We start from the raw sequence: 114,983 nt of genomic DNA, 5'->3' as shown, positions 1-114,983 counted from the left end.
GAGCTGTGGCAAGCCCCGAGACTTATGACAAGTTCGATGCAATCGATCGTGAGTTCCATCGATGGCTCTATGAGAAGGCCGGTATTGCGCAGCTTTGGGCGAATGTCCGCAGGCAGAGCGTGCATCTTGACAGGCTTCGACGGCTTCATTTGCCAATGCCGGGTAAGATGGAAACAGTTCTCGCAGACCATCAGGCAATTATCGATGCCATTGCGTCTGGGGATCCGAATTCAGCAGCCGAGGCCTTGCGCAAGCATCTTTCGGGAACACTATCGATTATCGATGTGATCAGCGCCGAATTTCCAGAATATATCGAGGAAGCCCTTCCCGGAGCTAGGACGTTCTCAATGACCGGTCATAATTAGCTTTATAGAGAAAATACCTTCGGGGTGTCGGCTGATGCGGTGGAAAGCTAGCCCGAAACAAGTGTAAGCCACATCCCGATTGAACCTTGATCCCGGTTCCTGGGGCGGTTCTCGATCAACGGAAAACTGCTTCACGCCTGTCCGTTACAGCACGTAAGACCGATGCACGCGATGCCAATAGGTTCTGGATTTCGGCGCTACGCATGGCCAGATCCTTCTGACGATCGCCATCTGGATCGGTTCGACTGCCTCGATGTCTGTCGGAGCAGCTTGTCTTTCAGCTTTTGACGAGGCCAGCAACTGTTCTGTCGATGCGGGGATATCCCGGAACCTTCTCGGTCGTCGAAGTCCAATGTTGTCTGTTCCGAAGTCGTTCGGAGAAAACATCTTGCTTGCAGCTAGAACGAACTCCTGCGATAGCTAATCGAACGTGCCTGACAGGTTGGTAATAGCGAGGCGATATTGGAAGACATTACCGCGACAGCTGGACTGGATACATCCCACGCATCAAGGATCAGTTCGGATCTCCGCAAGCAACTGACGAGCGGTGTATTTCAAGCTGGTGACCGGCTGCCCAGTGAAAACGCACTTGCCAAGCAATATTCCGTCAGCCGAACAGTCGTGCGCGAAGCGATCGCCATTCTACGTGCAGACGGCCTCGTTCAGGCGCGTAAAGGGGCGGGGGTTTTTGCGCTCGAGGCCAGGCGCGAAGAGGAACGCCCGTTCAAAGATCTGAAAACCGAGCGTATCTCGTCGGTCATCGAGCTGCTCGAATTGCGAACGGTTTTTGAAGTTGAGGCCGCTGCACTGGCGGCGGCGCGGCGTTCGGCCGCTCAGATCGAAGCCATACTCGAGGCGCATAATCAGGTCAGGATCTGCCTTGCAAACGGAACACCAACCCGCGATGCGGATTTCGGCCTGCATCTGGCTATTGCCCAGGCAACGCAAAACCGGCGGTTTCCCGAGTTTCTTCAGTTGATCCGTTCAGGGATCATTCCTCGCGGAGAGCTTCAGGGGGCTGCGCCGGGATCCCGTCCAAAGGATTATAATCTTCATCTGCAGGAAGAGCATGCGCGAATTGTCGATGCCATCATTGAAGGTGATGCCGATGCCGCGCGCGAGCACATGCGCGCCCACCTGCGTGGAAGCCTGGAGCGTTACAAGGCTCTGCTGCGTGCGAGAACCTTGCCCATGGACGACGTAGTCACTTCGGCATAGACGTGTTGTCATACAGAAGTTAAACCTTATATGGTGACATTGTGATTGTTGTCAGTGAGGTTTCATGTCTCTACCTGTTTTTCCCATCATATCGCCCGATAAGGGTGTCCAGCGGCAGGTCCTTTCCGAAGCGCCTGAGCTGATGGTTGTGTCGTTTCGCTTCGAGGCTGGGGCCGAGGGCAAGTTGCACAGCCATCCACACGTGCAGTCGACCTATGTCGCTCGTGGTCGCTTTCGGTTTATCCGTGGAAACGAAGCTCATGAGCTGGCTGCGGGTGACAGTCTCGTCATTCCCGGCAATGTCACGCATGGCTGCGAGTGCCTTGAAGAAGGCGAGTTGATTGACTGCTTTACGCCTCGGCGCGAAGACTTCCTCTGATCAGTGCTTGACAGTACGAACAGCATGTGACAACTTTCATTAAGTTGTCTGACAGGATGGGAGCCTGTCTCCGCCGATGACCGGCGGCCGACATACGGAGGATACATGTCGACAAGACGCCCCTCAATGCAGGGCGCTTTAGGGCAAATCGGTACCATTCTGGTGACTTTGCTCGGGCTGCTCGTACTTACCTTCATCATTGGCCGGATGATGCCTGCGGATCCCGTGCGCGCCATGGTCGGCGAGGACGCGACCCGCGAGACCTATGAGCAAGTTTTCCGCTCGCTCGGTCTCGATCGGCCGCTGTGGGAACAGTTCTTCTACTATCTCGGCGACGTGCTGACAGGCAATTTCGGCACGTCGATCCGCACCGGCCAGCCGGTCATCCAGGACATCCTGCATGTCATGCCAGCAACGATGGAGCTGGCGACCTTTGCCATTCTGATCGGTGCTGGCCTTGGCGTGCCGATGGGGGTCATCGCTGCGGTCAACAAGGACCGCTGGCCTGACCACCTTGTGCGCGTGCTCAGCCTCTTCGGCCATTCGATGCCGATCTTCTGGACCGGCATGATCGCGCTCATCGTACTTTATGCGAAGCTCGACCTTGTCGGGGGCAGTGGCCGCATGGACCAGTTCTATATCGGCCTTGTTCCTGAAACGACCGGCTTCCTGTTGATCGACAGCCTGCTTGCGGGCGAGATGGACGTCTTCTGGTCGGCGGTGAACCACCTGATCCTGCCGGCGTCGCTGCTCGGTTACTCTTCGTCCGCCTATATCACGCGCATGACGCGCAGTTTCATGCTCGACCAACTCGGGCAGGAATACATCACGACCGCCCGCGTGAAAGGACTGTCGAAACACCAGACCATATGGCGTCATGCGTTCGTCAATATCCGCGTGCAGCTCGTCACCATCGTGGCGCTTGCCTATGGTTCGCTTCTGGAAGGCGCGGTGCTGATCGAAACGGTATTCGCCTGGCCGGGCTTCGGGCAATACCTGACCAGCAACCTGATCATCGGCGACATGAATGCCGTGATGACCTGCGTGCTGATCGTCGGCGTCATCTTCATCGCGCTCAACCTGCTTTCCGACATGCTTTACCGTCTGTTCGATCCGAGGACCCGCTGATGTCAGTCACAACCGCTTCCAAGCTGCGCGTGCCGGCCTCGGTCAATGCCCTGCGCAACATCGTTCTCTTCCTGATGAAGAGCCCGACCTCGCTTTTCGGCCTTGCCGTGCTCGCGCTGCTGATCCTGGTCGCCATCTTCGCGCCGCTCATCACAACGCATGATCCCTATGCGCAGGATCTCGCCAACACGCTTCAGGCGCCCGGCAACGGGCATCTGTTCGGGACCGACGAACTCGGCCGCGACATCTTCAGCCGTCTGGTCTGGGGATCCCGCATCACGCTGACGATCATCTTCCTGGTGTCGATCGTCGTCGGGCCTATCGGGCTCGCCGTCGGTGCGGCCTCGGGTTATCTGGGTGGTCGCTTCGACACGGTGATGATGCGCATCACCGACATTTTCCTGTCCTTCCCGAGCCTGATCCTGTCGCTGGCCTTCGTCGCTGCACTCGGCCCGAGCCTCAACAACGCGATCATCGCCATCGCGCTGACATCCTGGCCGCCGATCGCCCGGCTTGCGCGCGCCGAGGCGATGACTTTTCGCAATGCGGACTACATTGCCGCTGCACGCCTTCAGGGGGCTTCACCGACCCGCATCATCGTCAAGTCGATCGTGCCCATGTGTCTGCCTTCGGTGCTGATCCGCCTGACGCTCAACATGGCGACCGTCATCCTGACGGCGGCCGGTCTCGGCTTTCTCGGCCTCGGCGCACAGCCGCCGCTGCCGGAATGGGGGGCGATGATTGCCACGGGGCGTCGTTACATGCTCGACAGCTGGTGGCTGGTTACCTTTCCGGGCGTCGCCATCCTGTGCGTCAGCCTCGCCTTCAACCTACTTGGCGACGGACTGCGCGATGCGCTTGATCCCAAGCAGATGAACCGGAGGTAGGCCATGACCCGTCCAATCCTCGACGTTGAAAATCTTCACATCCGTTACGGCGGTGCTCCGACCGATGCCGTGCGCGGCGTGTCCTTCACGCTCGGGCGCGAGCGGCTGGGCATTGTTGGCGAAAGCGGTTCGGGCAAGTCCACCGTTGGCCGAGGGCTGCTGAGACTGCTCCCGTCGGCCAAGATTACCGCCGACAAGATGCGGTTCGAAGATGTCGAACTGCTATCGCTGACGGAAGAACAGATGCTCGGCGTGCGCGGGCGGCGCATGTCGATGATCCTGCAGGATCCGAAGTTTTCGCTCAATCCGATCCGCAAGGTCGGCGACCAGGTGGCCGAGACCTATCTGCGCCACTTCAAATGCAGCCGGAAGGATGCCCTTCAAAAGGCGATCGCCATGCTGGAAGCGGTCAAGATCCGCGATCCTGAGCGTGTCTGCGAGCAATATCCGCACGAGATTTCCGGCGGCATGGGCCAGCGCGTAATGATCGCGATGATGCTGCTTGCCGATCCGGATGTGGTCATCGCCGACGAGCCGACCTCAGCGCTGGACGTTACGGTGCGGCTGCAGGTGCTGAACATTCTCGACGGCCTGGTGCGGGATCGCGGGATCGGTCTGATCATGATCAGCCACGATCTCAACCTGGTGCGCAATTTCTGCGACCGGGTGCTGATCATGTATGCGGGTCGCGTGGTGGAAACGCTTGCCGCCCGCGACCTCGACAAGGCGCAACACCCCTATACGCGGGGTCTTATTGCGGCCCAGCCGCGCATCGGCGGCGCGCGTGCGCCGCTGGCGGTGCTGGACCGCCGCCCCGAATGGCTGGAGGAGGTTTCCCGATGACGGTATCAGTCGAGACACGCAATCTCTCCATTACTTTCGGCCACGGGCCAACAGCGCTCAAGGTCCTTCCCGACATATCCTTCCTGGTGGAGCCGGGAGAATGTTTCGGCCTGGTGGGCGAAAGCGGATCGGGCAAATCCACCGTGCTGCGCTGCATCTCGATGCTGACCGACTTCTGGAAGGGAGAGATCCTGATCAACGGAAAGTCCGTGCGCGACATGCCGCTCATCGAACGCTGCCGCACGCTGCAGATGGTTTTCCAGGATCCCTACGGTTCGCTGCATCCGCGCCAGTCGGTAAGAACCGTGCTTTCGGAGCCGCTGAGAATCCACAAGCTCACAAATCACGAGGAGCGGATGCAGAAGGTGCTGTCCGATGTCGGACTGCCAGGATCCTTTCTCGATCGTTTTCCGCATCAGCTTTCCGGCGGGCAGCGCCAGCGTGTCGCAATTGCGCGGGCGCTGATCCTTGAGCCTTCGCTGCTGCTTCTGGACGAGCCGACATCGGCTCTCGATGTTTCCGTGCAGGCGGAAATCCTCAACCTTTTGCAGCGCCTGCGCGAAGAGCACGGCTTCACCTACATCATGGTGACGCATGATCTGGCGGTGGTCGATCACATGTGCGACCGGTTCGCCGTGATGCTGCGCGGTGAGATTACCGAGATATTGCCGCGCGAGGCGATCCCAGGCTGCGAGGCGGTTCATCCCTATTCCCGCGAGCTGATCGGCGCGTCTCTGGAATATGAAGGGCATGTCTGACAGGCAGTGCGGTTAAAAAAACTCCTCCCTGGCCCGGCCTTGAGTGCCGGGCTCTTTTTTTGGCTGGAGGAGAGGGGAATGAGAATTACAGAGCCATCTGCGCGCGCAGGCGGGGAGAGATCCAGTCGAGGAAGCATCGCACCTTTTGCGGCATGGGGTCTGCTGGGTGATGGATCACGTTGACCGGGAGGGGTTCTGGCGCAAACTCCGTCAGTAACTCTTGCAGTGCGCCGGAGCGCAACTCATCGGAGATTTGGTAGGAAAGCACGCGAATGATGCCGATACCGGCCAGCGCCGCCTGAATGGCAGCCTCCGTCGTGTTGACGGAGAGCTTCGAGCGCGGCTCTATGGTGAAGGCGGCGCCATCGCGGCGATAACGCCATTCCGGGGAGGTCGCGAACCCCTGAAAGCTTATGCCGTCATGCCGGGCGAGGTCTTCCGGCCGGCGCGGCACACCCCGGCGGGCAAGATAGTCGGGGCTGGCGCAGATCACCCGACGCACGGCGCCCACACGCGTCGCGATCAGTGCGCTGTCCGCCAGATGCCCAATCCGAAGGGCCACATCAACATGCTCTTCGGCGAGGCTAAGCTGCCGGTCGGCCAGGGTCAGGCGCAGGTCGATTTCGGGTTGTTCCTTGAGGAATTCCAGTGCGATCGGCAGAAGGTGGCGCTCGCCAAAGGCAATCGGAGCCGTCACGTGCAGCCCGCCGCGCAGAGCGCCATGATCGCTGCCGGCCTGTTTCTCTGCGGCATCCAGCGCCTCGAGAATGCTCCGGGACGCGGCGACGAAGGCGCGGCCTTCTTCCGTCAGGGCGAGGCCGCTGCGGGTGCGCAGAACCAGCCGCACGCCGAGATGCTTTTCAAGATCGGCGACCTTGCGGCTGACCGTGGCGAGCGGTGAACGCAATCGCCGCGCGCCGGCCGAGAGGCTGCCAGCCTCGACCACGGCGAGCAGAACCGACATTGCTTCGAAACGGTCCATCTAAACCTTCCGGAATTTGAGAGGGCAGCTTTCCGATCGGCAGAGTATCTTATCGGTTGCGTGTGTCATAGCCTGCACGCGTTCTTGGGGGCGGCGGCTGTCGCCCGTATTTTTCAATGATCCGGGGGGCCGCATCATGGCTGAATTTTCACGCAGATCCTTTGTCTCCACTCTTCCTCTCGGCCTCGCCGGGGCTAGCCTGATCGGAGGCGCGCCAACAACGGTCATTGCGGCGGCGCAGGCGGCCACGGGCTTGCCGGTCAGCGTTACGCCGCTCGCGCAGATCCGCATCGGCCGCTTCACGGTCACGGCCCTGACGGACGGTTATGCCGATATGCCCTTCACCTATTTTCCGGGACGCGAGGCGGCCGAGGTCGAAAAGGCGGCTACCGCGCAGTTCACCGCCCGGCCGAGCGGCGTGCGGTTTCTGTTCAACCAGTATCTCATCGAGGATGGCCAGCGCCGCATACTGATCGATGCCGGTGCCGCGGGCTCTATCGGCCAGACGGGCCAGTTGCCGCAGGCTCTATCCGCGCTGGGCTTGAAACTTGACGAGATCGACGCCGTGATCGTGACGCATCTGCATCAGGACCACATGGGTGGGCTGATCGCCGGCGGTAAGAACAATTTTCCGAAGGCGGAACTCTATATCGATCGCCGCGATGTCGCCCATTGGACAGACCCCGCCAAGCGCAACGGTGCGCCCGATTCTCTGCAGCCCAGCTTCAAGATGGCGGAGGAGGTCGTGCGGCTTTATCCGAAGCTTCAGGCGATCGACGGCGAGCGCGAGATCTCACCGGGCGTTTCGATCGTTGACCTGACGGGGCATACACCCGGCCATATCGGGGTGCGGGTCGAAGAAGGCGGGCAGAGCCTGATCATGGTTTCGGACATGATCTTCCCGGTCGTGCATCCTGCCGCAACCGATGTGTTCTTCCTGTTCGAGCAGGACCGCGAAGCCGCCAAGGCGATGCGCGACCGCTTTTTCCCCATGGCTGCTTCAGAAGGTGCGCTTATTGCCGCCACGCACATGCCTTTCCCAGGTCTCGGCCGTGTCGTCGCCGATCGCGGACAAATGCGCTGGCAGGTGGCGGACTGGGCGCTGCAGAACTGAGGCCCGTTCGGCACGATGTGGGCATGCGGTGCAATTTCGACCTTCTGTCTGGGCCAACCACCTAGAGGATGCCCCGTGCGAAAAGAGGCGCATGTTTCCATGCGCCTCTTCATCGAAACAGCTGCCTGGAGGGGTTAGCGCTGTTTCGTGATGCCCTCGAAACGGGAGAGCCAAGGATTTACGATCATGCCGCCGACATCGCTGCGGAATGCGGCGGTATCGAACACTTCCGAGAACGGCTGGAGCGACATGACGATCTCTTCCATGTAGGCTTGGATGTCTTCATAGGCCTTGGTCTGCTTTGCCGGATCGCGCTCGACAAGCGCGTCGGCGATCATCTTGTTGAGCTTTTCGTCATAGAAGCTCGTACGCCAGCTCTGATAATTGGTGAGCTTGGCTTCATCCGAATTGTCCGGATTATAGGCAAGCGCGCGCAGGTTGTTGTCCGGGTGAGGCTGCTGGCCGCCGCCGCCGCGGCCGACAAGCAGCTCGAACTTGCGCTCGCGCATTGCGCCATAGATCTGGTCGCCGGAACCGGTGATCAGTTCGGCCTGGATGCCGGCCTGGGCGAGCGTATTCTGGATGGCGGTTGCCGCCTTCATGAAAGGATCTTCCGACAGGACGCGGAGCGTTGTCTTGAACCCGTTCGGATAACCGGCTTCCGCCAGCAGTGCCTTTGCCTTTGCAACGTCGAGCTTGTAGCCCGGATCCGGCAGCGAGCCCATGACGCCGGTGCTGATCTGGCGCTGGCGAACCTTGCCGTAATAGGGCATGACGGCCTTGTCGAGACCTTCATAATCGATGAGGTAACGCAGCGCCTCGCGCACCTTCGGCTTGGCGAAACGTTCGTCCTTCATCGATACGCCGAGATAATAGAAGCCGGAACCGGGGGTCGATTCTATCTTGATCTCGGCATTGGTTTCGAGCGACTTCAGGTCTGGCGCCTGCAGCGAATAGGCGACGTCGATATCACCTTTTTCGAGCATCAGGCGCTGCGACTGCGATTCCGGCAGATGGCGCATCAGCACGCGCTTCATCGCCGGAGCCTCGCCCCAATAATCGCTGTTTCGGGTGAGGATGATATATTCGTTCGACTTCCACTGGCCGAGCGTGAACGGACCGGAGCCGGCCGAATTCAAGGTCAGCCATCCGGCGCCGAGATCGCCGTCCTTCTCGTTTTCAAGCGCCGTCTTGCTGTCGATGATCGAGCCGGGACCGTTCTGCGCCAGCACCATCAGCACGAGGTTAGGGTCATCCGGCTGGGGCAGGTTGAGAACGAAGGTCTGTTCGTCTTCGGCGACGAAAAGCTTGTCGGCGGCATCCGCTTTAAAGCCGCGGGTCTTGAGCAGCGATGCCTGTGCAAGGTTGCGGGTGAGCAGGCGTTTAAGGCTCCAGACCACGTCATTGGCGGTGACCGGATTGCCGGAGGCGAAGGTCGCCTTGCGCAGGTGGAAGCGGATCGACATCCGGTCCTCGGAAATCTCCCAGCTTTCCGCGATGCGCGGCTGGATCGAGCGATCCTTCTCGCTCAGGACGACCAGCGTATCGTAGATATTGTTGAGTACCTGAACAGTCTCGCGGCCGGTAATGGCGGCCGGATCGAGCGTCAGGATGTTGTTCATCGTGGTCGCCACGACAAGCTGGTCTTTCGGCGTTTCCGCCAGAGCGTTGAGAGGCATGGCGCCGAGCAGGAGCGCTCCGACGGCTGCAGTTGCAAAAAAGTGTCGCATGTTTCCTCCGTTTGATGCCGCTTCGCGTGGAATACGGCCCCTCCATGATTTCTATCCTTTCGGCCTATCGCTCTCCCAAGCCAGGCCGATCACCCGAGAATGTCTGCCACCGGGCCCGACAGCGCCCTGCCCAAAGCCTCCGTGTTTGCGATATCCATGTGCACGCCGTCGATCGGCGAAGCGCTTGCGGCACTGCCTGCATCGAAGAAGTCGTGTCCGAGTTCTGCGGCAAGTTTGCGGTAGAGCGGCGCAAGTCTTTGTGATTCCGCAATGCTACGGCCGCCTGCCACCTGGCCGTTGTCGTCCGTCACGCAGGGTGGTGGAGCAACCAGCATCAGCCGCGGACGTGCCGAGCGCGGCTTATAGGGAAAGGTCTCGACGATCTCGGCAAGCCGGCGCATGCCGGAAAAAGCCGCCTCGGCGCGGCCACCATGGACCGGCTTGAGGTCGTTGGTGCCGAGCATGATCACCACGAGATCGAGCGGCATGTGGACTGCGAGCGCCACCGACAAGGCCCGGGCGCCGTTTCGGCAGGCCGGCCCCGTGTGATCGTCATAACAGGTGGTGCGACCGCCAAGCCCGTCGGACAGGACATCCACCCGAAAGCCGAGTTCAGCCTTCAACACTTCCGGCCAGCGATGCTGACGCGGATGGCGCAGGCCCGTTTTCGGATCTGCTCCCCAGGTCAGGCTGTCGCCGAAGGCCAGAAGTGTTTTCATGATTTCACCTCACCCGGTTGTTTTCGATGAAGGCGAAATCGATGTCTTCACCGAGGCCGGGACGATCGGGGACATGCACGTAGCCGTCCCTGTCCATCGGATCCGAAAGCGACTTGAGATAGTCGTGGCCATCATCATATTCGAGGAAGGGATGAAGCAGGCCGCGCTCATACCAGCGGCAATTTTTCACCGCCGCAACGACATGCAGGTTCATCGCCGTGTTGCCGTGCACCTCGCATTCGATTCCGAAGGATTCGGCCATATGCATCGTCTTCAAGGCCGGCGTGATGCCGCCGACATCGTTGACGCCGGTGCGCAGGATGTCGCAAGCGCCGGATTTTACCCACTCGGCACGATGCCAGTGCTTGCCGGCGGCGCTTTCCGGGCCGACGACCGGGATATCCAGATTGTCGGCAAGCCACTTGTAGGAAGACATGGACTGCTCGTCCATCGGCTCCTCGATCCAGTCGAAGCCGAGCTTTTCAAGACCGCGTCCGAGTTCCAGCGCATCGGTGCGCGAATACCAGTGGAACGCATCGATCATCAGCCGGATATCGGGGCCAACAGCTTCGCGTACAGCGGCGCAGGCCTTGATGTCCATCTTCACATCCGGGGCCCAGCTGACCGGCGGCATCCAGGTATGCAGCTTGATGCCCTTGTAACCGCGCTTTACCAGCGTTTCGGCAAAACGTCCGTAATCTTCGGGCGTTGCAAGGCCGCCCTCGATCTCGTCGCCGCACATGATGGAGCCATAGGCGAGCACCTTGTCGCGATAGGCGCCGATCAACTTGTAAACAGGTGTGTTGGTCGCGCGGCCGGCGAGATCCCAGAGCGCGCAATCGACGACGGCAAGGGTGCGATCGGTCAGCTGTGCGGCGGAGCCGCGCTGCCAATGGGCAAGATCCTGCCACAACCTTTCCCGATCCCGGTAATCCTGACCAATCAAGACCTTCTTGACGAATTTCTCGATGACATGCGGGCGAACGATTTCCGGCGCGGTGAAGGAGTGGCCTTCGTGGCCGTCCTCGGTACGAATGGTCAGCATCGCCTGTTCCACCTGATGCGGCGGACCGGGATGCGCGTGACCGGCGCTGTCGGAATGCCGACGAGTGGTCGTGCGGAAGACGCGGACTTCGACGTCGGTGATGATCATAATTCCTCCCAGAAATATTCTAACTTGCCAGACAGATTTACGCATGTTGTTGACAGCATGTCAAATGCGTTCTGCATATCCGTTGCCTGATCGCCAATTTGATCGTTTCTGGCAGACAGGTGCTGTCACCTCATCTGCTCGGCCACGAAGATGCCTTGACCTGAATGAGGTTGTCGTACAGATATACGCAACACGTAGGATGAGATGGCTGCGGCCAATAGGAGGAGATGTCTATGCTAAACGTCGAGACGAGGCACGCGGTGCACCCCGCTCAAGCGAAAGCCATGGGCACCGCGGAACTTCGTGCGCATTTCCTTGCCTCGGATATGTTTCGCGAAGGCGAAATCCGGCTGATATATACGCATTACGACCGTTTCATTGTCGGTGGCGCTGTTCCTGCCGGCGGAACGTTGGTGCTCGATAAAGTGGAGGAAACCAAAACCCCTTCCTTACTTGATCGGCGGGAAATGGGCATCGTCAATATCGGTGACACCGGCACGGTAAGCATTGCCAGCGAGAGCTGGGAGCTGCAACACGGTGACGTGCTTTATATCGGCGCGGGCGCAGGTGCTGTTACCTTCAGCGGTGCAGGGCGTTTCTATATCACTTCTTGCCCGGCACACCGTTCCTGCCCCAACCGATTGATCACCAAGGCGGACAGCAAGGAAGTGAAGCTTGGCGCGTCCGAGACTTCCAACAAGCGGACCATCAACCAGTTCATTCACCCGCTGGTGATGGAAAGCTGCCAGCTCGTTCTTGGATATACGGAACTCGAAGACGGCTCCGTCTGGAACACGATCCCCTCACATATCCATGATCGCCGTATGGAAGCTTACCTCTATTTCGGCATGGAGCCGAAATCCCGGGTCCTGCACCTGATGGGCGAACCGCAGGAAACCCGCCACCTCTTTATCGGCAACGAGGAAGGCGCGATTTCTCCGCCGTGGTCCATTCATTCCGGTGCCGGCATCGGCAGCTATACTTTTATCTGGGCGATGGCCGGGGACAATATCGATTACACCGACATGGATTTCATCCAGCCTGAGGATCTTCTCTAGGCATGCGGCCAAACTCGAGGGCCGCAGGGCCCTCGTTTCCAAATGGAACAAGAACCATTCTCTTTCAAAACGAAGCCAGTTCGGGTGCTTGCGCCGCAAGCGCGCTGGAGAAGTAAAGATTATCGGGCGGCGATCGTTGGTGATCCGTCACCTCATGATTCAACTGATAGACGATGCGAGAGACAGGTCTCTCGCATGCGTTCCAGTCAAACGTAGTGCAAGACTACGACAGGGTAGCGACTGCCTGATCAGCCACCGAGCACAAAGCGTGAGAAAGCGAGCGCATTGCGCGCGTCTTCGTCCATCTTCGCCTCGTCTGCACCATTGGTCAGGTCGCGCCAGACCTTGATGTCTGATCCGATCGTTCCGCCGGTCTTGACGAAGGGTTCCATCACCACGGCGCCGGTGTAGTTGATCTCGCGCAGCGCAAGACCGATCTCATGCCACGGCATTCTGCCGACACCCGGCACGCGACGATTGCTTTCGCCCGTGTGGAAATGGCCAAGCAGCGGGCCGGCGGTGCGGATGGCTTCGCCAAAGCTGTCTTCCTCGATGTTCATATGGAACGTGTCGAGCATGACCTTGACGTTCGGCTTGCCGACTTCCTTGACGAAGGCCACACCTTCGGCTGCAGTGTTGAGAACGTGGTTCTCAAAGCGGTTGAGCACTTCGATGCACAGGTTGATGCCAAGGTTATTGGCGAAGTCGGCGATGCCGTGGATGCCTTCGACGCCGCGGGCGCGATCGCCTTCCTTGTCGACCGGTTTCGAATAATCGACCGGCCAGTAGGAATGAAGCGCGCCGCCGATCGTCTTGATGTCGAGCTTGGCGACATTGGTCAGCGTCTGTTCGAAGAATGCCTTGCCGGCCTTGCGCACGTCGGCATCGGGCGACGAAAGGTTCTTCGTCTTTGATGGGCCGATACCCGCGGTCAGGATGATACCATTATCCTTGGCGCTCTGCTTGATGGCGGCGAGATCGGCATCGCTATATTCGTTGATGTGATGGGCCGCGACTTCGATAATGTCGAAGCCGAGCTTGGCGACCTTTTCGACATAGGGGCCGAATTTGGCGCTCCATTCATGTTCCCAGTAGGAGTAATAGATGCCGTGTTTCATGGGAGCCTCTCTCAATTTTCAGCTGTCGCTGTCGGGGTTTCGATAAAGCGGCCAAGGGCTTGCCTCATTCGGCATCTCCTCCCTCTGACCAGTGTCGAAGGCATTTGGAGCGTCAGTCCTTTGTCTGACTGCTCCCCGGATTTTTCACGCGAAGGTCGGGCTCACTGCTGTTGGCGATGATCGACAGGCCGTTGGGAAGATCGTTTTCCTCGACCTTCCTGGTGATCTCGGCCTCATCCAGACCAAAGCCGCGCCAGCGATCCTGCAACCTGGTTCGCAGATCGCTTTCATCGACATCGACGAAGACGGTGAAGTCGAAGATCGGCTTCAGACGATCCCAAGGTGACTGGCTGGCGAGCAGGTAATTGCCTTCGCAGACGATGATATCGATGGATTGCGCGATCAGACGACCGCCGGCACGGGCGATTTCAATCGAGCGATCGAAGACCGGCACGGCGATCACGTCATCCTGATTGGCCTTGAGGCGCTCCAGCATATGTCGAAGCCCATGCGCATCGAATGTATCGATAGCGCCCTTGAACGGTCGACGTCCCATGTCTTCCAGCACCAAGTCATCATAATGGTAGCCATCCATCGGGAAGAGCGCTGCCGAAATATCGCCCTTGCCGTTCAGCTCATCCACGACCCGCTCGGCGATCGTCGATTTACCCGATCCGGGAGCTCCGGCGATCGCGATCATCACCCGTCGGCCTTTCTCCTGGCCGAAGCGATGGTGGGCTTGTGCGGCGATCTCGCGCGCATTGTCTTCTATCTTGCTCAAGGTGGTCCTCACCACGGTCATTGAAGAATAGGGCCGGCCGTCTCAAGGGTGGGCGGTCGCTTGGAAAATCCGGTATTGTTCCGCCTTGTTGCGCAGGAATGACAGGCCATTGTCGAGCACTTCGTCAACATCACGGGCGACGGGGCGCCAGGTCGAGATATCGCCCGGCATCACAGCCTGCATGGTCACGAAGCTTTCAAGCGTCAGCAGGCCCTTGAAGCCGATCGCTGCGAGCGCACCAAACAGTTCATCCCAGGCGATGTTGCCATAACCCGGCGTGCCGCGGTCGCTTTCCGACATATGCATGCATTTCAGATGATCACGCGCGGCAATGATGCCGTTGGCAATGCCCTTTTCCTCCATGTTCATATGGAATGTGTCGAGGTGGACAAAGACATTGTCGAGGCCGATCCGCTCGACCAACGCGACGGCCTGCTCGGCGGAATTGATCAAGTGGCTCTCATAGCGGTTGACTGCCTCGATGCCGAATTCCAGCCCGAGCGCCTTGGCATGTTTGGCGGCGGTACCGAGCGCACGGGTCAGGTTGTCGTATTCGCCTTCAGTCGGCGGAAAACCGGTCCGCTCATTGGTGCCACCGAAGGTCACGCCGGTGAGTGCCTCGGCGCCGATCTCCTTGGCCTTATCAAGGGCCGCCGTCAGATGCTCGATCGCCGCATCAGGGCGAACCGAGGCCCAGGCTCTTTCCGGCAGCACGAGCGAGCAGACGGAACGGAGACTATGCTTTTCGAGCAGCGCACGCGTATGGCCTGTATCGACAGACGCAAGATCGATCAGCGGGATCTCGATATAATCCTGGCCATGCTGGGCAGCACCGGCAATGGCGCGCTCGGCACCGGCATGGTCCCAGACGGTGGACCAGACCATTGCATGAATACCGAAACCTTGCATGTCAGATCTTCTTTCTACGGGATGCGAAATAGGAGGAAACGATGGTGCGGGCCGCCATCACCACGATCATCAGCACGCCCCAGAGCGCCGTTGCCAGATGCTGGTTGGCGCCCATCAGGTTGAGGCCGGAAGAAAGAAGCTGCAGCACGACGAGCGCGACGAACACTGGCAATACGCGACCAAAGCCGCCGAACGGATTGATACCCCCGAGAAATGCCGCAAGCACGGTGATCAGCAGATAGGATTCCCCGTGGCCGATACGAACCGAGTTGAAACGGGCAAGCATGATAATGCCGGCGACGGCACACATGACACCCGACAGCGTGTAGACGAGCATGATGATGCGGCGGGTGTTGAGGCCCGAATACTGCCCGGCCTCGACATTGGAGCCGATCATCAGCAGCCCGAAGCCGAGTTTGCTGCGGGTCAGGAGAACCTGCCAGATCCCAACACAGACAATGAAGATCAGAAGCGGGATCGGCAGACCGAAGATCGATCCATGACCGATCGGCTCCATATAGCTCGGGAAGCCCGAGACATCGCCGCCACGCGTCAGGAACTCGCCAAGACCGCGCAGGAAGATCATCATCGACAGGGTGACAAGGATCGGGTGAGCGCGTGTGTAGGCAATCGCCGCGCCGGTCATCAGGCCGGCCGCGGCACCGGTTGCCACGGCGGCCGCAACCGCAATCACGAATGCGCCACCCGACGCATCGACGCCGCCAAAGGCCTGCAGAACGCTTGCGGCGGCAAGGCCGGAGAGATTGGCGGTGAAGGTCACCGACAGATTGATGCCACCGGTCAGGAGAGGCAGCAGCATAGCAAGTGTGAGCAGGCCGAGTTCGGGAAGCTGGAAAGCGACCGAACCAAATGTGCCAAGCGACAGGAAGTTGTCTGCGCCAAGGCCGAAGATGACCATCACCACCACGAAGGCGATGACCGGGCCTGCCATGTCAGCGCCGAACGTTTTGTTGAACTTCTGTATCAGCGACGACATCAGTGCGCCTCCCTCTTCTGGGCTTGACCCTTCTGGATATTGCCCTTGGCAAAGAACGGCAGAAGCTTGTCGATCCGTGCGGAGGAGAGCGTGATGGCGACGAGGATGATGGCGCCGACGATCATCTTGAAGGCGAAGGGCGAAACGCCCATCAGGTTGAGACCGTTCTGGGTAATCGACACCATCAGCACGCCAAGCACACAACCGATGACCGATCCCTTGCCGCCGCCAAGCCGCGCACCGCCGAGAACGGTTGCGGCAAGCACGTCGAGTTCACGGCCGTAAAGGGCGTTCGGCACGACTTCTTCGGCATAATGCGCCTGCATCAACCCGCCGATTCCCGCCATCAGGCCAAGCCATCCAAACGAGATGTAATGCATGGCGCCGATATTGATGCCGAAGCGGCGCGCACCTTCCGGATTGTCGCCGAAGGCATAAAGCTGGCGGCCGATCGTAGTGCGGGACATCATGAACCAGGTGGCGACGCAGCAGAGGATCATCACCACGACCGGCAATGTCAGTTCCAGCCAGGAGCCGTCACTCATCTCACGTTCGTAGAAGACGACACGCGTGGTCAGCCATTCCGGCAGGTCGTAGATCGATACGCCCTTGGTGAAGAACATCAGCAAGCCGAAGAAGATATTGAAGGTCGAGATGGTCGCGACGATCGAGATGATCTGCAGCTTGTAGACAAGCGCTGCATTGATCAGCCCGAGCCCGATGCCGACCGCACCAGCGATGATGAAGCCTTCGGCCCAATTGCCGCCGCCCAGATACGCAATTGCCAGCGCGGTCACATACTGCACCACGGAGGCCGCCACCGCGAATGAGATGTCGATGCCGCCGGAGATCAGCACGACAAGCAGGCCGACCGCGAAAATGATGTTGACGGCCGAGACGTTCAAAACGTCGAAGGCATTGGAGATCGTGAAGAACCTGTCCGTCGCGAACGAAAGCGCGATGCAAAGGACGATCATCACGGCGAACAGCGTGAACTCGGTCGTGTGGCCAAGCATCAACCTACGCATAGACTTTTCCTTCCAGGTCGGTCAGCGACATCTGCCGCGGGTCATAGGTCGCCTTGATCCGGCCTTCGGCCATATGGATGATGCGATCCGCGTTGAAATAGACCTCCGGCGGCTCGTCGGAGATGAGGATGATCGACAGACCGTCGGCAGCAAGCTTGCGTACGATCTCGAAGATGCCTGCGCGGGCGCCGACATCGACACCAACCGTCGGCGCATCGAGGATGAGAATTTTGGGTCCGATCGCGAGCCATTTGGCAATCGCGACGCGCTGCTGGTTACCGCCCGACAACGTTCGGATCGGATCTTCCGGCTTGCCGATCTTGACGCCGAGCGCGGAAATCCAGTGCGCGACGACATTTTCCTTTTTCGGAGGCGAGATGAGGCCACCCGACAGGATGCGATCAAGCGAAGCCATGACGAGATTGTCAGCGATCGACTGCGGCTGGTTGAGGCCGAGCGACAGGCGATCCTCCGAAAGATAGGCGACACCCGCACGAATGGCTTCCCGGTTGGAGCCGAAGTGGACCGTCTCTCCATCGAGCACGATCTCGCCGGAATGCGGTTTGCGCATGCCGAAAAGGGTGAGCGCCAGTTCTGTACGGCCGGCACCCAGAAGCCCGGTCACGCCCAGTGTTTCGCCGCGGCGCAGATCGAAGGAAATATTCTCGAATTCGTTGGCACGGGAAAGGTTCTTCACCGACAGAACAACCGGCTGATCGTCGTGATCGGCAGCGATGACGGCGCTGTCGAAATTGCGGCCGGTCATCAGCTCTGTCACTCGTGACTGGGTCATGCCTTCGACGGGGAAGACGCCGACCAGCGCGCCATCACGCAGGACGGTCATCCGATCGGAAATCTCCAGCACTTCGGCCAGGCGATGCGACACGAAGACAACTGCCACGCCGGATGCTGAGAGATTGCGGACGATCTCGATCAGGTAATCGGTTTCGGACTGGGTCAGTGACGCCGTCGGCTCGTCCATGAAGACAAGCCGCGCTTCGCCGACCAGCGCGCGGGCGATGGCGACGATCTGGCGCTGCGCAATCGGCAGCTCCTTCAACGGCAGATGCAGGTCGAGCGAGACGCCGAGGCGGGCAAGCGCCTTTTCGGCGGCCTTCTCCATCGCGCGCTTGTCTACAAGGCCATATTTGCCGCTCACTGCGTATTGGAAGCCGATATTCTCGGCGACGGTCATCTCGCCGAACAGCGCCAGATCCTGCCAGATCACCTGAATGCCGAGCGACTGGGCCATGCTCGGCGTCATGGCGGTGATCGGTTGCCCGTCGAAGTAAAACTCCGCGCCGTCTTCAGGCTTGTAGACACCGGTAATGATCTTGATCAGCGTACTCTTGCCGCAGCCGTTTTCGCCGGCAAGGCAATGCACTTCCCCGGGATTGACCTCGAACGAGACGCCTTTCAGGGCGCGAACGCCGCCGAATGTAATCTTGATGTTCTTGAGGGACAGGAGCGGTTCGGCGCTCATCATGGCAAATCTCTTCGCTCAGCCGCCTTTGTGGGCGGATGCTGTGGACGACGGAATTGTCGAGGATAGGTCGCGCCCGGCATGCCCGGGCGCGACCCGTTGGGCTTGGGGAGGATCAGAGGCCCATGGAAACCAGCTTGTCGATGCTTTCCTTATCGATCTTCAGCAGCTGATCGACGACGATCGTGTTACCTTCAGGATTGATCTTGCCGAGGCCCGGAATGTCGTCGCCAGCCTTGGGATCCTGACCCTTGGCAATGCGATCGGCAAGCGTGATGAACACTTCCCCGGCCTGTTTGGGATTCCACATGAACCCGCCTGTCAGCGCACCGGACTTGATCAACTTTGCACCCTGTCCCGGCGAGAACGGACCGATGACGAAGACCTTGCCGTCCTTGCGGCGTTCTTCCACCGCGCGGCCAGCGCCAATCGGTCCCTGCGAACCGAAGGCCAGGAAGCCCTTGAGATCAGCGTTGGCCGACATGAGATCGAGTGCCGTCGAGCGGCTCTTATCCAGATCCTCGGCCACGCCGTAACGATCACCGATGAGTTTCATGTCGGGATAGTTGGCCTTGATGTACGCGATGGCTCCATCCGCCCAGGCATTGTGCAGCGGCACGGTCAGCGAGCCGACAAACACCGCGTAGGAACCCTTGCCGCCCATCTTTTCAGCAAGCAGCTTGCCATGTGCCTCACCAAAACCCTTGGCGGATGCAAGTTCGAAATCCCAGGTGGCCCCGGCCTGATTGGGCGATTCATGGGTGATGACCTTGATGCCTGCGTCCTGCGCTTTTTTCAGCACGGGCTCCAGCACCTTGGCATCGTTCGGGACGACGCCGATGAAGTCAACCTTCTGAGCGATCAAGTCTTCGATGGCGCGCACCTGAAGCGCCGGGTCTGCGCTCGTCGGGCCTACCATGAAGCCCTGGACGCCGAGCTTGGCGCTCTGCTCCTTGATACCGGCTTCCATGGCGTTGAACCACGGAATGCCACCGATTTTCACGACGACGCCGACCTTCGGTCCATCGGCAAATGCCGCGGATGAAAGCAGCGCCAGCGACAGGCCGATAGCGGCCGCGATCATTTTCTTCATGGATGTTCCTCCTCCAAAGACACTGCGGCAAGCAGATCCGCGCAACAGCTCTTCCCCGCTGCGCTTGAAAATCTCCCGTCTCGCCCATTCGAGACGCTCCCTTGCCACTCCCATAGCAATCTAGATACGCACAATCGATATTGCATTTTTGCACAATCGATGGTGCAATAACCATAACACGAACATGCCTTTCGTCAAGTGGACTAATATTCTACCAATCAGAATCATTCGGGAGATGAGGATGACGGTTCAGAATTCCAAGAAAGCCACCATTTACGACCTGTCAGTCCTGTCCGGCGCTTCGGCCTCGACCGTGAGCGCGGTTTTGAACGGGTCATGGCGCAAACGGCGGATTTCCACGGAGACGGCCGAGAGGATACTCTCGCTTGCCAAAGCGCAGCGTTACACGACAAATCTTCAGGCGCGTGGCTTGAGAAGCTCGAAGTCCGGTCTCGTCGGGCTATTGGTTCCGGTTTACGATAACCGCTTCTTTTCCTCCATGGCGCAGACGTTCGAGGCGCAGGCGCGTTTGCGCGGTCTGTCCCCCATGGTTGTCTCCGGGCGTCGTGATCCTGACGAAGAGCGCCGGACTGTGGAAACCTTGATCGCCTATTCGATCGATGCGCTGTTTATCGCAGGCGTTACGGACCCGGACGGCGTCCATCAAGTCTGCGCGCGGGCCGGCCTTCCCCATGTGAATATCGATCTTCCCGGCAAGCTGGCATCCTCGGTGATTTCCGATAACAGGAACGGAGCCGAGGTGCTGACCTCGGCAATTCTGCGGCATGCGGCCCAAGGAGGCGCACTGGTTCCTGATGATGTCGTCTTGTTCGGCGGCCACGACGACCATGCCAGCCGCGAGCGTATTGCCGGCTTTCATGCGGCGAAGGATGCGTTCTTCGGCATTGAAAGCCAAAACGACATCGAGATTACCGGTTACTCGCCGCGTATGACGGAGCTGGCTTTTGAACGGTTTTTCGCCCGCGAGGGCCGGTTGCCGCGCTGTCTTTTCATAAACTCGTCCATCAATTTCGAAGGCCTGCTTCGTTTCATGGGACGGCACGATGAAGCGGTCTTCGCAAACATCGTCGCTGGCTGCTTCGATTATGATCCGTTCGCATCGTTTCTGCCTTTTCCAGTCTACATGGCCAAACCGAATATTTCTGCGATGCTGGAGAAGGGGTTCGAATTGCTCGAGGCGGCGCCGGTTCATCCCGTCGTTACCATTATCGAACCGCAATTGATCCCTCCGCGGACGGCGCTTGAAGGCCCTCTCGATGATATCAGGGATCCGGTGCCTGCATCACGCATCCCTGCGCCCACATCCTGAGAGCATCCATCTCCAGGCCGGGTTCATGGTATGGGCTCTCTCAATCTGCGTGATCGTTTTTCTGTAACGACAGGCACAAGTAAGTAGGTTTGACCCCGCATGTCTTTCGACAGCGGGGTCAGGTAGTCGTATGACAAAAGTCAGCCGATCGAGAATGGAACGGTGACAAAGCTCTGGTTGTCGCCACGCTGGATCAGCAGCAGCACTGCCTTGCGTCCGGCCTTGCCGGCATCAGCGACCGCGGTCTTGGCTTCGTTTGCAGAATTGACCGCATGTTGGTTGACCGAAACGATGATGTCGCCCTCTTGCAGGCCTGCGTCCGCCGCGGGTTTGCCGGGTACAACGCTTGCGATGACAGCACCTTTTTCTTTCGCTGGAAGGTTCAGGGCCTGCCGTACCTCCGCCGTGATATCCGCAAGCCCAACTCCGATGTTTGGGATTTTGTGAGCTGCCGGGCCGGATTTTCCTTCATCAGACGAAGCTTGCTGCTGATCCTCACTGTTTTCACCGATCGTCAAACGCAGGTCTTTCGGTGTGCCCTGGCGCCATACCGTCAACTCTTCTTTCGATCCGGGAACAAGATCGGCAACCATGCGCGAAAGATCACGCGGTGACGAGATTGGTTTACCGCCCAGCGCAGTAATGACGTCGCCGGCCTCGACGCCGGCCTTGGCTGCTGGTGTGTTGTCGTTGACGCCGGCGACCAGTGCGCCTTCAGCCTTGCCGAGGCCAATCGCGTCGGCGATATCTGCAGTTACCGGCTGGATCTGTACGCCTATGAAACCATGATCGATTGAGCCGTCTTTCATCAGCTTGGCGACAACCTGCCTCGCCTGATCGGAGGGGATGGCGAAGCCAACCCCGACACTCCCGCCATTCGGGGAGTAGATGGCCGTATTGATACCGACGACATGGCCGTCGTGATCCACCAGAGGGCCGCCGGAATTGCCATGGTTGATCGGCGCATCGATCTGGATGAAGTCATCATAAGGGCCGGAATGCAGGTCGCGGCCGCGGGCTGACACGATGCCGGCCGTGACTGTCGTGCCGATCCCGAAAGGGTTGCCGATCGCCAGGATCTGGTCCCCGAGTTTCAGGGTGTCGGAATCACCCCAGGTGACGGTTGCGAGCGGTTTCTTGGTTTCGATCTTGACCACGGCGAGATCGGACTTCGGATCGGCGCCAATCAGTTTGGCGGGAAGTTCGGTGCCGTCATCCAGCGTCACCTTTATGTCCAGTGCCTTGTCGATCACGTGGTTGTTGGTAACGATATAGCCGTCGGGAGAAATAATGAAGCCGGAGCCGAGTGCTTCGGCACGTTCGGACTGACGTTGCCGAGGCGCTTCATGTGGCATCGGAATTCCGTTCTGGCCGAAGAACTGTCTGAATTGCTCATTGAAGGGAGAGTTCTCGCCAAAAGGAGATGTTTCGTCGCTGGCAGCAGCCTCTGCTTTCATCGTTGTGGTGATGGTGACAACTGCATGTTTGTCAGCGGCGACGATCGAGGCAAACGACCCTGCCGGCGCGATAATGCCGCCTACGGCTGCGGCGGGAGACGAAGATGCGGCAAACGCCGCGTTGTTGCCAAGAATGATTGGCGTCGCCAGGGGAACTGCGATGATTGCAGCGCCAACGAGAGCCAGGATGCGGTTTCTGCGAATGATGTTGGACATGGCGTTTCACTCTTCAGCTAAGTTGAGAGATGTAAGGGCGCGAAAGCCGAGAAAGCGGCGCGCCGGAACTTGAAGTTATGTCGGGAGGGGGCTGTGATACCGCCTGTGTCGGCTCAGTCGCAGACGCGGGTGCGATACATGTCGCCCCAGTGGTCCTGATGCCAGACAACATGGCAGGAAGGGTAATAGGCAGCGACCGGTGGAGGCCCGTATCGCATAGGAGGAGGGCCATAGGGTGCTGCAGCATAGGCAGGCGCGTGGCTGGCGCCGGCAATCAGCGCTCCGCCAATGACTGCGCCCGCTATGCCAGCGGCGAAGCCGCGGCCGAAATTGTTATGTGCTTCAGCCTGGGAGGCGGTGGCGAGAGCCGTTCCGGCAATCGTCAAGGCGACCAGACCGGTGGTGACGAATTTACGTGCTGTGATCCACATGGCTCTGATCCTAAGTTGCGGTCTGTATTCGCCTGTTTCAGGCGTCATGACCATGAAGCCACGTTAGTCCTCGCTTGATTACCGTTGGATATCCGTCTCGTTAAAGCTTGGTAAGCTTTGCGCGAAATCCCGTGTCTGCACATCTAGTGGTGAAGATCGGCGCCGCACTTTGTGCAGATCGCCCTCATCGTTGCATCAGGTCGTTGAAGAAGAGAATGAAAATCTCTCAGCATTCATGCCGTTCTGGGCGTGTCATGTCCGAACGCGTGAATGTAAATGCGATAGTTTAAAGCGTTATGGTGTCTGTTTTTACCGATGAGAAATCGGGTTTGTTGAAAATGTTCGTATTTTTCTCTTCTTCCCATCAATACTTCGATGTCTCACGGATTCACTTGGACATGAATCTGTATTAGCGTCGGTTTGCGAGATGATTCGCAGTAACGCTGATGAATAGCGAGGCTACATTGAACGCGCAAAGTCATGCACTGGATCATGGCAGTTCAATTGAACACTGGGCCATGAATCGCGCGCACCAGATCGTAGTGCATCAAGGCATGCGGCTCATAGAGGCCGCCCAAAGCCTGGACCGGAAACAAACAAGTGCCAATACTTACGCCCTGCGAGCGGCGATCATGGAATGCCTGATCGAAGCGATGAAGGATGGTCCGCACCCCGCGGCTGCAGAATAAGACATCACTGAAATTTGAGCCACGCGCTGCCCTTGCGTCAGGGGAGGGGATCGCGCTGGCAATATCCTGTGTTACAGTCCGGCAATCGACACTGCAGTGAATGGATTGCCATGCTCACAACACTTGCAATGTTAATGACCCTGACCGCGACCAATACCGCAATCGTGCAAGGCGGGCAGGAAGTGGATGTCGAACTCGTACTCGCAGTCGATACGTCCCGATCTATGGACACGGAAGAAGCTCGCATCCAGCGCGAAGGTTACGTGTCGGCACTCAAGCACAAAGAGTTTATCGATGCGGTCAGGAATGGGCTGACCGGGCGCATCGCCATCAGTTATTTCGAGTGGGCAGGCGATGTCGTTCAGGGTTCGGTGATCGACTGGCAGATCATCGAGAACGAACAGGATGCGATCGCCTTCGCCAACAAGGTCGAGGCGCGGCCGGTCGAGATGCAGCGCAGGACATCGATTTCGGCCGCCATCGTGCACGGTGCGACCATGCTCGTCTCCAATTCCTATCATGGTCTTCGCCAGGTGATCGATGTCTCGGGTGACGGGCCGAACAATTCAGGCAACCCGGTCACGCCGGCGCGCGACAAGGCTGTCGAGGCGGGCATCGTCATCAATGGTCTCGCCATCATGCTCAGGCCGTCGGGAACGCCGGGCGGGCTCGACCAATATTACAGCGACTGCGTTGCGGGTGGGCCGGGGTCTTTCGTTCTGCCGGTTCACGATATCGATGATTTCGGTGTTGCGGTTCGCCGCAAGCTGGTGATGGAAGTCAGCGGTATCGAAGCCCAGCCGCTCATTCGCCGGATTGCCGACAAGCCGGTCAAAAGCGATTGCATGGTCGGCGAAAAGCAATGGCAGGACATGTTTGATCGTTGAGTGAAAACCTCAAGAATTTCCGCCGAAAAGCCTTGCCGGACACCGTTTCTGCAGGGCGAATCGGGAATGCCGGTCGTAGTTAAATCGATGGCTTCCGGCGCGTCGATCCGCTAAGAACGCGCTCGGTCATCGTCAGCCGATAAATGCTGGAGCCGAAGGACTGCATTTACCGAATTGCGGTATCTTGTCACACGGGCTCGGTTGACGTACTCCAAACCCGAAGGCCTTGGGCCGCATAATTTTCCGGTGGCGCTGCGTTTCAGCGCCAAAAAGCTAATGACGTTGGGACTGTGATGAACCTGTACTCGGAATACCTGGCTGAAATCAAAAGCAGAGAACCCCAAGGGCTTGCCCCCAAGCCGATCGATGATGGCGCGCTGATCGCTGAAATCATCACATTGATCGAGGATGCCGGTAACGAGCATCGGGCGGATGCCCTGAAATTTTTCATTTACAACACGCTGCCGGGCACGACGAGTGCCGCCGGCGTCAAGGCCGCCTTCCTGAAGAAGATCATTCTCGGCGAAACGGTCGTTCCGGAAATCACACCGACATTTGCGCTCGAACTCCTGTCGCACATGAAGGGCGGTCCTTCGGTAGAAGTGCTGCTCGACATCGCGCTTGGCGATGACGCGGCAATCGCCAAGGAAGCCGGTGACGTCCTGAAGACGCAGGTCTTCCTTTATGACGCCGACATGTTCCGCCTGCGCGATGCCTACAAGGCCGGCAACGCCATCGCGAAGGACGTGCTGGAAAGCTACGCCAAGGCCGAGTTCTTCACCAAGCTTCCCGACGTCGAAGACGAGATCAAGGTCGTTACCTTCATTGCCGCCGAAGGCGATATCTCGACCGACCTTCTGTCGCCGGGCAACCAGGCGCATTCGCGTTCCGACCGCCAGCTGCATGGTCAGTGTATGATCACGCCGGAAGCGCAGGCGGAAATCGTCGCGCTTCAGAAGCAGCATCCCGACAAGCGGGTGATGATGATCGCCGAAAAAGGCACGATGGGCGTCGGCTCGTCGCGCATGTCCGGCGTCAACAACGTCGCCTTGTGGACCGGCAAGCAATCCAGCCCTTACGTGCCCTTCGTCAACTTCGCTCCGATCGTCGCCGGCACCAACGGCATTTCGCCGATCTTCGCGACCACCGTCGACGTGACCGGCGGTATCGGCATCAACCTGAAGAACTGGGTCAAGAAGCTCGACGAGAACGGCAAGCCGATCCTCAACAATGACGGCAACCCGATCCTCGAGCAGAAATACTCGGTCGAGACCGGTACCGTTCTGAAGATCGATGCGAAGAACCGGAAGCTGCGTGACGAAAACGGCGAAGAGCTGGTCGACATCGCCTCCTCCTTCACGCCGCAGAAGACGGAGTTCATGAAGGCGGGCTCGTCCTACGCGATCGTCTTCGGCAAGAAGCTGCAGACTTTTGCCGCCCAGACGCTCGGCGTCGAAGCAACGCCGGTTTTCGCTCCGAACAAGGAAATCTCGCTCGAAGGCCAGGGCCTGACCGCGGTTGAGAAGATCTTCAACCGCAACGCCGTCGGCGTGACGCCGGGCAAGGTTCTGCATGCCGGCTCCGACGTTCGCGTCACCGTCAACATCGTCGGCTCGCAGGATACGACCGGTCTGATGACGGCGCAGGAACTGGAAGCGATGGCGGCAACCGTCATTTCGCCGCTGGTCGACGGCGCATACCAGTCGGGTTGCCACACGGCTTCCGTCTGGGACAAGAAGGCTCAGGTCAACATTCCGAAGCTGATGTCCTTCATGAACAACTTTGGCGTCATCACCGCGCGTGACCCGAAGGGCGTCTATCACTCGATGACCGACGTCATCCACAAGGTGCTGAACGACATCACCGTGGATGATTGGGCGATCATCATCGGCGGCGACAGCCATACGCGCATGTCCAAGGGCGTCGCTTTCGGTGCGGATTCGGGCACCGTTGCTTTGGCGCTCGCAACCGGCGAAGCGACCATGCCGATCCCGCAGTCGGTCAAGGTGACCTTCAAGGGCACGATGCAGCCTTACATGGACTTCCGCGACGTGGTGCATGCCACCCAGGCGCAGATGCTCAAGCAGCATGGCGACAACGTCTTCCAGGGCCGTATCATCGAAGTCCATATCGGCACGCTGCTCGCCGACCAGGCCTTCACCTTCACCGACTGGACGGCCGAAATGAAGGCCAAGGCGTCGATCTGTATCTCCGAGGACGAGACGCTGATCGAAAGCCTGGAAATCGCCAAGTCGCGCATCCAGATCATGATCGACAAGGGCATGGACAATGCCGCGCAGACGCTACAGGGCCTGATCGACAAGGCAGATGCCCGCATCGCCGAAATCCGCTCCGGCGCAAAGCCGGCGCTGAAGCCGGACGATAACGCGAAGTATTTCGCCGAAGTCGTCGTCGATCTCGACTTGATCGACGAGCCGATGATCGCCGACCCGGACGTCAACAATGCCGACGTCTCGCGCCGCTACACCCACGATACGATCCGCCCGGTTTCCTATTACGGCGGCACCAAGAAGGTCGACCTCGGATTCGTCGGTTCCTGCATGGTGCACAAGGGCGACATCAAGATCGTCGCCCAGATGCTGAAGAACCTCGAAAAGGCCGAGGGCAAGGTCGAATTCAAGGCACCGCTCGTCGTTGCCGCGCCGACCTACAACATCATCGACGAGCTGAAGGCCGAAGGTGACTGGGAAATCCTGCAGAAGTATTCGGGCTTCGAATTCGACGACCTGAAGCCGAAGACGTCCAACCGCACCGAATACGAGAACATTCTCTATTTGGAGCGCCCGGGCTGCAACCTTTGCATGGGCAACCAGGAAAAGGCGGAAAAGGGCGATACGGTTCTGGCCACCTCGACCCGTCTGTTCCAGGGCCGCGTTGTTGAAGACACGGCGGAAAAGAAGGGTGAATCGCTTCTTGCTTCGACGCCGCTGGTCGTGCTTTCCGCGATCCTCGGCCGTACGCCGAGCATCGAGGAATATCGCGTCGCGGTCGAAGGGATCAACCTGACGAAGTTCGCGCCGCCGAAGACGACACCGATCGACAGTCTGTCGGTCCACTACTAAGCTTTCGAGCCTGACTTACGATGCCCCGGTAAGGTGACGCCTTGCCGGGGCATTTGCTTTTCTGCCTGCGGTCTTTTGGCCTATTCCTTACTTTCAGCATAAACGGGATAATCGAGCTCGTAGTAGGAAACAGGTTCCTCGTCTGGTTATAGGCGGGGAATGCGCCATGAGACTTATTCGCAATCTCTTTTTGATCATTGCATTGCTCGCAACGGCAACCGGCAGCCAGGGCGTGACGCCGCTTGCCGGGCCTGATACGCTGCATTCGTCTCATATGAACTCGGATCAGATGCAGGTCTCGATGGTTGGCGATCACGTCAACTGCGAACAGCCGTGCCCTTCTGATGATCAGGGCTCCGATAGCCAGCGCCATCATTCCTGCCCATCGGCGCTTCTTTGCGCACCGCCTGTCGCTTCGATACCGGCCGCCACAACTTCGGACATGGAGTTTGCCTTCAAGCACGTCCGCTACGATGCGGCCCCTGCGCGACAGATGATATCTGCAACGATCGTTCCTGCCGGGCCGCCGCCCAAAGCCTGATCTCCGCTGAAATCGAACTGCCCTCTGACCAAGGCCGAGCGCATACCGCGCGGGCAGTGTCGGATGGCTCGTAGTTTCACCTCGCGACGCAAGGACAGACGTCGCAGCGAGATCCAGAACCATGAACAGAACATTGTCTTCCGGGAGAGCCGTGCTCCTCCTCGGCCTTTTGGCCATGAACCCGGTCAGTGCCGGTGCCGCCGCACAGGATTATGAATTCACCCTCCTGAAAAGCGATATCAGGCAAAGTCGCAATGCGATGGTCGAACTTCGGATGACGGACCGGCGCAGCGGCGCGCCCGTTTCGGACGCCATCATTTTCAACACGGCGCTCGACATGGCTCCAGATGGCATGCCGGATATGGGCGCGGCGATCGAGCCGGTCGGGTCGAGTGAACCCGGGGTCTATCACTTCAAGGCGGACCTTTCGATGGTAGGCGCCTGGCGCTTGCGGATCGGAGCGATGATCCAGGGCGAGCCTGAACCGGTCGAGCGTGATCTTATCCTCAAGGTGTCGCCATGAACTGGCTGCCCCGTTTTGGAATGATCCTCGCTGCTTCCGCCGTTATCGGTTCCAGTGGTTATCGGGTGTTTGCCGAGGAGCGTCATTCGGGTGCGGCGCATGGCGCTGCTGCCGGCGCGGCACATGAACATTCGCATGAGGATGGACGCATCCTCTACTATCGGCACCCGGATGGATTGCCGCAATTTTCGGCACAGCCGAAAACCACGGATGACGGCAGGCCTTATCTCGCAGTGAGGAAAAAAGCGGGTGAGGCAGGCGGAAATGCTGAGGCCGCCAAACCTGCCAAGGCCATGCTGGCGGAGCTTGGCTCCACCGCGCCCCGGCGCATCCTTTATTATCGCAATCCGATGGGGCTGGCCGACACGTCGCCGGTGCCGAAGAAGGACAGTATGGGCATGGACTACCTGCCCGTTTTTGCCGACGAGCAGCAGGACGGGGCGACGATCAGGGTCTCTCCCGGAAAACTGCAGCGGACGGGGGTGAAAACCGCGACCGCCGTGATGGCCCGGATCGGCCGGGCAGTCCGCGCACCCGCCACCGTGACGCTGGACGAGACCCGCGTCAGCGTGATCGCGATGCGCACCGATGCCTTTATCGACACGGTTTCGACCGTGACGACAGGCGACCGGATCGGGAAAGGACAGGTGCTTTTCGGCTTCTATTCCAAGGAAATTGCCACTGCCGGGACGGAATATGCCGCACCGGGAGGCGACAAGGCAGGTTCGGCGCTTCGTCTGAAAAATCTCGGCGTGCCGGATGAGGCGATCAGCACGATCGCTGAGCGGCGGCAGGTGCCGGCAACCATAGACTATACCTCGCCGCGGGATGGCATCGTCCTCGAACGGCTTGCCATTGCGGGCATGATGGCCAAGCCCGGCGATGTGCTGTTTCGCATCGCGGATATGTCGCATCTGTGGGTGCTGGCCGATCTTCCGGAATATGACCTGGCCGCCGTCCGGATCGGCGCCGACGTGCAGTTGACCGTTCGCAGCCTGCCCGGCCGCACATTCCATGGCACTGTCGACCTTATCTACCCGCAGGTCGATACCCAGACGCGGACAACGAAGGTCCGCATCGAACTTGCCAATCCGGATGGTGCGCTGCTCATCAACATGTATGCGGAGGTGGAGATCGATACGCGCTCCGAAGACCCTGTCATCGTGGTTCCGAACAGCGCCGTGATCGACACGGGTGATCGCAAACTCGTGTTCCTCGACAGGGGAGAAGGGCGGTTCGAACCGAGAGACGTCAAGCTTGGCGCGCGCGGCGACGCGCAGACGGAAATCATCACCGGCATCAAGGCCGGAGATCAGGTTGTGGTCGCGGCAAACTTCCTGCTCGATGCCGAGAGCAATCTCAACTCGGCGCTGAGCGCGATGACGGCGGAGGGCGCGAAACAATGATCGCCCGTGTGATATCCTGGTCCGCCCGCAATCTGGTCCTGATCTTTGTCGCTGCCATGCTGGCCGTCGCCGGTGGAATTTACGCCTTGCGGTCGCTGCCGCTCGACGCCATTCCCGATCTCTCCGATGTTCAGGTGATCGTCTACACCGATTATCCCGGTCAGGCGCCGCAGGTCGTCGAGGACCAGGTGACCTATCCGCTGACGACCTCCATGCTGACAGTGCCGAAATCCAAAGTGGTGCGCGGTTTCTCCTTTTTCGGCGCTTCGTTCGTTTATGTGATTTTTGAGGATGGCACCGATCCGTACTGGGCGCGCAGCCGTGTGCTTGAATATCTCAATGTCGCGCAAAGCCGCCTTCCGGGCGGGATCACGCCGACGCTCGGTCCCGATGCGACGGGGGTCGGCTGGGTCTATCAATATGCCGTGGTGGCGAAAGAGATGTCGCTTGCCCAGCTGCGGTCGTTGCAGGACTGGGTCGTGCGCTTCGCGGTTTCGAAATCCGAAGGTGTTGCCGAGGTCGCCAGCGTCGGCGGTTTCGTCAAGCAATATTCCATCGTGGTCGATCCGGTCCGGCTGAAGGCGCAGGACATTTCGCTCACCAACATCGCCAGTGCCGTGCGTGCCAGCAACACGGATGTCGGCGGCCGCACGGTCGAGCTTTCCGAATTCGAGTTCATGGTGCGCGGGCGCGGTTATCTGAAGGGCATAACCGATATCGAGAATATCGTCCTGAAAAGCATGGGCGGCACGTCGCTCAGGCTCGGCGATGTTGCAAGGGTCGAACTGGTTCCCGACGAAAGGCGGGGGATTACCGAACTGAATGGTGAGGGCGAAGTCGCGAGCGGCATCGTGCTGCAGCGGTTCGGGGCCAATGCGCTGTCGGTCATCGATAATGCCAAGGCGAGTCTCGAGGGGATCAAGGGCAGCCTGCCGGCCGGTACCGAGATCGTGCCGGTCTATGATCGCTCGCAATTGATCGAGGCTGCGATCGAAACGTTGAAAAGCACGCTTGTGGAGGAGGCGATCGTCGTTGCTCTCGTCACGATCGTCTTTCTCCTGCATGTTCGCAGTGCGCTCGTCGCCATCATCATGCTGCCCGTGGGCGTGCTGATGGCCTTCATTGCCATGCACTTCCTCAATATCGGCGCCAATATCATGAGCCTCGGCGGCATTGCGATTGCCATCGGGGCGATGATCGATGCGGCGATCGTGATGATCGAGAATGCCCACAAGCATCTGGAGCGGGCACCGCCGGACAAGCAGCGTATCGACATCCTCATCGAGGCGGCGAGCGAGGTCGGTCCGGCGCTGTTCTTCAGCCTGCTGATCATCACCGTCTCCTTCCTGCCGATCTTCACGTTGGAATCACAGGAGGGGAGGCTGTTCAGCCCGCTTGCCTTCGCCAAGACCTTTGCAATGGCGGCGGCCGCGATCCTGTCGGTGACGCTGGTGCCGGCGCTGATGGTCGTCTTCGTCAGGGGGCGGATCGTTCCGGAGCATAAAAATCCCGTCAATCGCTTCCTGATCTGGATCTACCGTCCGGTCATCGCCGGGGTGCTGAAGGCGAAGGTGCTGACGATAGTGGTGGGGCTTCTCGTCCTCGGGGCCACGGTCTGGCCGATCCAGCATATCGGCAGCGAGTTCATGCCGGATTTGGACGAAGGTACGCTGATGTATATGCCGACGACCCTGCCCGGCCTGTCGGTGACCAAGGCAGCGGAACTGCTGCAGACCCAGGACCGGATCATCAAGTCCTTTCAGGAAGTCGAAAGCGTCTTCGGCAAGGCCGGGCGTGCCTTGACGGCGACCGATCCCGCGCCTGTCGAGATGTTCGAGACGATCATCACGCTGAAGCCGAAAACCGAGTGGCGGCAGGGCGTGACGACGGCAAGCCTGAAAAAGGAGATGGACGAAGCTCTGCAGTTTCCCGGCGTCGCCAATGCCTGGACGATGCCGATCCGCGCCCGCATCGACATGCTGTCGACAGGCATTCGAACTCCGGTCGGCGTGAAGGTTTACGGTACCGATCTGAATGAACTGGAGAAGGTAGCCCGGCAGATCGAAACCGTGCTGAAGGATGTAGATGGAACGTCCAGCGCTTATGCGGAACGGGTGATCGGTGGTTATTATCTCGATATCGTGCCGGACCGGATGGCGCTCGGGCGTTACGGTCTGACGATCGGGGATGTGCAGGACGTCGTTTCGATGGCGCTCGGCTCGGAAGTCGTGACCTCTACCGTGGAGGGCCGCGAACGTTATGGCGTGGCGATCCGCTATCCGCGCGCGTCGCGCAGCGATCCGCAGTCGATCGCAAGAGACGTGCTTGTCTCGCTGCCCGGCGGCGGAACCGTTCCTCTCGGTGAAGTGGCCGAGGTGAGCCTGACGCGGGGTGCCACGACGGTGCGCACCGAAAACGGCCAGCTCGCCGTCTATATCTATGTCGATATCACGGGCCGCGATCTCGGCGGTTATGTCGCCGAGGCCCGGCAGGCGGTGGCGGCACGGGTGGAGCTTCCAACGGGCTATTCCGTGGCATGGAGCGGTCAGTTCGAATATCTCGAACGGGCGGCCGCGCGACTGTCCATCGTCATTCCGCTGACGCTCGCGCTGATTTTCCTTCTGCTCTATCTGAACTTCAGGGCGCTGACCGAAACCCTGATCGTCATGCTCTCCCTGCCCTTCGCGCTCGTCGGCGGCATCTGGCTGATGTGGTGGCTCGGGTTCAATGCGTCGGTTGCGGTGGCCGTCGGCTTCATCGCGCTGGCGGGGGTTGCCGCGGAGACGGGTGTGATCATGCTGATCTATCTCGATCACGCCTTGAAGGAGGGGCGTGCCTTATGCGCCAGCGAGGGGAGGCCGCTGACAAGAGAGGATCTTCATCACGCCATCATGGTTGGCGCTGTCGAACGTGTTCGGCCGAAGATGATGACCGTGGTGGCCATCATGGCGGGTCTCCTGCCGATCCTGTGGAGCACGGGAACGGGAGCGGAGATCATGCAGCGCATCGCGGTGCCGATGATCGGTGGCATGGTGTCCTCGACGCTGCTGACCCTGATCGTCATTCCGGCGATCTATGCCCTGGTGAAGGGGAGGAGGCTGGGTAGCGAAAGTGCCAGTTCGGCCAATGTGGCTGAAGCCGATCTCGGCATCAATGCGCCGGCAAGATGAGCTGAACGCGATTGAAAAATTCGGGAGCCGGGTACAGCCCGGCTCTTCCGATCGCTAAAGTCAGCGTTTTCCAGCCGAGGTGACCGCTTTTTCGGCGCCGCCATCCTGCTCGAGTTCCTTGACCAGCATGGCAAGGAGACCGGGAAACCGCGCGTCGATGTCTTCGCGGCGAAGCGAGGAGGCGCGACGGTTTCCGTAATCGATCTGGCTGATCAACCCCGCCTCGCGCAGGATCTTGAAGTGGTGGGTGAGCGAAGCCTTGGCGACCGGAAAACCGAAGGACACGCAATTACGCTCCATGCCGTCCGGCAAGGTCGCCAGGATGGCGATTGCGGTGCGGCGAAGCGGATCGGACAGCGTCGAGAAGACAGTGCTCAGGTCGATCTCGTCGCGTGCTGGCTGGGGAAGCAGTTCTGACATAGGGTAATTCTACGAAAATTGGCATCTCGATGCAAGTAACAGGTATGTCTTGACGCATACCTTTGTAAGGCATAGGTATGTCTTACACCATACCAGCACTTCTATTGCACCTGCGGATATCGGTCGAATCTACAAGCAGCCGGCGGCGTCTCGATATTGAATGCGGCGTCGAACCCTATCATTCCGAAAGTGAGCGACATGCCTCAGCCACAGCTTTTCACACCGTTCAAGATCCGCAATCTCGAGCTTGAGAACCGTATCACCATTGCCCCGATGTGCACCTATTCCGCCGCGGATGGATGCATGACCGACTGGCATCTGATTCATCTGGGGCAGTTGGCTCTGTCCGGTGCCGGCCTGTTGACGATCGAGGCGACGGCCGTCGTTCCCGAAGGCCGGATCAGCTATGCCGATGTCGGCCTCTATGATGATGCGACGGAAGCGGCGATGCGCCGGACGCTGGAGAGCATCCGCAAGTGGTCGAACATTCCAATCGCGGTTCAGCTTGCCCATGCCGGGCGCAAGGCATCGTCAAACCTGCCGTGGCTCGGTGGTGCGCAGCTTCCCGTCGATCACAAGGATGGCTGGCAGACCGAGGCACCGTCCGCAGTTCCGTTCAAATCGACCGACACGGTGCCGACCGAACTTTCCCGCGAGCGGATGAACGAAATCCGTGATGCCTTTGTCCAGGCGGCAATCCGCGCCGCGCGTATCGGCATCGATGCGGTGCAGATCCATGCCGCGCACGGTTATCTGCTGCATTCATTCCTGTCTCCGCTCGCCAACCAGCGGACCGACGAATATGGCGGAAGCCTCGAAAACCGCATGCGCTTCCCGCTGGAAGTGTTCGATGCGGTGCGCGCTGCTTTCCCGGCCGACAAGGTCGTATCGGTTCGCGTCTCGGCAACCGACTGGTATGATGGCGGCTGGAACCTGGATGAAACGATCGAGTTTGCCAAGGCATTGGAGAGCCATGGTTGCGACGCCATCAACGTGTCGACCGGCGGGCTGCATGTCGAGCAGAAAATCCCCGTGTCGCCGAGCTATCAGGTGCCCTTCGCGCGTGCGGTCAAGGCCGCGGTGAAGATGCCGGTCGTCGCCGTCGGGTTGATCACCGAACCGTCTCAGGCAGAAGCGATCGTTGCGACAGGTGATGCAGATCTTATCGGCCTGGCTCGCACGATCCTCTATGATCCGCGCTGGCCGTGGCATGCCGCTGCCGCTCTGGGCGGCGAGGTTTCCGCCGCGCCTCAGTATCATCGCAGCCAGCCCTCGACGCTGAAGTCGCTGTTCAAGGCGTGAGTGAAGAATGACGCAAAGGCCTTCGCTCCGGCATGGATCGAGGGCCTTTTTGCAAATCAAGGAGAGCGATCCCGGCTCTTCTGGCTTTCGTCAACAGCTTGCGGGCATGAGGTGGAATTTCCGCGGTTCCGCCAAAGGTCGCAACTTCGTTTCCGCTTGGGGGCGGCAATAGTACATAATTTTTGTATACTGCCGGAGTCGGCGGGCAGTAAGCTCCTGTGCCCGGCGGTGTCCATCTGAACAACGGCCGGTTCATCGATCAGGAGACGAAACAGATGTCGACATTGAAGGATTACCTGGCTCAAAAGCGGGCGGCACTGCTTGAGCGGCGCAGGCGTATCAAATCCGGCGAACTTGGTGTCGCGACGCTGAAGGCAAGTACCAGTGCGGAAGGCCGCAGCGGTGTGCGCCGCATCCGCATCCGGGATTTCCAGGTCCTCTCCGACAGCCCGGCGGATTTTGCCGGTTACAATCTCGGGCCAGCGTCTCCGGAGCTGCTGGTCGGTGCGCTTTCGAGCTGCCTGACGCATACCTGGCTGATCCATGCAGCAGATCAGCAGGTGGTGCTGGAAGCGTTGAATGCTGAAGTCTCGGCCAAGATCGATCCGCGTGGCGGCTCCGAAGGGCATGAGGATATTCCGGTCTATCCGCATGATTTTGAATACACGGTTTCGCTGGTTCCGGACGCCAGCCCGGAAGAGATTGCCCGTGTTGCGGCGGCTGTCGAAAAGGCCTGCCCGATCCTCAATCTTCTCAAGCGTGGCACCAATGTTACCGGTCGTATCGACCACAAGTCTTCCGCATCCGCGGCTGCCGCTTAACTTCCAACGCGACTAGGCAATGCTCGAAAATAGGTGATCCGCAAGGCGATTGGTGCGGATTGCTTTTTCGGTTTCAATGTTATGGAACATATTTATGAGTGATATTGCATCCCCCGATTTTCCTCCCTCACTCTGGAACGCGGTAACACGCCCAAGAAACCCCAACTCCAGCCTTTCGGGTGAGGCGAGGGCAGGGGTTGCGATCATCGGAGCCGGCTTTACCGGCCTTTCGGCTGCTCTTCATCTTGCCGAGCGTGGCCACAAGGTGATCGTGCTTGAGGCTGTTCAGGTCGGCTGGGGGGCGTCCGGCCGTAATAACGGTCAGGTCATTCCCACCATGACCGGTGCCGAACCGGACAGCATTGCGAAAACCCATGGGGAGGCGGGAGAGCGGTTCGCCCAGCTGGTCAGCGATAGCGCTTCCTATCTTTTCGATCTGGTGCGTAGACACGACATCGATTGCGAGGCGCAACAGAACGGCTGGTTTCAACCGGCGCATTCGCCCGGGCGCGTGCGGCTTTCGGCAAGTCGCGTGGAAGCCTGGTCGCGCCGCGGTGCGCAGGTCCGCCTGCTCGATGCGGCAGAGACTGCCGATCTCATCGGATCGCGGGACTGGTATGGCGGCATGCTCAACAGCAGTGGCGGGCACATCAATCCGCTGGCCTTTTCCAGAGGGCTTGCCGATCGCCTCACCGCTGCCGGCGCGATGCTTCACGAAAACACGCCTGTCCGGTCGATCGAGAAAACGCCATCGGGCTGGGTGATTTCGACCCCCGCTGGGCGCGTCATATCCGATCAGGTCATTTTAGCCTCGAATGGCTATACGGACTGGTTCGAAAGCCGGCTGGCGCCGAAGGTCGCGCATTCGCTCGTGCCAATCCTGTCGTGGCAGATGGCGACTGAACCGCAGCCGGACGCGGTGCGCGCCAGTGTCTTGCCGGGGCGGCAGGCATTGTCGGATACCCATGGCGACCTGCGTTTCTTCCGCTGGGACGCCCGTGGCCGGCTTGTGACCGGCGGGGCGCTGATGTTTCCGTTCAACGGTGCGGAACGCCTGAAACAGCGTATCGGCAAACGATTGGCCGGAATCTTTCCGCAGATGGGCAGGCCGAAATTCGACTTCGTCTGGAACGGCCGCATCGGCATGACGGTGGACCGGATGCCGCAATTCTATAATCCCGCGCCCGGGCTGTGGACATGGAGCGCCTGCAACGGCCGCGGTGTCGCCCTGGCAACCTCGCTCGGCAAGGTCTTTGCCGACGCGATCGAAGGTGTCGGTCAGCGGGATCTGGCTGTTCCGATAACCCCGGTCCGCACCATTTCCTTCCATCCGATTGCAAAACGTGTCGCTCCGGCCATGCTCGGTTGGTACCGGCTGAAGGACAGGCTCGAGCCTGCCTATAAGTGAACTGGGAGACGATCCGCGTCATGAGTGAGAACAGCAAAACCGGCCATCTGGTGCCGATCGAATGGCTGCAGGCGGCTTTCAACATGCGCGCCGCAGCCTATGCCAATATATTAGACGTGTTGCGGGATGCCTTCGGCACGCAAAAGTCTGTCGAGCTTCTGTCCGAGGCGACGCGCCGGATGGGCATTACCGCCGGCGCCCGGTTTGCCGACCTCGGCCCGGATAGATTGACGGCCCTGAAGGAGCGGTTTCTCGGCACCATTCCGGCAGGTGATATCCTCTTTCAGCCGGAAGTTCGCCGAAGCGACGACGAACGCCTGGAAATCAAGTTTCATCGCTGTCCGCTGAAGGAAGCTTGGCAGGCGATGGGGCGATCCGATGACGATATCGAACTCTTGTGCAAGGCTGGCGGGGCGATAGACGGCGGCCTTTTCAAGGCGGCCGGTTTTGTCTTCAAGGGGGAAACCTGGAGGCCAGGTGAAGAGGGGTGCTGCAAGCTTGTGGTGGAACCGGGGCCTGCCGCCTGATCAAGGCTCTTCGATTTTTCGCGAATATCGGGCCCGACAGAGAGCGCTTCTCTTTGTCGGGCCTCAGCCTCTAATTCTCAAGGAATGCCGCGGCGAGATCGCCACGGCATTCCTGTGATCTCAGATGAACTCGACCACTGCTCCGCTCGCATCCGCCGGTGAAACGGCAATGCCTCCGGCAGATGTCCTGATGAACGCGATGCCCTGAGCGGAGAGAAGCTCTGCTGTCTTTTCGCGATCCTTCACCCGAATGCGCAGCACGGCAAAGCCATTGGCGGGTGTCCTGGCAATATCGAGACCCGGGTAAAGCGCGGCAATCGCTGCCGGTTCGAAGAAGAACAGAGGTGCCGAATTCTGGCCGGTCTCAACACGAAAACTGCCTTCGATTTCCTCGACACGACCTGCGGCATAGAAGCTTGCATAGGTTTCCGCCGTCTTGCGAGGATCGTCGCTGATGCCGGTTATGCCGCCAAGACCAATCGCGCCATTGGCATGGTCCTGAAGTTCCGGCCTCCACACCATGTCGCGCGTTTCGTGCTGGCAAAGGAAGAAGTGCCCGAGCGGTACTTGCTCAGGGTCGAAGCCCAATGTCCTGAAGCTTGCAATGCCTTCGCCGCCGCCGGGCAGGGGGAGTGGACGTGAAAACGCGCTGATCTCTCCCGTCCTGATGCCGAGTTCGGCAAGCGCAGGCTTGGCTGCGTCCGCACTTGCGGTGCGATTGGCAATCGCCTGCAGGCCCTGGCCATAGGTCGCGAGCGTCTTGCGCTGCGGTGCATTGAGTTCGGTCTCGGCGACCAGTCCAAGAAGCTCGAGATAGTCGTCCTGAAAAATGATCGTGTAGTTGGCCGATCCCTTTTGCGGACTGTGAAGCCCGCGGGGAGAAAGCGTGAAGCCAAGGCGGCGGAAACGTTCGGCGCTGTCATCGAGATCATTGACCAGCAGATAGCTGTGATCCACGCCAAGCACGGGGTGGGACATGATTTTCCTCATCGGATCGAAGGATGGTACCCGCCGGCGGCAAGCCGGCCGAGTGATTGATCGATGGTTGTGAGCCTATCCGGTCCCGACAGATTTCTACTGACTTGGTATTCTATTTTCAGGGCAAGTGCGGAAGTTTCTTTGCGGCCCAGGTGCGTCTGGAACAATCGTGTTCCAGACATAAAACCGGCGACGATCGATGGACAAATCCCTGGAAAGCTTCGGTCTCTCAGTCACGATAACGCAAGGCTTCGATCAGCAGGCGGAAGGCGGGAGATACCTGCCGGCGGCTGGGATAATAGAGGTGATATCCGGGGAATGGCGGGCACCAGTCCTCAAGCACACGTTCCAGCTTTCCCTCGTCGAACAGCTTGCCGAACTGATCGTCCGGAAGACACACAAGGCCGAGGCCGTTGACGGCTGCCTCGACCAGCATGGGCACGTCATTGCAGGTGAACTGGCCCTGGACACGCACGTTGAGCGGTCTGTCATCCTTCTCGAATTCCCAGGCATAAAGGCCGCCAAGTGTGGGAAGCCGAAGGTTCATGCAGACATGCTGCGTCAGGTCATGTGGCGAAAGGGGCCTGCCTTTCCTCTCGAAATAGGCGGGTGATCCGGCGACGACCATGCGCAGTTCCGGGCCAATGCGCACCGCCACCATATCCTTCTCCACCCGCTCGCCCAGCCGAATGCCTGCATCGTAACGTTCGGTAACGATATCGGTGAAGCGCTGATCGACCGAGATCTCGATATTGATGTCGGGATATTCCGCCATAATCCGGCTTGCCGCGGGCATGACGATGCCGACCGCTGGCTGGCGGCTCGATGTCAGACGAATGGTTCCGGCGGGCTTGGCACCGAGCGCGCTTATCGCATCGACGCGGGTTTCTATGTCATCGAATGCCGGGCGCAGCGTTTCAAGCAATTGTTCGCCGGCATCGGTCGGGGCGACATTGCGTGTGGTACGGGTGAGAAGGCGCACGCCCATCCGCTCTTCCATGCGCCGGATCGTGTGACTAAGCGACGATTGCGACGTGCCCATTCTGGCCGCTGCGCGGGTAAAGCTCCGTTCTTCCGCAACGGCCATGAACGCCAGAAGATCGCCGATTTCATCGCGCCGCATTTATTAATCTCCAGCATATGTCCATGTGGGATTTAGCGCATAGATGGCTCGGTGCGCCAATGACAAAGCCGAGAGCATAAAGGCGCTCAGACGCGCGAGAGTGATCGGTCACGACCGATCTTCGTTGACGAGCGCTATCTGCTTGCCCATGGTTTTCAAATCAGGTGATGTATTGCGGCATCGCACGAAGCCGCAGCAAGGGAGAGATCGGTGCAGCCCGAACAACGCAAGCGGCAGGACGCCGCACAGCCGCAAAAACCTCTCAAGGTGGGTTTCATTCTCGCCCGGTCGTTCACACTTTCGGCGTTTGCCATGTTCGTCGACACGTTGCGTCTCGCCAGTGACCAGAAGGATCGATCCGGCAGGGTTCTTGCCGACTGGCAGGTTCTCAGCAGCACCCGGCATATGGTCACGTCCAGCTGCGGAATACAGGTTGCTCCGACCACGGATTTCATCGACCCGGCCCGATTCAATTATATCGTCGTGGTGGGCGGGCTTCTGTCTGTGTCGCAGCCGGTGGACAACGAGACTGTCTCCTACCTGAAACAGGCGTCCGCCAGGGGCGTGCCGCTTATCGGCGTCTGTACCGGCTCCTTCATTTTGGCCGAGGCCGGCCTGATGGCGGACCATGAGAGCTGTGTCAGCTGGCTCCATCACCAGGATTTTCGCGAGCGGTTTCCGGATTTGAAGGTTCGCTCGGATCGGCTTTTCCATATCGACGGTGAGCGTGGTTCCTGTGCCGGCGGCAGCAGTTCGGCGGATCTGGCTAACGTTCTGGTTCAGCGCCATATCGGCAGAGACGCAGCCAGGAATGCTCTTGAAGTCCTGCAGATCGATCAGGCCAGATCGGCTACCCATTCGCAGGCCCGGCGCCCGTTTGTCGTTGAAGCGAGAGATCCGCGTATCATCTCGGTGCTGATTACCATGGAGCAAAATCTGGAAGGCGACGTGTCGCTGGAGGGGTTGGCAAAGTCGGTCGGGCTTTCCCGGCGTCAGCTTGAACGGCTGTTCGAGGAGCAGACGGGGCTTTCCCCGGGAGCGGCCTACCGCAAGATACGCCTGGAGCGCGCCAGAGAACTGCTTCAGAACACAAACCGCGCCGTGATCGATATTGCCTTCGACGTCGGATATTCAAGCGCATCGCATTTTACCAAGGCGTTCAGGCTTGCCTTCGGCAAAACGCCGTTGGGTATGAGAGAAGGCCAAGCTGCAATCCATTGAGGAACAGGGATGTCGAACCATTCGCCCTGTCGATTACGACTGGTCTGGTATGGATAGTGCGGGGGCGCGGCCAGAAAGCCGCACCCCGTCAAAATTTGTTTGATATCTCGACTTAGCCGAAAGGTCGGTCGATCGAATGGGCCGGTTCGGTGAAGAAGACCGGGCCTTCTCCTGACATGTAGATAATGTCTTCGAGACGCACGCCGCATTCGCCGTATACGCAGAGCATCGGCTCGTCGGAGAAGACCATGCCGGGCTGAAGTTTCGTCTTGTTGCCGCGAACGATGAACGGGTTTTCGTGCAGGTCCATGCCCAGCCCATGACCGGTGCGGTGCGGCAGGCCGGGGACCTGATAGTCCGGTCCGTAGCCGGCATCCGTCAGTACCTTGCGGGCGGCTGCATCGACATCCTCGCAAGGGCAGCCGAGTCGGGCTGCCTCGAAGGCGGCGCGGTGGGCTGCCTTTTCCATGTTCCAGAGTTCGCGCTGACGCTCCGTCGCTTCACCGAAGACATAGGTGCGGGTGATATCCGAGCAATAGCGGTGGATATGCGCGCCGAGATCGATCAGCACCATGTCGCCTTTGGCAAGCGTCTGTGCGTAGGGCACGCCATGCGGATAGGCGGTCGCCTCGCCGAACTGGGCGGCGGCGAAGACATGGCGCATGCCGAGTTTCTGATGGGCGCTCGCGATGAAATCCGTCACTTCGGTGGTCGATACACCTTCGTAAAGTCCTTCCCATACGGCCTTGTGGACGCGCAGGCTGGCGGTCATCGCCGTCTGGATGATGGCGATTTCGGTGGCCGACTTGATCTGGCGGCAGGCTGCGATCAGATCGCCGGCGCCGATGACCGTCAGACGCGCGCCGATATGGGCGGTGATCGGGCTTGAGAACATGAAGGGCGTGGCGGGATCGAAGGTGAGTGTCTTGCCCTCTACGGGCAGATCGCAGATCAGGTTTGCGACGAGCAGGGCCGGGTCTTCATGCTCTTCCCAGGTGGCGATCTCGCCCTGGATCCTGATGAGGGTTACCGTCTTCGGCTCCTCGAAGGCCGGGCTGATATAGATCGGCGCGCCCGTGGACGGGATGATCGCGCCGTGCAGGCGCTCGCTGGCGCCGAGCGACATGCCGGTGAAATAGGTGAGGCTGGTCGAGGTATCGAGATAGACGGCCTTGACGCCCGCCTCCCGCATCAAGGCCTGCAGCTTAGCGATGCGGGATTGAAGCTCTTCGACGGAGATCGGAGCAATTGCGGCGGCGATGTTTTCAAATTCGGCAAGCGATTGTTCGAAAGATTTGTAGACGGGGGCACTCATGGTCTTGTTCCTGAAACGGACTGGATTTCACATATTCTGACTAGAAGACAACGGGGTGGGTGGCGCCGGTCTCGACATTGACGAGGCCCTGCGGGGCATGGTCGCTTGGCGCGACCAGAACCCAGCGCCACGGCGCGCAGGTGAGCGTGGCAAAGGCCAGCCGCTCCGGGAACCCGGCGAACCAGCGCGGATGAAAACTCGGCTCGTACATCCAGTCGACCTTTTCGCCCTCGGCATAAAGCGCCTGCATCTCTTCATGTAGGTCTTCCGCCGGGCGGCAGCTCATCAGGCCGGCGACTTCGTAGCGCACGCGGGCGACGACCTGTCCTTCGCGCACAAGCGCCCAGCCGCCGTCATTGTCGGCGACCGCGTTGACGGCTTTCGCCATGGCTTCGTCGGAAGAGCCGACGCACCAGATATTATGCTTGTCATGCGCCATGGAGCAGGCGAGTGCCGTATCGGGTGTCGACGGGCCGCAACCGAGCCAGAACATTTTCGACACGGCAGCCTTGCCGGAAAAACGGTCAATGACCGAGAATTTGGTGATGTTGCGGGCGTGGTCGCGCTCCACGAGACCATCTTTGACCTGCAGGTCAAAGGTCAAAAAGTCGTCGGTCCAGTGGAAGGGGCGCAGAACAGCGGCGGTCATCGTCTCGCGGCCGGGTTCGGCCTTGATGGCGAAATCCTTGGCCGTCAGGTCGCGGCCGATATTGATGGTGTTCGTCGCCCATTCCGGCCAGTCGATCTTTGGCACGTCCGGCAGATAGGTATTGCCGTCGGAGACCTGTTTTCCATCTGCCCAGACCTTTGCGATCTCGAATTTTTTGACATTCGACAGAAGCACGATATCGGCATAGCGGCCCGGCGCGATGGAGCCGACCCAGGGGGTGAGGCGCATGTGGCGGGCGGGGTTGATGGTGACGCACTGGATAGCGATTTCCGGCGCAAGGCCGGCCTCGATCGCAAGCCGCACATTGTGGTCGGTGGCACCGAGTTTCAGCGTGTCGGACGCAGACCGGTCGTCGGTGGTGAGCGCGATCTGCGACCAGTCGGCAAGGCCACGGTCGAGCAGGCCCTTGATCACTTCCGGCAGGCTGTGTGGGCGAAGTTCCATGAACAGGCCGTGGGTGAGCTTGTCCCAGAACTCTTCCGGCGTCCAGGCTTCATGGTCGGAGGCAAGGCCTGCGGCGGCGAAGGCGTTGATTGACGGCAGGTCGCGGATGCCGGCGGCATGGCCCTCAACGACGGCGCGCTTTTCGAATGTCGCGCGGATCATGCCCCAGAGGCGTTCATGCGACGGATTTTCCGGGTTCCACACGGCCGGCCAGTCCATCACCTCGTCGAGGCCTGCCGTCATCAGGCTCTGTTGAAGAAAGGCCTTCTGCTCGTCATACCCGAGATAACCGCCGCCATGCTCGTAGGCTGTGGGTGGGACGGCGGAGCCGGGCAGGGGAAAAATCTTCAGCGGCGAACCGGCCTCACGGGCCTTCAGCCAGAATTCCAGCGTCTTTGCGCCGTTGACGTTGGAGAATTCGTGGCTCGCCTCGCAGGTCCAGGTGTTTCCGCGCGGAAGAACCAGGGCTGCCTCCCATTCGGGCGTCAGATGCGAGCTTTCGATATGCTTGTGCACTTCGCCAAGGCCCGGCACGGCGGAAAGATCCGGTTCGTGAACACGGGTGCTCACTTCGCCCGGATAGGAGCCGGCCTTGCCGACATAGGCGATGCGGCGATCCTTGATGATGATTTCCTGGTCTTGCGACCATGTGCGGGTCGCGACATCCAGCAACCGCCCGACACGCAGAGCCACATCGGCCTTTTCCTTGCCGAGCGCGACCAGCGTCAGGCGCTGGCGGATCCGCACTTCGCTGTCGGCATCGATGATGGTGTCTTGAATTTCAAAAGGCATGGTTTTCTCTGCGTCGTATTTCCGGGTCGCGGGCCCTGCAGTGATAGTCCGTGGCGGGGGCCAGTCAACCGTTCAAATCCATCGGACCGGATTGTGAGCCAAGCTTTCGCCGCTATGCACGGATCGAGCGAAAATTGACATATGTCATTGTAGGTTTTCGAGACCGCGACATAGTTTCCGGGAGGCCGCGAAAGGCTTGCTTCCTGGCCGCATTGGTCCAGAATTTAGTCTTCTAAATCGATTTAGTACGCGTGATGAGCGCGACTTACCACGCACCATGATTCAATTTGAGGTGGAATTATCATGACAGTTAGCACGATTGCGGAGCTGGACGCGCTTGTGGCGCGGGTTGAAGCTGCACAGAAGGCTTATGCGAGTTTCAGCCAGGAGCAGGTTGACGAAATCTTCCGCAACGCCGCACTGGCGGCTGCGAATGCTCGTATCCCGCTTGCCAAGATGGCGGTTGAGGAGACCGGCATGGGTGTGATGGAGGACAAAGTGGTGAAGAACCATTTTGCCTCCGAATATATCTACAACAAATACAAGGACGAGAAGACCTGTGGCGTTCTCTCCGAGGAGCCGGAATACGGGATTGCAACGGTTGCTGAGCCGATCGGCCTGATCTGCGCCATCGTGCCGACCACCAATCCGACCTCGACGGCGATCTTCAAGGCGCTGATTGCGCTGAAGACCCGCAACGGTATCGTCTTCTCTCCCCATCCGCGCGCCAAGCGCGCCACCTGCGAGGCGGCTCGCCTCGTTCTGGAAGCCGCCGTCAAGGCCGGTGCGCCGAAGGATATTATCGGCTGGATCGACGAGCCAAGCGTCGAGCTTTCCAATGCGTTGATGCATCATCCGGCGATCGACCTGATCCTGGCAACCGGTGGCCCCGGCATGGTCAAGGCCGCCTATTCATCAGGCAAGCCGGCAATCGGCGTGGGTGCCGGCAATACGCCTGCCGTCATTGATGAATTTGCCGATATCAAGCGCGCTGTTGCCTCGATCCTGATGTCGAAGACCTTCGACAATGGCGTCGTCTGCGCCTCGGAACAGTCCGTTGTCGTGGTCGATGCCGTCTATGATGCGGTACGCGAGCGTTTCCGCACCCATGGCGGTTATGTTCTGTCGAGCAACGAGGCGGGTGCGATCAAGAGCCTGATCCTGAAGAAGGGCTCGATCAATGCCGAGATCGTCGGCCAGTCAGCGCACAAGATTGCCGAGATGGCAGGCTTCGAGGTTCCGAACGGCACCAAGGTTCTGATTGCCGAAGTCGAGGCGATCGACGAGACCGAACCCTTTGCCTATGAGAAGCTGTCGCCACTTCTGGCCATGTACAAGGCGAAGAACTTCGAGGCTGCCTGCGACAAGGCCGAGGCGCTGGTTGCCTTCGGCGGCGTCGGTCACACCTCGGTTCTCTATACCGACCAGGATCTTCAGCCCGAGCGCATTGCTACTTACGGCGCGAAGATGAAGACCTCGCGCATCCTGATCAACTCGCCGGCCTCGCATGGCGGTATCGGCGATCTCTACAACTTCCGTCTCGCGCCGTCGCTGACGCTCGGTTGCGGCTCGTGGGGGGGCAATTCGATCTCGGAAAATGTCGGCCCGCAGCATCTGATCAACAGGAAGACGGTGGCCATGCGCGCAGAGAACATGCTCTGGCACAAGTTGCCGCCATCGATCTACTTCCGCCGCGGCAGCCTGCCGTTTGCGCTTGAAGACCTGAAGGACAAAAAGCGTTGCCTGATCGTCACCGACCGCTTCCTGTTCGAAAACGGCAATATCAACGACACGATCCGCATCCTCAAGGATCTCGGTCTCGAGGTCGAAGTCTTCTTCGAAGTCAGCGCCGACCCGACGCTTGCCGTCGTGCGCAAGGCGACAGCACTCGCCAACGCCTTCCAGCCGGACCTGATCCTTGCCGTCGGTGGCGGTTCACCGATGGATGCGGCCAAGATCATGTGGGTCATGTACGAGCATCCGGATGTCGAGTTCACCGATCTGGCGTTGCGCTTCATGGATATCCGCAAGCGCATCTACCGCTTCCCGACGCTCGGCAAGAAGGCCATGTTCGTGGCCGTTCCGACGACCTCGGGCACCGGTTCGGAAGTGACCCCGTTTGCGGTGGTGACCGACGAGAAGACCGGCATCAAGTATCCGATCGCCGACTACCAGCTGACGCCGCATATGGCGATCGTCGACGCCAATCTGGTCATGAACATGCCGAAGTCTTTGACCGCGCATGGTGGTATCGACGCGGTTACGCATGCGCTTGAGGCCTATGTTTCGGTCATGGCCAACGAGTATTCCGATGGCCAGGCGCTGCAGGCATTGAAGCTGCTCAAGACCTATCTTCCCTCGGCCTACAAGAACGGCGCCAAGGACCCGAAGGCTCGCGAGCAGGTTCATAATGCCGCAACGCTTGCCGGGATTGCCTTTGCCAATGCCTTCCTCGGCGTATGCCATTCGATGGCGCACAAGATCGGTGCGGAATTCCACATTCCGCATGGCCTGTCTAACGCGCTGCTGATCTCCAACGTCGTCCGCTACAACGCAGTCGACAATCCGAGCAAGCAGGCGGCGTTCAGCCAGTATGACCGGCCGAAGGCGCTATGCCGTTATGCCGAGATTGCCCAGCATCTCGGCCTCGGCGGTAAGAACGACGCGGCATCCGTCGAGAACCTCGTCCAGTGGCTGGAACAGCTGAAGAAGGATCTCGACATTCCGGCCTCGATCCAGGCAGCCGGTGTCGGCGAAGCCGACTTCATGGCCAAGGTCGACAAGCTCGCCGAAATGGCCTTCGACGACCAGTGCACGGGTGCCAACCCGCGTTATCCGCTGATCGCCGAAATCCGCGACGTTCTGATCGCCAGCTACCACGGCGAGGCTTATGTCGAGGAACAGGACAAGCCGGCCGCCAAGGAACCGCGTGTGGTTCCGATGAAGGCCAAGGGCGGACACTGACGTAAAACAACCTGCGCGCTGGCGGTCGCCGGCGCGCAGGGCCGCTTTAATCTGGGTTGCGACTGGCTTGGGCAGGGTCACCAAGCCTGATGTTGTTGGCCGGTATCCAATGGATCAGGCTGGAATCGCATTCAGGTGAAATGGCGCTGGGTCGACTCGCGAATGATCAGCGCAGGCTCCAGCGTAAGATCCGTGGGTTGCGGCTTTTCTTCGATCATCGCAATGATCTTCTTCATCACCACTTCGCCGGTTGCCTGGCTACAAACGTCGACAGTTGTCAGCGGTGGCGTGACGTAGCGGCTGATCGGAATATTATCGATCCCGGCAAAGGCCACGTCATCGGGAACCTTGAAGCCAAGCGAACGGGCCTCGTTCATCATGCCGATCGCCACAAGGTCATTCCAGCCAATGATCACATCCGGGCGATCCGGACGCAGCAACACGCGGGCCGCGGCGCGTTCTCCTGCTTCATTCGTCGGTTCATCCACGTCGAAGATCAGAAGTTCCATCCCTGCCGGCTCCAGGATTTGCCTAAAGCCCTGAATGCGGTCGGCATTCGATGGTGCGCGCGAGTAGCCCATGTAACCGAACCGCTTGAATCTCTGCCGAACGAGATATTGCGCGAGCAGTGCAGCAACCTGAACGCTGTCCGTCCCCACTGTCAGGACATCATCGCGCTCTGGCTGTCCTAAAAAGGCGACCGGTTTGTCGAGTTCGGCCAGCCAGTCAGTGACGTCTTTCGGAATGCGGGCGCTGACGATCAAACCATCCGTGCGCGGCGCCAAGGCCTCCAATAGCGGGCGAACTGCCGCAATACTCTCCTCCATGTCCACGACGAAGAGATAGTAGCCGTTTGCCAGCGCCACCCGATTGGCACCCTTCACGACATTGGAATAATGAGGATTGGCGAGATCCATCACCGCAAGCCCGATTGCGGTCGTACGGCCGGTGACCATGGCGCGGGCAAGAGAATTCTGGCTGTAGCCCAGATCCTCGATCGCTTCGCGCAGCTTCTCTTCCACTGCCGGTGAGAATGACTGCTGGCCATTCACATATTTCGACACCGTCGCGATCGATACGCCGGCTTTCTCCGCAACATCCCGGATGGTCGGTCTTTTCGGGCGCTTCATGCAGGTAAACGCTTTCCTTGTTTTCTTCTGTTTAACGTAACTGCCGGCGATGCGGATTTCGTTCTCATTTCGGGTGTTGACAATAATACATTATTTTCCGCGATTTCGGTTGATCCATATCATTCTATCAAGCTCCTGCCGCGCTAAAAATATCAGTTAAACGTTTTCCTTTTATGGGAAGCGTGCCTTTGAGCCGCTGGCTTAGAGGAAAGCGGCTCTGCCGGGGACAGACGTTTGGCATGTTCTGGAGGCGTGCAGGGCGAATGGCTATTTTAGAGGAGGTTTCCCATGAAGAAGGTAAGGGCGTTCGCGTTTGCAGCGCTGGCAAGCACGACGATGGTGTCTACGGCCTATTCGGCAGAGACGATCAATATCTGGATGCGATACGGCGATGCCGAACGGCCGACGATTGCGCGCATCGTTGACGGGTTTACGGCCGAGACAGGGATCAAGGTGGACCTCTTTCTCGCAAATATCGATTTTGAAACGCGTCTCACACGTGCCGCTGCGGGTGGCAGCCTGCCGGATCTCTGCTCGAAGCCGTGCCTTCCCTCTACTATCGCATACAGGGCGAGATCGATCGCCGTGCGTTGAAGCTTCTCGAAGGGCCGAAACATTACGGCTGGTATCTGGGCCGGAACAACTGGACGGCATGGTGCGCGCACAATCTCTTGCTCGCCGCCTGCTACACGGTCGAAGACGACCAGCGCCTCGCAGCTATCGCGATGAAGCTGATGGTGCCGATGCAGCGCTTCTTCGATACAATCGAGCCATCCGGCGCCTGCATCGAGGGACCGGGCTACTGGGTGGTCAGCGCCGGACGGCTTGCCGGTTTCGTCAGCCTTGTCGAAGAACGTTTCGGCATCGATCTGAAGGCGGGGGATAATCAGAAATTCCGCAATTTCGGGGAGCATATCCTGCCGCTCAATATCGGGGGCAACCTCTTCGTCAACTTCGCGGATGGCAGTCTGAAGATCGATCTGGATCAGGGACTGCTCAGCCGCTATGCGAGCCTTATCGGCTCTGACCAACTATCCGGTCTTGTCGCCGATGATATCGACCGTTCGGCGCGGCACAAGCTCGCCAATCCGGGCCGGGGCCGTGGGCGCAATGACTATGCCCGCCAGTTTCTCGTTCACCTGACCCGACTGCTTTTCTGGACACCGGAAAACAGAAAGTCGGCGGCAAGGACATGTGAGAAAAGCGTCTGGCTCGCCGACATGCAGATGATGATTGCCCGATCCGAGAAAAAGGCCGGAGCCGGGCTGATGCTGAGCGCGATCGCCGGCAGCAATGACCCGGAGGTCAACCATCACTCCCATAACGACGTTGGCCATTTCAGCGTCTATCTGGACGGTGAGCCGATGATTATCGATCTGGGGCAGGGGCCTATTCGCGCGCTACTTTCACCGAGACGCGATATGATATGTGGCATATCAGTTCGAAGGGGCACAACGTTCCTGCCGTGAACGGCCATCTGCAATATGCGGGAAAAGGCTCGCAAGCGCGCGATGTTGCGTACCGCCACGAGGGTACCAGCAGCTATCTGTCTCTCGACGCAAGCCCGGCTTATTTCCCTGATCCCGGATCGCGGCGAATGACCCGACACCTCAATTTCAGCCATGACACGGCAAAGATAGAGATCAGCGACGAGATCGATTTGGGCGAGCCGCTCACCCGCTTTGAACTTCCTCTTTATGTCTCCGATCGAAAAATAGTGGTTGGGACTGACGGAGTGTGCCGGCTCTACGGGAAACACAGCGTACTGGTCATCACCCCGGAAAATCTTCGCGTCACCGGTTTGGAGCCGATCGAGATTACAGATCCGCGCCACCTCGATGTCTGGGGAAACCGGGTTTTCAAGATCGGCTTCGAGGCGATTGACATCGAAAAGGCGATCTTCGGTTTCTCGATCGAGATCGGTTGATCTCTGTTGAGTTCTGCGCAGCGCTTATCGCTGATCCATCAGAGGGTGAGTGAAAGCGCTGCCGATGTTGGCCCCGAGCTCCGTGCCGGATGCTGGCAGATAGCATATCGTGAGAGATGTGGCATATGTTGTCGGAAGCGGAAGATCCGGCCTGGCAGTCATTATCGAAATCACGAGATCCAATCCATGAACATCAAGCAACTGGAAGTGCTTCGCACGCTTCTGGCAACCGGCTCGACGATTGCCGCTGCAAAGACGATGGGCCTTAGTCAGTCCGGTGTCAGCCGCATGCTGCAGCAGCTGGAGCAGGATCTCTCGATCACCTTGTTTGCGCGTGACAAGGGCCGTCTCATCGCGACGCCCGAGGCGCTTGCGCTGGGCCATGACGCGGAAAATGTTCTTCTTGCCGTGGACCGTATGTCCAGCCATGCGGAAGATCTGCGCAGCGGTGCATCCGGCCCGGATATCGTACGCATCGGGCTGCCAAGCAGCATGTGGGAAAATTTCGCTCCGGCCATGCTGGTGGATTATATTCGTGACTTTCCCGGTGTGCGCATCGAGACTTTTTTCGAAACCACGACGGCGATCAACAAGCTGGTTGGGGAACGTATCATCGATCTCGGTTTCCTGCGCATGGAAGGGGAGACAGGACCGGGGATTGTGGTCGACAAGGTGGCAAGCGGCACGAGTGTCTGCGTCGTGCCCAAGGACCATCCATTGGCGCAACTGGAAACAATCTCGGCAAAGGACCTGCGCAATGTGCCGCTGGTTCTTATCGGCCGGCAGAGACCGAACCGGATGGCACTCGACCAGCAGTTTGCACGCGCCGGTGTGAAGCAGATGGTGAAGATCGAGACGCATACCAACAGCTCGGCCTGTGCCTATGTTGCGCAGGGGTTGGGTGTGTCGATCATCAGCAGTTTCTACGCCAATCTGTATCGGCATCTGCCTGTCGTGCAGCGCCCTTTCGTTCCACAGGCCAGGCAGGATTTCGGCCTGGCGCGGGCTGCGGGCTTTCCGCTGTCGATCGCGGCGCAAGCCTTGAGCGATGCACTGCAGCGGCAAATTCGGCTTTCTCAAAAAATCGAATGAGATTAGCTAATTAATCTTGGAACTCGGGCTTTCCGGCCGACGAGATGCGGCCCGCGAGATGCATAGACATATGACAAAATCACATAATATTGCGTATCAAAAGTCATTTCGTCATAGTCTTAACTAACGAAACCGATGCTGGCGGAATGGAAAGCCGCCTTCAATCGTGGGGAAACAATGCTAAGATTTATCCTGAGCCGTCTTCTGATGGCGCTGCCGACGATCGTGCTTGTCTCGATTACAGTGTTTGCGCTGATCCGCTTCATTCCCGGTGACCCCGCAGCCCTGATGCTGGGCGACATGGCGCAGCCCGACCAGATCGCCGCCATGCGCACCGAGCTTGGCCTCGACAAATCGATGCCGCAACAATTCGCCATCTGGGCCGGAAATGTCCTGCAGGGTGATTTCGGGCGCTCGATCGTCAATGACGAGGAAGTCCTGCCGCTCGTCGTCTCGCGCTTCATGGTCAGCGCGGAGATCGTCGTGATCGCCGTTCTGCTGGCCAGCCTGATTGCGGTGCCTGCCGGTGTGATTGCAGCCTGGCGGCAGAACAGCGCAACCGATCTGGCGCTGGTCGGTACTGCGACGGTGCTTTTGTCGATCCCGACATTCTGGCTCGGCCTTCTGCTGCTGCTTTTGTTCGGGCTGAAACTCGGCTGGCTGCCGGTTCTCGGTTACGTGTCGATCGGCGACAATGTGGTCGGCGGCTTGCTCTATCTGGTGCTGCCGGTGATGACGCTGGTCATCCATGAGGCGGGCGTGCTGATCCGCATGGCGCGCGCCTCGACACTGGAAGTCCTGCGTCTCGACTACATCACCCATGCCCGCGCCAAGGGGCTTTCGGAAAGCGCCGTGTTGTGGCGGCATGCATTCAAGAACGCATTCGGCCCGACATGGACGATGATCGGCCTCATTCTCGGCAACCTGCTTGGCGGCATTGCGGTCATCGAGACGGTGTTCACCATTCCCGGTCTCGGCCGCCTGATGGTCGACAGCATTTTTGCCCGCGATTATCCGGTTATCCAGGGCTGCCTGCTGTTCGTTTCCCTCTCCTACGTGCTGGTCAATCTCGTCGTAGACCTGCTTTATCCCCTGTTCGATCCGCGGGTTGTCGCCGAATGAAAAAGTTCACTCTCAACGGCCTTATCGGCGGGTTTCTCATCACCGTTCTCATCGCAACTGCCGCACTTGGCTTGTTCTGGACGCCGTTCGACCCGATGAAACTGTCGTTCACCGCCCGTCTTGCCGGGCCGAGCGCCACGCATCTTCTCGGGACGGACGAATTCGGTCGCGATGTCCTGAGCCGCCTGATGGTCGGAGCCCAGGCGAGCGTCTGGATCGGCTTTCTGACCGTCAGCTTCGCCACGATCTTCGGCACTCTCATCGGCCTTGTCAGCGGTTATGCGCGGGGATGGGTGGATGGGGCCATCATGGCCGTCAACAATGCGCTTCTGGCCTTTCCCGGCATTCTTTTGGCGCTTGGCCTGCTTGCCGTCTTCGGCGCCAACCAATACGGCATCATCTTTGCGCTCGGTATTGCCTACACGCCGTCGATGGCGCGCGTGGTGCGCGGCGCCGTGCTGTCGCTGCGCGAACGCGAGTTCATCGAAGCCTCGCGGGTGATGGGCAATGGGGAGCTGTTCACGCTGTTCCGACATGTCCTGCCGAACTGCCTTGCGCCGATCACCGTGCTTGCCACCTCGATGTTCGGCTGGGCGATCCTGTCGGAAAGCGCGCTTTCCTTCCTCGGTCTCGGCGTGCCGCCACCGGCACCCACATGGGGCAATATGCTGGCCGCCGGCCGTCCCTTCATCCAGCAGGCCGTCTGGCTGGGTCTTTTCCCCGGTATCTGCATCGCGCTGACCCTGCTCGGCATCAATCTGCTCGGCGACGCCCTTCGCGACCGCCTCGACCCGCGCATGAGGGGCCTGAAATGACCAAGGACATGTCCGCAGAAACGCTTTTGAGCGTCAACAGCCTTTCGCTTGAAGTTGCCCATACCGGTCTCGAGGTGGTCAAGGGCATCTCCTTCGACATCGCGCCGGGCGAAATCTTTGGCATCGTCGGCGAAAGCGGCTCCGGCAAGACGCTGGCCACCCGTGCGCTGATCTCGCTTCTGCCTCCGGCGATCAAGGTTACGGGTGGCTCCGTCCGCTACAAGGGCCGCGATGTCCTGACAATGAAGGACAGGGAGCTTCGGCATCTGCGCGGCGGCGAAATCGGCGTGGTTTTCCAGGAGCCGATGACATCGCTCAACCCGTCGATGACCATCGGCCGGCAGCTGGAGGAGGGGCTTGTCCTTCACACCAAACTGTCGCCACAGGACCGTCGCGCCCGCATTCTCGACATGCTGAAGCGTATCGGCATCAAGAATCCGGAGGGAGCGCTTGCCGCCTATCCGCACGAGTTTTCCGGCGGCATGCGCCAGCGTATCATGCTCGCGTCGGTCATGCTGCTGAAACCGGCGCTGTTGATCGCCGACGAACCGACCACGGCGCTCGATGCCGTCATCCAGCGCGATGTCATGGAGCTTATGGTCGAGCTGACGCGGGCCGAAGGCACCGCCGTTCTTCTGATCAGCCACGACCTGCCGATGGTGGCGCGTTATACGAGCCGCATCGTGGTGATGGAAAAGGGCTCGATCGTCGAACAGGGGCGCACCGAAGATCTGCTCGATGCCCCGCAGCACGATTATACGAGGAAGCTTCTGTCCTCTCTGCCCTTCCGCGGCGAGGCGCGTGCGCTTGATACGTCGAAGGCACCGATGGTTTCGGCCCGCAATATCGTTGTCGATTATGCGGGACGCAAATCTTTGCTCAAGAAGGCGAAACCCAAGCGCGCCCTGCATGGCATCAGCATCGATATCCACGAGGGCGAGGTCGTCGCGCTGGTCGGCGGCTCCGGTTCCGGCAAGACGACGCTTGGCCGCACGATTGCCGGTCTGGTCAAGGAAAGCGAAGGCGATATCCGCTTTCAGGGCCGTTCACGCGACGAGGACTGGCGCGACTATCGCCTGAACTGCCAGATGGTGTTTCAGGACCCGTATTCCTCGCTCGATCCGCGCATGACGATCCTGGCGCTGGTGGAGGAGGCGCTGCGACTGGTGCCCGATCTCGACGCTCAGGCAAAGCGCAAGCGGGCGCTGGAAACGCTGGAGGAAGTAGGACTTAACGCCGATTACGCCAGCCGTTATCCTCACGAGCTTTCCGGTGGCCAGCGGCAGCGTGTGGCGATTGCCCGCGCGATTGCCCGCCGGCCGCGCTTCCTGATCGCCGACGAGCCGGTCTCGGCGCTCGACGTGACGGTGCGCGCACAGGTGCTCGACCTCTTCTCCGATTTGCAGAAGCGCTACGGCTTTTCCTGCCTGTTCATCAGCCACGATCTCGGCGTGGTCGAGCAGGTAGCAGACCGTGTCGTCGTCATGCAGGACGGCCGGATCATCGAAGAGGGAGATCGCGACACGATCTTCGACAACCCCAGGCAAGCCTATACCCGCCGCCTGCTCTCGGCCATTCCCGCGCTCGGCCACAACGAGCGGGGCGGCGTGACACTCAAATGGCGGCTCGAAAACGATGCATAACAGGATGAATACGATGACCATTTCCGACCAGCTGTTCGCGATCTGTGATGCGCAGCCCTTTGTCACCCGCTTCATGGTGCGCAATTTGCTGACCGGTGAAGAGATCAGACGCGGCGCCGATGAGGAAACGCCCTCCGGCAGCACCCGCAAGACGTCGATCATGATGGCCGCACTCAAGGCGGCACATGAAAGGCGGCTCGATCTGGATGAACCGGTGACCTACGAGGAAAGGTTGGCCAAGGAAGTGGCGAGCGGCATGTTCCGCTACATGACGCCGGGTATCGTGATTTCGCTGAGAGACGCGATCACCGGCATGATGACGCTGAGCGACAATGTCTGCACGAAAATGGTGCTGGAGCGGCTGACGCTGGAAGAGGTGGATGGCTATTGCAAGTCGCTCGGCATGGCCAATACCCATCATCGTTTCCTCATTCCGCCGCTCGCCCTGCCGGCCGACCATGCGCTGACGACGGTGACGACGACATCGGCCGCCGATCAGGTTCTGCTGCTGCAGACCATTCTTGATGCGCAATCCTCTGCAGAGGCGCAGGAAAAGCTCGGATGCAGCGCCGAACTGTGCTCCTTCGCCATGGAGACGCTGAAGCACCAGATCCTGCGTTACGGCATCCGTTCGCGCCTGCCGTTCGAAACGCTGGTGGCCAGCAAGAGCGGGCGCGGCAAGCGCGGCCGCATGGATGCCGGCATCGTCTACAGGCAAGGCGGGCCCTTCTTCATCATCACCGCCTATACCGATGACGTGCCGCAGGTCATGGCCGATGGCACGCCGGGATACACGCTTTCGCTCGAAACGATTGGCCGGCTGGCGCAGGCCTGCTGGAACGGGTTCCAGTCGTAAAAATCAACAATAGCAAAAGAGGGTAGAACAATGAAAAAGCTTCTTCTGGCAGGCACGGCTCTGCTTGCAATGACCAGCATAACCAATGCCCGCGATATCACGATCGCGCAGAGTTCCGATCTGCGCAGCGCCAATCCCGGCGTCAACCGCGATGGTAATACCGATGGCGTCATCCTGCATATCGTCGAGGGGCTTGTCGGTTACAACAATAGCGGCGAGGTGAAGCCGCTTCTGGCCAAGAGCTTCGAAACCTCTGTCGATGGCCTGACCTATACGTTCAAGCTGCGCCCAGACGTGAAATTCCACAACGGTAAAACGATGACGGCGGAGGATGTCGTCTGGAACTGGACGCGTTACCTGAAGCCGGAAACCAAATGGACCTGCCTCAACGACTTTGCCAAGGGTGGGGCGGCACCGGTTACGGACGTGAAGGCCGCGGATGCTTCGACCGTCGCAATCACTCTTGAAAAGCCATCCGCGGTTTTCCTCGGCCTGATGTCGCGTCCCGAATGCGGTTATACCGGCATGATTTCACCGGATTCCGTTGCTGCCGATGGCAGCTTCGTCAAGCCGATCGGCACCGGCCCGTTCCAGTGGGATGAGTGGAAGAAGGGCGAATATATCCATCTGAAGAAATTCGCTGATTACGTCTCGCCAGAGAATGACGGCAAGCCGGATGGCATGGTCGGCTCCAAACGGCCGCTGGCCGACGGCATCAAGTTCATGATCATCCCGGATGCATCGACCGTGAAGGCCGGGCTCGAATCCGGCGTGCTCGATACGGCGGAAATCTCGCCGGACCTGATCCCCGAGTTCAAGGCCAGTGACAAGACGCAGCTGATCGTTTCACGCAACAACGGCAAGAACCTGTTCTACATCCAGACCCGCGACAAGGTCTTGAGCAATCCCGGCGTGCGTCGCGCCATGGCGATGGCGCTCGATCTCGATGAACTGGTGGCCGCCGCGTCGAACGGGACCGGCGAGGCGAACGGCTCGATGGTGTCGCAGGACAGCGTCTATTTCGACGAGACCCAGAAGACGCGTCTTCCCTACGATATCGAGGCTGCCAAGAAGGAACTGGCGGATGCCGGCTACAAGGGTGAGCCGATCTCGATTATCGCGAACAAGCGCGGCAACGTGCCGAGCTTCCCGGCGGCCGTCATGGCGCAGGCGATGATGCAGCAGGCGGGCCTCAACGTGCAGATCGAAGTGCTAGATTACGCGACCCAGGTCGACCGCCGCCGCTCCGGCAATTATCAGGTGATCTCGCAGTCGGTCGCTCCACGTCTCGACCCGGCGCTGATGTATTCTTTCTATGTCGGCAATAAGGACAAGAACGCATCGCTGATGTGGGATGATCCGAAAGCCGTCGAACTGATGAACGCCGCCTATGCAGAAGCCGATCAGGAAAAGCGCCAGAAGATCTTCGATGAGTTCCATGAGCTGATGCTGAAGGAAATGCCGGGCATCTTTCTCTACGACATGGTGGACGTCTGGGGCGCGACGAAGAAGCTGAAAGGCCAGCCGGTCTGGCAGTCGAATGCCCGCCTCTGGGAAGTCTCGGTCGAAAACTGAGTTTTGAGCGCGCCGGCAAAGATCGGCGCGCCTGTCTATCTTTCAAGGAAATTCAACCGGCGGGAGATCGCCGGATGGTTTTCTGCGTCCTGAGGGCGCTCACACATTCATGCGAGGACAGGCCATGAACCGCGATGCAGTGACGTCGATTGCCAACGCGATCGAAGAGATGAAACCGGAATTCTCCGAACTCAGCGACAGAATCTGGGATTTTGCCGAGTTGAAGTTCGAAGAAAGGCGTTCGTCGGATATGCTGGCAAAAGCGCTGGAGAAGAATGGGTTTGCTGTGCGTCGTGGCGTGGCGGGCATGGACACGGCCTTCATCGGCGAATTCGGCAGCGGCAAGCCGGTGATCGCGATGCTCGGAGAATTCGACGCCTTGGCGGGAATGAGCCAGGCTGCGGATGTGGCTGAGCCGAAGCCGATCGTTTCCGGCGCGACCGGCCACGGCTGTGGCCACAATCTCTTAGGTGTCGGTTCCCTGATGGCGGCCATCGCGCTCGCCCGGCATATGAAGGACAACAACCTAGCTGGCACCGTGCGTTATTACGGTTGCCCGGGCGAGGAAGGCGGCTCCGGCAAGACATTCATGGTGCGTGCGGGCCTGTTTGATGACGTCGATACGGCGCTTACCTGGCATCCGGCGCCATTCAACGGCGTACGCTCCACCAACAATCTGGCGGTCCTTGAATATTTCTATCGCTTCAAGGGCCTTGCCGCCCATGCTTCGAATGCCGCGCATCTCGGCCGTTCGGCGCTGGATGCCGTTGAACTGATGAATGTCGGCGTCAATTTCCTGCGCGAACACATGCCCCAGGATTGCCGCGTGCATTATGCGATAACCGATACCGGAGGGCGCGCCGCCAATGTCGTGCAGGCCCAGGCGGAAGTTGTCTATCTGGTTCGCGCGCCGGAAATGTCGCAGGCGCTCGATCTTGCCAAGCGTGTCGACAAGGTTGCTCGCGGCGCGGCAATGATGACCGAGACAGAGGTCGAAATCGTCTTCGACACGGCCTCCACCAATCTTCTGCCCAACATTACGCTCGAAACGGCCATGCATGACAACATGATGGCGCTCGGTCCGATCGCTTTCGATGAAACGGATCTCGCATTCGCCAAGTCTATCCAGGACACGTTTACTGACGAAGCTATCAGGAGCAGCATCCGCCTTTATCAGATCAAGGGCGATGTTTTTTCCAATGCAAAGGTCGATGGTTCGACACCGTTGCATCTGGGTCTGCGCGACTTCGAGGGGTCTTCGCATTTCCGTGCCGGATCTACGGACGTGGGAGATGTAAGCTGGGTAACGCCGACAGCGCAATGCTGGACGCCCACCTGGGCAATCGGCACCAATCCTCACACCTGGCAGGTGGTGGCACAGGGAAAAAGCGCGGGGGCTCACAAAGCCATGGCACATGCAGCAAAGACGCTGGCGGCGACTGGCCTCTCGCTTATGACGTCTCCCGAACTTCTGGAAGCCGCAAAGGCGGAATGGACAGAGAAGACCGATGGCCGGAAATATGTGTGCCCGATCCCCGACAATGTGATGCCCGCCACACATTCCTCTGTGTGAAAAGAGATACGGCCATTCAGGCAATGGCCACACCATATGCTGACACAAAGCACCCGGGCAAATCGCTAGTGATGCGCAGCGGTGGAGAACGAACCTTTGCGTGGCCGGTAGATGATGGCCAGCACCGCGATCCAGTAGCCAAAGAAGACAATGAGCTGCATCAGGTTCGGCCGGGCGCGATAGCCGGTCATGGATGCGAAGAAACCGCCGGCTGTCGTGCCGTCGGACATTAGGAAATTGCTGTTCCACAGCGCGCGCGACAGGCGCGGCAGGATATCGAGATTGATCAATCCGTCGATCCCTGTCATCAGCAGGCCGCAGGCGAGGAAGAGCAGCACGATCTCGGAAATCCGGAAGAAAACCCGCCAGGAGATGACCCGGCTGCCGGTCATCAGCAGGGCATAGGTGATTGCAGCCGCGACGAAACCGGTCACTCCGGCAAGAATTCCGGCAAGCAGCGAGCCCATGACACCAGCAGACAGAATACCGTAGATGAACACGACCGTTTCGCTGCCTTCGCGGGCAACCGCAATGAGCGCAAGGGCGAAGACACCCCACCAACTGCCTGCGGCAACCGCCGTGCTGAGCGAACTTTCGAGCTCGCCGCGCATCGAGCGGCCGTGGCTGCGCATCCAGAAGACCATCTGCAGGATCAGCCCGGCTGCGAGCAGCGCGATCACCGTCTGGTAGATCGTCTGGGCGTCGTCGGAGACTGTTTCGCCCAGCCAGAGCAGGAGTCCTGCAAGCACACCGGCGACGCCGAGCCCCGCCGCTGCGCCGCCCCAGAGAAAACCGCGGGCGCGGCGCGTCTCCACGCTCCGGCTGACCAGCCAGGCATCGAGAATGCCGATCACCAAAAGGGCTTCGACGCTCTCGCGCCAGACGACAAAGGCAATGGAGGCAAACATGTCAGTCCTCAGAAGGAACCGCGACGAGAACGGCGGGCGGAGCGTCCGGATGAAAATCGTCGAAGAACGAATATTCGCCCGGATCAAGATATTTGATGACGATGAAGGTGGAGACCCCCGGTCCGATCACCTTCTCCTTGCTCAACGGAATGCTCTCGAACTCCGCCGGTGTCTTGCCGTTGTTGATCAGCCGGATTTCGAAGCGGGTTTCGGCCGGCACTTCGAGACGCGACGGCGAAACCACGCCATCGTTGAACGTTATGGTGAAGCTTGGATCGTCAGCGGCCGCCACTATTGCCGGCGGAACAATCGAAAACGCGAGGAACAGCGCCATGGTGAGGCCAAGGCACTGTTCCTTACGGGGGGAAGAGTGATCAGTAGCCACCCTTTTTGCCCACGCCCGTGAAAGTGAAGTCATAGCTGGTCTCGAACGGCTCGAACCATTTGGCGACGCCGGTTTCGTCATCGACATGGCGGCCGAACATCATCCCGTCCGGCGCTGCAATCTTGAACACGAGGTTATAGTCGCCGGGGCCGTCGAGCTTGACGTTGTCGCCGTAATGCGGCCCGTCGGAGGCAACCATCGGCATCAGCGGGCCTTCCGACACTTTCACGCCGCCCTTGGTCAGCACATAGCTAATCGTCAGGTTCGGCACCCAGTCGCCATTGGCAAACCCGTTCTTGTTATCCTTCGTCGCGTGGATATCGGCTTCCAGATGCACGTCGGAATCGGCGGCTGCGCGCATCATGTGAGCCGGCTCCATCAGGATCGGCTGCAGATAGACCGCAGCCACTTCCATACCGCCTGCTTCCTGCGGCTCGCCGATCGGATATTCCAGGGCAGATGCCGAGCCGGCGGAAAAGAGTGTTGCAGCAGCAAAAGCGGCGGGCAGGAATGCCGTCTTGAAAATTTGGGTTTCGCGCATAACAGGTCCTTTTCGGGAAAATGTGGCGCGAACATCTGCCTGGAAAAATGTGGAGTCAAGCCTGAAAGTTTTCATCAAGGTCATGATATAAATGACAAAATTCAAGTACTTCGGCTGATCTCCATGTTAAATATGAGAGTGTTTATCCTGATTGATTGGTATCTCATTCCAATTCGGGCGTGCGACATATTTACACGCTGGAATTGTTGTTGTGCCGAGAGAGATGAAATGACAGAGGTTTACCGTCATCGTGATTTCGCTCCGGCGGCAACGTTCGCGCCATCGCTGCTGGTTGAGGCGGAGGAACTGCCCGAACGCCCGAACTGGCTCATCGCACTCGAAGCATTCTTCGTGCGGACGCGCCCGTATTACTGGATCATCCAGGGCATCATGTTTCTCGTGTTTCTTCTGGTGCTCGGCCTGCCGCTTCTGCTGCCTGATCCGCCGCCGGAAACGACGCCGCTGTCGAATGGAACGCTGGCGCTGCAATATCTGCTCTGGGGCATCTGGTTCCCGCTTGTCTTTCTGTCGGTCATCGTCTTCGGGCGGATCTGGTGCGGTCTTTTGTGCCCGATGGGGGCTGCGTCCGAGCTTGCCAATCGTTACGGGCTGCAGCGCCGGATCCCGGCCTGGATCCGCTGGGAAGGCACGCCTGCGCTCAGCTTCATCGTAATGACGCTTTACGGCCAGACGATCGGTGTGCGGGATCATCCAGAAGCTGCTGCCGGACTTTTCGGCGGCACCATGCTTTTGGCAATCGCGATCGGCGGCCTTTATGGCCGCAAGAAACGCGTCTGGTGCAGGCATCTCTGCCCGATCGGCCGGGTGCTCGGGCTTTATTCCCGGCTTGGCGCGGTTCAGTTCACGCCGAAAATCCGGCTGCCGGGCGGCGATGCCTATAGCCAGAAAGGTGCCTGCCCGACGATGATCGACCTGCCGCGCAAGAGTGAAAGCCGGCACTGTATCGAGTGCTTTCGCTGCGTCCACCCGCACGCGGCTGGCAGTATCCGGCTGGATATCCGTCGTCCGGGCCGCGAGATCGAGGATATTCGTGATCATCGCGCCAACAAGGCGGAGGCCTGGTTCCTGTTTCTGGATACCGGAGTCGCCCTCGGCGGCTTCCTCTGGCTGGTGCTGCCGCAATATCAGCAATGGCGGCAGGCTTTTGGCGTGTTTGCAATCCAGCATCACTGGAACTGGGTCACAACTGTCGGCCCATCCTGGCTGATGAGTATTCATCCGGCGCGCGCGGAAGTGTTCCGCTGGCTCGATTTCGTCATGATCGTCTTCTTCATGTTGGCGGTCATGGCGGCATTGACCGCTGTCCTTGCCTTGTTGACTGCGGCGAGTGCCTTTCTGGCGAAGCGTGCAGGGGCAGATGGCGGCTTCGGGCAGTTGTTTACCGAACTCGGTTATCAATATGCTCCGATTGCGCTGATTAGCCTGATCATCGGGCTTGGGGCAGAACTGCTGGAACCGTTGCGATATACCGCTTTTGGTGCAAGCGGCGCGGGCGCGATCCGCGGCGGGCTGTTTCTCATGGGGCTGCTGTGGAGCGTCTGGCTCGGAATAAAGATCCTCGAACGACAGCAGGTCGCACCAATCAGGCGCTTTCTGCCTCTGCTTCCGGGCATTGCCGGCAGCCTTTTCGTCGGCCTTGGCTGGTGGCCGGCGATCATCGGGATTTGATCGACAGCATTGCCGCGCTGGCGGCGGGTGTAACCTTTCTTAACGTGACGACACACCGGCCGCGCGTCTGATCGCTACGGTTCCTTCCGTATCATCCGCAGACATGTGCGGATAAAACCGAAAGGTGCCTCATGTACGGGATATCCCGATCAGTGCTGCCGCAACTGCGTCTTGCCGTCTCGGCATTGGTGCTGTGGCTGGTGTTCTTCTCCGCGTCACAGGCTGAAAGCCAGACGCCGGTCACGGTCGTCGTCGCTCGAAAAGGCGAGGTGACCGAGAAGATCCCCGTTGTCGGCTCGCTGGTTGCCAGGGAAGAGGTGGAAGTTCGTCCTTTCATCGAGGGACGGGTGATCGAACATATCCTTGCCGAATCCGGGCAGCGGGTCGAGAGAAGGCAGCCGCTTGCGCTGATCGACACGACCGAAGCACGCATGCTGCTCGACAAGAATTCGGTCAGCATGCTGCGGGCAAGAGCCGCCGCTGAAGTGGAGGAAAGCAGGCTGGAAGTTGCCGCCGTCAGCGAGGCGGAGGCGCGCAAGCTCCTGGAGCGCAGTCGGGCGCTACAGCCGAGAGGCGCCGTATCGCAGCAGCTTCTGGACGAACATGAAAATGCCCATGCCCGTGCGGTGGCGGAACTGCGGCTTGCCCGCCAGTCGCTTGCGCTGGCGGAAGCCGATGCGGAGCTGATTGCCCGCGAGCGGAAGGAAATCGAGCTGACGATCGAGCGCAGCACGGTCCGTGCGCCCGATGCCGGGCTGGTGCTCAAGCGAACAGCGCGCATCGGGGCGATGACGTCTGCTTCCGCCAATCCGCTATTCGTCATCGCCAAGGATGCTGAAATCGAGTTTTCCACGCAGGTGACGGAAACGAGTTTTCTGCGGCTCGATGAAGGCATGCGGGCGCAGATCAGCCTGCCGGGATATGAGGGGCAGCTCGGTGGCAGGTTGCGGCTGAATGCAGCGCAGGTCGATCCGGTTACGCGCAGCGGCGAAGTGCGCATCGAACTGGATGAGGCGGATGGGCTGAAGCCCGGCGTCTTTGCCCGCGGAAGCATTAACGCTCCGGCGCGGCGTAACATTCTTCTACCCGGCAGTGCGGTGAATACCGCAAGCGGCGCAAGCAATGTCTTCGTCGTCAAGGACGGTGTCGTGGATCGTCGCGATGTGACTGTCGGCATCCGGCAGGAGGGCTTTGTCGAAATAATTGCCGGTGTCAGCGATGGCGAGATGGTCGTGCTGAAATCCGGCGGGTTTCTGAAAGCCCAGGAAAAGGTCCGGCCCGTTATGGCCATGTCGGAGCGGTCTGTTTCCGATCACATGGCCTCGGCCCTTGCCATGGAAAGCAGGGAGATGGCGCGATGAGCGGCAATATTTCCGCCTGGGCGATCCGCAATCCGCTTCCCTCCATCCTGCTTTTCGTCATCTTGACGGTTGTCGGCATCTACAGCTTTACCCGGCTACCGATCACCTATCTCCCGACGATCATAACGCCGGCCGTGAAGGTCACGGTCGAGCAATCCGGCGCCACGCCGGTCGAACTGGAAACCGAGGTGACGCGGCTTGTCGAAAATGCGATCGCCTCGCTTCCGGCGATCAAGGAATTGTCGTCGACGATCGGCGAGGGGCGTTCGGTCACCACGGTCGAATTCGAACTCGGCCTGGTTTCGCCGGATCGGGCGATGAACGATGTGCGAGATGCCGTGACAAGGATCAGGGGTGATCTGCCGAGCGCGATCGACGAGCCGATCATCGAACGGATCGAGGAGGAGGCGCAATCGATCGTCACTTATGCCGTCTCCAGCCAGGAAATGACGGTGACCGAACTATCCTGGTTAATCGATGACACGGTAAAACGCGACCTGCAGGGGCTCTCCGGCGTCGGGCGTATCGATCGGATCGGCGGGGCCGACCGCGAGATCCATGTCGAGCTCGATGCCGACCGGCTGCAGGCATTGTCGCTTTCGGTCAACTCGGTCAACGAGACGATCATGGAAACCCAGCTCGACCGTTCGGGCGGGCGCAGTGATATGGAGGGCCGCGAACAGGTGCTGACGACAGCCGCCGCCGCTAGCACCGTTTCCGGCTTGGCGGAAACCCGCCTGTCGCTTGGCGGCGAAAACTCGGTCCGGCTGGCGGATGTCGCAACCGTCAGCGACACCTTTGCCGAACCGCGCGCGTTTGCGACTCTGAACGGTTCCGATGTCGTCGGTTTCTCAGTCTATCGGTCCCAGGGCGCAAGCGCCGTCACCGTGGCGAATGGAGTATTCGCTGCGGTCGAAAAACTACGTCTCAGCCATCCCGGTCTTCGCTTCGAGATTGTTGATGACACGATTTCATACACGGAAGGAAATTATCATTCGGCGATCAATACCCTGCTCGAAGGGGCGGCACTTTCGATCATCGTCGTGTTCCTCTTCCTGCGCGATTGGCGCGCGACGCTGGTTGCGGCTGTCGCATTGCCGCTGTCGATCATCCCGACATTCTTTGCCATCGACATGCTCGGCTTTTCGCTCAACATCCTCAGCCTGCTCGCCATTACGCTGGTGACCGGCATCCTGGTCGATGATGCGATCGTCGAGATCGAAAATGTTGTCCGGCATCGCAACATGGGAAAATCCGCCTATCGCGCGGCACTCGATGCATCGGACGAAATCGGTCTGGCAGTGATTGCGATCTCGGCAACGATCATCGCCGTCTTTGCGCCTGTCGGGCTGATGAGCGGTGTCGTTGGGCTATATTTCCGCGAATTCGGCCTGACCGTAGCTATCGCGGTGTTCTTTTCGCTTCTCGTCGCGCGGCTGATCACTCCGGTCATGGCGGCCTATATCATGACCGCCGCTCCGCCGGTCGAACCGAGAAAAGGAAAATTGTCGCTCGCCTACGAGTGGCTGCTGCGGCTGACGCTGCGGTGGAAATGGTTGACGGTCACAGCCGCCTTCGGCCTGTTCGCGCTGGCGATGATGTCACTTATGTCGGTTCCGACCACGTTCCTGCCGGAAGAAGACACCGGCCGCCTGACGCTGACCGTCGAATTGCCACCCGGCACAAGCCTCGACGAGACCCGTCAGGTCACCGACGGGATCGCCGCCACGATCGGTAAGCTCGCCGAAGTCGAGGGTGTGCTGGTTCGGGCCGGATCGAGCATGAGCGGCCAGCAGGATGTGCGTTATGCTGTCGTCTCCGTCGACCTCGTGCACAAGGCGGAGCGTAACCGGTCTTCCTTTGCTATCGAAGCCGAACTCGAAAAGGCGCTGGTCGATATTCCAGATGTGCGAATGCGCTTTCTCAACGATCGCGGCGGTCGCGACATATCTTTTTCCGTGCTGGGCAGTGACGGCGATGCCGTTCAGGCCGCGACCGATCGGATCCTTCGCGAGATGGCATCAGACAGCAGCTTTGTCGGGGCTTCGAGTGACAATGTCGCGATGCGGCCGGAGCTGCGCATGACGGTCGATACCGAAAAGGCGGCGACGCTCGGTGTCTCCACCGCAGCCATTGCCAGCACGATGCGGATTTCGACGATCGGCGATGTGGATTCGCGCCTGGCGAATTTTATCGAGGGCTCGCGGCAGATCCCGATCCGCGTGGTTCTCGATCGCGCCGCGCGGGGAAATTTGGGGGTCTTCGAGACGCTGAGCGTTCCGGCCGCAAATGGTGGACAATTGCCGCTGTCGGCGGTCGCCACGATCAGTCTCGATGAGACAGTTGCGGCGATCGATCGTTTCGAGCGCCAGCGCCGGATCGAGATCGGCGTTGACATGGCGAATGGCCTCACATCAGGCCAGGGGCTTGAGCGGTTGATGCAGCTCGAAAGCGTGAAGACCCTGCCGGATGGCGTGCGTGTCCAGGCGACCGGCGATTCGGATACGGAAGGAGAGATATTCGAGAGTTTTGCCGTTGCCATGGGTGGCGGTATCATGCTGGTGCTCATCGTCCTGATCCTGCTTTTCAAAAGCGTCCTGTCGCCTTTCACCATCCTGGCATCGCTGCCACTTTCCATCGGCGGGGTCGTCGCGGCGCTGCTTCTCAGCGGCTACCCGATATCCCTGCCTGTCGTGATCGGTATCCTGATGCTGATGGGTATCGTCACCAAGAATGCGATCATGCTGGTGGATTTCGCCGTCGAGCGGGAGGCGCATGGGCTTTCGCGCGGAGAGGCGGTTGTCGAAGCCTGCCGCGAGCGGGCGCGCCCGATCATCATGACGACACTTGCCATGGTAGGCGGCATGTTGCCCTCGGCTTTCGGTATCGGAGAGGGGGGCGAGTTTCGGGCTCCGATGGCAATCGCGGTGATCGGCGGGCTGCTGGTTTCCACCATCCTCTCGCTGGTGGTGATCCCCTCCCTGCACCTGATCGTCTCCGCCGGCGGCGATCGTGCAGGCCAAATCTTCAGGCCTTTCCTCCAGTCGGCCGAAGCGGACCTGAAAGAGGTCCAGAAATAGGCGCGCCATGATCCGACGGCCCCCCAGGCCGATCCCCGGCGCGTCTGGACGGGGCCAGCTTCCGCAGGCTGGCCCCGTCATCCGTTTCTGCATATTGTTTGGGAATGCGATGTCCGCAAACTGGAGCTTAGTGCGTCACCTATTCCGAGCTTGCCGCAGGCGAGGCGTGGCCTCGATACTTCAATAGCTGCGATCCACCAAAAGCATCAGGATAACAGGGCCGCCCAGAAGCGCGCCGGCAAGAACTGCCGATATCAGTACCTGAAAAATCAAACGTGAGAGGGGGCTTCTATGCATTCAAAGCAACCTGCATCGGATGAACGTCAAATTCCCTGGCGAGGCTGTGAGAAGAAAAGGGATGCAAAAACAGAGCCATGCCGAAAGGCATGGGCCTTTGCTTCCCGGCACGTAAATTCTCAAAGCCGATCCGCCCTGGCGTTCTCAGAGGCTTGCAGATGTCGGATAATGTCGCCGACCGTCAGAAACCGGTCGGCCATGTCGTCATTGATGGTAAAGCCAAACTCTTCTTCGAAGGCCATCACCATCTCGGTGATCTCGAGCGAGTCCGCACCCAGATCCTGCGACAGGCTTGCATCTTCGACGAGAAGCTCTTCGGGAAGATCAAGATAGGTCGCGATGATGCTCTTTACCCTGTTCGCCAGGTCTTTTGTGATGGGCTGGTGAGACCCGGTAAGACGGGAATTTTCCATGGTGAAATCTCTTTGGCGTTGTCATGAAATAGGCCGCAGCCCGAAAGCTCGGGCTACGGCGCAGATGCGCGATATCGACGTCGGCCGTGGTTTTCACACCGGGTAGGCCTCACCATTCTTCTCGACAACAAATCGGACCCGCTGGACTTGGCGCAGCAGCAAATCCGCTGAGAGCATCACGATGGTGACGATGAGCATGGAAATTACGACGTCGGAGAGATAATGCCCGCCGAACAGAATGCGGTTGAACGACAATGAGACGGCTAAAATGCCGAGCAGGGTCTGCACTATCCTGCGAATTGTCCTCTGGCCGGCCGGGAGGAGATAGACGAGAGACATCATTGCCATTGCGCCTGCTGCTTCTCCCGACGTGAACGAACAGTTCGATGCACAAGCCTGGGAAAATTCCCAGGGAGCGGACAGGGGATCCTCACCACCAAGCCCAAATGTGTCGCGTGGCCTTGCCCTTCCAAACGTGTTCTTCAGGAGCATATTCACGATAAGACCGACGCCCACGCCGTAGGTGATCAGCGGAACAAATGTGCGGCCGAGACTGACACCAATCGCATTCCTCAGACGCTGCGAGAGCAGCAGGAGCATTGACGCACCTATCACGACCGTACCGGCCCAGAAATTCGCCTGCCGCAGTGTCTGCAGCGATCCATTATGCTTCAGGGGGAATTGTTCGCCGTCAAAGAAATGCTGTGAAACGGTCATGTCGATGGATGGATTGAGATAGAATGCGACACTCGTAACCACCGTCGCCATGACGACGAGCGAAAGGTGGAAGCCTGCTTGCTTGTTGCGCGAGACTGGTAACGTCATAGGTTTGCTCCAGGTTTTCGGAGCAAGCTATTCCTGGCGACATGGCCGGTTCATTTTGTCTTGTTTCGTATTGTTGCGTGCCATCTCACAAAGCTTCCCGGAGGCTTTTCGGGCATGCAGAAATGCGTAACTGCTTGTATTGTCGATTTCTTCCCAAGCTTCGTAACAAAACTTAATAAAGCGAAACATATGCTCCCCGGCGGGCATGCGAAACGCGTGCAGTCAGGCGATCAAGGACGACAGCCGTGCAAGCAAACTCAGCCAATGCAAAGATCCTGATTGTCGAGGATGATCCCGAAATCGGTAAGCTGCTCGCGCTTGCCATTCAGGAAAACGGCATGGTGGCGACCGTTGCCGAAGACGGGCATGTAATGAACGCCCTCTTACGCACCAACGAATTCGACCTCATCATCCTGGATGTCATGTTGCCCGGTGAAGATGGTCTGAGCATCTGCCGGCGCATCCGCTCGGAAAAGACGACGCCGATCATTCTTTTGACCGCGCTCGGTGAAGAGGTTGACCGCATCGTCGGGCTGGAGGTCGGTGCCGATGACTATGTCACCAAGCCGTTCAGCCCCCGCGAAGTCGTTGCCCGTATCCGCAGCCTGCTTCGGCGTGCATCCTACGGGCTGGTGAACACCGCGGTTCAGCGAAAGCTCCGCTTCGAAGGCTGGCAGATAGACCCCCTGCGCCGACAACTGCATGATCCGAGCAATGCCCGGGTTTCCGTGACGACGACGGAATTTGATCTTCTGCTCGCCTTCTGCCGCAATCCCGGCCGGGTGATTACGCGCGAAGAGCTTCTTTCGCTCACCCATACCGGCCTTGCCGGTCCGATCGAACGCAGTGTTGATGTCCATATCAGCCGTCTCAGACAGAAGATCGAGGCCGATCCGAAAAGCCCGGTTCTGCTGCAAACCGTGCGGCTCGGCGGCTACATGTTTACCGCCAATGTCGAACAGGCTTGAATGGCTGCGGTGCGCTCAGACGCGGGTGCGATGCACCCTATAAAAAAGCCGGGGCAATGCCCGGCTTTCATCGTCTTTGACGCCCGTCTTCTTCAGAATTTGTAGCCGACAAATAGAGAAGCGGAGGGCTGTGTCTTTTCTTCCACGATCGGGCTGTCTGCAGCGTCTCCTGTCAGGAAACCCACGCCGGCTTCGCCGCGGATAAGCCAGTTTTCGCTCAACAGGTAGATTGCCGATGCCGAAACGTTGACGCGTTTCAGGCCGGCTTCGGCCTTGTATTCCGCAAGACCGGATCTTGCCGCCTGGGCGGCGGTGACGCCGAAATAGGATTGCATGTGCTTGTCGTTGGCCACCACCGCCTCGACGCCTGCGCCGAGGATCAGCCGTTTGCTGACCGGCGCCTGATATTCTGCGCCGAATGTGCCGATCAGGCTCTCGCTGCCTTCGATGGTCTGGTCGACGCTCGCATAAATCTCGAAGCCGTCCCATTTATAGGAGGCCTTGGCGCCGACGGTGGCTGCGAAGTCGATATCGCCCAGCCCCCTCAGGCGGTCAGCGTCGTCTTCATCGCGTCCGCCTTCGTAACCGACCTTGGCGGCGAGTGCGAAACCGTTGTGCTCGAATGCGGTGATCGTCACGCCGCGCGGATCGATCTCCAGCCACTCGCCATAGGTGAAGACGACGAATGGTACGGGCTGGACCTTGAAGTCGCCGCTACCTTCATATTCCGGCTCGTAAATTCCACCGGCGCCGACGATTAGGCTCCAGTTGCGTTCCGGTTTTTCCTTGTTGAACCGCTCCTGGTCGAATGGCGGTTCCGGCGGCTGTCCTGCAAGGCCTGCATCGGCGGCGAGCGTGGTCGAAACCGTGCCGGCGATCGCGAGCGTGACGTATATGGCGCTTGCGAGAAGTCGCCGATCGGTCCGTTGGATAAAAGACATGGGTGCTCCAGTGAATTTAACACGGGCACCACCTCAAGGGCGAGCCGTGCATGCAACACGTCTGTCCTGTCACGGATGGATGCGGTGCAGCATGTCTTTGTGTTACGCTTTGTTGCGGGCAAGGCGGATTGGACGGCCTGGGTGCAAGGCAGGGTGCGATCGACACAAAACTTAATGTGGTTTTGCAGCGGATGGCCTTATCTTCAGGGCAATGGGCCCTGCGATAAGGGCCGCAATGCAATCTGTACCGGGCGGAACGGCCCAAGGGGGCGTTTTGGGATTTCGGGTCTCCCGGTTGATTTCGACCATTCACGGCCAGATCACCGCAGTCATTTTCGCCTGCCTGATCATTGCTTTCATCATCGGTTCGACGCTCGAAAGTTGGGTCAGGGAGGAATACAGCGCTCCAGATATGGAAAGTATGTCGGCCCACGTGACCGCGATCGCTTCTGTGTTTGCGTCGGCAACGCCCAGCGACAGAGATGTGATACTGGCGGCTGCTAATCACGAAGACGGGCGTCTGACATTGCAGCCGCTCTCGTATTCAGAACGTTTCACCACGTCCTCGCCTGACGAGCCTTTCCTCCAAGTCATCCTCGATCGCCTACTTCCTCCAGAAAACCACCCCGTACCATTTGGTGGCTGGAGGACATTTGCCGACGGCAGACGTGTGCTTGCCGCGCAAGTCGATCAGGATACACTTCTCGTCATGGAATTGCCCGAAAGCTTCCTTCGCAACGATGCACTGATATTCGGTTCGAACTATCTGGTGGCAACAGTCACGCTGCTCATCCTGTTTTCGCTTTTTGCAGTACGGGCGCTGACCAGCCCTTTGCGACGTATCGCTTCCGCGGCGATGAAAGCGGACATTTCTCTCGGCCCGGCGATCTTCGAAGAACGTGGAAGCTCTGAAATCGTCACACTCGCCCGGGCGCTAAATGGCATGCAGCGGCGAATCTCGACCATGGTGGAATCGCGAACAAGGATGTTGCGTGGCATCAGCCACGACCTGCGGACGCCGCTGACGCGCCTGCGGCTTCGCGCGGAAAGGGTGAGCGAAGAAGAGATCAGGGAAGGTCTTCTGGGAGATATCGAGCGGATCGACAGGCTGTTGAAGGAAAGCCTCGGTTATCTTCGCGACAACCACCAACGCGAAGTCTCGCAACGCGCGGATCTCGCTTCCATGCTGCAGACGACCTGTGACGAATTCGCCGATATGGGGCATGATGTGCAGTATGATGGCCCGGCGCGGATGGTCACCAACTTCAAGCCGCTGGCGCTGACACGCGCGATTACCAACCTGTGCGAAAACGCGATCAAGTTCGGCACGCATGTGACTGTCGAGCTTCGCGCAGTCGATGGTCAGGCGGTTATCGACATCAGCGATGACGGGCCGGGAATTCCCGAGCAATATCGCACGCGCGTGCTGGAACCCTTCTTCAAGGTGGATACAGCGCGCCAGGACACGGAAACAGGTTTCGGTCTCGGGCTTTCGATCGTTGCCGAGATCGTCCAGGCGCATCATGGAAAACTGGTCCTGCTGGATCGTCAGCCCAATGGGCTCGTGGCGCGGATCATCCTGCCTCTGGAGCACAAATAAAAAACGGCGAGCCTGTGGGGCTCGCCGTAACTTTCTCAATCCCGAGCTATCAGGCTGCTGCCAGCGCTCCGGCTTTCGCGTCATTCAGGTATCGAACGAGATCCTCGATGGTAATGACCAGCAGGCCGTTCTGTTCGGCGAAGATCTCGAGCTGCGGAAGACGGGCCATCGTGCCGTCTTCATTGGAAATTTCGCAGATGACGCCGGCCGGGGATTTTCTGGCCAGCCTGCAAAGATCGACTGCCGCTTCCGTGTGACCGGTGCGACCGAGAACGCCTTCCGGGTTTGCCCGCAAGGGGAAGATATGGCCGGGGCGGGCAAAATCTGCAGGGCGGGCGCTCGGGTCGACAAGCGCCTTGACGGTCGCGGCGCGATCGGCCGCTGAGATGCCGGTCGTGGTGCCCGGAATGTAATCGACGGATACGGTGAAGGCCGTTTTCATCGATTCCGTGTTGTTCGGCACCATGAGGGGAAGTTCGAGTTCGTCGATGCGATTGTGGTCCATGGCGATGCAGATCAGGCCACGAGCCTTGTTCATCATGAACGCTATCTTTTCGTTTGTCGCATCTTCTGCAGCAAAGATCAGATCGCCTTCATTTTCGCGATCCTCGTCATCGACAACGACAACCATTTCGCCGCGGGCGAAGGCTTCTACTGCATCTTCAATTCTGGAAATCGTCATTTCAAGTCTTTCAAGGGTTAAGCCGGTGAAGGCTGTTGCATCGGCTTTCGCCGACAAAACTTATCCCTTGGGCGAACAAGCGCCACGGGCAGCCCGGTCAAAGGCCGCCGCGGGTTGGTCTCTTCCATCCGGACTGTAACCGTCGGCTCCGGCATCTCACCGGATCTGCTGACCTTCCTTTTGGGAAGCGCTCGCGGGCTCCGGGGGAGACCCCGATACCGCCGGTGGGGAGTTGCACCCCGCCCTGAGAACGGGCCAAGTTTATTTCAACAGACGCTTGAATTGCAACAGGCAAACGCACCCAGAAAATTCAGATAGGGATGAAAATATTGCGCAATCGCTGGAAGATGCGCTTTATTTTGCTATCAGAACCTCGATACCGCGCTTCTCGAATTCTTTCGCATCCCGGTCGGAAATCCCGTCATCGGTGATGAAGGAATTGATCACGTCCAGCGAACCGAGACGGGTGAAGGACGAGCGGTTGATCTTGGTGCTATCGGCGACGAGATAGACATGCGCCGCGGCCTTGATCATCGCTTCCTTGAGCTGAAGGTCGGCAAAGCTCGGATAGGTGAGACCCGCATCGAGCGCCACGCCGGCGGTGGCGAGAAACAGCTTGCCGGCGAAGATGTTGCGGAAATACTCGACCGACTTGTCGCCCGAGAGCGACAGCGTCGGCGATTTGAACTGGCCGCCCGGCATATGCACCGCAAAGGTCGGTACCGAGCCCAAGATGATCGCGATGTTCAGCGCATTGGTGATCAGCGTCAGGTCGCGCCGGTTGGTCAGTCGGGTGGCGATTTCGGTCGTCGTCGTGCCCGCATCCAGGATCAGCGTCTCGCCGTCCTTGACAAGGCTTGCGGCAAGCGCGCCGATGCGGCGCTTCTTGTCCATGTTCTCCTGGTGGTGGAGCGTCATCGTGCCGGTCGCGGGCACTGCGGTGTTCAGATAGGCGCCGCCATGTTCACGGGTGATGAAGCCTTCGCTTTCCAGCCGCTCCAGATCCTGCCTGATCGTCGCTTCCGACACGCGGAAGGCGCCGGCGAGATCTCTCACCCGCGCCGACCCTTCTTCCTGTAGCCATTCGAGGATACGGCGCCGTCTCGGCTCGGACAGGAGGCCGATCATCGACTCCGAAGCATCCTGCTCTTCTCTCGCTTCCATTCCGGCCTGCCTAATCCTTTAATCGCAAACAATCGAAACCATTCGATTCACTTCCTATGGGATCATTACAGGAATGGCCTTGCGCTTTAAATCCTCAATTCGCGTTCTGCTGCAGGACGACACGAGCCTGCAGCTTCTGCTGCACCTGATCGACGACAACGGCGGCGATGATGACGAGACCTTTGATGACGGTCTGCCAGAAGGACGAAACGCCCATCATGATAAGCCCATCCGCAAGAATGCCGATCACGAATGCACCAACAATGGTGCCGGCGATGCGGCCGCGTCCACCTGACATGGATGTACCGCCAAGAACGGCTGCGGCAATGGCGTTGAGTTCGAATGTCTCGCCGGTCGCCGGATGGCTGGCCTGCAGCTGTGACGAAATGATCAGGCCGACAAGTGCGGCGCAAACCCCGGAGAACATGTAGACGAACAGTTTCGTGCGGTCGACATTGACGCCGGAGAGTGCCGCCCCGCGCTCGTTGCCGCCGACAGCATAGATATGCCGGCCAAGCGGTGTGCGCGTTGCAAGATAGGCAGCGCCCAGTGCGACCACGACCATGATCCAGACGGAGACGGGCAGGCCGAAGAATGTACCCGAGCCGATGATGCGGAACGTGTCCGATCCGTATTCCGGATTGCCCGCGAGGTTGGGAAAGGTCCGGCCGTCGGAGAAGAGAAGCGCCGAGCCGCGGGCGACATAAAGGATGCCGAGCGTCGCGATGAATGGCGCGACATTCAGCTTTGTTATCAGCATCCCGTTTATCCAGCCTATGAATATGCCGACGACAAGCACGATGAGGCAGATCTCGATCGTGTTGAACTGGACGCTGTAGGCGACACCGATAAAGCCGAGGTCGATGCCATAAAGAACCAGATAGCCGGCGACCATGGCGCAGAGGCCGACAATGGAGCCGACCGAAAGATCGATCCCGCCTGCGATGATGACGAAGGTCATGCCGATTGCGAGGATCGCGTTCAGCGCCACATGCTTGGAAATGATCAGCATGTTGCCTGTCGTCAGGAAGTTCGGTGCGGCAATGGCGAAGAAGGCGAAGACCAGGATCAGCGCCACGAAGGTGCGCATGTGCAGAAGCAGCAGAAGCGCCGATGTTCTGGATTTGTGACCGCCGATGACGGTCTTGGCGTTGCCCGAGGCGTCGATGCTGCTCATTGTGTTTCAACCCTGTTCAGATTTGGGGTTGCCGCGGAGATGACCTCCGCAGCGCTTGCGCCGGCCGGGAATTGTCCGGTCAGCCGTCCATTCGCCATGACGAGTACGCGATCGGAAAGGGCGAGAACTTCTTCCAGATCGGATGTTACGAAGAGGATGCCGAGGCCATCGGCGGCAAGCCGGCGCATGGTGCGAAAGATTTCCGCCTTGGCGCCGATATCGATGCCACGCGACGGCTCGTCCATCAGCAGGATTTTCGGCCTTGTCATCAGCGCCTTGCCGATCACCACCTTCTGCTGGTTTCCGCCGGAAAGGCTGGAGACGGGATGTTCGAGGCTGGCGATCTTGATCGCCATCCGCTTGACGAATTCCGCGGCCTTGGCGGCTTCGGCCTTCAGGGATAGATGAAACCCTCGGGTAAAATCGTAAAGCGACGACATGGTCAGGTTTTCGCGGATCGTCATGATCTGCACGAGCCCGTCGCGCTTGCGATCTTCGGGGATGAGTGCAAGGCCGCGACGGATGCGGCCGGAGACGCTTTTCTCCTTCACCGGCTTGCCGCCGATGAAGATCTGGCCCGAGGAATTCGGGTGCTGCGCCATGATGCATTCGAGAAGCTCGGAGCGGCCGGCGCCCATCAGGCCGTAAAGCCCGACGATCTCGCCCTCGCGCACGGAGAGCGACATGTGGTCGACGGCGTAGCCGCCCGCTTGGCTTGGAAGGCAGACATTATCGACACGAAACACTTCCTTGCCGAGTTCATGGTCGCCGGTCTTCGGAAATTCCTTCGAGGCGCTGCCGATCATGTTGGCGACGATCCACGGGATATCGACGCCCTGCATCGAGCGCGATCCGGTAATGGCGCCGTCTCGCAGAACGGTGATGTAGTCGCCGATGCGGATCAGCTCTTCCAGCCGATGGGAAATGTAGACAATGCCGACGCCCTGCTTCTTCAGGTCGTTGATCACCCTGAACAGAACCTCGACCTCTGTGGCCGACAGCGCGGACGTTGGCTCGTCGAGGATCAGGATGCGGGCGTTTTCGGCAAGCGCCTTGGCGATTTCGACGATCTGCTGCTGGCCGATCCGCAGGTTTCCGAGCGGCGTATCCGGGTCGATATTCTGCTCGAGACGTTTCATCAGCGCCGCTGCGGCCGTTCTCTGCGCCTGGCTGTCGATATGGATGCCGGCGCGGGTCTTTTCATGGCCGACGAAGATGTTTTCCGCCACGGTCAGATTGGGGAACAGGTTGAGTTCCTGAAAAACGATACCGACGCCGTGTTTTGCGGCATCCGTCTTGTCGGCGAAGACGACCTGCTGGCGGTCTATTTCGATCGTGCCGCCGTTCAGCTGTTCGACGCCGGCGATGATCTTCATCAGCGTCGATTTTCCGGCGCCATTTTCACCGACGAGAACGTTCACCGCTCCCATGCGCAGGTCGAAATCGACATTTTTCAGCGCCTGGGTGCCGGGATAGATTTTCGAGCCATTGCGGATCGAAAGGCCGATGGGATTGGCTTCCGTCATGGCGCGACCTCGATCGATACCGGCGTGATTAACGGCTTTTCGCTGGCCGTACGGATGACCACGGCACCGACAAAATTCACCTTCTTGCCCTTCAGCTCGATATCGGCAGCGGGGAGCTTGGAGACGGCCTTGTCGTTCAGCGCGCGGCCGAGTTTCGCGTATTCGATCTGGTCGCGGAATGTCGAGAAATCGTAGAGATTGGTGGTGTCGCGCAAGGCGCTGCCCTTGACGACCGGGCCGAGCTGCAGCGTCGCATCAGCCTTTCCGTCGCCATCGACGTCGATTTCCGCAACGCCGGCCTTGGTGCTGGCGCGGGTATCTTCCAATACGGTGGCCGTGCCCTTGACCGGGAAATTCCAGCCGCCTCCGGCACCGCCAACACGGACGCCGTAGCTTTCGCCCGCCTTGTCGAGGCTGCCCTTGATCGCATTTTGCAGCGTTGCAAGCTCGGCCGCCTTTTCGGTCAGGGCCGGAACCAGCTTGATGTCGAATGTCGTCTCGACGATCTCGGCGATTGGATCGGCAGCAGCTTCGCTATCACCGGTTTTCACCAGTTTGCAGCCGGAAACGGACGCGGCAAGAAGGCTTGCCACAAACAGGGTCGTGATTTTCATGGTACCCGCACTTCTTTTAAAGCAAGAGGCACCCGGGACATATAGCATGTCCCGGGTGGGGATGGCGGTCTTATGGCTTCAGCGCGAAGGTCTCGAGCTTTTCGGCATTGGCGGCATTGATGAGAATGCAATCCATCAGCTGCTTTTCATCGAGGCCGGTCTTGCCGGTCTTGATGAACTTGTCCGCCTGTTCGACGGCGTTCTGCGCTTGCTGGTAGGCCGGCTGGAGAACGGTCGCCTTGATGCCGCCCTTCTTGATCGAGTCGCGGACGTCGTTGGAACCGTCGAAGCCGACGACGATCACATCCTTGCGGCCGGCGGCCTCAAGTGCCGCATAGGCGCCCATGGCCATCGTGTCGTTGCCCGAGATTACACCCTTGATATCCGGATGTGCCTGCAGCATCGATTCCATCACCGTATAGGCTTCGGTCTGTGACCAGTTGGCCGTCTGCTTGGCAACCAGCTTCATCTCCGAATACTGGTCGATGACATCATGATAGCCCTGCGAGCGAATGCCGGCATTGGTGTCGGATTCCTTGCCGAGCAGTTCTGCATAATTGCCCTTTTCGCCCATCAGCTTGACGAATTCTTCCGCCCCGAGCTGGGCGCCCTGGTAGTTGTTGGAGACGATCTGCGAAACGGCAACGCCGGCCGTGGTGATTTCGCGGTCGATCAGGAACGAGGGAATGCCCTTGTCCTTGGCCTTCTGTACGGCGGCAACGGAGGCATCCGCGCCTGCGTTGTCGAGAATGATGGCCTTCACGCCAGCTGCGATGGCGCTGTCGAAAAGTTCGCTTTGCTTGTTCGCGTCATCGTCGTGAACCAGAACCATGGTCGCATAACCCAGTTCCTTCGCCTTTGCCGCAGCGCCATCGGCTTCAGCCTTGAAGAATGGGTTGGAATGGCTCGGCGTGATGATCGCGATCGTATCGGCAGCAAGTGCCGTGCCTGACATGGCGCCGGCAATACCCAGCGCGACGACAGACATCAAAAGACGTTTCGTAAGCTTCATGATTACCTCCCGTTGAAAAAAGACCACCCTCCCGTGGCGTCTATTGCGAACTATCGATCACTTTCGTTTATTGTCAATATGTTTTTGATGGCTGCGCTTTTGTGTGGCAATCAAGCCTTCTTGTTCTCTCTTATGTTGCAATGCGGCATATTTTTTAGACCTCATGCCTCTTGAAGCTCTAATAATTCACTTGAATGTTCTCCCGTCGTATGTCAGTTATCTTCAAAACGAAAGAGATCGAAAGTAATCAAAAGTCTTTTGTTGGTTTGTCCGGGATGTGCGCCTCATTCTGAGGAGGAGGGCGCATAGCGGCGCCACGAGCGCGCGGCATCATTCTTGAAATCCGATAGGGGCGACACGGAATAATCGGAGGAAACATCATGACTGCACAACGTTTCGGCGCCGGGATCTGGCATTTCGCAACCTATCTCGACCGTTACGCGACGGATGGTTACGGCAGGCCGCGCAGCGTCATCGAGGCGATCGATCTGGCCGGCCAGGTCAAGGATCTGTCGGTCGTCGATATCAACTATCCCTTCTTCGGCGGCGACTTTTCCAATGCGCAGGTAAAAGAGGCGCTGGATCGCAATAAGCTCGGTGTCATCGGCATCACGCCGGAAATCTACACGCGCGAATTCGTCAAGGGTTCCTTCACCAACCCGGATGCGGGCGTCCGTCGCCGCACTCATGAACTGGTGACCGAGGCCTGCGATCAGGTCCGTTATTTCGGTGCCGATTACGTCAAGCTGTGGCCGGGTCAAGATGGCTGGGACTATCCGTTCCAGGTCGATTACGGCACGCTGTGGAAGCATTCGCTCGATGGTGTCGGCCAGCTCGCCAGCGAAAACCCGGATTTGAAATTCGTCATCGAATACAAGCCGCGCGAACCGCGCGTTCGCATGAGTTTCGGTTCGGTTGCCCGCACGCTTCTCGGCATCGAGAAGATCGGCCTGCCGAATGTCGGCATCCTGCTCGATTTCGGCCACGCCATTATGGGCGGTGAATCGGCCGCCGACAGCGCACAGCTCGCGATCGACTACGGCCGGCTGTTCGGCATGGACGTGAACGACAACTACCGTTCCTGGGATGACGATCTGGTCGCTGGCAGCCTGCATCCGATCGAAATCTTCGAGTTCTTCTACGTTCTGCGGAAGAACAAGTGGGAAGGCGTGTGGCAGCTCGACCAGTTCCCGTTCCGTGAAGACAGTGTCGCGACCGCCAATCACGCGATCGATTTCCTCAAAGCCGCCGACAAGGGGCTCGAGGCGCTCGATGTCGATGCATTGAAGGAAGCCCAGAGCCGCCACGATGCGATCGGTGCGCTGAAAATTGCGCAGAAGGCCCTGTTCGGCGCCATGTAGGCGCCCCTTGCGGCAACAGCCAGGTCCGGCCCAATCCGGCAATGAAAGGCCAATACCCATGTTGAAGAATGACCTCGTCGATACCATTCGCGAGAAAGCATTGTGGATGCGCCGCAGGGCCTTCACGATGGTCCATGATGCCCAGCTCGGGCATCCCGGCGGCGATTTTTCGGCGATCGACATCATTGCGACGCTCTATTTCGGCGTGATGCGGTATGACCCGAAAAAGCCGGATATGCCGGAGCGCGATCGCTTCATCATGTCGAAAGGCCACGCAACGGGCGCGCTTTACACCGCCCTTTCCGCTGCCGGTTATTATCCGGAAGACTGGCTGAAAACCTATATGCAGCCGCAGTCGAAGCTGAACGGCCATCCCAACCGCAATTATCTTCCCGGCGTGGAAACCAATACCGGGCCGCTCGGCCATGGCCTGCCGGTGGCACTCGGTATCGCGATCGCCGGGCAGATGACGGGCAGCGACTACCGCACTTTCGTGCTCACCGGCGACGGAGAGTTGCAGGAAGGGTCGAACTGGGAGGCGGCGATGAGTGCCGGCAACCGCAAGCTCGGCAAGTTCACTTTGATTGTGGACCGCAACCGGCTGCAGCAGGGCATGGGAACGGAAGAGACCAACGGTCTCGATCCGCTCGACGACAAGTTCCGCGCCTTTGGATGGGATGTCGAAGTGATCGACGGGCATGATGTCGGCGCGCTCGTCAACGCTCTCTCCGAACCGCCAGGCGGCCGTTCGAAACCGCTCTGCATCATCGCCAATACCATCAAGGGCAAGGGCGTCTCCTTCATGGAAAACAAGGCGTCCTGGCACCATGGCGTGCCGAATGCCGAGCAATATAATACTGCCATGGAGGAACTGGTCTGATGGCTGCACCCGCTGCAAAACAGGAAGGTTTTTACGATTGTCGCGATGCCTGGGCGCGCACGATCGAGGAGCTTGCCGAAAGTGATCCGCGCATCGTCGCCGTCGTCAACGACTCCGTCGGCTCCTCCAAGCTCGGCGGCTTCCAGAAGAAGTTCCCGGATCGGCTTGTGAATGTCGGCATTGCCGAACAGAACATGGTGGGCGTCGGTGCCGGTCTTGCTAATGGCGGCCGCATCCCCTTCGTCTCGGCGGCCTCCTGCTTTTTGACCGGGCGCGCGCTCGAACAGGTCAAGGCCGATATCGCCTATGCCGGTTTCAACGTGAAGCTTGTCGGTCAATCGTCCGGCGTCGCTTATGGCGAGCTTGGGCCGACACACCATTCGATCGAGGATTTTGCTTGGCTCAGACCGCTGAGTAATATCAAGGTGGTGGTGCCGGCCGACAGCTGGGAAACCGCCGAGGCCGTGAAATGGGCGGCAGCATACGAAGGCCCGGTCTATATCAGGCTGAGCCGCATGCCGGTGCCGGATCTCGCGGTTGAAAACCGCAAATTCCAGCCCGGCAAGGCCGAACTTGTCCGCAAGGGTGATGATGTCACGATCATTGCCTGCGGCACCATGGTACATCTGGCCGTCCAGGCAGCAGTAGAACTCGAAGCGGAAGGCATTTCCGCCCGTATCCTCAACATGGCGACCATTTCGCCGCTCGATGAGGCTGCGATTTCGGCGGCTGCCAGCGAGACGGGCGCGATCGTTACGGTCGAGGAAGCTAATATACACGGCGGTCTCGGCGGCGCGGTGGCTGAACACACCTCCGCCAATCTTCCGGTGCCGATCGAGCGGATGGGCTTTCCCGGCTTCGTGCCGACCGGCTCGGTCGAATGGCTGTTCGATCATTTCGGCCTGACGGCCACCGGGATCGCCAGATCCGCACGCAAGGCGATCGGGCGCAAGCGGGGATGAGTGAAGCCGGGAGGGGAGAATTCATCATTGCCGTTGACCAGGGGACGACCAATACCAAGGCGATCCTGGTCAATTCGGCGGGGGATGTCGTCGCCAAGGCGTCTGCTCCCCTGACATCCAGCTATCCTCGCCCCGGTTGGGCGGAGCAATCGGCAGAGGATATCTGGGCGACGGTGCAGGCGGTCATCGCCGATATCGTCGGCAGGGCCGATGCCAGGATCGCCGGGCTTGCGATCGCAAACCAGCGCGAGACGCTGGTCGTCTGGAATGCCGAAACGGGCAGGCCCATCGCGCCGGCCATCCTGTGGCAGTGCCGCCGCACGGCAAGGGCCTGCGAGGCGCTGATTGCCGAAGGCCGCGACCCGATGGTGGTCGAGGCGACCGGGCTTTCCATCAACGCGCTTTTTCCTGCCTCAAAACTCGCCTGGGTAATGGAAAACGTGGCCGAGGCGAAGACGCTCGCCGCGCAGGGCCTGCTTCGTGCAGGCACGGTCGATAGCTGGCTGCTCTACAAGCTGACGCGCGGAAAGGAATTCGCCACCGATCATTCGAATGCATCGCGAACGCAGCTGTTCAATACCGGCACGCTGCAATGGGACGAAGGTCTCTGCGATCTGTTCGGCGTTCCTGTCACGGCCCTGCCCGAAGTTCGCTCGTCGGACAGCCGGTTCGGCGAAGTGGCCGAAGGCGCGACTGCACTCGATACCGGCGTCCCGATCCTTGCGATGATGGGTGACAGCCATGCAGCCCTTTATGGCCATCGCGTCCGCGCGCCGGGCCTTGTCAAGGCAACCTATGGAACCGGATCGTCGCTGATGACGCTGACGCCCGGACGGGTGTTGTCGAAAAACGGCCTTTCCAGCACGATCGCATGGAGCGACCGGAACGGCATCGCCTATGCGCTGGAAGGCAATATCACCGTTTCCGCGCAAGCTGCCGCCTTTGCTGCCGAGATGCTTGGCCTGCTGGATGCAAAGGCCCTGTCCGCTCTTGCCCAGAGCGTTCCGGATGCCGCCGGGGTTGTCTTCGTTCCGGCTCTTGCCGGGTTGGGTGCACCGCATTGGAACGACAATGTTTCGGGCACGATTTCCGGCATGACGCTGGCGACGACCCGCGCTCATCTGGCGCGCGCTACGCTCGATGCGATCGTCCTGCAGATAGCGGACGTCTTTACCGCCATGGAAAAGGATCTCGGGGCAAGGCTTGATGGCTTGCTGGCCGATGGCGGTGCGTCCTCGAACGATTTCCTGATGCAGATGCAGGCAGATGTTCTGGATCGGCCGGTCGCGAGGAGCGGTCAGGCTGAGGTCGGGGCGATCGGAGTCGCGATGATGGCGCTGCTCAGCCTTTATGGGGATACGCCAGGCACCGATGAAACCCGGAGCGAGTTTCTGCCACAGGCCGATGCCGACGGTTGGCGGCTGGAAGCAATGCGCGGCTGGCAGGCTCTTCTGACGAGGTTGATTGCGCATTAGGGTGGCGAAAACCAACCCTGTCCGAAGCTGGCAGCGCTTCATTGCTGAAGTGTTGTTATGGCAGGTCGGCTTGGCAGAAGATCGCATAGGGATGTCGCTGGATGTTTCGACTACTTCCGCGAGTGGCTTTCAAATGAAAGCAACTTGGTTATGAAATCAAACAAATCGGATGAATTCGAAAACATTTGACATGAAACGAAAATGACTTGATAGTCTTCGATGAGGACTTCAAGCGATCTTTGGGAGGAGATCTTATGAAAACGTTCGCAAGGCTTTTGGCTGCCTCTGCACTGGCAACGGTGGCGACGGCAGCGCATGCAGAGGATCTGACCGTCTGGACGATCAGCTATTCTGCGGAATCGCAGGTGAAGGCGCTTCAGACTGCGGCCGAGAATTTTGAAAAATCCCATCCCGGTGTAAACGTCGAAATCGTCATGCGCGGCGTCGACGAGCACAAGACCGCCCTGCGCGTCGCCGCCGGATCAGACAGAGGGCCGGATGTCTATATGAGCTGGGCAGGCCTCGGGCTTGGCGGCGAATATGTCAAGGCAGGCCTCAGCAAGGACATTACCGCCGATTACGCCAAATACGGCTGGAACGACCGCCTGACGGGCCCGTCCCTGGCATTTTCGAAGAGCTACGGTTCCGGCCAGCACGGCGTGCCTTTCCGCTTCTCCGGCGAGGGCCTGTATTACAACAAGGCGATGTTCGAAAAGGCGGGCATCACCCAGGAGCCGAAGACCTATGACGAGCTGGTCGAGGCTGCAAAGAAGCTGAAGGCAGCCGGTATTCCGGCCTTCACTTTCGGTGGCTCGGTCAACTGGCACCTGATGCGCCTGATGGACGAAATTCTCGAAACGACCTGCGGTGCGGATGTCCATGACCAGCTGAAATCGATGAAGGCGGACTGGAGCAAGACGGAATGCGCCACCAAGGCCTTTGCCGAGATGAAGATGTGGGGACAGAACTATATCCTTTCGCCGTTCATGGGCGTCGACCAGAAGCAGTCCTTCACCCTGTTCCTGGCAAAGCGCGCTGCGATGATGCTCGAAGGTGACTGGCTCGTCTCGCAGATCAAGGAAGGCGGCAACGTCGACGACTACGACGTTTTCCCGTTCCCCAACGGCACCGGTCGCCTCTATGGCTTCGCCGAATATTTCTACATTTCGTCGAAGACCACCAAGGCGGATCTCGCCGCCGAGTTCATCAACTCGTTCACCTCGACCGAATTCCAGACGCAGATTGCCGGCACGTTCGGTGCGCTGTCCGTCAACAAGGAAGTGAAGCTCAAGGACAATGCGTCGGATTTGCACAAGGAGTGGACGCAGATATTCGCTGACGCGAAGGGCACGTTCGTCAACGGCGACCAGGCATTCCCGCTCGATGTGACGACAGAATACTTCCGCGTCATCAACGATGTCGCGGCAGCAAGGATCGAGCCTCAGGCGGCAGCGGCTGCAATGCAAACGTTTATCGGCAACCGCAAGAAGTAAATCAGGCTTGTGCCTGATCTCTCCGCGGCGTCTTCGCCGCGGAGACTGTCGACCTGCGTTGCAGGTCAGGACTCGGGATAAACGGGTTTCCAATGTTCAATTCGAAAATCATGCAGTCCTCACGGGCGCAAGCCCTGATGCTTATCGGCCCGGCGCTGGCGGTTTATGCCACCTTCGCCATCTGGCCGATGATCGAAGTCGTGTTCCTGAGCTTCCAGCACTGGAACGGCCTCGATCCGCACAGGGAATGGGTGGGGCTTGAGAATTACCGCTACATTTTGACGAATGACGCGGTGTTCTGGGTTGCCCTGCGCAACACCATCACCTGGACCGTTCTTGCCGTCATTTTCCCGCCCACGATCGGCCTGCTGCTGGCGCTCGGCCTCAATCAGCAACTCTTTGGTCGGGTACCGATGCGCGCCGTCTATTATTTGCCGGTCATCATCGCACCGATCGCGGTCGCGACGATCTGGCGATGGATGTATGACCCGTTCTTCGGCCTGTTCAATCAGGTCCTCACCAGTCTGGGCCTGCAGTCGCTGATCAGCGACTGGCTGGGTGACCGCGAGATCGCTCTCTATTCGATGTTCGTCGCTTATACCTGGCAGTATGTCGGCTTTTCCATGGTGCTTTTCCTCGCCGGCCTGCAGAGCGTCGATCGTTCGCTTGTCGAGGCCGCACGCATCGATGGTGCGAGCCGCTGGCAGGTTTTCCGGCATGTGACGCTGCCGGCGCTGCGGGTAACGTTGGCGATCGTCCTCGTCCTGTCGACCATCTCCTCCCTCAAGGCCTTCGATATCGTCTACGGCATGACCGGTGGTGGCCCGGCCCAGTCGACACAGATGCTGGCTCTATGGGCCTTCATGCAGTCGATGCAGATCTTCGATTTCGGCAGAGGCTCGGCGATTTCGGTCATCCTGCTTCTGGTCACGCTGACCATCGTAGTTCCCTACCTGCGCTGGTCGCAACGTGATGAAGGAGCAGGCGAATGACTGCTATAGCACCCCGCCAGGAAGACGACGCCTTGCTGCTCAAGCCGCGCCGGGACCCTTTTCTGATCATCCTCTGGATAATCCTCGTCACCTTTGCGCTGGTCTGGATTGCGCCCGTCGTTCTGATCGCATTCACGGCGCTCAAGTCGAATGCCGAGGTTATGGCAACAAGCGCCTTCACGCCGCCGGAAGCCATCGCCTGGAACAACTTTTCCGGCGCCTGGGCGCGCGGCAATTTCGAGACGACGTTCAAGAACAGCGTCATCATCACCGTCATCAAGGTGCCGCTCGGCCTGATGTTTTCGGCGATGGCCGCCTATGCTCTGGCAAGGATCAGGCTGCGTTTCGGCAAACTGCTGCTTTTGTTCTTTCTCTTCGGTGCGATGATCCCGTTCCAGGTCATGCTGGCGCCGATCTTCACCCTGGTGAACGGTTTCGGCCTGATCGATACCTATCCCGGCGTCATCCTGCCTTATCTGGCCTTCGGCGTGCCCTATCAGGTCTTCATTCTGCACGGCTTCTTCAAGGCGGTGCCGAAGGAGTTGTCGGAAGCGGCGCTGATCGACGGGGCCTCGCATGTCACGGTTTTTCGCCGGATATTCCTGCCGATCTCGCTGCCGGTGCTGGCTGCGCTTCTGATCCTCGATTTCGTTTCCACCTGGAACGAATTCGCCATGGCGCTGGTGCTGCTGCAGGACCGTCACATGTGGACCCTGCCGCTCGGCCTGATGTCCTTCCAGGGGCAGTTCTCGACCGATTACGGCCAGCTGAATGCGGCGATCGCGATGACCGTGTTCCCCGCCATCCTCGTTTACATGATCTTCCAGAGATACTTCGTCAGCGGACTGACTTCAGGTGCGGTCAAGGGCTGAAAATCCAATCATATTCAGGAGTTAGAAATGTCAGAACAAGTGAGCCGCTGGGATGTCTTCGAGTTTTCCGCCAAGGGTCCCGCAGGCGGCAATCCCTATCTCGACGTCAGTTTCGCCGCGACGTTTTCGCTCGGCAATCGCGACGTAACGGTTCCCGGTTTCTATGATGGTGACGGCGTCTACAAGGTACGCTTCTGCCCGGACACCGAGGGTGCCTGGCGCTTCGTAACGACCGCCAGCGACAAGGCGCTGGCAGGCCTGAACGGCTCTTTGACCGTTGGTCCGGCCAAGTCGGGCGTTCACGGCCCGGTGCGGGTGCGCAACCAGTTTCATTTCGCCTATGCCGACGGCAAGCCATACCTGCCCTTCGGCACGACCTGCTATGCCTGGACGCACCAGACGGTCGAGCTGCAGGAGCAGACCTTCAGGACGCTCGAGACGGCGCCGTTCAACAAGATCCGCATGGGCGTATTCCCGAAAGACTATATCTACAACACCAACGAGCCGCTCTTCGACGTCTATGAGAAGCGCGCCGATGGCAGCCATGACATGGACAGGCCGAATTTCGAATGCTTCCGGCATTTCGAAAACCAGATCGGCCGTCTGATGGAAATGGGGATCGAGGCCGATATCATCCTCTTCCATCCCTATGACCGCTGGGGCTATTGCACGATGACGGAGGAGCAGGATTTCCGATATCTCCGTTATATCGTCGCGCGTATCGCCGCCTACCGAAATGTCTGGTGGTCGCTCGCCAACGAATACGACTTCCTTCTCGATACGAAGCCGATGGAACGCTGGGACCGCTTCTTCCAGATCATCGAGGAAGGCGATCCGCTGCGCCATCCGAAGTCGATCCACAATGGCGATGTGGACAAGAATTACGATCACCGCAAACCTTGGGTGGATCACGTCTGCATCCAGAACTGGGACGTCAAGAAGACGCTCGACTGGCGCGCCGCCTATGGCAAGCCTGTCGTCAACGACGAGCCCGAATACGAAGGCAATATCCCGAAGGAATGGGGCAATATCGATGGCCACGAACTGATTCATCGCTACTGGCTGACGCTTTGCCGTGGCGGCTATATCGGTCACGGCGAAACATTCCTCGATGCCAATGACGAACTCTGGTGGGCAAAGGGCGGCGTGCTTCATGGCGAGGCATCGGCGCGTATCGACTTCCTCCGCAAGATCTTCGAGGAGGATGCCGTCAATGGCCTGACCCCCATGCTGGAACGGGGCACGACCTACAAGCGGGTATCCGCGGCTCAGGATGGCGACGTCCGTTACATCTATTTCGGCGAGCATCAGCCGGTCGAATGGGCGCTCGGCCTGCCGGAAGAAGATGGCGACTGGGAAATCGATCTCATCGATGTCTGGAACATGAGCATCACGCCGCTGGAGAAGGGGCCGCTGCCGAAGGTTCACCCGCAGCGCATTACCGGTGGTTCTCATATCACCAACCAGTTTGCCGCCGCGTTCGGGCTGACGCTGCCGGGCCGGCCATATCTTGCTGTGCGCATACGCCCACGCAAGACGCATTAGAGAGGTATCATCATGGCGACGGTTCAAGTCTCCGATCTGCGCAAGAGCTTTGGTGCGCTCGAAGTGGTCAAGGGTGTTACGATCGACATCCGGGATGGGGAATTCCTCATCCTGGTTGGCCCGTCAGGCTGCGGCAAGTCGACCCTTCTCAGAATGATCGCCGGCCTCGAGGACATATCCGCAGGGCGTATCGATATCGGCGGGCGTGTGGTCAACACGCTGTCGCCGAAGGAACGGAACATCGCCATGGTGTTCCAGAACTACGCGCTCTATCCGCAGATGACGGTCGCCCAGAACATGGGCTTCTCGCTGGAAATCTCCGGCATGAAAAAGGCCGAGATCTACAAGAAGGTTGCGGAAGCATCCGAAATTCTCGGACTGACCCCGCTCCTGCAGCGCAAGCCGTCGCAATTGTCCGGCGGCCAGCGCCAGCGCGTCGCCATGGGCCGCGCGATCGTTCGCGATCCCGACGTCTTCCTGTTCGACGAACCGCTTTCCAACCTCGATGCCAAGCTGCGTGTGCAGATGCGCGCCGAGATCAAGGCGCTTCACCAGAGACTGGCGTCGACCATCGTCTATGTCACCCACGACCAGGTCGAGGCGATGACCATGGCCGATCGAATCGTCGTCATGCGCGGCGGCTGCGTCGAACAGATCGGCACCCCGCTGGAGCTGTACGACCGTCCGGATAACATGTTCGTGGCCGGCTTCCTCGGATCGCCTTCAATGAATTTTCTGCGCGGCAAGATCGAGGGCCAGTCCCTTCTTATTCCGGGCGGAGAGCGACTGGTGCTGCCATCGCTGCCGAAGGGTGGAAGCAGTGGTGACGTCGTGGTTGGCATCCGTCCGCAAGGCTTTGCCGTAGGCACGCAGGATGGCGCCATGGCGACGATCAAGGTGGTTGAGCCGACCGGCGCAGACACGCATGTTCTGGCCGATGTCGGCGGCACGGAAGTCACCTGTGTCGTCAACGACCGGGTGGATTTTGCGCCCGGTGAGGAGATCCGTCTGTCGATCAGTTCCGCCAAAGTCCACTTCTTCGATCCCGCGAGTGAAGTGCGGCTCGATTGAGGTAAAACCGACTGCGAGCCCGCGAGATTGAGCCCTCCGATTTCCCGCGGTGCTTGCATCACCTACTTGACCCGCTAGCTCGCCTGTCATAGCCTCATCGCATTCACCAGGGGTGTCCCGTCAAGGGGCTGAGATTCTGCTATCGCGCGCAGTGACCCGTTGAACCTGATCCAGTTCATACTGGCGTAGGGACGGTGCAAAACGCTGCGATAATTCTCAAATCCGTAAACCGGATTCCGTGATCGGCGTTCTTCCATCTTTCCGGCTCTAGGACTGGGTCTCCAACCTTGAAACTTGGAGCCTCACGATGAATATTGCCGCCAAAAATCAAAGCCCGACCGTTACCTCGGGCGCATTTCCGGCTTCCACCAAGATCCATGTTGCGGGCAGGGAATATCCCGATCTCCGCGTGCCGATGCGCGAGATCGCGCTTCACCCGACATCCGGCGAGCCGCCAGTCCTAGTCTATGACAGTTCCGGCCCCTATACCGATCCTGCCCATATCGTCGCGATCGACCAAGGCCTTCCGCGCCTGCGCGAAAACTGGGTTCTTTCTCGCGGCGATGTCGCCCGATACGAGGGGCGGCACGTCAAGCCGGAGGATAACGGTTTTGCCACCGGCGAGCGGCTGACGCCCGAGTTCCCCATCCGCAACATGCCGCTCAAGGCGAATGCAGGCCGTGCGGTTACCCAGCTCGCCTATGCGCGCGCAGGCATCATCACGCCCGAAATGGAATTCATCGCCATCCGCGAAAACATCGGCCGGCAGGCTGCGAAGGAAGCCCTGACGCGGGATGGCGAAAGTTTCGGTGCGCATATCCCGGATTACATCACGCCGGAATTCGTACGCCACGAAGTTGCGGAAGGCCGCGCCGTCATTCCGGCAAATATCAACCACCCCGAAAGCGAACCGATGATCATCGGCCGCAATTTTCTGGTGAAGATCAACGCCAATATCGGCAATTCCGCCGTCACCTCGTCGATGGCGGAAGAGGTGGAAAAGATGGTCTGGGCGATCCGCTGGGGCGCCGATACGGTCATGGATCTTTCGACCGGCCGCAACATTCACAATATCCGCGAATGGATCATCCGCAATTCACCGGTGCCGATCGGCACGGTGCCGCTCTATCAGGCGCTGGAAAAGGTCAACGGCATTGCCGAGGATCTCACCTGGGAGGTCTATCGCGATACGCTGATCGAGCAGGCCGAGCAGGGCGTCGATTATTTCACCATCCATGCCGGCGTGCGGCTTTCCTATATCCACCTCACCGTCAATCGCGTCACCGGCATCGTTTCGCGGGGCGGGTCGATCATGGCCAAGTGGTGTCTGCATCATCACCGCGAGAGTTTTCTCTACGAGCATTTCGACGAGATCTGCGACATCGCCCGCGCCTATGACGTGACCTTTTCGCTGGGCGACGGCCTGCGTCCCGGCTCGATTGCCGATGCCAATGATGCCGCGCAGTTCGCCGAACTGGAGACACTCGGAGAACTAACGAAAATCGCCTGGGAAAAGGATTGCCAGGTGATGATCGAAGGCCCCGGCCATGTGCCGATGCACAAGATCAAGGAGAACATGGACAAGCAGCTGAAGACCTGCGGCGAGGCGCCGTTCTATACGCTCGGTCCGCTTACCACCGATATCGCGCCCGGCTACGATCACATCACCTCGGCCATCGGGGCTGCGATGATCGGTTGGTTCGGCACCGCCATGCTCTGCTACGTCACGCCGAAGGAACATCTGGGCCTGCCGGATCGCGATGACGTCAAGACCGGTGTGATCACCTACAAGATAGCAGCCCATGCCGCCGATCTGGCAAAAGGCCATCCGGGGGCGCAGCTGCGCGACGATGCCCTGTCGCGCGCCCGTTTCGAGTTCCGCTGGGAGGACCAGTTCAATCTGTCGCTCGACCCGGATACGGCGCGGAATTTCCACGACGAGACGCTTCCCAAGGACGCACACAAGGTGGCGCATTTCTGCTCCATGTGCGGGCCGAAATTCTGCTCGATGCGGATCTCACACGATATCCGCGCCGAGGCGCAGAAGGAGGGGCTTGAGGCGATGGCGGCGAAATATCGCGATGGTGGTGATCTCTACATGCCGGTGGAAAACCCATTGGCAAATGCCGGGAGTGAGGCCTGATGTCTCTGTTTCTCGTCAAAGGGGCCGGCGTTGCCGGCCTCACGGTGGCTTATGAACTTCTCAGGCGCGGCGAAGATGTCGATATCGTCGATTATCAGGATACGATCGGGCAGGGCGCATCGCATTTCGCCGGCGGCATGCTGGCGCCCTATTGCGAGCGTGAGGCGGCGGAAGAGATCGTGCTGACACTCGGGCTCGATGCCGCCGATTGGTGGGACAGGGCGGTGCCGGGTGCGGTCATTCGCAACGGCACGCTGGTCGTGGCGCAGCCGCGTGACTTGGCCGATCTCACTCGGTTTGCTTCGCGCACACGCGGTCATGTCTGGCTTGGCAGAGACGAAATCGCCGATCTGGAACCGTCGCTTGTCGGCCGGTTCGACAAGGCGCTGTTCTTCGAAGGTGAGGCGCATCTCGATCCGCGCCGGGCATTGGCAGGGCTGGCAAAGGCGATCCGCAACCATGGCGGACAGTTTCACCTCGGCTGTGGACCGCCGCCCAGGAAAAACTATACCGCCGTTCTCGATTGCACCGGCCCGGCAGCCATTCCCCATATTCCGGGCCTACGCGGCGTGCGAGGCGAAATGCTTTATCTGGAGACCCCCGATGTGGCTCTATCGCGTCCGGTCCGGATGCTGCACCCGCGCCATCCGATCTATGTCGTGCCACGCGACGATCACCGCTTCATGGTCGGTGCAACGATGATCGAGACGGAGGATGACGGGCCGATTTCGGCGCGCTCGCTGATGGAATTGCTGAACGCGGCCTATGCGCTGAATCCTGCCTTCGGCGAGGCGCGGGTGGTGGAAACCGGTGTCGGCATCCGTCCTGCCTTTGATGACAACGTTCCGCGGGTGGTGGAAATGGAAGGCGGATTGGCGATTGCCGGCATGCACCGCCACGGCTTTCTGCTGGCGCCGGCCATGGCGAAAAAGGCTGCTGGCCTGCTTTCCAACGGCTATGCCCTTCAGAAGGAACTGACCCTATGAACCTCATCGTCAATGGTGAAACTCAGTCCGTGGAGACGCGCACGCTTGCGGAGCTTCTGGCCGCGCTCGAATACGAGGGCGAATGGCTGGCTACCGCCATCAACGGCGATCTCGTCCATCGCGAGGATCGGGCGGATGCGCGTCTCCAGGAGGGAGACCGGATCGAAATCCTGTCGCCCATGCAGGGAGGATGAACCATGCTGAAACTATATGATGCGGAATTGTCATCGCGCCTGCTGCTCGGCACCGCGCGTTATCCGTCACCGGCCATTCTTTCCGAGGCGGTCAAGCGTTCCGGTGCAGGCATCGTCACCGTCTCGCTGCGCCGCGAGACATCCGGCGGCAAGACGGGCGGCGCGTTTTTCGAGCTGATCCGCCAACTGGGTGTTCGCATCCTGCCCAACACCGCCGGATGCCACAGCGCATCGGAGGCGGTGCTGACGGCAAAAATGGCGCGGGAAGTGTTCGGCACCAATTGGATCAAGCTCGAAGTCATCGGCCATCACGACAGTCTGCAGCCGGATGTCTTCGAACTGGTCGAGGCTGCGCGCATCCTCACCGACGAAGGATTTGAGGTTTTTCCCTATACGACGGACGATCTGGTCGTCGGCGAAAAGCTGCTGGCCGCGGGCTGCCGGTTGCTTATGCCCTGGTGCGCGCCGATCGGTTCGGCGGCAGGGCCGCGCAATCCATCGGCGCTTGTCGCCATGCGGGCTGCCTTTCCCGAAATCCCGCTGATCGTCGATGCAGGCCTCGGCCGGCCGTCGCACGCGGCCACGGTCATGGAACTGGGTTACGACGCCGTGCTGCTCAACACGGCGGTTGCCGGTGCGAGCGACCCGCCGGCCATGGCCGAGGCTTTCGCCAAGGCGATAGATGCGGGTCGTCTCGCTTACCTTTCCGGCATGCTGGAGCCGCGCGAGATGGCGGTGCCCTCGACTCCGGTCATCGGCAAGGCGGTATTTTCATGAGGCTCGATCCCTTCTACCTCATCGTCGATAGCGCCGATTGTATCGAGCGGCTGGTACCGCTTGGTGTCAAGCTTGTGCAACTGCGCATCAAGGAAACGCCCGACACCGTGTTGCGCGGGGAAATTCGCCGCTCGAAGGCGATATGCTCGGCGCACGGCTGCCAGCTTGTTGTCAACGATTACTGGCAACTGGCGATCGATGAAGGCTGCGATTTCATCCATCTCGGCCAGGAGGATCTGGCGGAAGCCGATCTCGGAGCCATTCGCCGGGCGGAACTGAAGCTTGGGGTCTCCACCCATGATATCGCCGAACTCGATACGGCTCTTTCCGCAAGGCCGGATTATGTCGCGCTCGGCCCCGTCTGGTCGACCATCCTCAAAAAGATGAAATGGCAGCCGCAGGGCGTCGAGCGTGTTGCCGACTGGAAGCGCCGGATCGGCGATCTTCCGCTTGTCGCCATCGGCGGTATTACCGCCGAGCGCGCGCCGCTTGTGCTTGAGCAGGGTGCGGAAAGCGCCGCAGTAGTGACCGATATCCTGCTCAACGAAAACCCGGAAGCACGCACCCTCGAATGGCTGGCGGCGACGGTCGCGTCGCGACAGAAGTTGGAAGTACAGGTCGGATGAAGGTTTCATGACAGGGCCTGTGCATGCGTGTTCCTGTCAAAACCTGTCATGAAAGCGTTATGGGAGGACAGTAGAAACGGCGCCGATTGGTTCGCACTTGCACGGCTGTGCAGTCGCCGATCAGCGCCGCCTCCGGTCATATTTCGATTGAGTTGGCGGTTCCCAATTTTACTCGCCCGACTGAATCGGAGATAAAGATGAAACGCCGTACTTTTATGATGTCCGCAGCCGGAGCCGCCGCCGGTCTTGCTCTGGCTCCGCGCATGAGCTTTGCCGCCAAGGGCCAGATCGACTGGTACACCAGCTCGGACACCAACATTCTCGATTTCTGGACAAACATTGTTAAGCCCGCATTCGAGGCTGCCAATCCGGGCCTCAAGCTCAACCTCGTCGATGCAGGCGATGGTGCCGGCATCATCGCGATCGGCGAGCGCGCAATCGCCGCCAAGCAGACGAATGCCGATCCGCAGGCCGACTATTTCGAATCCGCCGACGCTCTTCTGCCGGCCGGCGCCATCAAGGCCGGCGTTTACACCAACATCAAGGCTGCCGGTCTTTCCAACTATTCTAAGGTCAATCCGCTTGCCATCGAAAGCGAATACAGCCTGCCTTACCGCGGTTCGCAGGTTCTGCTCGCCTATGACACGACCAAGCTGAAGCCGGCCGATGCGCCGAAAACCTGGGACGCGCTCGTCACCTGGATCAAGGCCAATCCGGGCCAGTTCGTCTATAACCGTCCCGACAAGGGCGGTTCGGGCGGCAATTTCGTCCGCCGCGCCATCCATCAGGCAAACGGCCTCGACTCGAAGGCATTCAAGGTCGACAACTATACCCAGGAATTCGGCGACGAAGCGCTCGGCAAGGCCTGGAAGCTTCTGGCCGATATCGCGCCGCATCTTTACGACAAGGGCGCTTACTCCTCCGGCAACACCCAGTCGCTGCAGCTGCTTTCCCAGGGCGTCGTCACCATGATCCCGGTCTGGTCCGACCAGGTTCTGCAGGCGATCGAGCAGGGCGTGCTGCCGGCTGAAACCGGTCTGGTACAGCTTCAGGATCTGGCGCTTTGCGGCGGTTTTACCCGCTCCGTCGTCATCGAGAATGGTGCAAACCACGAAGCTTCGCTGAAGCTTGCCGATTTCATGCTTTCGGAAGAAATGCAGAGCGCCATCCTCACCGAACTCGGCGGCTTCCCGGGCGTTTCCTGGGATCACGTCTCGGCAGACCTGCGCAAGAAGTTCGCCGACATCATTCCGCAGTCGATCCCGACATTCCCGGGCGGCAAGTGGGAAGCAGCCATCAATGACGGCTGGTATCGCCACGTGGCTCCGAACGTCGACCGCAAGTCGTGAGCGAATTCGTCGAAAGAGCGGTTTCGGTATCCACCGAAACCGCAGCAGGCAGGAGGCCCATCGGCCTCCTGCTTGTCGCCATACCCGTCTATCTGGTGATCTGGCTCGTCATCTGGCCTGCCATCAATGCGATCAGCCGCACCATCTGGCGCACCGATGCCGACGGTAGTTCCAGCTTCGACCTGTCGAGCTACGCCTTCTTCTTTTCCGATCGTTACAGCCTCGACAATCTGGCCGTTACGCTCTGGACGACGCTTGTCTGCGCGGTCCTGCTGCTGGTCATCTGCCTGCCGATCGCGCTGTATCTGCGTTTTTCGCATGGCCGGCTGCCGGCCTATGTGCAGGCCCTCGCCATATTGCCGATGTTCGTGCCGTCGATCATCCTGGCCTTCGCCCTCATCCGCGTGCTCGGCCCCAATGGCATGGTAGATATCCTCTTGAATGCAGTCGGACTGCCAAAGATCCGCACGCCCTATCTCACGCCATGGGGGCCGGTCATCGGTCTTGTGTGGGATAATATTCCGCTGACTGTCCTGATCCTGCTTTCGGGTCTCGGCAGTGTCGCCAACCAGTCCATCGAGGCTGCGCGCGATGTCGGTGCCAATACCATCCGGGTTTTCTGGCACATCATCCTGCCGCGCATTTCCAACTCCATCCTCGTGGCGCTTTCCTTTTCGGTGCTCGGTATCTTTTCGTCCTTCACGCTTCCCTATCTGCTCGGTCCGGCTTCGCCGGAAATGCTCGGCCCCTTCATGCAGCGCACCCTGCGCGATGTGCAGGACCCGATCGGCGCCATGACGCAGGCCGTCGTCGCCTTTGGCTTCTGCATCCTGTTCGGGCTCTTCTATGTGCGCTCCGTCGCCAGAAACCGGGGGAAATGAGATGACCTCGCTTACCCTCAAACGCGCGCGCCTCGACTGGTCCGGCATTGCCTTCGCGGTCATTCTGACGCTGGTCATCATCGGGCCGCTCGTCGTCGTTGCTACCTGGGCCTTTACCGAGGTCTGGCGTTATCCCAACATCATCCCGCAGAAATTCGGCTTCCGTTTCTGGGGCCAGACATTGGGTCGCCCCGACGTCTGGAACGCGCTGATGCTGAGCCTCAAGCTCTCGACGGTGGTGACGCTGCTTTCGGCACTGATCTGCTTGCCCGCTGCTTACGCATTCGCGCGCATGAAATTTCCGGGCAGGGATATCCTCTTCTTCTCCTTCCTTGCCGGCCACGCCTTTCCTAAATTCGGCCTGCTGGTGGCGATCGCCGCGATCTTCCTGCAGCTCAATCTCATCGGCACCTTCTGGGGCGTCGTGCTGATCCAGTTGGTCGGCACGCTGATGTTCATGATCTGGATCCCGGTTGCGGCCTTCCAGGCGGTCGATCGGCGCATGGAAGAGGCGGCCCGTGATGTCGGCGCGAGCCCCTTGCGGGTGTTCTGGTCGATCACCCTGCCGCAGGCGGGACCGACCATTTTCGCCGCCGTGCTGTTGAGCTTCGTCGGCACCTTTTATGAAACCGAAGGCGCGTGGCTGATCGGTGCTCCCGGCATTCGCACCATGCCGGTTCTGATGATCAGCTACATCAACAACCAGATGGTCATCCAGTACGGCGCGGTTCTCTCGGTGCTTCTTTGGGTCCCCTCGTTCATCGCCCTCATGTTCGCCCGTCGCGTTATCGGCGGCGGCGCATTTGCCCGCGGTTTCGGCGGTTAGGAAATATCATGTCCGTTCTTCATATCGCTGAGGTCACCAAGACCTTTTCCGGCGGCACCCATGCCGTCAACAGCTTCTCTCTCGATGTCGCCGATGGCGAACTCGTCTGCCTGCTCGGCCCCTCCGGCTCCGGCAAGTCGACGCTTCTGCGCATGGTCGGCGGCTTCGAACAGCCGACCAGCGGCCGCATCACTATCGATGGCGAAGACGTCACCCATCTACCGCCCGAGCGCCGGCCGACCGGCATGGTGTTCCAGAGCCATGCGCTCTGGACCCATATGAACGTCTTCAAAAACCTCGCCTTTGGTCTCAAGCTGCGCCGCATGCCGGCGGCGGAGATCAGAGGAAAGGTCGAGGCCGTGCTCGAACTGGTCGGCCTCGCCGGTTATGGCGACCGCATGACGAACCAGCTTTCCGGCGGCCAGCAGCAGCGCGTAGCGCTTGCCCGCTCGCTGGTGCTTGAACCGAAGATCCTGCTTCTCGACGAACCCTTTGCCAGCCTCGACCAGCATCTGCGCGAGCGGCTGCGGGAAGAGGTGCGCGATATCCAGCAGCGGCTCGGCATCACCACCCTGTTCGTCACCCACGGCCAGGACGAAGCGCTATCCATGGCCGACCGTATCGTCGTCATGGCGAACGGCAAGACGGAGCAGATCGGCCGCCCCGATGTCGTCTATCGTGATCCGAAGACGCCTTTTGTCGCAGGTTTCATTGGCACGATGAACCTCGTCGAAGGCGAGGTCACAAACGGCCAGTTTGTGCGTTCGGATTTCACCTTGCTGCTGCCGATCGCAGATGGTCCGGCAACGCTTGCCATTCGTCCCGAAGCGCTCGATCTCACTGCCTCGGACACGCCGAAGGCGGCAGTGCATCGTGTGACCGATTACGGTTCGCACGGTCTGGTAGACCTTGATCTTGCCGATGGCACGCGGCTGAAATCGATGGTAGCCCATCCCGATCTTTTCCGGACCGGGCAGGGCGTCGATCTCAAGCCCCGCGCCGTCGCCGCCTATCGCAACAACCAGCAGATTTTCCGGAGCTGACCCGTGAGCGCACCCATCCATCTTGACCGCGATGGCCATCGCACGGCCATCAAGTGGCATCGCGGCCGTCGCCGTATTTCCGATCCGGTCTTTACCGGCGGGCTTATCGTCGAGGCGATGCGGCTTGGTGCAAGCGTCGAAGTCGATCTCGTCGTCCACGGCGATCACGGTTTTGCGGTCCTGCATGACCTGACGCTGGAGCGTGAGACGACCGGTGAGGGCAAGGTGCGCGACACATCTGCCGCCGCCCTGCAAGAGCTGCATCTGCGCGGCAATGACGGCGAGCCTATCACCGACAAGGTTCTGCTGCTGGAAGATCTCTGCGCGCTTCTCGCAAGCGAGGGCGTGCATCCGGATGCGCTGCTGCAGCTCGATTACAAGGAAAATCTTGAGGCGCTGACCCCGCAGGCGATCGCCAATTTCGGAGAAGGTGCCGCGCCGATTGCCGCGTCGCTCATTCTTTCGGGCGGCGATTTCGACGCCATCCAGGCGCTGGCAAAAGCCGCTCCCGACATCGCCACCGGCTACGATCCCTGTTACGGCGAAAGCCTGGCGCGGCTGAAGGCGACGGGCGATTATTCCGGTTTCATCAAACAGGCGCTGAAGACGGCACCCGATGCCCGGATGATCTATCTGGATTACCGCATCGTCCTTGCCGCCGAAGAGGCCGGTTTCGATCTCGTTGCCCCAGTCCACGCAGCCGGCCGCCGCGTCGATGCCTGGACGATCAATCACATCACCCCTGAAACCATCCGCCAGGTCGAGCGCCTGCTCAAGCTCAAAGTCGACCAGATCACCACAGATGACCCGGAAGGGTTAGCCAAGGCATTCAGTTCATGACAGTCAATTACAGCAAGATCCTCGATCACATGGTCGAAACCGCCCGCGAGGCCGGCGCCCTGACGCTCGAGCATTTTAAGCGGTTTCGCGATATCGAGATCGGCATCAAGGGGCCGGGAGATTTCGTCTCGGACGCCGACAAGCAATCCGAAACGCTGATCCGCGAGCGCCTGCTCAGCCAGTATCCCTGGGGCCTGACCGGCGAGGAATTCGCGCCCGTCGAAGGTTCCGACAGCGAACATCGCTGGCTGGTCGATCCGATCGATGGCACGACGAACTTCATCTATGGCCAGCATTACACGATCACCATTTCGCTGCGCCGTGGCAACGAAACGATGTGCGGGCTCGTCTACAATCCAGTTTCCGACGAGATGTTCACCGCCATCAAGGGCGAGGGCGCCTATCTCAACGGTACGCGGCTCAATGTCAGCGCCTCGACCGATGTGGCGCTGATGTGCGTCGGCACCGGCCTTCCAACGCCGAACCTGTCGCTGCATCCGGGGGCCTATCAGCGCCTTGATGAAATCCGCGCGCCGATCGGTGCGGTTCGCATCGTCGGAAGTGCCGCCAATTCCTGCGCCTATGTCGCTTGTGGCAGGCTGACCGGCTATTACGAGGAGACGGGTTTCGTCGATACGGCAGCCGGTATTCTGCTGGTCCAGGAAGCCGGAGGGATCGTCACCGACTGGTGGGGACGCGGCCCGGAAGTCTTTGAAAAGACAGGCACGCTGATCGTCGCCAATCCGGCGACCCATGCCTACCTCATGGAACGCCTGCGCAGCGCACCGCCCAAGGATGCGGCCTGAAGTGAGGATCACTGGATAGCCGTTCACACCCAAGTGTGTGGCTATTCAGCCCAATTTGCCGACAGCCTATTGCCTGTTTGCGAGCTATGATTATCTCCGAAATATGGGAGATAATCTCGAATACACGGGCTCGATGGCACAGGTGAAGTGATGGCTTTGGCGGCTGCCGTCGCGATCCTGTTGGTGGGGTTGCTGTTTCTCTTCAATCGACGCGCCGCCTATCCGGCGCTGGGCCTGGTTGCGATCATCGGCATTACCGTCGCCATCGCAACCGTGCTGCAACCCTCGACACGCCAGAACACCAGAGAAGCGGTGACGGCAAAGGTGTCGGTCGATCCGGCTAACTGCTCTGATCCGTCAAAACCCATCGCGATCGAATTCCTCAACGGCAATCAGGCGGCGGTTCAGCGGGTGTCCTTCAGCCTTCTGGGGCGGGTAAAGGGCCATTCGTCGGTCGCCTATCGCGGCTTTCTTCGGGACGACACGATCATCGAGCCGGGTCAGGCCGCACTGACCTGCCACGGCCTGCTGCCGCTCGGCTTCGCTCCGCCAAGACCCGCGACCATTACTCTCGAGGACTACGACTGGTCCGTCGATATCTCGCTCGTCGATTTTTCGACGCGCTGATCTCGCCGGACGGAAACCCGGAGAGACCAGTTTCTGGTTCACTCGCCGAACACCGGCACGACCATTCCTTCGCTGCGGAACAGCTGCTCCAGTGCGGTGATGTCGGGGCATTTCGGCGGGTTCTCTAGCAGATCCGCACTGAAATCCGCCTTCGGCAATGCGACGGCCGCCGTTGCAAGCACCGTCGTTCCGGGTGCGACCTCGCCGCGAAGCTGGGGAACCAGTGTCTTGGCATGGATGAGATTGCTGTTGGCAATGGCGCTGATGGCGGTACCGTTGCGCTTCAAGGCTGGCGACAGGTCGAAAATGGCGCTTATATCCGTCTGGCCGTGCCAGACAGCTCGCCCTCCGGATTGTTCGGCACTATCGATATTGAAATCGGCCCGCGGGATGGCAAAGCCTCCCTCGCTTGTCTGCAGCGGGCGCGGTGTGACGATCCGGTGCAGGCGAATGTGCCAGGGATTGGCCGGCAGCAGCCAGGTCTCGACCGTGACATCACCCCATGGTTTCCAGCGGGAATAAAGCTTGTCGCCGGCAATCAATGCCTCTTCCAGCGTTTCACGCATGCGGAAATGCACGCCATCGTCGGAAATGCCCAGCATGCCGTCGAAGCTTGCGGCGACAAAATGCCGGTCGTTGAGTTCGATGTTGAAGCCGTAACGGGTCGAATAGACGAATTTCGAATATTTCTCGTTGGCGCCGAGCATCCTGTCATGGCTCTGGCCGGACGAGAGGATGACCGTGTTGCCCGTCGTATGCATCGCCACCATGCCTGCTTCCTTCAGCGGCACCGGATCGGTAAATTCGGGCGCATCGGTTTCTTCCGCCGCCCAGAACGGATGATCGGCGGAAAGCGCCAGCGGCAGGAAGAATTTCAGCGCCCAATAGGGAGATCCCGCCGAGTTATAGCTCTCGCTCATCATCAGGTTCGGATAGCCGTAGCCGATGGAAAGCACACCGTCGCGCTCGGTGATCGGCAGCTCGGACCACCAGCGGATATGGCGCATGTAATAGCCCTTGATCTCGCTCCAGGGCAGCGCCTCAACACCGGCAAAGGCAAGCGCGCCCCAGATGCCGCCGCAGGCAAAACGATAGGTCTGGCTGCGGCCGAAGGCGAGGCTCGCACCGTCGGGCCCGAACCAGTGGCGGATATCCTTGGCAAATACATGTGCCCGCTCGCGATAGGCGGCAGCGCGTTTGGTATCGTGCTTGGCAATGACCGAATAGATCAGCGCATAGAAATGCAGGGCGAAGGGCACGTAATGATCAGCGCGCTTTACCGGCCCGTCGCGATACCAGCCTTCGCCAAGCCGGAAGGCTTCCACTTCATCGAGATATTTTTCCGTCAGCGAGCGGTCGAAATCGATACCGGCGCGTGTTAGCCCGAGATCGATCAGAACGCGGAAGAATTTCCAGTTATTGTCGACGAATTCCTTGTCGCGCGCCGAAATCAGATAGGCGGCAATCGTCTTCTTCTGTGTCTCGCTCAAAGGCTCCCAGATGAACTGTGGCACCATGGCGATGGCAAAGCCGATCGCTGCAAGTTCCACCTGCCGCTGGTCTGTGCGGGAAACATCGCCCCAATATTCCGGGTGGGAGGGATCCGTGCCGTTTGCCAGACCGCGCCGATAAAGCTCCCAATGTGGAAAGTCATATCCGCCTGCGGCGAGCGGCACGATGCCCCAGAGCGGTCGGGCAAAACCTTCTAGATCGGCCGCAGTGCGATCGAAATGGGCGCAGGTGGCGCTGAGGCGCACGCGCGCTCCACCCTCGGAAAAGTAGGGAAGCAGCGGCTTGAACAGATCCATCACCGCTTTCGCGATGTCATCGCGCGTCTTGAGGGGATTGCCATGAAGCGGATTGGCGCGGGCGGGATCGTAGATCATCGGTCTTCCATTCAATCGGGCATGTGTTCGGGCAAAAGAAAACCCCGCGGCAACCAAGGTCACCGCGGGGGCAGGGAGTGTTACTTGATGGCCTTCACGCCATCGGTCATTTCCTTCAGACCGTCGTCGATCGAGATATTGTCGGTCATCAACGAGTCATGCGCACGGTTGAGGATGACCTCGATACGGGCTGCATTCGGCGTCACGGCCATTTCCAGATAGGACTTGCCGGGTTCCAACGCCGCCTTGCTGGTCGCGTCCTGCGGGAAGCCGTCGAGCGAGGCGATCTTGGCCGTCACTTCCGGCGTACGCACCGTCGGGATCGTGCCGGTCGATGCGATGATCGAGGCGCCTTCCGCACTTGTGACGAACCTGATGAAATCGAGAACGGCTTCCTTGTGGGTGGAATTGCTGTTCACCGAAAGGCCGGAGATCTGTGCTGCGGTCGTGCCGGCAACAACACCTTCCGGATGCGGGAACTTGACGATACCCCAGTTCTTGCTCTTCGATTCACCCGACTTGACCTTGGCGATCTGCGTGCCGACGAACCATGTGCCCATCGGCAGCATGCCGATCGTGCCGTTGAAGAACGGACCCGAATAATGGGTGTTCGAGGTCTTCAGCGTTGCATAGGACGGGACGACGCCGTCCTTCTGCAGTTTGAGCGCCCGCTCGTACCAGGGCTTCAGGAATGAATAATCCGGGCCAGCCAGCGTGTTCTTGCCGTCTTGAATACCGGCCAGTTGAACCGTGGAGCGCCAGGTATGCAGAAGCGCACCATAGGTCTTGTTGACACCCATGCCGCCGGCGAGCTTGGTTGCCGTCTCGTCGAACTGTGCCCAGGTCATGTCATTGGTCGGGTAGGGCACGCCGGCTTTGTCAAAAATGTCCTTGTTATAATAGACGACCCAGAAGTCCGAGCGGAACGGCAGCGAATAGATCTTGCCGTCTACCGTCATTTCTTCGGCCAGACCGCCGAAGGAGGCCGGGTCGATATTGGCTTCCTTCATGTAGGCCGAAAGATCCATGATCGAACCAGCGCGGATGAGGTTCGTGTAATTCGGCACGTCCTTGACAGTGACGATGTCGATGTCCTTCGAACCGCCAGCGAGCTGCGTGGCGATCATCTGCTGATAGTCCTGCGAGCCGAGGTCGATATGCTCGAACTTCACATTGGGTTTCTTGGCCTGATAGGCTTCGATCAGCGGCTTGTAATAGGCAACCTTGTCCCAGTCCCACAGCGCCCAGCGCAGCGTGACGGCGTCACCGGATTGCGCGAGCGCCGCACCTGCGGTGGAAGCCGCAAGGGCCAGGCCCGCCAGAGCGAGCTTCATGCCTCTCCCGAAAGTCTCCAAATACATCCTGTTTCTCCTTCCCTGGATTGTCTCTGGTTCAGATATGCTTTGCGGCTGCCGCCTCTGTTTGAAGGTTGGGCTGTGTCGCAACAGGCAGGGCAAGCACCATCACGGCCGCTCTGTGCGCGGCAAAGGCGATGGCAAACATGCCGAGAGAAAAATTGAGTGTGGCCGGCATGAACACCGACACCGGATAAAATGCGATATGGGCAAGCCACAGGCCCGCCACGAAAAACAGCGCTGCCATCACCGGCAGTGGCCGGATGATCGAAGCGACAGCCGAAAGCTGCAGCAGTTTTTTGGCGGGTATATCGCGCATCACCATCAGGACCAGCAGATGGCATGCGGTGATGCAGAGGAAGAGGGTGACGACGAAAGCGATTGCCAGCGGCACTGCCATCATCAGATTTTCCCGCGCTGCCGATGCGTATGTGGCAACGGCATAACCACCGAGGCCGATGGCTGTAGCAAACAGCAGGCCCCAGATCGTTGCACGCCAGAAATAGCGGCGCAGCGCCTCGAGAAAATCGCGCAGCAGATAGGTGTTACGGTCCTCGACAAAGGCGACGCAGACAAAGGCCATGGCTGCGAGTGCGGCCGGCAGCGGAATGATAAGAAGGGCAGCCAGAATGAACAGGATGTTCAGCTTGACCATCTCCCACCATTCACGGGCAAATGTCTGGCCGAAAAGGGCAAGGCCGGTCTTTTGCGGCGCATTCTTCGGAATGCCCGGCCCTTCCTTCGTCCACATGTCCCGCAGCCACTGCATGGCCTTCCTCCAGACTCGATCTCCTCAATAGAGGATCGAGCGTTCCGTTTCCTTGTCGAACAGTTGCATATTGGTCGTATCGACAACCAGCTTTGCCGTTTCGCCCGTCTTCGCCTTGAAGCGCGGCGAGACACGAACGGTCATCGCCTTGTTTCCGGCGGTGATGTTGAGATGAATCTCGGACCCCATCGGTTCTGCAAGATCGACCACGGCGTCGAACGGCGCGATATTGTCCGGGTTGATGTCGCCCGGCGCCAGTTCGTGAAAGTTTTCCGGGCGAATGCCGACGATGACTTCCTTGCCTTCATAAGGGGCGATGCGGGCCTTGTCGAAGCTTGCCGGGATAGGCAGCACGCGGCCATCGAACACGGCGACATAACCTTCGCCGCGCTTCTCGATCTTCGAAGGCAGCATGTTCATCTGCGGTGCACCGATGAAGCCGGCCACGAACATGTTGATCGGGCGGTCGTAGAGGTTCTGCGGCGTATCGACCTGCTGGATATGGCCGTCGGCCATGACGACGATACGGTCGGCCATGGTCATAGCCTCGATCTGGTCGTGGGTCACATAGATGAAGGTCGAGTTCAGCCGCTTGTGCAGCTTGGTGATCTCGGCGCGCATCGTGCCGCGCAGTTTTGCGTCGAGGTTGGAGAGCGGCTCGTCGAGCAGGAACACTTCGGGATTGCGCACCATGGCGCGGCCCAGCGCCACGCGCTGCCGCTGTCCGCCGGAAAGCGCCTTGGGCTTGCGGTTCAGAAGATGCGTGATGTCGAGGATTTTTGCCGCTTCCTGCACCTTCTGGTCGATGACCTCACGCGAGGCTTTCCTGAGCTGAAGGCCGAACGCCATGTTCTTGTAGACCGTCATATGCGGGTAAAGCGCATAATTCTGGAACACCATGGCGATGTCGCGGTCCTTGGACGGCACGTCGTTGACCACATCGCCACCGATGATCAGTTCGCCGCCGGAAATTTCCTCGAGACCTGCGATCATGCGCAGCGTCGTGGATTTGCCGCAACCGGACGGGCCGACCAGAATGATGAATTCCTTGTCGGCGATTTCCAGATCGATGTCATGAACAACGGTCAGTGCACCGTAGGTCTTGTTCAATTTCTTCAGTGAAATGCTGGCCATCGGTTTACTCTCTCACCAGTATGAAGACCACGAACGCGACAGACGCGTCAGGGCTTCCATGTAATAATAGTCACCCCAGGACACGCACTCGTCGACGCCTTCGCCGCGGCAGGTGTTGTAGGGAGATTTTTTGGAATAGGTGCCGTGCAGGACCAACCCGTTCGAAATCGCGGGATCTTTCACGGCGTAATGATCGGCAAGGCTTTTGATCATCCGGCGGGCGAGATCGCGGTAACGATCGGCCGCCTCGCCACCGACAAGATCCGCCATTTCCAGAAGACCGCAGGCAACGATCGAGGCCGCCGACGTGTCGCGCGGTTCGTTGTCGCCGTCGGAAAACACCATGTCCCAATAGGGCACCATGTCCGCCGGAAGCTTGTTCAGATAGAAAGCCAGAAGCCGGTCGAACGTGTCGCGATATTCGTCGATGCGCTCGTAACGATAGGAAAACGCCATGCCGGCTACGCCCCAGGCCTGACCGCGCGCCCAGAAACTGTCGTCTGCATAACCCTGTTTGGTGGCGCCGCGCACCGGCGCGCCGGTCACCGGGTCCATATAGAATGTGTGGTAAGTGGAATCATCCGGCCGCACAGAGTTTTTCAGTGTCGTGCGAGCATGGATCAGCGCGATATCGCGGTATTTCTGGTCGCCGGTCTGTTCGGTTGCCCAATAGAGCAGCGGCAGGTTCAGCAGGCAATCGATGATGTAGCGGTATTCCTCTGACACGCCCTTGCGGCCCCAGGCCTGAATGAACTGGCCGATCGGCTGGTAACGCTCGATCAGCTGGTCGGCGGCCAGCAGCGCTGCCTTGCGACCATCCTCATCCCCCACCAGTTTCCATGCGGCGATGCAGGAAGGCGAGTAGAGGAAGCCCATGTCGTGGTGGTCGGTTTCGATGCGGTTTTCGATCCGGTGCAGAAAGCTCTGCACCTGGATCTGCGCCGCATACTGAAAGGTCTTGTCGCCGGTATGCTCGAAGGCCAGCCAGATTTCGCCCGGCCAGAAACCGGCAGTCCACTGGTTGTTGGCAACGGGCGGGTAGAAATTGTTCACGCTCGAATGGTTCTGGGCGCTGTAGGTAAATTCCGTCAGATTGCGACGGATCTGCGCCACAGCGACGTCGAGAGCAGCTTTCACCTCTTCATCGGTAATCGGCTGCGGAGCGATGGAGGAAACGGCATTCATGAACTTAACCCTTCAGACCGGAGGATGCGACGCCTTCGACGAAGAAGCGTTGCAGCGACAGGAAGACGATAAGGACCGGGATCAGCGCCACCACGGAGGCGGCCATGATCAGCCCGTATTCGGCCGAATATTGCGAGATGAACATGCGCAGGCCGATCTGGATGGTCTTCAACTCGGTCTTGGTCAGGTAGATCATCGGCCCCAGAAAATCGTTCCAGGTGGTGACGAAGGTGAAGATCGTCAGCGTGGAAAGTGCCGGCTTGGAGAGCGGCAGCATGATCTTGGCCCAGATCTGGTATTCGTTCATGCCGTCGATACGGGCTGCTTCGCAAAGCTCGGTCGGGATCGACATGTAGAACTGGCGCATCAGGAACACGCCGAAGGCGGTGAAGGCCTGAAGGCAGATCAGCGCCAGGTGCGTGTTGTTGAGGCCGAACTCCCGCATCAGCAGGAACTGCGGCACCATGTAGACCTGCCATGGCATGGCGATGGTGGCGATATAGCCCAGGAACAGCGCGTTCTTGTAGGGGAAGTTCAGCTTGGCAAAGGCATAGGCCGCGAAGCTTGAGGTGAACAGCTGCATCAGCGTGACGATGATCGTCAGCTTGGATGTGTTGTAGATGAACAGCGCCAGCGGAATCTTAGTCCAGATATCGACGTAGTTCTGCCACTGCGGGTTGGACGGGATCCATTCGATCGGGAAGACGAAGACTTCGCTGCTCAGTTTCAGCGAGGCCGACAGCATCCAGGCGAAGGGAAGCAGCATGATTATGGTGATCAGGATCACCGTCATATAGATGGCGGCGAGTTTCCCGGTGAGTTTCTGGCCGGCAATACGCATGGCTCAGTCCTCCTTCTGGCGGCGGAACTGGATGACGGTGATACCCAGCACGAGGAAGAACAGGACGAGCGCGATCATGCTGGAATAACCGAGATCCCAGGAGACGAATGCCTCGTTATAGATGTGATAGACGAGTACGAGGGTCGAGGTGCCGGGACCGCCCTGCGTGATCATGTAGATCTGGTCGAACACCTTGAATGACTGGATGGTCAGCATCACGGTGACGAAGAAGGTCGTCGGGCCCAGCTGCGGCACGGTGACATAAAGGAATTTCTGCCAGGCATTGGCGCCATCGAGATCGGCGGCCTCATAGAGCTCGGAATTGATGCCCTGCAGGCCGGCCAGATAGATGACCATGAAATAGCCCATGCTCTTCCACACGCCGAACAGGATCACGGTGACCATCGCCCAGTGGCGGTCGGCGGCCCAGCCTGGCATATCCTTCGGGTCAAGCCCGAGCGTGTAGAGAAGCATGTTCACCGGCCCCATTTCGGGGTTGAAGATCATATTCCAGACGACTGCCACAGCTACCAGCGAGGCGACGTAGGGGAAAAACATCGCGGTGCGGAAAAAGTCGCGACCGAGGATTTTCTGGTTCAGAAGGATGGCAAGCCCGAGCGCGCAGGCAAGCGTCGCTGGCACTGAGACCACCGTATAGATGATCGTGTTCCAGAAGGCGGCGATAAACGCCTTGTCCTCGAAAAGTCGCCAGAAATTGTCGAGGCCAGCAAAGGTCATGGCATTGCTGCCGTCCCAGTGCATGAAGGCCAGCACGAAGGCGAACAGGATCGGGCCAAGCGTGAAGACGGCAAAGCCTAGGAAATTCGGGGCAATGAAGGAATAGGCGACGAGCGCGTCCTGCACCCTGCGACGACGTCTGGACACGACCTTGCGTCGTCTCGTCACGATCGGCGTGTCGCCGGCGGCAATGGTAGGGTTAGCCATCATACTCCTCCGAGAAAAGATGCCGCAGACAACGCTTCTTCGTGAGCCTATCCGCAGATGCACGGCAAAAAATTGATCTGCCTTCCGTGCCTCCTCCCACGATCGACATATCATATCCACGACATTGGTCAAACAACTTCTAAATGGATAATATGAATTCTGTAGAAAAGCCAAAATACATATGATAGGCGATGTCTCACGCAGTTTTGATGGCAGGAGGAAACGATGTTTCGCGAGGCTGCAGCGCACATTCCTTCGGTTTTCCCAGAGTTTCTCCCCGGTGCTCGATTTGATGATCGAAATGCATGGCGGGGCGTCGCCGATGAATTGAAGGCGCATGTGCTCAATGATGCCGAAGCGGCATCCGGTCGCAGATGGTCGGTGATCAGGGCCGAGGACTACCGGCAATTCTCGATTACCGGCAACAGGGCGGATTTCGAGGCGCTGTATTTCTCCCGTCGGCGGATGCTGAACGATCTTGTGCTTGGCGAACTGGTCGAGGGCGCAGGCCGCTTTTTGCCGTCGATCGTCGATGGCGTCATGTTGATCTGTGAGGAAAGCGGCTGGCAGCTTCCGGCGCATAATTCCTATGAGCGCGGCGGCGTGCGCCATGCCTTGCCGGATGTCGAGCGTCCGGTCATCGATCTTTTCGCCGCCGAAACCGGTGCTTTGCTCGCCACCGTGGCCGCTCTCCTCGGCGGGCCGCTGGATGAGGTCAGCCCCATCGTCCGACGCCGCATCGAACATGAAGTGCATGTTCGAATTCTCGCCCCCTATCTCGGGACTCATTTTTGGTGGATGGGCAACGGTGCGGAGCGCATGAACAACTGGACGGCCTGGATTACCCAGAACGTTCTCCTCGCGACCTTCAGTCTCGATACCGATGATCAATTGAAGCGCCGTGTCGTGGAAAAAGCGCTCGGCAGCCTCGATTGCTTCATCAAGGATTATGCGGAAGACGGCGCCTGCGAGGAGGGCGTGGTCTATTACCGGCACGCCGCTCTTTGCATGTTCGGCGCCATGACGATCCTGGATACGGTCGCGCCCGGCTCCATGTTGTTGCTTTGGGGTGCACCGAAGATCCGCAACATGGCGGAATACATACTCCATATGCATGTGGACGGCCGCTATTATTTCAATTTCGCCGATTCCGCTGCCGTCATAGATCCCTGCACAGCTCGCGAATATCTGTTCGGCAAGGCTGTCGGATCGGATGCGCTTGCGGACTTTGCAGCAAGGGATCGCGCAACAAGCGTAGCGCCGCATCTGCCGGAAGAATGGAACCTCTGGTATCGCGTTCAGGAACTGCTGACCAAGGTGCAACTGCCTGCAGGGGACGTGCTTCCCGCCGCGGATGCGTCCTATCCCGGCATCGGCCTCTACATCGCCCGTGACGATCGCTTCGCGCTTGCGGTCAAGGGTGGAAACAACGGCGAAAGCCACAATCACAATGATGTCGGCAGCGTCACGCTCTACAAGAACGGCCAGCCGTTCCTGATCGATGTCGGGGTCGAGACCTATACGGCGAGGACGTTTTCGTCCCGGCGCTACGAGATCTGGACGATGCAGTCCGTCTTTCACAATCTTCCGACATTCGGTGGTGTGATGCAGTCGGACGGCGCGGCCTTTGCCGCGCGCGACATGCAGGCGGAATTTTCGGCCGAAGTTGCGGAGATCTCGCTCGATATCGCCGCTGCCTATCCGCAAGAGGCAAGGCTGCGCGCCTATCGCCGCAAGGTTTCCCTGCGCCGCGGCCATGGTGTGGAGATCGCCGATGTCCACGATGGAGACTTGCCCGCTGTCCTGTCGCTGATGACCCGCGATGAGCCGGTCCTTCGCGGCGGTTCGGTTCGTGTGGGCGAATTGGGCCGCATCGAGATCGAGGGGGGCGGGGAAGTCGATATCGAGGCGATCGAGATCGACGATGCTCGCCTGGCGATTTCATGGCCCTCGAAAATTTATCGGCTGCGCATTCCGCTTGTCGGCAAGCAGCTGAAATTGCAGATCGTCTGAGGAGGACGGAATGGAACTGAGACTGAAGGTAGTAGGCGCAAGCGGTGTTGTCCGTTGCGAGACGGCCAATACGGACGAGGCATTTCTCATTTTCCGTGACGCTTACGAAGATGGTGACCGGGTTGTGGTCGAGGCCTCAGAAGCCGGGCATGTCGTGCTTGCTCTCGATGATGCGATGAGCCCGACACTCGTCTACCTGAAGGGCAGGGATTACGCTCTTGCTGTTCCCTTCGATATCCGCCGTGCGCCCTATTCGCCGCGCGCTTTCGATGGCGAACTGCATCGCCTGCATGTCCGCAAGGCTCGCGCCGAAGAGGTGGCGCAGCGCCGCAATCTTGCGCTCAATCCGTGGGACGACAAGGGCAATACGACGCTGTTCCCGCATGCTTCGGCAAACGTCCAGACCCGCGGCGAGACCCAGTTTGCCGCGCGAAATGCCATCGATGGCGAAAAGGCCAATGATGACCATGGCCGCTGGCCTTATACCAGCTGGGGCATCAACATGGATCCGGCAGCGGAACTGACGGTCGAGTTCGGCCGGCCCGTCAAGGTCGATGAGGTCGTGCTCTATCTGCGTGCCGATTTCCCGCATGATGCCTGGTGGAAAAATGCCAGCGTCACGCTCTCGAGCGGACAGGTACACAGCTTTCCTCTGGTGAAAACCGGCAATGCGCAGAGTTTCAGGATCGAAGAACAGCAGGTGGAGTGGGTCAAGCTGCATAGCCTGATCAAGGCCGAGGACCCGTCGCCCTTCCCGGCATTGACGCAGATCGAAGTATGGGGTCGCGATATAGGCTGAGCCTATCGTTAGTCCCGGTTGGTCAGCGAGGGTCAGCCGGGGATGGCACGCGAGTTGCGTAGCAGTTCGCGATAGCGGGCCTGGCTGCCTCTCAGGTGGTCGCGCATGGCGTTGCGTGCGGCCTCTTCGTCGCGATCTGAAATCGCCATGACGATAGCTTCGTGTTCCTTGTGTATCAGGCGGCGATAGGCGGTCTGCTCGGCAAAATCCGGGTCCGGCAGCGGGCGTGATTGAGGGATGACGGCGGTGCCATGAAATTCCAGATGCTGGCGAAACAGCGGATTGTTGGTCGCCTCGGCGATTGCAACGTGAAGCGCCAGATCGGCCTCTCGGATCGATTCATTTTCCTCGATGCAGCGCAGGACCTGCCTGTGACATTCGAAGATCGCCTCTTCCTGCGCGGGCGAGCGACGCGCAGCGGCAAGGCCGGCCGCCTCGATTTCCAAAGGTGCGCGGACTTCCAGCACTTCGAGATCGGACGATACGCGTGCCTTGTCGACAATTCGGGCCGGTGTCATCTGAAAGGCTGGATCGAGCACGAAAATACCTGCACCTTGCCTGACCTCGACAATGCCATCCGATTTGAGCGCGGCAACGGCCTCACGAATGACCGTGCGGCTCACCTTGTGGGTTTCGGTCAGCTCCACCTCGCTCGGCAATTTCTGCCCGGGCGAGTACTGCCCGCTCGAAATGGCGTGCCGTAGGCTTGCCCCCACTTTTGAAACCAGTGATCCCGGTCCCTTTTGCCGAACCTTGGTCTGGACCGTCACAGCTGTTCCTCGCGATACCGCGGATAGGTCGAACCGATTTCCGACATATCCGCATGCTTCCTAAATAGGTATGACAAATTTCAATTATTATCAATCGCAGAAAGATGATCTCCAGAGGTTTTGCGTCCAATTGACGCTTTTAAGTTGGGGGAAACGAAAGCTGGACGCAGGTATTTGTCTGCTGTATCTCTCGAAATCGAGCGCAGCCATTTTAGTCATATGATGACATGCGCGGCAGCATTTCGGGAGGATGTAGGCGTCATGGCCATGAATGACATTTTCGATCAGCGTCGTTGCGAACTCGGGGAGGGTGCCTTCTGGCATCCGCAGCGTCAGCAGTTTTTCTGGTTCGATATCGTCAACAATCTGCTCCTGAGCCGGGACGGCGACAAGCCGCTTGAATGGGCATTCGGTGAAAACGTGTCGGCGGCCGGCTGGCTTTCCACCGATGAATTGCTGATTGCGGGAGAGAGCGGCCTTTCGAGCTTCAATCTCGTGTCGGGAAAGCGCGCGTCTGTGGCTGCATTCCCGCATGATCCAAGCCTGCGCTCCAATGACGGGCGAGCAGACCCCTATGGCGGTTTCTGGATCGGCACGATGGGCAAGCGCTCGGAACAGGAAGCCGGGGCAATCTGGCGCTACTGGCGCGGCGAGTTCCGCATTGTCTTCGACAGGATCAGCATCACCAATGCCATCTGCTTCGACGCAGAGCGCTCGCTCGCCTATTTCTCCGATACCCGCCTGAAAAAGATCTGGCGCGTCCGGCTGGATGAGCAGGGTTGGCCGTCGGGCGAGCCGGATCTGTTCGTCGACCTGACCGGGGCCGGTCTCAATCCGGATGGCGCGGTGATCGATGCCGCCGGCAATCTGTGGAGTGCCCAGTGGGGCGGGCGCCGCGTTGCCTGTTACGCATGGGACAGCGGAGAGGAGATCGCTGCCGAATATTTCGAGGCGACGCGCATATCGTGCCCGGCTTTCGGCGGTGCGGATATGCAGAGCCTTTTTGCCACATCGGCCTGTCAGGGCATGAGCGCCGAAGCGCGCGAGGCCGAGCCGCTGGCCGGCATGACCTTCGAGCGCAAAGTCTCGGTGCGCGGAGTGAGCGAGCCGCAGGTGATCCTGGGCTGACACTTGTTGCTCCGGCAGACTGAACTTGATGCTGCAGGCATGAATAGGAAAATCGGATGAACCACGCAACGCACGCAGATCCTGATGCTGACGAGGGGGTTCTGAAGCGCAAGGCGCGGCTGGAATTCATGACCTGGGAGCGCCAACCGGCTGAAACCGACAGTGCCGACCAAAGGGCGTTGAAGCAGAAGCTTGCGCGCTCCGCCAATGCGCAGATTGCCGACACGGCTTATATAGCCGAAGACGCCCGCATCTTCACCACGTCGCTCACCGTCGGCCACCGGTCCTGGATTGCGGCCAATGCGCTCGTTCGCGGAGATATCGAACTCGGCTCGAACTGCTCGGTCAATGCCTATGTCTGCATTTCGGGAAAGGTTCGTTTCGGGGACGGCGTACGTATTGCCTCGCTAGTCTCGATCGTCGGCTTCAATCACGGCTTCGATGACCCGGATACGCCCATCAATGACCAGCCGCACGAGATCAAGGGTATCGTCATCGGCGACGATGTATGGATCGGCGCCAATGCAGTCGTTCTCGATGGCGTGACGATCGGCAATGGAGCGGTGATCGCGGCGGGTGCTGTCGTCAACAAGGATGTGCCGCCGCTGGCGATCATGGCCGGCGTGCCCGCAAAGCTTGTCCGCCGTCGTGGGGAAAAGCCGGTATCTGCGAAATCCCGCCGGAGCGAGGTGGAAAAAGCACTTCGTTCGATCAGCGACATGGCGGAAAGCCAGTGGCGGGACGTTCTGAGCCACTATCGCCGGCCTGAAGGTTATGTCTCGCCGGATGCCAGCGGTGTCGCCAGCGAGAGTGCGCGGCATCAATGCGACGCGATCGAAATTGCCGCAGGTTTTGGTACTCCGCCTTCCGGCGACGAGGCAAAGGCGATCCTCGATCGCCTGCAATCGATGCAGGACTCGCAGACCGGGTTGTTTCCCGATCCCTACACACCCGCCGATCCGTCTCTGCCGGTTCTGGAGGATAACCTCTCACTCTATAACGTGCTGGCAGTCGGCTACGCCCTCGAAATTCTTGGGTCCAAACCGCAATATCCGATCGCCAGTGCTGAGATGGATGTGGTTTCCCTATGTGATTGGCTGGACGCATTGCCGTGGAAGAACCGAGCCTGGCGCTGTGGCGATCGCATCGATGGCATCGCGACGGCGCTCTATTTCAATGCGCGCTATTTCGAAAGTGGCAAGGGGCGAGGCAGGGGACGAGAGGTTCTGTTCGGATGGCTGGCAACCCATGTCGACCGCGCCACCGGCCTTTGGGGCGGGCCGACTGCGGAGCAGGGGCTTCTCCAGCCGATCAACGGTTTCTATCGCCTCACACGCGGAAGCTATGCGCAATTCGGTTTGCCTGTTCCGCATCCGGAGGCTGCGATCAATTCGGTTCTGGCCCATTATCGGAATTATGAGGGCTTTTCCGCCGAAAACTACAACGCCTGCAACCTGCTCGATACGATCCACCCGCTCTGGCTTTGCCTGAAACAAACGGATTTCATGCGCGCCCAGGCGGAAGCCATTGCGGAAACCATCATCCTGCGTGCGCCGGAGCGCTGGCAGGCGGGAACGGGTTTCGCCTTCGCGGATGGTCAGCAGGCCGGCCTGCAGGGCACCGAAATGTGGCTTTCGACCCTGCATCTGGCCGCCGATCTTCTCGGCCTTAAGGACCAATTCGCCTTCGCGCCGCAAGGCGTGCATCGCACCCGTGCGGCCGGATTGGGAATTTAGCCCGGTCGCAGGTCGATCCTCAATCGAGCATGACCATGTAGGACGCAACCTGCTCCTCGAAGAATTTCGAGAAGGAGGCGATGCGCGGTGGCAGGGCTTGATAGGGCGGATAATAAAGCGTCAGCCAAAGTTCCGGCGGTGCCCAGCCCTGCAGCACATGAACGAGGCGACCGGTTCTCAGATGTTCGGCAATATGGAAGCCGGGCAGCATCGCAACACCGGCGCCATCGGCCGCCATGTCTGCAAGCACTTCGCCATTATTGGCGCTGAAAGCCCGACCGGCTGAGATCGTCATG

Annotated in this window: 103 protein-coding genes and 2 riboswitches (2 of these 105 only partly in view); of the genes, 63 read left to right on the top strand and 40 right to left on the bottom strand. The window is 59.5% G+C overall.

Annotated features, from left to right (window positions below; genetic code table 11):
• From MRBLMR1_RS21965 to MRBLMR1_RS21935, 7 genes are all read left to right on the top strand, one after another.
• Positions 1–365 carry the end of a GntR family transcriptional regulator gene (locus MRBLMR1_RS21965; protein WP_148146799.1) on the top strand. Its footprint begins 370 nt before the window's first position, so the window shows 365 of its 735 coding nt (coding positions 371–735); the start codon falls outside the window, past its left edge; its stop codon occupies positions 363–365.
• Positions 366–836: 471 nt separating this feature from the next.
• Positions 837–1,583, top strand: a complete 747-nt coding sequence (locus tag MRBLMR1_RS21960) for a FadR/GntR family transcriptional regulator (RefSeq protein ID WP_148147062.1) — start codon at positions 837–839, stop codon at positions 1,581–1,583.
• Between the two features lie 64 nt (positions 1,584–1,647).
• Complete coding sequence (locus MRBLMR1_RS21955) at positions 1,648–1,962, top strand: cupin domain-containing protein (RefSeq protein ID WP_148146800.1); 315 nt, start codon at positions 1,648–1,650, stop codon at positions 1,960–1,962.
• A 105-nt stretch (positions 1,963–2,067) separates the two neighbouring features.
• Entirely contained in the window at positions 2,068–3,090 is a 1,023-nt protein-coding gene (locus MRBLMR1_RS21950; RefSeq protein ID WP_148146802.1) for an ABC transporter permease, read from the top strand.
• Positions 3,090–3,977: an ABC transporter permease gene (locus MRBLMR1_RS21945; RefSeq protein WP_500066220.1), complete on the top strand. Its 888-nt coding sequence runs from the start codon at positions 3,090–3,092 to the stop codon at positions 3,975–3,977. Before MRBLMR1_RS21950 ends, MRBLMR1_RS21945 begins: the two co-directional genes overlap by 1 nt.
• Before the next feature lie 3 nt (positions 3,978–3,980).
• Complete coding sequence (locus MRBLMR1_RS21940) at positions 3,981–4,820, top strand: ABC transporter ATP-binding protein (RefSeq protein ID WP_148146806.1); 840 nt, start codon at positions 3,981–3,983, stop codon at positions 4,818–4,820.
• Entirely contained in the window at positions 4,817–5,578 is a 762-nt protein-coding gene (locus MRBLMR1_RS21935) for an ABC transporter ATP-binding protein (protein ID WP_148146808.1), read from the top strand. The genes MRBLMR1_RS21940 and MRBLMR1_RS21935 overlap by 4 nt, the downstream gene beginning before the upstream one ends.
• A gap of 85 nt (positions 5,579–5,663) precedes the next feature.
• On the opposite strand, the gene MRBLMR1_RS21930 is transcribed toward MRBLMR1_RS21935, so the two are convergent.
• On the bottom strand, positions 5,664–6,560 hold the full coding sequence (locus tag MRBLMR1_RS21930; protein WP_148146809.1) for a LysR family transcriptional regulator: 897 nt from the start codon (positions 6,558–6,560) through the stop codon (positions 5,664–5,666).
• A gap of 136 nt (positions 6,561–6,696) precedes the next feature.
• Between MRBLMR1_RS21930 and MRBLMR1_RS21925 the strand changes: the two genes are divergently transcribed.
• Complete coding sequence (locus tag MRBLMR1_RS21925) at positions 6,697–7,674, top strand: MBL fold metallo-hydrolase (RefSeq protein WP_500066217.1); 978 nt, start codon at positions 6,697–6,699, stop codon at positions 7,672–7,674.
• A 134-nt stretch (positions 7,675–7,808) separates the two neighbouring features.
• Here MRBLMR1_RS21925 and MRBLMR1_RS21920 read toward each other — a convergent pair whose 3' ends face one another.
• The 3 genes from MRBLMR1_RS21920 to MRBLMR1_RS21910 all read right to left on the bottom strand — a co-directional run bounded on the left by MRBLMR1_RS21920 (position 7,809) and on the right by MRBLMR1_RS21910 (position 11,276).
• Positions 7,809–9,404, bottom strand: coding sequence for an ABC transporter substrate-binding protein (locus tag MRBLMR1_RS21920; RefSeq protein WP_148146813.1), 1,596 nt, complete (start codon positions 9,402–9,404; stop codon positions 7,809–7,811).
• 89 nt (positions 9,405–9,493) lie between these two features.
• On the bottom strand, positions 9,494–10,123 hold the full coding sequence (locus tag MRBLMR1_RS21915; RefSeq protein ID WP_148146815.1) for an SGNH/GDSL hydrolase family protein: 630 nt from the start codon (positions 10,121–10,123) through the stop codon (positions 9,494–9,496).
• A gap of 4 nt (positions 10,124–10,127) precedes the next feature.
• Entirely contained in the window at positions 10,128–11,276 is a 1,149-nt protein-coding gene (locus MRBLMR1_RS21910; RefSeq protein ID WP_148146817.1) for a mandelate racemase family protein, read from the bottom strand.
• Between the two features lie 233 nt (positions 11,277–11,509).
• Between MRBLMR1_RS21910 and kduI the strand changes: the two genes are divergently transcribed.
• The gene (kduI, locus tag MRBLMR1_RS21905) at positions 11,510–12,334 is read left to right on the top strand and encodes a 5-dehydro-4-deoxy-D-glucuronate isomerase (protein ID WP_148147063.1); all 825 of its coding nucleotides are present in this window, start codon (positions 11,510–11,512) and stop codon (positions 12,332–12,334) included.
• A 248-nt stretch (positions 12,335–12,582) separates the two neighbouring features.
• Here the strand turns inward: kduI and MRBLMR1_RS21900 are convergent, their stop codons facing one another.
• The 7 genes from MRBLMR1_RS21900 to MRBLMR1_RS21870 form a co-directional block, all read right to left on the bottom strand.
• Entirely contained in the window at positions 12,583–13,452 is an 870-nt protein-coding gene (locus tag MRBLMR1_RS21900; RefSeq protein ID WP_148146819.1) for a D-psicose 3-epimerase, read from the bottom strand.
• A gap of 112 nt (positions 13,453–13,564) precedes the next feature.
• Positions 13,565–14,254, bottom strand: a complete 690-nt coding sequence (locus tag MRBLMR1_RS21895; RefSeq protein ID WP_500066213.1) for a nucleoside triphosphate hydrolase — start codon at positions 14,252–14,254, stop codon at positions 13,565–13,567.
• A gap of 21 nt (positions 14,255–14,275) precedes the next feature.
• Positions 14,276–15,142 carry a sugar phosphate isomerase/epimerase family protein gene (locus tag MRBLMR1_RS21890; protein ID WP_148146823.1) on the bottom strand — a complete coding sequence of 289 codons (867 nt, stop codon included), beginning with the start codon at positions 15,140–15,142 and terminating at the stop codon, positions 14,276–14,278.
• Between the two features lies 1 nt (position 15,143).
• Positions 15,144–16,139 (bottom strand): ABC transporter permease, encoded by a 996-nt coding sequence (locus tag MRBLMR1_RS21885; RefSeq protein ID WP_148146825.1) that lies wholly within the window; start codon positions 16,137–16,139, stop codon positions 15,144–15,146.
• The gene (locus tag MRBLMR1_RS21880) at positions 16,139–17,167 is read right to left on the bottom strand and encodes an ABC transporter permease (RefSeq protein ID WP_148146827.1); all 1,029 of its coding nucleotides are present in this window, start codon (positions 17,165–17,167) and stop codon (positions 16,139–16,141) included. The genes MRBLMR1_RS21885 and MRBLMR1_RS21880 overlap by 1 nt, the downstream gene beginning before the upstream one ends.
• Positions 17,160–18,650: a sugar ABC transporter ATP-binding protein gene (locus tag MRBLMR1_RS21875; protein ID WP_148147064.1), complete on the bottom strand. Its 1,491-nt coding sequence runs from the start codon at positions 18,648–18,650 to the stop codon at positions 17,160–17,162. Before MRBLMR1_RS21875 ends, MRBLMR1_RS21880 begins: the two co-directional genes overlap by 8 nt.
• Before the next feature lie 115 nt (positions 18,651–18,765).
• Complete coding sequence (locus MRBLMR1_RS21870) at positions 18,766–19,743, bottom strand: substrate-binding domain-containing protein (RefSeq protein WP_148146828.1); 978 nt, start codon at positions 19,741–19,743, stop codon at positions 18,766–18,768.
• Between the two features lie 241 nt (positions 19,744–19,984).
• Here MRBLMR1_RS21870 and MRBLMR1_RS21865 point away from each other — a divergent pair, with 241 nt between their 5' ends.
• Positions 19,985–21,073 (top strand): LacI family DNA-binding transcriptional regulator, encoded by a 1,089-nt coding sequence (locus tag MRBLMR1_RS21865; protein ID WP_148146831.1) that lies wholly within the window; start codon positions 19,985–19,987, stop codon positions 21,071–21,073.
• Between the two features lie 140 nt (positions 21,074–21,213).
• On the opposite strand, the gene MRBLMR1_RS21860 is transcribed toward MRBLMR1_RS21865, so the two are convergent.
• Both MRBLMR1_RS21860 and MRBLMR1_RS21855 read right to left on the bottom strand, forming a co-directional pair.
• Positions 21,214–22,746 (bottom strand): DegQ family serine endoprotease, encoded by a 1,533-nt coding sequence (locus tag MRBLMR1_RS21860; RefSeq protein WP_500066209.1) that lies wholly within the window; start codon positions 22,744–22,746, stop codon positions 21,214–21,216.
• 113 nt (positions 22,747–22,859) lie between these two features.
• Complete coding sequence (locus MRBLMR1_RS21855; protein ID WP_148146835.1) at positions 22,860–23,177, bottom strand: hypothetical protein; 318 nt, start codon at positions 23,175–23,177, stop codon at positions 22,860–22,862.
• Positions 23,178–23,623: 446 nt separating this feature from the next.
• Here MRBLMR1_RS21855 and MRBLMR1_RS21850 point away from each other — a divergent pair, with 446 nt between their 5' ends.
• The 7 genes from MRBLMR1_RS21850 to MRBLMR1_RS21820 all read left to right on the top strand — a co-directional run bounded on the left by MRBLMR1_RS21850 (position 23,624) and on the right by MRBLMR1_RS21820 (position 33,476).
• Positions 23,624–23,866 carry a hypothetical protein gene (locus MRBLMR1_RS21850; protein WP_404945535.1) on the top strand — a complete coding sequence of 81 codons (243 nt, stop codon included), beginning with the start codon at positions 23,624–23,626 and terminating at the stop codon, positions 23,864–23,866.
• Positions 23,867–23,976: 110 nt separating this feature from the next.
• Positions 23,977–24,753 carry a DUF1194 domain-containing protein gene (locus tag MRBLMR1_RS21845; RefSeq protein WP_148146837.1) on the top strand — a complete coding sequence of 259 codons (777 nt, stop codon included), beginning with the start codon at positions 23,977–23,979 and terminating at the stop codon, positions 24,751–24,753.
• Between the two features lie 293 nt (positions 24,754–25,046).
• Positions 25,047–27,836: a bifunctional aconitate hydratase 2/2-methylisocitrate dehydratase gene (locus tag MRBLMR1_RS21840; RefSeq protein ID WP_148146840.1), complete on the top strand. Its 2,790-nt coding sequence runs from the start codon at positions 25,047–25,049 to the stop codon at positions 27,834–27,836.
• Positions 27,837–28,002: 166 nt separating this feature from the next.
• On the top strand, positions 28,003–28,377 hold the full coding sequence (locus tag MRBLMR1_RS21835) for a hypothetical protein (RefSeq protein WP_206826615.1): 375 nt from the start codon (positions 28,003–28,005) through the stop codon (positions 28,375–28,377).
• A gap of 121 nt (positions 28,378–28,498) precedes the next feature.
• Positions 28,499–28,900, top strand: coding sequence for a FixH family protein (locus MRBLMR1_RS21830; protein ID WP_183685562.1), 402 nt, complete (start codon positions 28,499–28,501; stop codon positions 28,898–28,900).
• Positions 28,897–30,306 carry an efflux RND transporter periplasmic adaptor subunit gene (locus tag MRBLMR1_RS21825; RefSeq protein ID WP_500066205.1) on the top strand — a complete coding sequence of 470 codons (1,410 nt, stop codon included), beginning with the start codon at positions 28,897–28,899 and terminating at the stop codon, positions 30,304–30,306. The genes MRBLMR1_RS21830 and MRBLMR1_RS21825 overlap by 4 nt, the downstream gene beginning before the upstream one ends.
• The gene (locus MRBLMR1_RS21820; RefSeq protein WP_500066203.1) at positions 30,303–33,476 is read left to right on the top strand and encodes an efflux RND transporter permease subunit; all 3,174 of its coding nucleotides are present in this window, start codon (positions 30,303–30,305) and stop codon (positions 33,474–33,476) included. Before MRBLMR1_RS21825 ends, MRBLMR1_RS21820 begins: the two co-directional genes overlap by 4 nt.
• A gap of 60 nt (positions 33,477–33,536) precedes the next feature.
• On the opposite strand, the gene MRBLMR1_RS21815 is transcribed toward MRBLMR1_RS21820, so the two are convergent.
• Positions 33,537–33,896, bottom strand: coding sequence for an ArsR/SmtB family transcription factor (locus MRBLMR1_RS21815; RefSeq protein WP_148146848.1), 360 nt, complete (start codon positions 33,894–33,896; stop codon positions 33,537–33,539).
• Between the two features lie 198 nt (positions 33,897–34,094).
• Here MRBLMR1_RS21815 and MRBLMR1_RS21810 point away from each other — a divergent pair, with 198 nt between their 5' ends.
• The 4 genes from MRBLMR1_RS21810 to MRBLMR1_RS21795 all read left to right on the top strand — a co-directional run bounded on the left by MRBLMR1_RS21810 (position 34,095) and on the right by MRBLMR1_RS21795 (position 37,954).
• Entirely contained in the window at positions 34,095–35,198 is a 1,104-nt protein-coding gene (locus MRBLMR1_RS21810; RefSeq protein ID WP_183685568.1) for an NADH:flavin oxidoreductase/NADH oxidase, read from the top strand.
• 275 nt (positions 35,199–35,473) lie between these two features.
• The gene (locus tag MRBLMR1_RS21805; protein WP_500066200.1) at positions 35,474–36,019 is read left to right on the top strand and encodes an OsmC family protein; all 546 of its coding nucleotides are present in this window, start codon (positions 35,474–35,476) and stop codon (positions 36,017–36,019) included.
• Positions 36,020–36,113: 94 nt separating this feature from the next.
• On the top strand, positions 36,114–37,427 hold the full coding sequence (locus MRBLMR1_RS21800) for an NAD(P)/FAD-dependent oxidoreductase (protein ID WP_500066198.1): 1,314 nt from the start codon (positions 36,114–36,116) through the stop codon (positions 37,425–37,427).
• Positions 37,428–37,447: 20 nt separating this feature from the next.
• On the top strand, positions 37,448–37,954 hold the full coding sequence (locus tag MRBLMR1_RS21795; protein ID WP_500066196.1) for an L-2-amino-thiazoline-4-carboxylic acid hydrolase: 507 nt from the start codon (positions 37,448–37,450) through the stop codon (positions 37,952–37,954).
• 120 nt (positions 37,955–38,074) lie between these two features.
• On the opposite strand, the gene MRBLMR1_RS21790 is transcribed toward MRBLMR1_RS21795, so the two are convergent.
• Both MRBLMR1_RS21790 and MRBLMR1_RS21785 read right to left on the bottom strand, forming a co-directional pair.
• Entirely contained in the window at positions 38,075–38,932 is an 858-nt protein-coding gene (locus tag MRBLMR1_RS21790; protein ID WP_500066194.1) for a VOC family protein, read from the bottom strand.
• Between the two features lie 229 nt (positions 38,933–39,161).
• Positions 39,162–40,055 carry a LysR family transcriptional regulator gene (locus MRBLMR1_RS21785; protein ID WP_206826629.1) on the bottom strand — a complete coding sequence of 298 codons (894 nt, stop codon included), beginning with the start codon at positions 40,053–40,055 and terminating at the stop codon, positions 39,162–39,164.
• A gap of 210 nt (positions 40,056–40,265) precedes the next feature.
• Between MRBLMR1_RS21785 and MRBLMR1_RS21780 the strand changes: the two genes are divergently transcribed.
• Positions 40,266–41,276, top strand: a complete 1,011-nt coding sequence (locus tag MRBLMR1_RS21780; protein ID WP_500066191.1) for a GlxA family transcriptional regulator — start codon at positions 40,266–40,268, stop codon at positions 41,274–41,276.
• 112 nt (positions 41,277–41,388) lie between these two features.
• On the opposite strand, the gene MRBLMR1_RS21775 is transcribed toward MRBLMR1_RS21780, so the two are convergent.
• Together MRBLMR1_RS21775 and MRBLMR1_RS21770 are read right to left on the bottom strand one after the other, a co-directional pair.
• Positions 41,389–42,591 carry a M24 family metallopeptidase gene (locus MRBLMR1_RS21775; RefSeq protein ID WP_206826633.1) on the bottom strand — a complete coding sequence of 401 codons (1,203 nt, stop codon included), beginning with the start codon at positions 42,589–42,591 and terminating at the stop codon, positions 41,389–41,391.
• A gap of 40 nt (positions 42,592–42,631) precedes the next feature.
• Positions 42,632–44,497, bottom strand: coding sequence for an adenine deaminase (locus tag MRBLMR1_RS21770; RefSeq protein WP_500066189.1), 1,866 nt, complete (start codon positions 44,495–44,497; stop codon positions 42,632–42,634).
• 303 nt (positions 44,498–44,800) lie between these two features.
• Between MRBLMR1_RS21770 and adhE the strand changes: the two genes are divergently transcribed.
• Positions 44,801–47,461, top strand: coding sequence for a bifunctional acetaldehyde-CoA/alcohol dehydrogenase (gene adhE / locus MRBLMR1_RS21765; protein WP_500066187.1), 2,661 nt, complete (start codon positions 44,801–44,803; stop codon positions 47,459–47,461).
• Between the two features lie 131 nt (positions 47,462–47,592).
• On the opposite strand, the gene MRBLMR1_RS21760 is transcribed toward adhE, so the two are convergent.
• Positions 47,593–48,591: a LacI family DNA-binding transcriptional regulator gene (locus tag MRBLMR1_RS21760; RefSeq protein ID WP_500066185.1), complete on the bottom strand. Its 999-nt coding sequence runs from the start codon at positions 48,589–48,591 to the stop codon at positions 47,593–47,595.
• 288 nt (positions 48,592–48,879) lie between these two features.
• Here MRBLMR1_RS21760 and MRBLMR1_RS21755 point away from each other — a divergent pair, with 288 nt between their 5' ends.
• From MRBLMR1_RS21755 to MRBLMR1_RS21710, 10 genes are all read left to right on the top strand, one after another.
• Positions 48,880–49,185: a hypothetical protein gene (locus MRBLMR1_RS21755; RefSeq protein ID WP_500066182.1), complete on the top strand. Its 306-nt coding sequence runs from the start codon at positions 48,880–48,882 to the stop codon at positions 49,183–49,185.
• Positions 49,134–50,060 carry a hypothetical protein gene (locus MRBLMR1_RS21750; RefSeq protein ID WP_206826643.1) on the top strand — a complete coding sequence of 309 codons (927 nt, stop codon included), beginning with the start codon at positions 49,134–49,136 and terminating at the stop codon, positions 50,058–50,060. The genes MRBLMR1_RS21755 and MRBLMR1_RS21750 overlap by 52 nt, the downstream gene beginning before the upstream one ends.
• 128 nt (positions 50,061–50,188) lie before the next feature.
• The gene (locus MRBLMR1_RS21745) at positions 50,189–50,518 is read left to right on the top strand and encodes a hypothetical protein (RefSeq protein WP_206826645.1); all 330 of its coding nucleotides are present in this window, start codon (positions 50,189–50,191) and stop codon (positions 50,516–50,518) included.
• A 186-nt stretch (positions 50,519–50,704) separates the two neighbouring features.
• Entirely contained in the window at positions 50,705–51,610 is a 906-nt protein-coding gene (locus MRBLMR1_RS21740; protein ID WP_206826647.1) for a LysR family transcriptional regulator, read from the top strand.
• 177 nt (positions 51,611–51,787) lie between these two features.
• Positions 51,788–52,732 carry an ABC transporter permease gene (locus MRBLMR1_RS21735; RefSeq protein ID WP_148146885.1) on the top strand — a complete coding sequence of 315 codons (945 nt, stop codon included), beginning with the start codon at positions 51,788–51,790 and terminating at the stop codon, positions 52,730–52,732.
• Positions 52,729–53,547, top strand: coding sequence for an ABC transporter permease (locus tag MRBLMR1_RS21730; RefSeq protein ID WP_148146887.1), 819 nt, complete (start codon positions 52,729–52,731; stop codon positions 53,545–53,547). Before MRBLMR1_RS21735 ends, MRBLMR1_RS21730 begins: the two co-directional genes overlap by 4 nt.
• Before the next feature lie 8 nt (positions 53,548–53,555).
• On the top strand, positions 53,556–55,190 hold the full coding sequence (locus MRBLMR1_RS21725; RefSeq protein ID WP_206826838.1) for an ABC transporter ATP-binding protein: 1,635 nt from the start codon (positions 53,556–53,558) through the stop codon (positions 55,188–55,190).
• A gap of 13 nt (positions 55,191–55,203) precedes the next feature.
• Positions 55,204–56,046 carry a serine hydrolase gene (locus MRBLMR1_RS21720; protein ID WP_500066178.1) on the top strand — a complete coding sequence of 281 codons (843 nt, stop codon included), beginning with the start codon at positions 55,204–55,206 and terminating at the stop codon, positions 56,044–56,046.
• Positions 56,047–56,076: 30 nt separating this feature from the next.
• Positions 56,077–57,621 (top strand): ABC transporter substrate-binding protein, encoded by a 1,545-nt coding sequence (locus MRBLMR1_RS21715; RefSeq protein ID WP_500066176.1) that lies wholly within the window; start codon positions 56,077–56,079, stop codon positions 57,619–57,621.
• A 124-nt stretch (positions 57,622–57,745) separates the two neighbouring features.
• Complete coding sequence (locus tag MRBLMR1_RS21710) at positions 57,746–59,194, top strand: M20 family metallopeptidase (protein WP_500066174.1); 1,449 nt, start codon at positions 57,746–57,748, stop codon at positions 59,192–59,194.
• A gap of 65 nt (positions 59,195–59,259) precedes the next feature.
• On the opposite strand, the gene MRBLMR1_RS21705 is transcribed toward MRBLMR1_RS21710, so the two are convergent.
• The 3 genes from MRBLMR1_RS21705 to MRBLMR1_RS21695 are packed head-to-tail and all read right to left on the bottom strand — an operon-like array spanning position 59,260 to position 61,028.
• A complete protein-coding gene (locus MRBLMR1_RS21705) occupies positions 59,260–60,102 on the bottom strand; it encodes an FTR1 family iron permease (protein ID WP_500066172.1) in 843 nt (280 codons plus the stop codon).
• A 1-nt stretch (position 60,103) separates the two neighbouring features.
• Complete coding sequence (locus tag MRBLMR1_RS21700) at positions 60,104–60,436, bottom strand: cupredoxin domain-containing protein (protein WP_148147068.1); 333 nt, start codon at positions 60,434–60,436, stop codon at positions 60,104–60,106.
• Between the two features lie 40 nt (positions 60,437–60,476).
• Complete coding sequence (locus MRBLMR1_RS21695; RefSeq protein ID WP_206826657.1) at positions 60,477–61,028, bottom strand: iron transporter; 552 nt, start codon at positions 61,026–61,028, stop codon at positions 60,477–60,479.
• A 228-nt stretch (positions 61,029–61,256) separates the two neighbouring features.
• Here MRBLMR1_RS21695 and MRBLMR1_RS21690 point away from each other — a divergent pair, with 228 nt between their 5' ends.
• The 3 genes from MRBLMR1_RS21690 to MRBLMR1_RS21680 all read left to right on the top strand — a co-directional run bounded on the left by MRBLMR1_RS21690 (position 61,257) and on the right by MRBLMR1_RS21680 (position 67,158).
• The gene (locus tag MRBLMR1_RS21690; RefSeq protein WP_500066169.1) at positions 61,257–62,717 is read left to right on the top strand and encodes a 4Fe-4S binding protein; all 1,461 of its coding nucleotides are present in this window, start codon (positions 61,257–61,259) and stop codon (positions 62,715–62,717) included.
• Between the two features lie 152 nt (positions 62,718–62,869).
• Positions 62,870–64,078 carry an efflux RND transporter periplasmic adaptor subunit gene (locus MRBLMR1_RS21685; protein WP_500066167.1) on the top strand — a complete coding sequence of 403 codons (1,209 nt, stop codon included), beginning with the start codon at positions 62,870–62,872 and terminating at the stop codon, positions 64,076–64,078.
• Positions 64,075–67,158: an efflux RND transporter permease subunit gene (locus tag MRBLMR1_RS21680; protein ID WP_500066165.1), complete on the top strand. Its 3,084-nt coding sequence runs from the start codon at positions 64,075–64,077 to the stop codon at positions 67,156–67,158. The genes MRBLMR1_RS21685 and MRBLMR1_RS21680 overlap by 4 nt, the downstream gene beginning before the upstream one ends.
• A gap of 416 nt (positions 67,159–67,574) precedes the next feature.
• On the opposite strand, the gene MRBLMR1_RS21675 is transcribed toward MRBLMR1_RS21680, so the two are convergent.
• A complete protein-coding gene (locus MRBLMR1_RS21675; RefSeq protein WP_206826661.1) occupies positions 67,575–67,868 on the bottom strand; it encodes an acyl carrier protein in 294 nt (97 codons plus the stop codon).
• A 93-nt stretch (positions 67,869–67,961) separates the two neighbouring features.
• Complete coding sequence (locus MRBLMR1_RS21670) at positions 67,962–68,693, bottom strand: phosphatase PAP2 family protein (RefSeq protein ID WP_500066162.1); 732 nt, start codon at positions 68,691–68,693, stop codon at positions 67,962–67,964.
• 245 nt (positions 68,694–68,938) lie between these two features.
• Here MRBLMR1_RS21670 and MRBLMR1_RS21665 point away from each other — a divergent pair, with 245 nt between their 5' ends.
• Positions 68,939–69,661: a response regulator transcription factor gene (locus MRBLMR1_RS21665; RefSeq protein ID WP_206826663.1), complete on the top strand. Its 723-nt coding sequence runs from the start codon at positions 68,939–68,941 to the stop codon at positions 69,659–69,661.
• A gap of 92 nt (positions 69,662–69,753) precedes the next feature.
• Here the strand turns inward: MRBLMR1_RS21665 and MRBLMR1_RS21660 are convergent, their stop codons facing one another.
• Entirely contained in the window at positions 69,754–70,602 is an 849-nt protein-coding gene (locus MRBLMR1_RS21660) for a MipA/OmpV family protein (RefSeq protein WP_500066159.1), read from the bottom strand.
• Positions 70,603–70,897: 295 nt separating this feature from the next.
• Between MRBLMR1_RS21660 and MRBLMR1_RS21655 the strand changes: the two genes are divergently transcribed.
• Positions 70,898–72,202: an ATP-binding protein gene (locus MRBLMR1_RS21655; RefSeq protein WP_500066157.1), complete on the top strand. Its 1,305-nt coding sequence runs from the start codon at positions 70,898–70,900 to the stop codon at positions 72,200–72,202.
• 49 nt (positions 72,203–72,251) lie between these two features.
• Here MRBLMR1_RS21655 and ribB read toward each other — a convergent pair whose 3' ends face one another.
• The 6 genes from ribB to MRBLMR1_RS21625 all read right to left on the bottom strand — a co-directional run bounded on the left by ribB (position 72,252) and on the right by MRBLMR1_RS21625 (position 78,377).
• Positions 72,252–72,884, bottom strand: a complete 633-nt coding sequence (gene ribB / locus MRBLMR1_RS21650) for a 3,4-dihydroxy-2-butanone-4-phosphate synthase (RefSeq protein ID WP_148146912.1) — start codon at positions 72,882–72,884, stop codon at positions 72,252–72,254.
• A gap of 112 nt (positions 72,885–72,996) precedes the next feature.
• Positions 72,997–73,140: riboswitch (FMN riboswitch) on the bottom strand.
• Positions 73,141–73,238: 98 nt separating this feature from the next.
• Positions 73,239–74,048: a DeoR/GlpR family DNA-binding transcription regulator gene (locus MRBLMR1_RS21645; RefSeq protein ID WP_148146914.1), complete on the bottom strand. Its 810-nt coding sequence runs from the start codon at positions 74,046–74,048 to the stop codon at positions 73,239–73,241.
• A 94-nt stretch (positions 74,049–74,142) separates the two neighbouring features.
• Positions 74,143–75,225 (bottom strand): ABC transporter permease, encoded by a 1,083-nt coding sequence (locus MRBLMR1_RS21640; protein ID WP_183685605.1) that lies wholly within the window; start codon positions 75,223–75,225, stop codon positions 74,143–74,145.
• Positions 75,222–76,751, bottom strand: a complete 1,530-nt coding sequence (locus tag MRBLMR1_RS21635) for a sugar ABC transporter ATP-binding protein (protein ID WP_183685607.1) — start codon at positions 76,749–76,751, stop codon at positions 75,222–75,224. The genes MRBLMR1_RS21640 and MRBLMR1_RS21635 overlap by 4 nt, the downstream gene beginning before the upstream one ends.
• Positions 76,748–77,365 carry a DUF2291 family protein gene (locus tag MRBLMR1_RS21630; protein ID WP_500066153.1) on the bottom strand — a complete coding sequence of 206 codons (618 nt, stop codon included), beginning with the start codon at positions 77,363–77,365 and terminating at the stop codon, positions 76,748–76,750. The genes MRBLMR1_RS21635 and MRBLMR1_RS21630 overlap by 4 nt, the downstream gene beginning before the upstream one ends.
• A 70-nt stretch (positions 77,366–77,435) precedes the next feature.
• Entirely contained in the window at positions 77,436–78,377 is a 942-nt protein-coding gene (locus tag MRBLMR1_RS21625; RefSeq protein WP_148146921.1) for a D-ribose ABC transporter substrate-binding protein, read from the bottom strand.
• 380 nt (positions 78,378–78,757) lie between these two features.
• On the opposite strand from MRBLMR1_RS21625, the gene MRBLMR1_RS21620 reads away from it, so the two are divergent.
• The 21 genes from MRBLMR1_RS21620 (at position 78,758) to MRBLMR1_RS21520 (ending at position 100,126) form a co-directional block, all read left to right on the top strand.
• Positions 78,758–79,738, top strand: a complete 981-nt coding sequence (locus MRBLMR1_RS21620; protein ID WP_206826667.1) for a sugar phosphate isomerase/epimerase family protein — start codon at positions 78,758–78,760, stop codon at positions 79,736–79,738.
• A gap of 58 nt (positions 79,739–79,796) precedes the next feature.
• Complete coding sequence (locus tag MRBLMR1_RS21615; RefSeq protein WP_206826669.1) at positions 79,797–80,618, top strand: transketolase; 822 nt, start codon at positions 79,797–79,799, stop codon at positions 80,616–80,618.
• Entirely contained in the window at positions 80,618–81,580 is a 963-nt protein-coding gene (locus tag MRBLMR1_RS21610) for a transketolase family protein (protein ID WP_500066150.1), read from the top strand. The genes MRBLMR1_RS21615 and MRBLMR1_RS21610 overlap by 1 nt, the downstream gene beginning before the upstream one ends.
• On the top strand, positions 81,577–83,055 hold the full coding sequence (locus MRBLMR1_RS21605) for an FGGY family carbohydrate kinase (protein WP_500066148.1): 1,479 nt from the start codon (positions 81,577–81,579) through the stop codon (positions 83,053–83,055). The genes MRBLMR1_RS21610 and MRBLMR1_RS21605 overlap by 4 nt, the downstream gene beginning before the upstream one ends.
• A gap of 254 nt (positions 83,056–83,309) precedes the next feature.
• Positions 83,310–84,548, top strand: coding sequence for an ABC transporter substrate-binding protein (locus MRBLMR1_RS21600; protein WP_500066146.1), 1,239 nt, complete (start codon positions 83,310–83,312; stop codon positions 84,546–84,548).
• Positions 84,549–84,640: 92 nt separating this feature from the next.
• Complete coding sequence (locus MRBLMR1_RS21595; RefSeq protein ID WP_206826677.1) at positions 84,641–85,540, top strand: carbohydrate ABC transporter permease; 900 nt, start codon at positions 84,641–84,643, stop codon at positions 85,538–85,540.
• On the top strand, positions 85,537–86,412 hold the full coding sequence (locus MRBLMR1_RS21590; protein ID WP_206826679.1) for a carbohydrate ABC transporter permease: 876 nt from the start codon (positions 85,537–85,539) through the stop codon (positions 86,410–86,412). Before MRBLMR1_RS21595 ends, MRBLMR1_RS21590 begins: the two co-directional genes overlap by 4 nt.
• Before the next feature lie 27 nt (positions 86,413–86,439).
• Positions 86,440–87,957, top strand: coding sequence for a DUF5060 domain-containing protein (locus MRBLMR1_RS21585; RefSeq protein WP_500066143.1), 1,518 nt, complete (start codon positions 86,440–86,442; stop codon positions 87,955–87,957).
• A gap of 12 nt (positions 87,958–87,969) precedes the next feature.
• The gene (locus tag MRBLMR1_RS21580) at positions 87,970–89,028 is read left to right on the top strand and encodes an ABC transporter ATP-binding protein (protein WP_500066141.1); all 1,059 of its coding nucleotides are present in this window, start codon (positions 87,970–87,972) and stop codon (positions 89,026–89,028) included.
• A 98-nt stretch (positions 89,029–89,126) separates the two neighbouring features.
• Positions 89,127–89,238: riboswitch (TPP riboswitch) on the top strand.
• Between the two features lie 97 nt (positions 89,239–89,335).
• Complete coding sequence (gene thiC, locus MRBLMR1_RS21575) at positions 89,336–91,171, top strand: phosphomethylpyrimidine synthase ThiC (RefSeq protein WP_206826685.1); 1,836 nt, start codon at positions 89,336–89,338, stop codon at positions 91,169–91,171.
• Entirely contained in the window at positions 91,171–92,157 is a 987-nt protein-coding gene (gene thiO / locus MRBLMR1_RS21570) for a glycine oxidase ThiO (protein ID WP_500066139.1), read from the top strand. The genes thiC and thiO overlap by 1 nt, the downstream gene beginning before the upstream one ends.
• Positions 92,154–92,351, top strand: a complete 198-nt coding sequence (gene thiS / locus MRBLMR1_RS21565) for a sulfur carrier protein ThiS (RefSeq protein WP_206826687.1) — start codon at positions 92,154–92,156, stop codon at positions 92,349–92,351. The genes thiO and thiS overlap by 4 nt, the downstream gene beginning before the upstream one ends.
• 3 nt (positions 92,352–92,354) lie before the next feature.
• Positions 92,355–93,128, top strand: a complete 774-nt coding sequence (locus MRBLMR1_RS21560; RefSeq protein WP_500066137.1) for a thiazole synthase — start codon at positions 92,355–92,357, stop codon at positions 93,126–93,128.
• Positions 93,125–93,754, top strand: coding sequence for a thiamine phosphate synthase (locus MRBLMR1_RS21555; RefSeq protein WP_206826689.1), 630 nt, complete (start codon positions 93,125–93,127; stop codon positions 93,752–93,754). Before MRBLMR1_RS21560 ends, MRBLMR1_RS21555 begins: the two co-directional genes overlap by 4 nt.
• A 197-nt stretch (positions 93,755–93,951) precedes the next feature.
• Positions 93,952–95,103 carry an extracellular solute-binding protein gene (locus tag MRBLMR1_RS21550; RefSeq protein ID WP_500066135.1) on the top strand — a complete coding sequence of 384 codons (1,152 nt, stop codon included), beginning with the start codon at positions 93,952–93,954 and terminating at the stop codon, positions 95,101–95,103.
• A gap of 59 nt (positions 95,104–95,162) precedes the next feature.
• Positions 95,163–95,984 (top strand): ABC transporter permease, encoded by an 822-nt coding sequence (locus MRBLMR1_RS21545; RefSeq protein WP_500066320.1) that lies wholly within the window; start codon positions 95,163–95,165, stop codon positions 95,982–95,984.
• Between the two features lies 1 nt (position 95,985).
• On the top strand, positions 95,986–96,810 hold the full coding sequence (locus tag MRBLMR1_RS21540; protein WP_500066133.1) for an ABC transporter permease: 825 nt from the start codon (positions 95,986–95,988) through the stop codon (positions 96,808–96,810).
• A gap of 8 nt (positions 96,811–96,818) precedes the next feature.
• Positions 96,819–97,853, top strand: coding sequence for an ABC transporter ATP-binding protein (locus MRBLMR1_RS21535; RefSeq protein ID WP_500066131.1), 1,035 nt, complete (start codon positions 96,819–96,821; stop codon positions 97,851–97,853).
• A gap of 3 nt (positions 97,854–97,856) precedes the next feature.
• Entirely contained in the window at positions 97,857–98,693 is an 837-nt protein-coding gene (locus tag MRBLMR1_RS21530) for a glycerophosphodiester phosphodiesterase (RefSeq protein ID WP_500066129.1), read from the top strand.
• Complete coding sequence (locus MRBLMR1_RS21525; protein WP_206826696.1) at positions 98,690–99,499, top strand: inositol monophosphatase family protein; 810 nt, start codon at positions 98,690–98,692, stop codon at positions 99,497–99,499. The genes MRBLMR1_RS21530 and MRBLMR1_RS21525 overlap by 4 nt, the downstream gene beginning before the upstream one ends.
• Positions 99,500–99,649: 150 nt before the next feature.
• Entirely contained in the window at positions 99,650–100,126 is a 477-nt protein-coding gene (locus tag MRBLMR1_RS21520) for a hypothetical protein (protein ID WP_500066127.1), read from the top strand.
• Between the two features lie 38 nt (positions 100,127–100,164).
• On the opposite strand, the gene MRBLMR1_RS21515 is transcribed toward MRBLMR1_RS21520, so the two are convergent.
• From MRBLMR1_RS21515 to MRBLMR1_RS21485, 7 genes are all read right to left on the bottom strand, one after another.
• Positions 100,165–102,012: a DUF2264 domain-containing protein gene (locus tag MRBLMR1_RS21515; RefSeq protein ID WP_500066125.1), complete on the bottom strand. Its 1,848-nt coding sequence runs from the start codon at positions 102,010–102,012 to the stop codon at positions 100,165–100,167.
• Positions 102,013–102,092: 80 nt separating this feature from the next.
• Positions 102,093–103,373: an ABC transporter substrate-binding protein gene (locus MRBLMR1_RS21510; protein ID WP_500066123.1), complete on the bottom strand. Its 1,281-nt coding sequence runs from the start codon at positions 103,371–103,373 to the stop codon at positions 102,093–102,095.
• A 31-nt stretch (positions 103,374–103,404) separates the two neighbouring features.
• Positions 103,405–104,136 carry a DUF624 domain-containing protein gene (locus tag MRBLMR1_RS21505; protein WP_500066121.1) on the bottom strand — a complete coding sequence of 244 codons (732 nt, stop codon included), beginning with the start codon at positions 104,134–104,136 and terminating at the stop codon, positions 103,405–103,407.
• Between the two features lie 24 nt (positions 104,137–104,160).
• Positions 104,161–105,270: an ABC transporter ATP-binding protein gene (locus MRBLMR1_RS21500; RefSeq protein WP_148146979.1), complete on the bottom strand. Its 1,110-nt coding sequence runs from the start codon at positions 105,268–105,270 to the stop codon at positions 104,161–104,163.
• Between the two features lie 12 nt (positions 105,271–105,282).
• Positions 105,283–106,455 (bottom strand): glycoside hydrolase family 88 protein, encoded by a 1,173-nt coding sequence (locus MRBLMR1_RS21495; RefSeq protein ID WP_206826700.1) that lies wholly within the window; start codon positions 106,453–106,455, stop codon positions 105,283–105,285.
• Positions 106,456–106,459: 4 nt separating this feature from the next.
• On the bottom strand, positions 106,460–107,296 hold the full coding sequence (locus tag MRBLMR1_RS21490) for a carbohydrate ABC transporter permease (protein WP_500066119.1): 837 nt from the start codon (positions 107,294–107,296) through the stop codon (positions 106,460–106,462).
• A 3-nt stretch (positions 107,297–107,299) separates the two neighbouring features.
• The gene (locus MRBLMR1_RS21485; protein WP_500066117.1) at positions 107,300–108,244 is read right to left on the bottom strand and encodes a carbohydrate ABC transporter permease; all 945 of its coding nucleotides are present in this window, start codon (positions 108,242–108,244) and stop codon (positions 107,300–107,302) included.
• A 222-nt stretch (positions 108,245–108,466) separates the two neighbouring features.
• Here MRBLMR1_RS21485 and MRBLMR1_RS21480 point away from each other — a divergent pair, with 222 nt between their 5' ends.
• Both MRBLMR1_RS21480 and MRBLMR1_RS21475 read left to right on the top strand, forming a co-directional pair.
• The gene (locus MRBLMR1_RS21480; protein ID WP_500066115.1) at positions 108,467–110,254 is read left to right on the top strand and encodes a heparinase II/III domain-containing protein; all 1,788 of its coding nucleotides are present in this window, start codon (positions 108,467–108,469) and stop codon (positions 110,252–110,254) included.
• A 10-nt stretch (positions 110,255–110,264) separates the two neighbouring features.
• Positions 110,265–111,053, top strand: coding sequence for a carbohydrate-binding protein (locus MRBLMR1_RS21475; protein ID WP_500066113.1), 789 nt, complete (start codon positions 110,265–110,267; stop codon positions 111,051–111,053).
• Between the two features lie 32 nt (positions 111,054–111,085).
• Here MRBLMR1_RS21475 and MRBLMR1_RS21470 read toward each other — a convergent pair whose 3' ends face one another.
• On the bottom strand, positions 111,086–111,823 hold the full coding sequence (locus MRBLMR1_RS21470) for an FCD domain-containing protein (RefSeq protein ID WP_148146991.1): 738 nt from the start codon (positions 111,821–111,823) through the stop codon (positions 111,086–111,088).
• 261 nt (positions 111,824–112,084) lie between these two features.
• Between MRBLMR1_RS21470 and MRBLMR1_RS21465 the strand changes: the two genes are divergently transcribed.
• Both MRBLMR1_RS21465 and MRBLMR1_RS21460 read left to right on the top strand, forming a co-directional pair.
• Positions 112,085–112,951: an SMP-30/gluconolactonase/LRE family protein gene (locus MRBLMR1_RS21465; RefSeq protein ID WP_286194741.1), complete on the top strand. Its 867-nt coding sequence runs from the start codon at positions 112,085–112,087 to the stop codon at positions 112,949–112,951.
• Between the two features lie 56 nt (positions 112,952–113,007).
• Positions 113,008–114,687: an acyltransferase gene (locus MRBLMR1_RS21460; RefSeq protein ID WP_500066110.1), complete on the top strand. Its 1,680-nt coding sequence runs from the start codon at positions 113,008–113,010 to the stop codon at positions 114,685–114,687.
• A gap of 19 nt (positions 114,688–114,706) precedes the next feature.
• Here the strand turns inward: MRBLMR1_RS21460 and MRBLMR1_RS21455 are convergent, their stop codons facing one another.
• On the bottom strand, positions 114,707–114,983 hold the end of the coding sequence (locus tag MRBLMR1_RS21455; RefSeq protein WP_148146996.1) for a LysR family transcriptional regulator. The gene runs 623 nt beyond the window's last position; the window shows 277 of its 900 coding nt (coding positions 624–900); the start codon falls outside the window, past its right edge — the gene reads right to left on this strand; the stop codon is at positions 114,707–114,709.

It is taken from the genome of Neorhizobium sp. LMR1-1-1.1, from assembly GCF_040675795.1.
Taxonomy (GTDB): domain Bacteria; phylum Pseudomonadota; class Alphaproteobacteria; order Rhizobiales; family Rhizobiaceae; genus Neorhizobium; species Neorhizobium cellulosilyticum.
Note: the sequence above shows the minus strand (reverse complement) of the source record. Positions and strands in the feature narration are given on the sequence as shown.

Bases quoted from the DNA above. Each gene is read 5' to 3' on its own strand.
- MRBLMR1_RS21955 (WP_148146800.1), top strand. From the start codon at position 1,648: ATGTCTCTACCTGTTTTTCCCATCATATCGCCCGATAAGGGTGTCCAG.
- MRBLMR1_RS21950 (WP_148146802.1), top strand. From the start codon at position 2,068: ATGTCGACAAGACGCCCCTCAATGCAGGGCGCTTTAGGGCAAATCGGT.
- MRBLMR1_RS21945 (WP_500066220.1), top strand. From the start codon at position 3,090: ATGTCAGTCACAACCGCTTCCAAGCTGCGCGTGCCGGCCTCGGTCAAT.
- MRBLMR1_RS21940 (WP_148146806.1), top strand. From the start codon at position 3,981: ATGACCCGTCCAATCCTCGACGTTGAAAATCTTCACATCCGTTACGGC.
- MRBLMR1_RS21935 (WP_148146808.1), top strand. From the start codon at position 4,817: ATGACGGTATCAGTCGAGACACGCAATCTCTCCATTACTTTCGGCCAC.
- MRBLMR1_RS21930 (WP_148146809.1), bottom strand. From the start codon at position 6,560: ATGGACCGTTTCGAAGCAATGTCGGTTCTGCTCGCCGTGGTCGAGGCT.
- MRBLMR1_RS21925 (WP_500066217.1), top strand. From the start codon at position 6,697: ATGGCTGAATTTTCACGCAGATCCTTTGTCTCCACTCTTCCTCTCGGC.
- MRBLMR1_RS21920 (WP_148146813.1), bottom strand. From the start codon at position 9,404: ATGCGACACTTTTTTGCAACTGCAGCCGTCGGAGCGCTCCTGCTCGGC.
- MRBLMR1_RS21915 (WP_148146815.1), bottom strand. From the start codon at position 10,123: ATGAAAACACTTCTGGCCTTCGGCGACAGCCTGACCTGGGGAGCAGAT.
- MRBLMR1_RS21910 (WP_148146817.1), bottom strand. From the start codon at position 11,276: ATGATCATCACCGACGTCGAAGTCCGCGTCTTCCGCACGACCACTCGT.
- kduI (WP_148147063.1), top strand. From the start codon at position 11,510: ATGCTAAACGTCGAGACGAGGCACGCGGTGCACCCCGCTCAAGCGAAA.
- MRBLMR1_RS21900 (WP_148146819.1), bottom strand. From the start codon at position 13,452: ATGAAACACGGCATCTATTACTCCTACTGGGAACATGAATGGAGCGCC.
- MRBLMR1_RS21895 (WP_500066213.1), bottom strand. From the start codon at position 14,254: ATGACCGTGGTGAGGACCACCTTGAGCAAGATAGAAGACAATGCGCGC.
- MRBLMR1_RS21890 (WP_148146823.1), bottom strand. From the start codon at position 15,142: ATGCAAGGTTTCGGTATTCATGCAATGGTCTGGTCCACCGTCTGGGAC.
- MRBLMR1_RS21885 (WP_148146825.1), bottom strand. From the start codon at position 16,139: ATGTCGTCGCTGATACAGAAGTTCAACAAAACGTTCGGCGCTGACATG.
- MRBLMR1_RS21880 (WP_148146827.1), bottom strand. From the start codon at position 17,167: ATGCGTAGGTTGATGCTTGGCCACACGACCGAGTTCACGCTGTTCGCC.
- MRBLMR1_RS21875 (WP_148147064.1), bottom strand. From the start codon at position 18,650: ATGAGCGCCGAACCGCTCCTGTCCCTCAAGAACATCAAGATTACATTC.
- MRBLMR1_RS21870 (WP_148146828.1), bottom strand. From the start codon at position 19,743: ATGAAGAAAATGATCGCGGCCGCTATCGGCCTGTCGCTGGCGCTGCTT.
- MRBLMR1_RS21865 (WP_148146831.1), top strand. From the start codon at position 19,985: ATGACGGTTCAGAATTCCAAGAAAGCCACCATTTACGACCTGTCAGTC.
- MRBLMR1_RS21860 (WP_500066209.1), bottom strand. From the start codon at position 22,746: ATGTCCAACATCATTCGCAGAAACCGCATCCTGGCTCTCGTTGGCGCT.
- MRBLMR1_RS21855 (WP_148146835.1), bottom strand. From the start codon at position 23,177: ATGTGGATCACAGCACGTAAATTCGTCACCACCGGTCTGGTCGCCTTG.
- MRBLMR1_RS21850 (WP_404945535.1), top strand. From the start codon at position 23,624: ATGAATAGCGAGGCTACATTGAACGCGCAAAGTCATGCACTGGATCAT.
- MRBLMR1_RS21845 (WP_148146837.1), top strand. From the start codon at position 23,977: ATGCTCACAACACTTGCAATGTTAATGACCCTGACCGCGACCAATACC.
- MRBLMR1_RS21840 (WP_148146840.1), top strand. From the start codon at position 25,047: ATGAACCTGTACTCGGAATACCTGGCTGAAATCAAAAGCAGAGAACCC.
- MRBLMR1_RS21835 (WP_206826615.1), top strand. From the start codon at position 28,003: ATGAGACTTATTCGCAATCTCTTTTTGATCATTGCATTGCTCGCAACG.
- MRBLMR1_RS21830 (WP_183685562.1), top strand. From the start codon at position 28,499: ATGAACAGAACATTGTCTTCCGGGAGAGCCGTGCTCCTCCTCGGCCTT.
- MRBLMR1_RS21825 (WP_500066205.1), top strand. From the start codon at position 28,897: ATGAACTGGCTGCCCCGTTTTGGAATGATCCTCGCTGCTTCCGCCGTT.
- MRBLMR1_RS21820 (WP_500066203.1), top strand. From the start codon at position 30,303: ATGATCGCCCGTGTGATATCCTGGTCCGCCCGCAATCTGGTCCTGATC.
- MRBLMR1_RS21815 (WP_148146848.1), bottom strand. From the start codon at position 33,896: ATGTCAGAACTGCTTCCCCAGCCAGCACGCGACGAGATCGACCTGAGC.
- MRBLMR1_RS21810 (WP_183685568.1), top strand. From the start codon at position 34,095: ATGCCTCAGCCACAGCTTTTCACACCGTTCAAGATCCGCAATCTCGAG.
- MRBLMR1_RS21805 (WP_500066200.1), top strand. From the start codon at position 35,474: ATGTCGACATTGAAGGATTACCTGGCTCAAAAGCGGGCGGCACTGCTT.
- MRBLMR1_RS21800 (WP_500066198.1), top strand. From the start codon at position 36,114: ATGAGTGATATTGCATCCCCCGATTTTCCTCCCTCACTCTGGAACGCG.
- MRBLMR1_RS21795 (WP_500066196.1), top strand. From the start codon at position 37,448: ATGAGTGAGAACAGCAAAACCGGCCATCTGGTGCCGATCGAATGGCTG.
- MRBLMR1_RS21790 (WP_500066194.1), bottom strand. From the start codon at position 38,932: ATGTCCCACCCCGTGCTTGGCGTGGATCACAGCTATCTGCTGGTCAAT.
- MRBLMR1_RS21785 (WP_206826629.1), bottom strand. From the start codon at position 40,055: ATGCGGCGCGATGAAATCGGCGATCTTCTGGCGTTCATGGCCGTTGCG.
- MRBLMR1_RS21775 (WP_206826633.1), bottom strand. From the start codon at position 42,591: ATGAGTGCCCCCGTCTACAAATCTTTCGAACAATCGCTTGCCGAATTT.
- MRBLMR1_RS21770 (WP_500066189.1), bottom strand. From the start codon at position 44,497: ATGCCTTTTGAAATTCAAGACACCATCATCGATGCCGACAGCGAAGTG.
- adhE (WP_500066187.1), top strand. From the start codon at position 44,801: ATGACAGTTAGCACGATTGCGGAGCTGGACGCGCTTGTGGCGCGGGTT.
- MRBLMR1_RS21760 (WP_500066185.1), bottom strand. From the start codon at position 48,591: ATGAAGCGCCCGAAAAGACCGACCATCCGGGATGTTGCGGAGAAAGCC.
- MRBLMR1_RS21755 (WP_500066182.1), top strand. From the start codon at position 48,880: ATGAAGAAGGTAAGGGCGTTCGCGTTTGCAGCGCTGGCAAGCACGACG.
- MRBLMR1_RS21745 (WP_206826645.1), top strand. From the start codon at position 50,189: ATGACCCGACACCTCAATTTCAGCCATGACACGGCAAAGATAGAGATC.
- MRBLMR1_RS21740 (WP_206826647.1), top strand. From the start codon at position 50,705: ATGAACATCAAGCAACTGGAAGTGCTTCGCACGCTTCTGGCAACCGGC.
- MRBLMR1_RS21735 (WP_148146885.1), top strand. From the start codon at position 51,788: ATGCTAAGATTTATCCTGAGCCGTCTTCTGATGGCGCTGCCGACGATC.
- MRBLMR1_RS21730 (WP_148146887.1), top strand. From the start codon at position 52,729: ATGAAAAAGTTCACTCTCAACGGCCTTATCGGCGGGTTTCTCATCACC.
- MRBLMR1_RS21725 (WP_206826838.1), top strand. From the start codon at position 53,556: ATGTCCGCAGAAACGCTTTTGAGCGTCAACAGCCTTTCGCTTGAAGTT.
- MRBLMR1_RS21720 (WP_500066178.1), top strand. From the start codon at position 55,204: ATGACCATTTCCGACCAGCTGTTCGCGATCTGTGATGCGCAGCCCTTT.
- MRBLMR1_RS21715 (WP_500066176.1), top strand. From the start codon at position 56,077: ATGAAAAAGCTTCTTCTGGCAGGCACGGCTCTGCTTGCAATGACCAGC.
- MRBLMR1_RS21710 (WP_500066174.1), top strand. From the start codon at position 57,746: ATGAACCGCGATGCAGTGACGTCGATTGCCAACGCGATCGAAGAGATG.
- MRBLMR1_RS21705 (WP_500066172.1), bottom strand. From the start codon at position 60,102: ATGTTTGCCTCCATTGCCTTTGTCGTCTGGCGCGAGAGCGTCGAAGCC.
- MRBLMR1_RS21700 (WP_148147068.1), bottom strand. From the start codon at position 60,436: ATGGCGCTGTTCCTCGCGTTTTCGATTGTTCCGCCGGCAATAGTGGCG.
- MRBLMR1_RS21695 (WP_206826657.1), bottom strand. From the start codon at position 61,028: ATGCGCGAAACCCAAATTTTCAAGACGGCATTCCTGCCCGCCGCTTTT.
- MRBLMR1_RS21690 (WP_500066169.1), top strand. From the start codon at position 61,257: ATGACAGAGGTTTACCGTCATCGTGATTTCGCTCCGGCGGCAACGTTC.
- MRBLMR1_RS21680 (WP_500066165.1), top strand. From the start codon at position 64,075: ATGAGCGGCAATATTTCCGCCTGGGCGATCCGCAATCCGCTTCCCTCC.
- MRBLMR1_RS21675 (WP_206826661.1), bottom strand. From the start codon at position 67,868: ATGGAAAATTCCCGTCTTACCGGGTCTCACCAGCCCATCACAAAAGAC.
- MRBLMR1_RS21670 (WP_500066162.1), bottom strand. From the start codon at position 68,693: ATGACGTTACCAGTCTCGCGCAACAAGCAAGCAGGCTTCCACCTTTCG.
- MRBLMR1_RS21660 (WP_500066159.1), bottom strand. From the start codon at position 70,602: ATGTCTTTTATCCAACGGACCGATCGGCGACTTCTCGCAAGCGCCATA.
- ribB (WP_148146912.1), bottom strand. From the start codon at position 72,884: ATGACGATTTCCAGAATTGAAGATGCAGTAGAAGCCTTCGCCCGCGGC.
- MRBLMR1_RS21645 (WP_148146914.1), bottom strand. From the start codon at position 74,048: ATGGAAGCGAGAGAAGAGCAGGATGCTTCGGAGTCGATGATCGGCCTC.
- MRBLMR1_RS21640 (WP_183685605.1), bottom strand. From the start codon at position 75,225: ATGAGCAGCATCGACGCCTCGGGCAACGCCAAGACCGTCATCGGCGGT.
- MRBLMR1_RS21635 (WP_183685607.1), bottom strand. From the start codon at position 76,751: ATGACGGAAGCCAATCCCATCGGCCTTTCGATCCGCAATGGCTCGAAA.
- MRBLMR1_RS21630 (WP_500066153.1), bottom strand. From the start codon at position 77,365: ATGAAAATCACGACCCTGTTTGTGGCAAGCCTTCTTGCCGCGTCCGTT.
- MRBLMR1_RS21625 (WP_148146921.1), bottom strand. From the start codon at position 78,377: ATGAAGCTTACGAAACGTCTTTTGATGTCTGTCGTCGCGCTGGGTATT.
- MRBLMR1_RS21620 (WP_206826667.1), top strand. From the start codon at position 78,758: ATGACTGCACAACGTTTCGGCGCCGGGATCTGGCATTTCGCAACCTAT.
- MRBLMR1_RS21615 (WP_206826669.1), top strand. From the start codon at position 79,797: ATGTTGAAGAATGACCTCGTCGATACCATTCGCGAGAAAGCATTGTGG.
- MRBLMR1_RS21610 (WP_500066150.1), top strand. From the start codon at position 80,618: ATGGCTGCACCCGCTGCAAAACAGGAAGGTTTTTACGATTGTCGCGAT.
- MRBLMR1_RS21605 (WP_500066148.1), top strand. From the start codon at position 81,577: ATGAGTGAAGCCGGGAGGGGAGAATTCATCATTGCCGTTGACCAGGGG.
- MRBLMR1_RS21600 (WP_500066146.1), top strand. From the start codon at position 83,310: ATGAAAACGTTCGCAAGGCTTTTGGCTGCCTCTGCACTGGCAACGGTG.
- MRBLMR1_RS21595 (WP_206826677.1), top strand. From the start codon at position 84,641: ATGTTCAATTCGAAAATCATGCAGTCCTCACGGGCGCAAGCCCTGATG.
- MRBLMR1_RS21590 (WP_206826679.1), top strand. From the start codon at position 85,537: ATGACTGCTATAGCACCCCGCCAGGAAGACGACGCCTTGCTGCTCAAG.
- MRBLMR1_RS21585 (WP_500066143.1), top strand. From the start codon at position 86,440: ATGTCAGAACAAGTGAGCCGCTGGGATGTCTTCGAGTTTTCCGCCAAG.
- MRBLMR1_RS21580 (WP_500066141.1), top strand. From the start codon at position 87,970: ATGGCGACGGTTCAAGTCTCCGATCTGCGCAAGAGCTTTGGTGCGCTC.
- thiC (WP_206826685.1), top strand. From the start codon at position 89,336: ATGAATATTGCCGCCAAAAATCAAAGCCCGACCGTTACCTCGGGCGCA.
- thiO (WP_500066139.1), top strand. From the start codon at position 91,171: ATGTCTCTGTTTCTCGTCAAAGGGGCCGGCGTTGCCGGCCTCACGGTG.
- thiS (WP_206826687.1), top strand. From the start codon at position 92,154: ATGAACCTCATCGTCAATGGTGAAACTCAGTCCGTGGAGACGCGCACG.
- MRBLMR1_RS21560 (WP_500066137.1), top strand. From the start codon at position 92,355: ATGCTGAAACTATATGATGCGGAATTGTCATCGCGCCTGCTGCTCGGC.
- MRBLMR1_RS21555 (WP_206826689.1), top strand. From the start codon at position 93,125: ATGAGGCTCGATCCCTTCTACCTCATCGTCGATAGCGCCGATTGTATC.
- MRBLMR1_RS21550 (WP_500066135.1), top strand. From the start codon at position 93,952: ATGAAACGCCGTACTTTTATGATGTCCGCAGCCGGAGCCGCCGCCGGT.
- MRBLMR1_RS21540 (WP_500066133.1), top strand. From the start codon at position 95,986: ATGACCTCGCTTACCCTCAAACGCGCGCGCCTCGACTGGTCCGGCATT.
- MRBLMR1_RS21535 (WP_500066131.1), top strand. From the start codon at position 96,819: ATGTCCGTTCTTCATATCGCTGAGGTCACCAAGACCTTTTCCGGCGGC.
- MRBLMR1_RS21525 (WP_206826696.1), top strand. From the start codon at position 98,690: ATGACAGTCAATTACAGCAAGATCCTCGATCACATGGTCGAAACCGCC.
- MRBLMR1_RS21520 (WP_500066127.1), top strand. From the start codon at position 99,650: ATGGCTTTGGCGGCTGCCGTCGCGATCCTGTTGGTGGGGTTGCTGTTT.
- MRBLMR1_RS21515 (WP_500066125.1), bottom strand. From the start codon at position 102,012: ATGATCTACGATCCCGCCCGCGCCAATCCGCTTCATGGCAATCCCCTC.
- MRBLMR1_RS21510 (WP_500066123.1), bottom strand. From the start codon at position 103,373: ATGTATTTGGAGACTTTCGGGAGAGGCATGAAGCTCGCTCTGGCGGGC.
- MRBLMR1_RS21505 (WP_500066121.1), bottom strand. From the start codon at position 104,136: ATGCAGTGGCTGCGGGACATGTGGACGAAGGAAGGGCCGGGCATTCCG.
- MRBLMR1_RS21500 (WP_148146979.1), bottom strand. From the start codon at position 105,270: ATGGCCAGCATTTCACTGAAGAAATTGAACAAGACCTACGGTGCACTG.
- MRBLMR1_RS21495 (WP_206826700.1), bottom strand. From the start codon at position 106,455: ATGAATGCCGTTTCCTCCATCGCTCCGCAGCCGATTACCGATGAAGAG.
- MRBLMR1_RS21490 (WP_500066119.1), bottom strand. From the start codon at position 107,296: ATGCGTATTGCCGGCCAGAAACTCACCGGGAAACTCGCCGCCATCTAT.
- MRBLMR1_RS21485 (WP_500066117.1), bottom strand. From the start codon at position 108,244: ATGATGGCTAACCCTACCATTGCCGCCGGCGACACGCCGATCGTGACG.
- MRBLMR1_RS21480 (WP_500066115.1), top strand. From the start codon at position 108,467: ATGTTTCGCGAGGCTGCAGCGCACATTCCTTCGGTTTTCCCAGAGTTT.
- MRBLMR1_RS21475 (WP_500066113.1), top strand. From the start codon at position 110,265: ATGGAACTGAGACTGAAGGTAGTAGGCGCAAGCGGTGTTGTCCGTTGC.
- MRBLMR1_RS21465 (WP_286194741.1), top strand. From the start codon at position 112,085: ATGGCCATGAATGACATTTTCGATCAGCGTCGTTGCGAACTCGGGGAG.
- MRBLMR1_RS21460 (WP_500066110.1), top strand. From the start codon at position 113,008: ATGAACCACGCAACGCACGCAGATCCTGATGCTGACGAGGGGGTTCTG.